Source organism: Nocardiopsis alborubida, assembly GCF_012396365.1.
Classification (GTDB): domain Bacteria; phylum Actinomycetota; class Actinomycetes; order Streptosporangiales; family Streptosporangiaceae; genus Nocardiopsis; species Nocardiopsis alborubida.
Genome location: NZ_JAAXPG010000024.1, coordinates 1 through 110953, shown reverse-complemented (window position 1 = coordinate 110953; position 110953 = coordinate 1). Strand labels below are relative to the sequence as shown.

Genomic DNA, 110953 nt, shown 5'->3' with positions numbered 1-110953 from the left:
CCTGACCCCGCACAGCGCGGTGGCGCCGGGAGGCGCGTCGAGGATGTGCCAGGCCTCGGTCTTGCCGTTGGGCCGTCCCTCCAGCCGCCGGGCGGTGGCGTCGTCGGCGTGCAGGTGCACCGGCAGCGTCCCGGAGGCGTCGATGAACTTGGTCAGCACCGGGAAGACCTCCCCGGACCAGCCCTCGCCCACCAGCTCCTCCGGACACCGCGCGACGAGCTCGCGCAGCGACCGGCCCGCGAGGGGTCCGTCGAGTACCGTGCTGCCGTTTCCGTCGACGTCGCTGACCTCCCAGGTCTCCGCGATCGCCCAGTCGGGCAGCCCCTCCCTGCCCAGGTGGCGGGCGATGGCGTGGCCGCCGAAGACCAGCTGCCGGGCAGGAGCGCTCACCCTCAGCGGATACCAGTCCACGGCCGTCCCCGTCACAGGACCGGTTTGCCGCCGGTGACCGCGACGCGGGCACCGGAGACGTAGCTGGCCTCGTCCGACGCCAGCATCACGTACACCGGAGCCAGTTCGGACGGCTGTCCGGCGCGGCCCAGCGGCACCTGGGAGCCGAAGTCCTCCACCTGCTCGGGCGGCATGGTCGAGGGGATCAGCGGGGTCCAGATCGGTCCCGGCGCCACGGAGTTGGCCCGGATGCCCTTGGGGGCCAGCATCTGGGCCAGCGTGGCGGTCATGTTGGCGATGCCCGCCTTGGTGACGTTGTAGGGCAGCAGGGTGGGCGGCGGGGCGTCGGAGTTGACCGACGTGCTTCCGATGATCGAGGAGCCGGGCCGCATGTGCGGCACGGCGGCCTTGGCGAGGTGGAAGAACGCGCTGAGGTTGGTGGCCAGGGTGTGGTCCCACTCCTCGTCGGGGATCTCCTCCAGCGTCTCGTGGGTCATCTGGAAGGCGGCGTTGCTGACCAGGACGTCCACCCGGCCGAACTCCTCCACCGCCTTCGCGACGAGGGCGCGGCAGTGGGCCGGGTCCGCGAGGTCTCCGGGGACCAGGACGGCCCGGCGGCCCGCCTCGCGCACCCAGCGCTCGGTCTCCCGCGCGTCGTCGTGCTCGTCCAGGTAGCCGATGAGCACGTCGGCGCCCTCGCGGGCGAAGGCGATGGCCACCGCCCGCCCGATGCCGCTGTCGGCGCCGGTGATGACGGTCGCCTTGCCGTTGAGCCGCCCCGACCCCCGGTAGGACTCCTCACCGTGGTCGGGCCTGGGGTCCATGGCGTCGGTGCGGCCGGGCGGGGTCTGCTGCTGTGCGGGCTGGGGCACGAGGTCCTCCCGTGGACGTAGTCACCACAAGACTACGTTCCGTGCGCGTCGGTGGCGGGGAGGGACGCGGTGGTCCCGGTGGAAGCCGGACTCCGCACCGGACGCCTCCTGTCGCCGTGGGTCCGGATGTCCTAGGGTGTGGTGGTCCGTTCCGTGAACGCCGTACGAGGAGGTGGTCGTGATGGGGATGTTGACCTAGCCGCCCGCCCGGAGGGTCCGGGAGAGGGCGGCGGGTTCCGGAAGGAACGAGATGTCCCGTACGGACAAGACCAAACCGCTGTGGGTGCGCCAGCGCGAACACGGGGCGGTGGCGCTGCACGACCACAGCCACGGCCCCTGCGACCTGCCGCCGGAACCGGCGCGTGTGAGGCCCGACACGCGGTGCCAGTGGGCGCACCCCGAGTCGGTGCCGATGGGCCACGGATGCTGTTCCGGGTGCCAAAGGCGCGCATGCACCGCGGAGTGGCAGCAGTACGTCAAAGCCGGCAACCGCAGGCGACGCCACGCTGACCGCCTCCTGACGCACCTCTGGGTGCGCGAGGCGAACAGCCGCTGAGAGGGCTCTTCCGCGTCCCTCCGCGCGGGTGCTTCCGTTGCGCGGAGGACGCGGTCCGCTCCACCCGGCGGGTCCCGGCGGTTGGAGGGCCGCCACGCGTCCCGCGGTGAGGAGAACTCTTCGGGGAGGGGTTCTCCACCATTCTATTCTAGTACTAGGATACGTGCGTGGAACTGACGCCCGCCGAACTCACCGTCCTGGGCCTGGTCATCGAGCGCCCCCAACACGGCTACGACCTGGAACAGGTCATCGAGCGCCGCGGCGTCCGCCAGTGGACGGACATCGGCTTCTCCTCGATCTACTACCTGCTCACCAAGCTGGAGAAGCGGGGACTGGTCCACGTCCCGGAGGCCCCCGCCGCCGCGAAGTCCCGCCGCGTGTTCCACGCCACCGAAGCCGGAAGGCGGGCGGCGCGGCGCGGTGCGCTCGACCTCATCCGGGAACCGCGGCCGGTGGCGCATCCGCTGCTGGTGGGCGTCGCCAACCTGCCCCTGCTCTCCGAGCGCGAGTACGCCGGGGCGCTGCGCGCCCGGCTGGCACGGGTGGAGGAGCGCATCGCCGCGGTCCGGGAGGCCGAGCGGACGCAGGCCCCCTTCGCGCCCGCGGCGCGCGAGGTGTTCTCGTACTCACTGAGCCTCCTGGAGGCGGAAAGGTCGTGGCTCGCCAGCCGAGTCCAGGTGCCCGATGACGGACAAGACTGACTTCAAGAAGACCCTCGACGCCTACCAGGCGAAACGGGACCGGTTCCGGATCACGCAGGTGCCGGACCTGCGCTACCTCATGATCGACGGCCACGGGGACCCCAACACCTCCCCGGCCTTCACCGAGGCGGTCGAGGCGCTCTACCCGGTGGCCTACAAGCTCAAGTTCGCCAGCAAGCGGGACCTCGGGCGCGACTACGTCGTCATGCCCCTGGAGGGCCTGTGGTGGGCCGAGGACATGGACGCCTTCACGGCGGCGCGTGACAAGTCGCGGTGGGACTGGACGATGATGATCATGGTCCCGGACTGGATCGGCCAGGACATGTTCGCCGCCGCCGTGGAGCGGGCCGCGGCGGGGAACAGGCCCGCGCGCCTCGGCGACGTCCGCCTGGAGTCGCTGTCGGAGGGCCGCTGCGTGCAGACGCTGCACGTCGGCTCCTTCGACGACGAGGCGGACGTGCTCCGGCGCATGCACCACGAGTTCATCCCCGACAACGGGTTGCGCATGCTCGGCAGGCACCACGAGATCTACCTCAGCGACTTCCGCAGGGTCGCGCCGGAGAAGCTGCGCACCATCCTCAGGCAACCGGTCGGCGCCGGGCCCGGGACCGAGGCCGGGGCCGCCGTCTCGGGCGGGTAGCGGCGCCCACCCGCCCGAACAGCCTCCGGGGTCCGCCGCGCTCCGGGGCCCGCCCTCCAACCGGAGCGGGTCCCGTCCGCGCCCCGGTGTCGTCAGGTGCCGATAGTGTCCCGCCATGAGTTACGCACTGATGACATACGTGGTCGACCTCGACATCCTGCACGGCTCCGTCGGGTCGAGGGACGACAAACTGCGCCGCATGATCGGCGGCCGGTTCAAGCGGCACCTGGACCACTTCGACTCCCAGTTCGACCACGTCGTCGACGCGGGCGGCCCCAGCATCCGCGACGCCGTCCGCGCGGTCATCGACGGAGGCCCCTTCGACGACCAGCACGGCACCATGTACGGCTACGCCTACAAGTGGATCTGCGAGTTCCACGGCCGGGCCCTGTACAACAACGACTTCTCCCCGATGAGGTCCGGGTGGTTGGAGACGGTCGACGCGGGCCTGAACGAACTGGGCGTGACCGCGGTCGGCGTCGAGGAGTTCAGCCTCGGCGGCGCCCCCTCGCCGATTCCGGCGCCCGACTTCCTGCCGGGCTACGGCGAGTGGAGCCTCACCGAGTGCCAGAAGGCCCTCGAACAGTGGGAGGCCGCCACCGACGAGCGCAGGGCCGCCCTCGACCCCTACGTCCTGAGCGCCGCCGGGTCCTGCATGGACTGGTGCAGGGCCGCCGTCGCGGCCGGACGCGGCGTCGCCGGTTTCTTCCACTGAGCTGGAGCGCGGCAGCATCGCCTGCGCCTCCGGCAGCGTGCTGGACGCGATGGACACACCCGCCATCGTCCACAACGCCCGCCAGGACCTGGTGGCCGCCAACCGCCTGGGCCGGGCCCCGTGCGCGCCGCACCTCGACACCGAGCGGTGCCCGCCCGACATGGCGCGGTTCGCCTTCCTGGGCCCCGCGCACGGGACTACTGCGTCGACCGGCCCCGGCCAGGCGCACCACCTCCGCGATGACGCGCCTGGAGACCGACCGCGGCCCCGGCGCCGACCTGCCCGACCGGCTCCGAGAAGGCGCTGACGGACCCCGGGCCGCCGGGCCGGTCGGCCGTTCCGACGGCGGCGGGGGAGTGGGCGACCGGCGCGCCAGGACCCCGGGCGGGTTCAGGCTGTCGGAAGCGTCCTGATCGCGCGCCGCTCGTCCACCGCCCGGACCTCAGCGGAGCGTTCGGGGGTGCTCCGGCGTCTGGCCGCGCCCTCCCCCGTCCTTCTGCGAGGGGTCCTCGCGCAGGTCGGGAGCCGTGGGGAGGGGCTCGGGCCGGTCCGGCCGCTCGGCGGTCGCCTTGCGCCCGGGCAGGAAGGCGGCGACGGCGAAGGCGGTGAGCGCGGCGAGGGCGCCCAGGCCCAGGACCAGGGTGAAGGCCTCCCTGGCGGGGAAGACCTCTCCGCCCGCGGTCATGGTCACGTTGGCGATGACCACGCCCGCGACGGCGCTGGCCACGGAGGTGCCGATGGAGCGCATCAGGGTGTTGAGGCTGTTGGCCGCCGCGGTCTCGGTCCGGGGCACGGCCGCCATGACCAGGGCGGGCATGGCCCCGTAGGCCAGGCCCACACCCGCGCCGATGACGGTGGAGGCGATCACGAGCTGCCAGATGGTGGACATGAACACCAGGCTCAGGCCGTAGCCGAGCGCGACCAGCAGGGCGCCGACCATCAGGGTCGTCTTCGGCCCCAGGGTCCGGGAGATACGCGCCGAGACCGGGGACATCGCCATCATCACCAGCCCGTTCGGTGCCATCACCAGGCCCGCGACCAGGATCGTCTGCCCGAAGCCGTACCCCGTGACCTCCGGCATCTGGAGCAGTTGCGGGATGACCAGGGACATGGCGAACATGGAGAAGCCGAACACCAGGGAAGCGGTGTTGGTGAGCAGGACCTGGCGCCGCACGCTGACGCGCAGGTCCACCAGCGGGTGCGGCGAGCGCAGCTCCCACCAGCCCCACACCAGGAGCACCGCGACCGCGACGGCGATCATGGCGGCGGGGACACCGCTGCCCCAGCCCCAGTCGGAGCCCTTGGAGACCGCGAGCAGCAGCAGGAGCAGCGCGACGGACAGGCCCACCGACCCGGGCAGGTCGAACCTGCCGCCGGTACGGACACCGGAGTCCGGGATCAGGGTGCGCACCAGGACGGCGGCCACGGCGGCCAGCGCCGCGGCGACCCAGAACAGCACGTGCCAGTCCGCCTTCTGCACGACGAGCGCGGCGGCGGGCAGCCCGAGCGCGCCGCCCACCCCGAGCGAGGCGCTCATCAGCGCGGTCGCCCCGCCGAGCCGTTCGGGGGGCAGCACGTCGCGCATGATGCTGATGCCCAGGGGGATGACCCCGGCCGCCAGGCCCTGGAGGGCGCGGCCGACGACCATCGGCACCAGGCTGTGTGCCAGGGCGCACAGCACCGAGCCGACCACGAGGACGGCGAGGCTGAACAGCAGCATGCGGCGCTTGCCGTACATGTCGCCCAGTCGGCCGACCGTCGGGGTGGCGACCGCGGCCGCGAGCAGCGTTGCGGTGATCGCCCACGCGGTGTTCCCGGGCGTGGCGCCCAGCAGGTCGGGCAGGACGGGCACGAGCGGGATGACCAGGGTCTGCATGAGCGAGACGACGATCCCGCCGAAGGCCAGGACGGCGACGATCACGTTCGGCCGCACGGGAGGAGCGGCGTCACCGGGCGCTGCTGCTCCGTCAGGGGCATGGGTCATAGGAGTGGGTCCCCGTTTCCGGACGTACGAAAGCGCCCACTTTTAAGTCAGGCGCATGACTTACACTAACAGTACGTACCCGGACAGCGCCCGCTGCCGGGTGGAGAGGTGAGGAGGGCCACAGTGGGCGGATCGTTCGGCGACGGCTCCCGCGCCCCGGCGGGGAGCGCCCGCACCGGACGCGCACGGTGCCGGGGACGGGGCCGGGTCCCGGGATCGGTACGGTGGTCCCTGTGAACGGCAGGGTGACGAGGACGGACCGGGTCGCCGCGACGCGGGAGGCGATCCTGGCGGCGGCGGAGCGGCTCTTCGCCGAGCACGGACTGGCCGGTGTCTCCAACCGCCAGATCAGCCAGGAGGCGGGGCAGGGGAACAACACGGCGGTCAGCTACCACTTCGGCTCCAGAGACGGCCTGGTGCGCGCGATCGTGCGCAGGCACAACGAGCGGATCGAGAAGCTGCGCCTGCGCATGGTGCTGAGGTTCGACGGGTCCGACCAGGTGAGGGACTGGATCGCCTGCATGGTGGAACCCCTCGCCCAGCACCTCGCCGACCTGGGCACACCCAGCTGGTACGGAAGGTTCAGCGCCCAGGCCATGAGCGACCCCGCCTACCGTGGGACCGTGGCCGGTGAGGCCCTCAACTCCCCCTCCCTGGTCCGGGTGGGGGAGGAGCTGCTCAGGTGCCTTCCCGACCTGCCGACCGAGGTCCGCAGGGAGCGCCAGGACATGGCGCGCCAGCTCATGGTGCACATGATCGCCGAGCGCGAGCGCGCCCTGGCCGAGGGGGCCGACACCCCCAGGGACTCCTGGCACCGGGCCGCCGCCGGACTGACCGACGCCCTCACCGGGCTCTGGCTCGCCCCCGTCACCGAGCCCGCGGCGCGGGCCGGAGGAGAGGCGCACCCGCGGTGACCAGCGGCGCTGGCTGCCTCCGTCGTGGTCCTGCTTCTTCCCTCCCGGCACGAACGCCCGCCCGGCACGAACGCCCGCCCGGCACGAACGCCCGCCCGGTACGAACGCCTGCAGGAAGGACCGCGGCGGTGCGCCCGGTGTGGGCCGCCGGTGGAGGCGGGCCCCGTGCCTACGAGTTGTCGGTGCCAGTCCTGGCGGGCGCGGACGAGGCGGTGCCCCCGTACTCGCCGGCGGCCCACGAGGCGAGCAGGCTCATCCGCTCCGCCGACGGCGAACCGGGCTCGGCCGTGTAGACCGTGAGCGTCAGGCCGTGTTCGGCGGCCATCTCCAGCCCCTCGTAGGCCAGGGTCATCTCCCCGACGACGGGGTGGCGGAACGTCTTGAAGCCGGTGCCGTGGTGGCGGACGTTGTGCGCGCCCCACCGGCGGCGGAACTCGTCGCTGCGGGTGCACAGTTCGCCGACGAGGTCGTGGAACTCCTTGTTGTGCGGGTCCCGTGCGGCCTCGGTGCGCAGGATCGACACCGTCACCTCGGCGAACATCTCCCAGTCGGGGTAGAAGGCGTGGGCGCGCTCGTCGAGGAAGGTGAAGCGGGCGATGTTGGGCGGCTGCCCCGGCATGTCGTAGACGTCCTTGTGGAACGCGCGCGCCAGGGTGTTGACCGCGAGCAGGTCCATGCGCCCGTTGCGCACGAACGCGGGCCCGGCGGTGACGGCGTCGAGCGTCCACTGCAGGCTGGGATGCGGGGTCCAGCCCTTCGTGCTCCGCCGCTTGGGCGGCCGGGCGACCGGGCTGGCCGCGTGGGCCAGGTCGAACAGGTGCGCCCGCTCGGCGTCGTCCAGGCGCAGGGCCCTGGCGAGGCTGTCGAGCACCCCGGGGGAGGCCCCGCTGATCGCCCCGCGCTCCAGCCGGGTGTAGTACTCCACGCTCACCCCGGCCAGGACGGCGACCTCGCTGCGGCGCAGCCCCTCCACCCGACGGTTCTCGCCCGCGGGCAGTCCGACCTGCTCCGGGCTGACCTTGGCGCGCCGTGAGATGAGGAATTCCCGCACGTCGGATCGGTTGTCCATATTGTCCACGGTAAGCCGGGACCAGGGCACGAGGGAGTCCCTCGCAGTACCTCCATCAGGCGTGTCTCCCGCACACGAGGGAGAGATGGTGTGGTGGAGGGATCCGAGGAAGCAGAGAACCGAGGGAGCATTCATGCGTGCTGTCGTCATGCACGGACCCGGAGACGTCCGCGTCGAGGACGTCGAGGACCCCGCGGTCATCGAACCGACCGACGCGGTCATCCGCGTCACCGCGGCCTGTATCTGCGGCTCCGACCTGTGGCCCTACCGCGGCGTCGAGCGGCAGGACGGCCCGACGCAGATGGGCCACGAGTACGTCGGCGTCGTCGAGCGGGTCGGCCCCGAGGTCCGGGACATCGAGGTGGGCGACTTCGTCGTCGGCTCCTTCGTGGCCTCCGACAACACCTGCGAGATCTGCCGGGCGGGCTACCAGTCCCGATGCGTCCACCAGGTCATGATAGGCGCGATCGGCACCCAGGCCGAGTACGCCCGCATCCCCCTCGCCGACGGCACCCTGGTGAAGGTGCCCGGGGAGCCGACCCCGGAACAGGCCCGCAGCCTTCTGGCCGCCTCCGACGTGCTGGGCACCGGCTGGTTCGCCGCGGTCGCCGCCGAGGCCGGTCCCGGTAGGACGGTCGCGGTGGTCGGCGACGGTGCGGTCGGCCTGCTCGCGATCCTGGCCGCGAAGCGCCTGGGCGCGGAGCGGATCATCGCGATGTCCCGCCACGCCGACCGCCAGGCGCTCGCCCGGCGGTTCGGCGCCACGGACGTCGTGGAGGAGCGCGGAGAGGCGGGCGTCGCGAAGGTCAAGGAGCTCACCGGGGGTTACGGCGCGCACTCGACCGTCGAGGCGGTCGGCACCCAGGAGTCCATGATGCAGGCCATCCACTCCACGCGCCCCGGCGGGCACGTCGGCTACGTCGGCGTCGCCCACGGGGTGGAGCTGGACGGCATGGACCTGTTCTTCTCCACCGTGAGCCTGCTCGGCGGGCCCGCGCCCGTGCGCCGCTTCCTGCCCGACCTGGTCGACCTCATCATGACCGACCAGATCGATCCGGGGGTCGTCTTCGACCTCACCCTTCCGATCGGGGAGGCGGCCGAGGGCTACAGGGCGATGGACGAGCGCCGCGCCACCAAGGTGCTGCTCACCCTCTGAACTCCTCGGTCGAGGGGGTTCTCCGGTCCGCGGGCCGGGGGACCCCCTCGTCGCCCTTCGCCGGGCCGCGACACGAGCGGTGTGACATCGGGCCCCCGGCCCCGGCGGACGTTGCGCCACAATCGTCGGGTGACCAACGACCGCTTCATGCTGATCCACGACCCGGAACTCCAGGCCAGGGGTGAACGCGTCCTGGGCCCCGAGTTCAGGGCGATGAGCGAGAGGGTGCTGCGGGCCACGGAGCTGACCTCCCGCCTCAACGTCCTCCCGTTCGACGACGAGGAGGGGAGGGCGGCGCTGTTCGAGCAGATCCTGGGCCGTCCCCTCCCGGCGGGGGTGACGATCTACCCGCCCTTCTACACCGACCACGGCCTGCGCCTGGACCTGGCCGAGCGCGTCTTCGTCAACCAGGGCTGCACGTTCCTCGACTACGCCGGAATCCGGTTGGGCGAGGGCGTGATGGTCGGCCCGAAGGCCACGTTCATCACGGTGGGCCACCCCGTGGACCCCGGCGAGCGGCGCCGGTTCCTCAGCGGCGCGCCCATCGACGTGGCGGAGAACGTGTGGATCGGTGCTGGCGCGACGATCCTGCCCGGCGTCAGCATCGGCCGCGACGCCGTGGTCGCGGCCGGGACGGTCGTGGCCGACGACGTTCCGGCCGCGAGCCTGGTGGCCGGGCCCAAGGGCACGGTGCGCCGACGCTGGTAGCGCCGGACCGCGCTGACACCGGTTCCGGCGGGCTCGGCTCCCTCAGCCCAGGAACCCCCGCTGCTCAGGAGCCCGTTCCGGGCGGTGCCTTCGAGGGGCACGCCGTGTCCCCGCCGCCCCTCAGCCCGGGCGCACGTTGCCCAGGAAGCGCTCGACGGCGATCTCGATGACCACCCGGCCCGGGTTCTCCCGCGGCGCCTTGTAGCGCTCGCCGTAGCGGCGCACCGCCTCCGCCACCCGCTCGGGGTCGTCGGAGACCGTCGCGGAGCCCTCCACCGTGCACCAGGAGCGCCCCTCCACCTGCGACACCGACACCCTGGCACCGGGACGCGCCGCGAGGTTGCGCGCCTTGTAGCTGCTGCCCGAGGAGATCACCCGCACCAGGCGCGCGTCGGCGTCGTAGGTCGCCCCCACGGGGACCTGGTGGATGGACCCGTCCGGGCGCGGTGAGGCCAGCATGCACAGTCGGCGTTGCGCCCAGAACCGTGTGAACTCGTCCTCGTCCATCCTGTCCCTCCTGATCATCCGGTTGTCCCCAGCATCCCACCGCCCCCTGTCGGCCCTCCACCGGGGCGGCGCCGCCGGTGTGACCCGCGCGGTGCCGACGGTCGGCGCCCGCTGGCCGAGGTCCAGGAGACAGGGCGCTCTGATCCCTATGCTCGGTGGCATGACGATCCAGAGGATGGACCACGTCGGCGTCGTCGTCGACGACCTTGAGGCCGCCGTCGCGTTCTTCACCGAACTCGGCATGGAGGTGGAGGGCCGGGCGTCGGTCGGGGGAGGCGCGGTGGACCGTGTGTCCGGACTCCGCGGCGTCCGGGCCGACATCGCGATGATGCGGACCCCGGACGGACACGGCAGGCTCGAACTGACGAGGTTCCACACGCCGACGGCGACCAGACCCGAGCCGGGGAACGCGGTGGCGAACGCGCTGGGCCTGCGCAGCGTCATGTTCGCCGTCGACGACGTGGAGGACGTCCTCGCCCGCCTGCGCGCCCACGGCGCCGAACCCGTCGGTGAGCTGGTGCGGTACGAGGACGCCTACCTGCTCTGCTACGTGCGCGGCCCCGGGGATGTCATCGTCGCCCTGGCCGAGCGGATCGGCTGAGGGTCGTCACGGGAGCCGCGTCCCGTGCCCCCCGCGTACCGGCGGGTCACTCGGACCGGCGCTCCGAGCGGCCCGCCGCGCCGACGCGGAGCCGGTGTCCGCGCGGGTCAGAACTTGATCTCGCGGAACTGGGGGACACCGGTGAGGAGGACGACCGCCTCCCACAGCCGCAGGCTCCGGGCCGGGTCCGGCAGCTCGGCGATGACGGGGCCGAAGAGCGCCCGCGACGCACCGTCGGCGCCGGTCAGGGCCAGGATCGGCGTTCCGACCTCGCCGTGGACCCGGCGCACGGCGTCGTGGTGGGAGGCGCGCAGGAAGGGGTCGTGCTCCTCACAGGAACCGGCGCCGGCCAGCGCCTCGGGCAGCCCCGCCCGGCGCAGGGCGTCGGCGAGGCCGCTGATCCACTCGCCCTCCGCGGCCTCCTCCCCGGTCCACAGCGCCTCGTGGAACCGGCCGAGCGCCTCGTGCCCGTGGCCGCTCTGCACCGCCGCGCACACGCGGGCGGGGATCCACAGGTAGCCCTCCGTGTCGCCCTCGGGGTCCTCGTCCCTGCCCTCGTTGAGCACGGACAGGCTCATGACCCGCCACCGGATCGTGACCGGGCGCTCCTCGGCGACCCCGCGCAGCCAGCGCGCGGTGGTCCAGCTCAGCGGGCAGGCCGGGTCGAACCAGAAGTCGACCGTCCAGGGGTCGCGGGTCACGGCGGGCTCCCGTCGTCGTAGCGTCACGGCCGCCCGAGAGTACTCTCCCTGGGCACGAGCGCGAACCCCGGGCGCACGCGGCGCGACTCCGGTTCGCCCTCCGCGCCGCCCTCCAGCCGGGCCAGCAGCGCGTCCACCGCGGCCCGTGCGATGGCCTGCTTGTGCGGCGCGATGGTGGTGAGGGTAGCCGTGCAGTAGCGGCCGTCCTCTATGTCGTCGAAGCCCACGACCGCGACGTCCTCGGGCACCCGCAGGCCGCGCTCGGTGAGCGTGCGCATGGCGCCGATCGCGATGAGGTCGTTGTAGCAGAAGACGGCGTCGGGCGCGGTCCCCGAGTCCAGGAGGCGGGCCATCGCCCGGGCGCCGTCCTGGCGCGTGTAGCCGTCGGTGGTGGCCACCAGGGCGTCGTCCGCCGCCGCCCCCGCGGCGGTGACCGTCTCGCGCCATCCGCGCAGGCGCAGGTGGGCGGGCTGGCGCGAGCGGCCGTGGCGGGCGCCGATGAAGGCGATGCGGCGGCGGCCCAGGTCGAGCAGGTGCTGGGTGGCGGTGCGGGCGGCGGCGACGTTGTCGATGGCGACGTGGTCGTAGGGCGCGTCGTACTCGCGTTCACCCAGCAGCACCAGGGGGGCGTCGTGCCCGCGCGCGAGCAGGTCCTCGTTCTCCAGTTCGATCGGGCTCAGGATCAGCCCGTCGATCAGCCGCGCGCGGAAGCCCTGCGTGAACAGCACCTCCTGGTCCCTGCGGCCGTAGGTGTGGTCGAGCAGGACGATGCGGTCGAGTCCGGCGGCGTAGTTGATCACGGCGTCGGCGAGTTCGGCGAAGTAGGGGTTGCCCAGCTCGGGCAGGGCCAGCGCGATGATGCCGGTGCGGCCCTTGCGCAGGTGCCGCGCGGTCAGGTTGGGCCGGTAACCGAGCTCGTCGATGACCTGCTGCACGCGCTGGCGGGTGGCGGGTGTGACGTGGCGGTAGCCGTTGACCACGTTGGACACCGTCTTGACCGACACCCCCGCCTGTTCCGCGACGTCCTTCAGGCTGATGGCCACAGCGCCTCCTCCGCACATGGTGCACGCGTGCACGACCGTGTGCGTCCCGCCGACCGTCCGCCTGCGCGTGAACCCGTGCGTTTTCCGGCGATTTTTCTAACGTTATACAGTACTCGACGGCTCCCCGTGCGACACTCCTATCCAGGAGACCTCCTGCGCGTGCGCTTCGAAGCCGTTCCGGCCAGGGTTTTCCCGGACGGGTTTGCGGTTCCGGACAGGACGGTGTGACCGCGCTCTCCTCATGGGGAAGCCGGTTTTCTCACGTTGTAAAAGATGTTCCGACGATGTCCGCGGTCTCGGCCGAGGGGCACGCGGACCCGCCTGGTGCCGGACGGGCCGGCGCGGAACCGCCTCAGCGGGAGACGCCAACGGGAGCGGCCCGGACCGCTCCCGCGCGTCGCCCCCAGCGCCCGCTCCGGTTCCCCGCCGCGGACGCGAACCCCTCCACAGCGGCGAGGACGCCGCCCAGGACGGTCCGGGTCCGGGCCTGGTTGCAGGCGTCCCCGTCCAGGAGGGGGAGGGCGCGCTGAGCACGGGCGCCGTTCTTCGTTCGGCGGACAGGACGTCGGCGCGGTGGGAACCCGCGGCGGCGTTCTGGCGGTCCGGTCCACCTCCGCGAGGGGCCGGTGTGGCCGTCCCCACTCCGGCCGCAGCGGGGGGCGTTCCGGGGCGGGTCCGGCGACGGCTACGGTGCTGTTGGGCACAGGACGAGCGCCGCGCCGCTCGCGTGTGGCCCTTTTCTTTGTCGGTAGCTTCTTGCGGCCCCGCTCAGGGGCATCCTCCGGGAGGAACTGGTGAACAGCGGCAACCCCCCTGCACGGGACATGCGCCTGATCGTGACCGGAGGAGGGACAGGCGGGCACACCTATCCGGCCCTCACCGCCGTCCGCGCGCTGCGTGAGCGGCTGGCGGCGGCAGGGGTCGCCCTGCACGTGCTGTGGGTGGGCACGGCGGACAGCCTGGAGTCCCGGGTCGCGGCCGCCAACGGCATCGCCTTCGAGTCGGTCGCGACCGGCAAGATCCGGCGCTCGAAGAACCCTCTCAAGCTCGCCTCGCGGGCCAACATCAAGGACATGAGCAACGTCCCCCGGGGCGTCGCGCAGGCCCGCTCGCTGGTCTCGGACTTCGCCCCCGACGTGGTGCTGGCCACCGGCGGCTACGTGGCCGTGCCCGTGGGCCTGGCCGCCAAGATGTGCCGCCGCCCCCTCGTGGTGCACGAGCAGACGGTCCGGCTGGGCCTGGCCAACAGGGTCCTCGCCCGCGTCGCGGCCCGTGTGGCGGTGTCCTCCCCGTCCACGACCGAGCTGCTGCCCGACTCCGCGCGCGACAACGCGGTCATCACCGGCAACCCGGTGCGCCCCGAGGTGCTGACCGGGCAGGCCGACCGGGCGCCCAAGGAACTCGGGTTCACCGGCTACGACTCCTCGCTGCCCACCGTCTACGTCACGGGCGGGGCGCAGGGGGCCGTGCAGATCAACGGGATGATCCGCGACATCCTGCCCTGGCTGCTCGCGCGCGCCAACGTCGTGCACCAGTGCGGGCCGGCGAACCTGGAGGAGGGGCGCCGCGCCGCGGCGCAGCTCCCGCCCGGCCTCGCCGAGAGATACCACCTGACGGACTTCGTGGGCCCCGAACTCCCCGACGTGCTGGCGCTGGCCGACGTGGTGGTCTCCCGCAGCGGCGCGGGGACGATCGCGGAGCTGACCGCGCTGGGCAAGGCCGCCGTGTTCGTTCCGCTGGCCTCGTCCGCGGGCGACGAGCAGCGCCACAACGCCCGCCACCTCCAGGAGTCGGGCGCGGCGGTGGCCCTGCTGGACCAGGTCGACGCCCGGGGGCTCCAGGCGGCGGTGGAACCGCTGCTGGCCGACCCGCGGCGGCGCGCGCAGATCGCGGAGCGGGCCCGCGAGCACGGGCGTCCGGACGCCGCCGACCGGCTGGTGGACGTCCTCCTGGCCGCGGCACAGGGTTAGCGGGCGCGGGATCGGCGGGTGCCGGGGTGGCGGGCGCTGGACTCCGGCCCCGTTCAGATCCGGCCGTGTTCGGCGGCGACGCGCGCGGCCTCGTGCCGGTTGGCGGCGTCGAGCTTGGCGACGGCGGCCGCGAGGTGGTTGCGCACGGTCCCCCGGGACAGCGAGACGCGCCGGGCGATCTCCTCCACGGGCGCGCCGTCGCGGGCCGGGGCCAGCACGTCGGCCTCGCGGGGGCTGAACGGGGAGTCGCCCGCGCTGATCGCCTCGGCCGCGAGTTCGGGATCGACGTAGCGGCCCCCGGCCGCGACCCTGCGCACGACCTCGGCGAAGGTGCGTGAGGACACGGTCTTGGGCAGGAAACCGCTCACACCCGCCGCCAGGGCCGACTTCAGGTAGCCGGGGCGGCCGTGGGAGGTGACGATGACGCACCGGCACGCGGGCAGCTCGGCGGCGAGCCTGCGGGCGGTCTCGATGCCGTCGGGGCCGGGCGGTTGCAGGTCGAGCAGGGCCACGTCGGGGTGGAGTTTGAGGGCCATGGCCAGCGCCTCCTCGCCCGAGGCCGCCTGGGCGGCGACCTCGAAGTCCTCCTCCAGGTCGAGCAGTCCGGCGATGGCGTCGCGGATGAGGTGTTCGTCGCCGGCGACGAGGATGCGTGTCCTCTGGGGGCGTCCTTCGGGAGCGGGAGCGCGGCGTCGAGCAGGAACCAGTCTCCGTCACGGCGCGCCGTGACGCGTCCGCCGAGTGCGTGCAGGCGCTCGGACATCGCGCGCAGCCCCGTGCCCCCGCCGTCCTGCGCCGGGGAGGGGGGACCGGACCCGTCGTTGGCGACGGTCAGGTGCACCTCCGCGTCCTCGTTCGCGGTCGCGATGGTGACCTGGGCGGCCGAGGCGTGGCGCAGCAGGTTGGTGACGCCCTCGCGCACGACCCGGGCCAGGGGCTCCGCGCACTGCCGGGGCACGGGGTCGCCGGTCACCGTGCAGCGGATACCGGCGGACCTGAGCAGCGACCGGGCGCCCGAGAGCTCGTCGCCCCAGGTCGTGCTCAGCTCGCCGCGTACGACGCGGCGGACCCCGGTGCCCGCCTCCTCGGCCAGAACGCGGATCGCGGTGATCTCCGTCGCGGCCCGTTCGCCGTGGCCGCACCGGACGAGTTCGGAGGCCAGTGAGCTCTTGAGCGCGATCGTGGCCGGGGACCTGCCCCGGGGCATCGGAGCACCGGCGACCCGGGCGCCCGCGGAGGCCGGGCTGACCACCCTGGAGCAGGTCGCCGCGCTCACCGAGGCCGAGCTGAGCGCGCTGCACGGGGTGGGGCCCGAGGCGGTGCGGATCCTGCGTGAGGCCATGGGCGAACGCGGTCTGTCCCCGCGCTGAGCGGGGCGTGCGCCCTCGCGTGGTGAGGCGCTTCGGCGAACCGGACCGCCGCCGGGTCAGGCCGTTCCGCCGGACCGGTCCGGCAGTCCGGCGGCGCGTCGCAGGCGCGCGAACTCCCCGATGAGCGGCCCCAGCTGCCAGTGCGCGTTGCGGCCGCTGGGGTTGGGCAGCAGCCACACCCGGGTGCCGCCGATCTCCGTGTCCTGGGGCCCCACCGCCGCGCGGCGTTCGGCGAAGGCCTCCCGGTAGGCGGTCACGCCCAGGACGGCCAGCCACCGGGGCCGCCACCGCAGGACCTTCTCCCGCAGTCTGCGCCCGCCCTCCACGTACTCCTCCCGGCTCAGCTCGTCCGCCTGGGCCGTGGTCCGCTCGACGACGTTGGTGATGCCCAGGCCCAGGGGCAGGAGCTCGTCCTCCTCGTCCGGCCTGAACTGGCGCGGGGTGAAGCCTGACCCGTGCAGGGAGGGCCAAAAGCGCGTGCCCGGCTTGGCGAAGTGGTGCCCGACCGCGCCCGAGGTCAGACCGGGGTTGATCCCGCAGAAGAGCACGCGCAGGTCCTCGGCGACCACGTCCGGGACCAGCCTGTCCCGGGCCGCCTCCAGCTCCGCCTTGCTCGGGCCGGGCGTCCGCCTGGACGAGGCGGAGCGTGCACGCGGACGCGGGGTCCCGGCCTTCGACACGCCCTCGGCTCGTCCGCTCCCGGAATCCATGTGCCACCCTCTCGTGTGCGCGGTCGGCGACGCGGGCGACCGCGTCGCTGTCGGAGTCTCCTGCCCGGGACCACTGTGCCCCAAGCACCGCCTCTGGGAACGGTCCTAGGGGTCCACCGCGGGCAGCAGGCGCAGCACCAGCGGGGCCGAGCGCGGCTCGGGCAGTTCGGCGCCGTCGAGGACGACCAGCCCGGCCGAGGGCGGCACGGGCACCTCCGCCCCGTCCCCGGGAGGGACCCGGCGAAACCGGAACTCGGGTTCGCCGGCCTCCTCGCGCATCGCCGCCTCGTCCTCGGGGCCGGGCTGGCGCGCGGTCGACCGGCTGGTCCGCCCCACCGCCTCCGAGGGGCCCGGGTCGGCGCTGCTCCCCCTCGGCCTGGGCGGCGGCGTCCCGGGCACCAGCCACAGCGTCTCGCCGGGCGTGCACAACCCGGCGAGCAGGCCGGGCAGGGTGTCGCCGGGGGCGTCGAGCCGCAGTGACGCGCTGCGTCCGTCGACCAGGCGTTCCAGGGCGGCGGCCTGCCCGTCCGAGAGCGCGACCGCCTCCAGCAGTTCAGCGGCCTCCTCCACCGGCGCCGCCGCGGAGGTGCCGCGCCGCAGCGGCCACCGGGGGAAGACCGGCCGGGGCCAGACGTAGGGCAGGCCGCCGGGCGTGCCGGGGAACAGCGGTTCGTAGTGCGCCGGGTCCTTGTACACCAGGGCCGAGCGGTGCGACAGGTGCAGCGCGCCGTCCCCCAGCCACGGCGGGAGCATGTCGCGCTCCCACAGCTCCTCCTCCTCGGGGACGCGGCCCCCGGTGAAGGCCAGCAGCGAGGGCAGCACCGAGTCGGCGTACCCGCGGCGGCGCCACTCACGGCACACCGCCACCCCGTAACCCACCAGCGCGGGCACGAAGCCGCGCCACATCGCCACGGCCGGGTGGCGCTTCCACCCGTACTCGGGCCACACCAGGGCCCGCAGTACCTGCATGGTCTCCACCCGCTGCTTGCCCAGCCTGCGGTCGTCCAGCACCCGCGCGCACTCGGCGAACCCGGGCTGGGGCAGGAAGGTCTGCATCGTCCCCCCGTCCGGCCCGCGGCGTTCCCGCCGGTCGGGCCCGTCGTGCGGTCCGCTACCCGCCCGCCGCCGGTGTTATCCCCTCCGCCGGTTCGCTCTTCCCCGAGCGGTTCTCCTCCACCGTGTGTCCGCCACCGGTGGTGTTCGTCCACCAGGCCGATCGGTGGTGAGGTCTTCTCAGTGAGTTCTGTTTCCATGCTTTTTTGAGGGCCAGGGCGGCTTGGGCGGTTACGAGGAGGCCTACGCTGTCCTCTACCAGGACCCGGTCGCGAGCGGCGCCGCCGTCGAACTCCTGGAGTCGGCCGTGTCCCGGGCCTGGACCATGGGCGACGCGGGTGCCGACGCCGCGGGCGAGCAGCTCGCCGAGCGGGTCGCCGCCGTCGCCCGGACAGCTCGGTGAGGCGGGCTCGCTGAGCGTCCTGCATGCGAAAGGTCCGTACCGCCGTGCCCGGCCCCCGAGACTGCCCGCTCCCTGGCCCATACCAGGTCCTGGAGCGGTGAGGTGGCCCGGTCCAGAGGATCCCGCGAGCCGTGATGAGTCCTGCGGTGTCCGGCGGTCATACTGTCGAACCCGTTACCGGGGAGGAGTTCCGATGCGCAGCGTGACCTACTCGATGGCCGTGTCGCTGGACGGCTACGTCGTCGGGCCGGACGGCTCCATCGACTGGACGGAGCCCGACGAGGACGTCTTCCGCCTCGCCACCGACGAGGTACGGGAGGTCGGCGTCCACCTGCTGGGGCGACGGCTCTACGAGACCATGCTGTACTGGGAGACCGCCGACCAGAACCCGTCACTCGACTTCCCGACGCTCGAATTCGCCGCGATCTGGAAGGCGCTCCCGAAGGTGGTGTTCTCCACCACCCTGTCGGAGGTGCGGGGAAACGCCCGGCTGGCGTCCGGTGGCCTGGCACAGGAGATCGCGCGGCTGCGGGCCGAGCCGGGGGAGGGCGACATCGCGATCGGCGGCGCGGCTCTCGCCTCCGAGGCGGCCGCGGCGGGCCTGATCGACGAGTACCGGATCAGGGTCCACCCGGTGCTGGTCGGCGGCGGCACTCCCTTCTTCCCCCACCACGGGCACCGGGTGGACCTCGAACTCGTCGAGACCCGCACCTTCGACTCGAAGGTGGTCTACCTCCGCTACCGGGTGGCTCGCTAGCCGACCCGTTCGCCGGGTTCTGGGAGGAGCGGGCCGGCCAACCAGGTGTTCGACCGCGAGTTCGGTCCTTCGATGCCGGGAGGCTGGAGGCAGGTGTCCACCCGACCGGCGGATTCCTCCTCATCGCTCTCGGTGGTGACCACGGCAGCGGCGGGGCGGTACCGGGCAGGGCGTCGTTCGCTGCGCCGGTGGTCTCGGGACACGTGCCGGTCACCGTACCCGCCCGGGGAGCGAGGCCGGGCCGGTTCGCGCGTCGGTCCCCTCGTGTGAGGAACGGCGGTCCAGGGCGTGGGAGGCGAAGGTGACTCCGAACGCGGCGGCGGCCATGATCGCACCGACCACCAGGGGCGCGGTGTAGCCGTAACCGGCGTCGATCGTCGTTCCGGCCAGGTAGGAGCCCACGGCGATTCCCGCGTTGGCGGCGGAGGAGGCGACGGCGGCGGCGAGGGTGGTGGCGCCCTCGGCCTTGTCGATGACGCGCGTCATGAAGCCGGGAACCGTGGCGAAGCCGGTGCCGCCCAGCAGCATGAGCAGGACGACGGCGGCCACAGCGAACTGTGCCGTCAGGGCGAAGAGCACCAGCACCACGAACAACAGGGCCTGCGCGGTCAGCAGTGTGGCGGTCTGGGCCCGGTCGGCGTACCGGCCGCCCAGGAGGTTGCCGATGACCAGCCCGACACCGAAGAGCATGAGCAACGGCGTGAGCATGCCGGAGCCGAACCCGGCCACCTCCGTCATGAGGGGGGCGACGTAGCTGAAGGCGGCGAACAGCGCTCCGATGCTCAGCCCGGCGATCGCGAGGGCCAGCCACAGCTGTCCGCGGCCGAACACCGCGAGTTCGTCGCGCAGGCGCACGGATCCGTCGTTGGGCTGGGCGGGGATCAGGATGATGAGTCCGACGAGACTGATCACGCCGATCGCGGCGATGGCCCAGAACGTGGCGCGCCAGTCGAAGGCCTGTCCGATCCAGGTGCCCATGGGGGCGCCGAACACGTTGGCGACGGTCAGTCCGGTGAAGACGAGCGAGATGGCCCGGGAGCGCTTGTCCTGAGCGACCATGTCCGCGGCGACGACGGAGCCGATGCCGAGGAAGGCGCCGTGGCAGACCGCCGCCAGGATGCGGCCCGCCATGAGGGTCCAGTAGGCGGGAGCCACCGCGGAGAGCGCGTTTCCGGCGATGAACAGCACCATGAGGATGAGCAGCATCCTCTTGCGCGGCATGCGTGTTGCGGCGGCGGTGAACAGCGGACCGCCGAAGACGACGCCGAGGGCGTAGCCGGAGATGAGAAGCCCGGCCCTGGTGAGGCTGACCGACATATCGTCGGCGACCTCAGGCAGAAGGCCCATGATCACGAACTCGGTCGTTCCTATGCCGAAGCTGGCGACCATGAGGGCGAATACGGCGAGGGGCACAGCGGTTCCTCCGCTAGTTGCGGTGTCGGGGGTCCTTCCCGCGGGGGCGGGGCGGGTCGGGGCGGGACTGCTTCCTAAGTCTGCGCCGATGCAACTATTGCATGAGCGTATTCAACCCTTCAAGTATGCGTCCAGGCGTTAGGCGCCTGGAAGGAGTACGCTGGTGCAAAGTCCACGACGACCGGGAGTCTCGTACATGAACTCCACCGCCCCCTCCCACTTCGTGCCGAGCATCCAGGAACCGACGGAGCTGGAACGCAACTGGCGCAGGTTGCGCCTGTTCGAGGCGCGTGTGCGCGAGCGGCTGGAGACGGCCCTGGAACCGCACGGGCTGACCTGCTCGGAGTACTCGGCGCTGGTCGCGCTGCACTACTCCGACGACGGCGGGCACCTGCGTCAGCAGCTCCTGGCCGAGTCCATCCCGATCAACCAGAGCTCGCTCAGCAGGTTGGTCGGACGGCTGGAGCGCAGTGGCCTGACCGAGCGCTACCACTGCGCCGAGGACCGGCGCGGGGTCTACACCCAGATCACCGACAAGGGGCGGGCCACGGTGGAGGAGGCCCGGAAGAGCTACGTGGCAGCGTTGGAAAGCACCCTCGCCGAAGAGCGGGAAGGCGCCCTGCGCGAGGCGGTCACCGCCCTGCTGCCGGACTGACGCGCGGCCCGCCCACACCGTCTCCGAGTGCTTCGGTCCGCGCACCGGTGGGATCGGGAACGACGAACACGGCACCGCCACCGGGCCAACCAGCGGCAGGACCACGGTGAAGGCACAGCCCCTCCCCGCGGCGACTCGACGGTGACGTAGCCGTCGCGGGCGGCGACGAAGGCCGCGCCGACGGCCGGGACCAGCCCCGCCCCGGCCCGCTCGCGGGACCCGTCCGCCCGGTGGAACCGGTCGAACACCCGGGGCGGCTCCCCGGCGGGGATGCCGGGTCCCTCGTCGCGGACCTCGATGACCGCCGCCTACGCCACCCCCGGCGGCAGCCTGCCCGCGCGGTCCGGACCCGCGGGCGAGAGTTCGGTGAGAACTCACCGGCACCAGGAGACACCACCGTGCCGGTCGCCGGGAACGGTTGACGCACCGCGACGCGCGGTATACCGCTGGTACGCGTTCCGAGACCGGGAGGGTTGGTCGTATGGGTGGTGTCCACGGGTCCCCCGCGGGTCAGGTCCACGCAACCGGGCCGGGGGACCCGCCTCCGCCCACGTCCGGACCCGCGCCGCCCGCGCCCGCCCCGGCCCGCCGTCCCCGGACGGGGACCGCGTGATCGTCGTCGGCCTGTCCTCGGGAACCTCGGCCGACGGCATCGACGTCGCCGCCGCCCGCTTCGCCCTGGACGGGGACCTCATCCGTCTGACCCCGCTGGGACACCGCACCGAGCCCTACCCGCACGACCTGCGGGAGATGATCCGCGGCGCGCTCCCCCCGGCCCGCACGACCATGGAGACCGTCTGCCGGCTCGACACCCGCATCGGGCGGGCGTTCGCCGACGCGGCGCTGCGCGCGGTCGGCGAACTCGCCGGGGGACGGGCCGACCTCGTCGCCTCGCACGGGCAGACCCTGTTCCACTGGGCCGACGGCGCCACGGTCCACGGCACCCTCCAGCTGGGCCAGCCCGCCTGGATCGCCGAGGCCACCGGCCTGCCCGTGGTCTCGGACCTGCGCACGGCCGACGTGGCCGCGGGCGGGCAGGGCGCGCCGCTGGCCAGCGTGCTCGACGCCCTCCTGCTCGGCGCACGCCCCGAACCCACCGCCGCCCTCAATCTCGGCGGCATCGCCAACGTCACCGTCCTGCGGGGCGGGGAGCCGCCGCTGGCCTTCGACACCGGCCCCGGCAACGCCCTGCTCGACGCCGCCGCGCGCCGGATGAGCGGCGGCCGCGCCGACTTCGACGCCGGAGGGGCCGTCGCCCGCTCCGGCCGGCCCGACCCCGCCCTGCTCAAGCACCTGCTCGCCGAGCCGTACTACCGCCTGCCCCCGCCCAGGACCACCGGGCTGGAGCTGTTCGGTCCCGGCTACCTCGACGCGGCGCTGCGCGCCGCCGGCACGCCCGGCGACGGGGACCTGATGGCCACCCTGGTCGAACTCACCGCCGCCACCGTCGCCGACGCGCTGAGCCCCCACGGGGTGGCCGAGGTGCTCGCCTCGGGCGGCGGCACCCGCAACCCGGTCCTCATGGAACGCCTCGCCGACCGGCTCCGCCCGGCGCGCCTGGCCACCTTCGACGCCCTGGGACTGGACAGCGACGCCAAGGAGGCCTACCTGTTCGCGCTGATCGGCTTCCTCACCTGGCACGGGCTCCCCGGTTCCGTGCCCTCGTGCACCGGCGCACGCCGCGCGCCGGTGGCCGGACGCCTCACGCCGGGCGCCTCACCGCTCCGGCTCCCCGAACCCGCGGCCACCGTCCCCGCGCGCCTGCGCGTCCAGGCACAGGACCGGTAGGCCCCCGCCCCCCACCACCCGGAGCAGCGCAGTGCAGACAATCGACCTCGTGGTCATCGCGGTGTACCTGCTGGGCTCGGCCTGGCTCGGCCTCAGGCTGTCCGGCCGACAGCGCGACGTCAAGGACTACTTCATCGGCAACCGGCAGCTGCCCTGGTGGGCGGTGTGCCTGTCGGTGGTGGCCACCGAGACCAGCGCCCTGACCGTGATCAGCATCCCCGGCGTGGCCTACCTGGGCAACGTCACGTTCCTCCAGGTGGCGGTCGGCTACCTGATCGGGCGGGTGGTCGTGGCCTTCGTGCTGCTGCCCCGCTACTACCGGGGCGAGATGACCACGGCCTACGCCTACCTCGGCATCCGCTTCGGCCGCGGCATGCAGGGCACGGCCTCGGTCGCGTTCCTGTTCACGCGGCTGCTCGCGGACGGGGTGCGGCTGTTCGCGGCGGCCATCCCCGTCAAGATCATCCTGGACTCCTACGGGATCGACCTGTCCTACTTCGCGATCATCGCGCTGCTCGGCGTGGTGACGATCCTGTACACCCTGGTCGGCGGTATCCGGGCCGTGGTCTGGGTCGACGTCCTCCAGATGGCGGTGTACGCGGTCGGCGGCGTCGCCGCCCTGGCGGTCATCACGAGCAGCCTCGACGTGAACTTCCTGGCGGTGGCCGCCGACGCGGGCAAGACCCAGTTCCTCGACTTCACCTCGAACCCGGTCTCGGCCCCCTACGCGACGGTCACCGCGCTCCTCGGCGGCGCCCTGCTCTCCACCGCCTCCCACGGCGCCGACCAGATCATCGTGCAGCGACTGCTGGGCTGCCGCAGCCTGCGCGACGCCCAGAAGGCGGTGATCGGCAGCGCCGTCGTGGTGTTCTTCCAGTTCGCCCTGTTCCTGACCGTGGGCCTGGCGCTGTACTCCCACTTCGAGGGCGCCTCGGTGGACGAACTGGGCCTGGCCAACTCCGACGAGCTCTTCCCGACGTTCATCGTCGAGGGGCTGCCGGCCGGCCTGTCGGGCCTGCTGCTGGCGGGGATCCTGGCCGCGGCGATGAGCACCCTGTCGTCCTCGCTGTCGGCGCTGTCGTCCTCGACCATGGCCGACCTGTACGAGCGCTTCAGCAGGCGCACGCTCACCGGCGCCCAGGGCCTGCGGCTGGGCAGGCTGTTCACCCTCGGCTGGGGGCTGGTGTTCATCGGGGCGGCGGCGATGTTCACCGGTACCGACAACCCGGTCGTGGAGCTGGGCCTGTCCGTGGCCAGCCTGACCTACGGAGGTCTGCTGGGCGCGTTCTTCCTGGGGCTGTGGGTGCGCGGGGCCCGCCAGCTCGACGCGGTGGTCTCCTTCGCGGTCGCGGTGGCGACCATGGTCTGGCTGTTCCTCTTCCAGCCCGACCTGGTCGGGTTCACCTGGTACACGGCCATCGGCACGGCCATCGTGCTGGGGCTGGGCTACCTGTTGTCGCTGCGCCACCGCGACGCGGCGCCCCGCCCCGGGGAGGCGCCCGCGCCCGGGGAGCCCTCCGACGCCGGAACCGGGGAGGACCCGGGCGCCGCGACCGGCCGAACTCCCCGCGCGGAGGGCGGGCCCGCCCCGGCGGACGAGGGGGAGCGGCCCTGACCCCCGGCCCGAGGTCCCACCACACCGGCGGACGGTACGTCCACCCCAGCGCACACGGGAAGAGCCGGTCCGGAGGCAACCCCCAGACCGGCCCCCGCGCACGTGACGCTCACCCCGCGTCGACGGTCTCCTCGCGCCGTGCCTCGCGCGAACGCGCGCGGGCGCGGATCCGCAGGAAGGCGACCAGGGCCACGGCGGCCACGAGGACCGTGTAGATCCCGATCGTGATCGGCCCCGCGAAGAGCACGCCCACGTCGCCCTGGCCGATGGCCAGGGCCCGGCGCAGCTCCGTCTCGGCCAGCGGCCCGAGGATGACCGCGATGAGCACCGGCGCCACCGGGATCTCGTACCGCCGCATCATGAACCCGAGCAGCCCCAGGGCTATCAGCAGCCACAGGTCGGTGACGGAGTAGGACGCGGCGTACACGCCCAGCGCCGCGAAACCGGTGATGCCCGCGTACAGGTAGCGGCGCGGGATCAGCAGCAGCTTGGCCCACAGCGGCGCGAAGGGCAGGTTGAGGATGAGCAGCATGACGCTGCCGACGAACAGGCTGGCCAGCAGCGCCCACACCAGATCGGCGTTGCGCTCGAACAGCAGCGGACCCGGCTGCATCCCGTACTGCTGGAAGGCGGCCAGCATGATCGCGGCCGTGGCCGACGTGGGCAGGCCCAGACCCAGCAGCGCGCCCATCGCGGTTCCGGCGGTGGCGCTGGCGGCCGACTCGGGCGCGGCCACGCCCTCGATGGCGCCGTCGCCGAACTCGTCGGGCCGCTTGCCCCGGCGGGCCCTGAGCTGGGAGAGCTTGCGCTCGGTGCCGTAGGCCAGGAAGGTCGGGATCTCCGAGCCGCCCGCCGGGATCGCGCCGAAGGGCAGGCCGAAGCCCAGCCCCCGGATCCACGCGGGCACGGCGCGGCGCAGGTCGCGCCTGCTCAGCCAGGGGGTGCCGGTGGTGGCGATGAGCTTGTTGCCCGCGCCCGCGCCCCGGGACTCGCGCGAGACCACGTGCAGCACCTCGCCCAGCGCCAGCAGGCCCACGGTCACCGTGATCACGCTGATCCCCTCGAACAGGGAGGGGACGCCCAGGGTGAAGCGCGCCGCGCCGCTCTGGGCGTCGATGCCCACCATCGCGATGGCCAGGCCGATGGAGAGCGCGATGAGCCCGCGCACCATGGACTGGGCCACCACCGCCGAGGTGGCGACGAAGGCCAGGATCGCCAGTGCCAGGTACTCGGCCGGGCCGAAGCGCAGGGCGATGTCGATGATGACGTTCGAGAAGAAGGCGACGACCGTCGTGGCCACCACCGCACCGGTGAACGCGCCGATCGCCGACGTGGCCAGGGCCTGGGAGGCCCGGCCCCTGAGCGCCATCCTGTGCCCCTCGATCGCGGTGGCGATCGCGGAGCTGTTGCCGGGCGTGTTCATCAGGATCGACGTGGTCGAGTCACCGAAGAGGCCGCCGTAGTACACGGCGGTGAACATGATGAAGGCCCCGGTGGGGTCCAGCTTGAAGGTGACGGGCAGCAGCAGGGCCACGGCCATGGCCGAGCCCAGGCCGGGCAGCACGCCCACGGCGGTGCCCAGCAGGACGCCCACGAACGCCCACAGCAGGTTCTCGGGGGAGAGGGCGGCGGCGAAACCGCCGCCGAGCAGGCTCAGGGTCTCCACTTACAGCACCCCTCCCAGGATCCCGGCGGGCAGGTTGAGGCCGAGCCCGCCGACGAAGGCGAGCTGGACCACGGACGAGTAGGCCAGCGCGACGGCGGCCTCGAACAGCGGGCGCCTGCCGCCGAAGGCCCAGGTCACGCCGAAGAACAGCAGCGCGCCGGACAGCAGCCAGCCCACCGGCTGCAACAGCAGGGCGAAGAGCACCACCGCGCCGAGCACGGTGCCCACGGCGCGCCAGTCGCTGTGGGTCGCGGGGGCGCCCGCGGCCGGGCCGCGCCCCTCGACTAGGTCGCCGACCACGCCCGCGGCGCCGTCGGAGGGGTCGTCCCCCTCCTCTTCGGACACGGCCGGGCGCAGGGCCACCTGGACGATCAGGGCCGCTCCGAGGACGAGCATCAACGTCGCGACGATCGCGGGGAAGAGCTGGGGGCCGGGGGAGGCCGAGTTGTCGGGCACGTGCATGGTGAGCGTCTGCACGCCCACGAACGCGCCGATGCCGATGGTGAGCAGGCCGACGAGGATCTCGCTGCGCCCCCTCCACCAGGTGCGCCGCTCCTCCCGCGGCTCCGCGCCGGGCCCGCCCGGGGCGGTGGGTGTTGTGCTGTGCTGGCTCAAGAGAGTCCCAAGTCCTCGGTGACGTCGGTGATGCGTTCGATCTCGGCCGCGAGGAACTCCTCGAACTCGGGGCCGCTCTGGAAGGTGTCGTCCCAGCGGTTGCGCTGGAGGGTGTCGCGCCACTCGTCGGTGCGCACCATCTCCTCCACGATCGCGGTGAGCTCCGCCCGCTCGGCCTCGGTGATGCCGGGCGGGGCCATGAACCCGCGCCAGTTGGGCAGCACCGCGTCCACGCCCTGCTCGGGCAGGGTCGGGGCGTCGATGCCCTCGACGCGCTCGTGGGCCGAGACCCCCAGGACGCGGATGTTGCCCGCCTCCACCTGGTCGCTGAACTCGTTGTAGCCCGAGACACCGACGTCGAGGCTGCCCGAGAGCAGCGAGGTGAGCGCCTGCGCGCCGCCCGCGAAGGGGATGTAGTTGACGGCCTGGGGTTCGACGCCCTGCGACTGGGCGGCCAGCCCCGCCAGGAGGTGGTCGGTGCCGCCCAGGGAGCCGCCGCCGACCGCGACCGCGCCCGGATCGTCCTGCCAGGCCTCGACGAGGTCGCCCATGTCCTCCAGCGGGGAGTCGGCGGGGACCACGAAGACCTCGTAGTCGTCGGCGACGCGGGCGATGGGCACCACGTCCTCCAGGGTCTGGGCCGAGTCGTTGACGATGATGCCGCCGATCATGACGGTGCCCGTGGTCATCAGCGTCGTGGCGCTGCCCTCGCGGCGCACCGTCTGCGCCAGGCCGATGGTCCCTCCCGCGCCGGGGAGGTTGAGGACCTGGGTGTTGTCGACGATGTCGTTCACGCGCAGGGAGTGCTGCGCCTCGCGCGCCACCAGGTCCCAGCCGCCGCCGGGGTCGGCGGGGACGACGATGTCGATCCTGGCGCGGGCCTCCGACGCGCTCGTGTCGGACAGCGCGGCGTTCGTCGCGGCGGCGCCCACCAGGAGCACGGTGGCCACGGCCCCCGACGCACGGAGGATCCGCTGTCTGTTCATCCTTCACTCCCTCTCGGCCCGCTGGTCCACCAGGTGGTACAACGGGACCGTTTCGTGGTCTGGGAAATCATGCGAGCCCTCGTGATCACTGTCAATGGCGATTCGAAACCTTTTGTTAACGAGTGTGTTGCGACGCACAGTCCCATGCTGGTCCTCGCTTCCGCCCAGGCCAGTCCGGGTGCCGCTGGCGGAGGTGCTCTTCGGGGAGGGGCTGGCCGCGCGCCGAGGGGGTGCGCTACGCTGACGGCGCGATTCCACTTGATGGTCTTAATGAACCACCTGATGGACCAAACGGAAGGTGAGAGATGCCTGACGGCGACTCCGGCGGCACCGTGCGCAGCGTCGCGCGCGCCCTGGACCTGCTCGACCTGTTCGACGAGAGGAACCAGCGCTACTCCACACGGGAGCTGGTGGAGCGCACCGGCCTGGCCAAGACCACGGTCCTGCGGCTGGTCGCGACCCTGGAGCAGCGCGGACTGCTGTGGACGGCGCCCGACGGCCGGGTCGGGGTCGGCCCCAGCCTCCTGCGCTGGTCGCGCCTGGCCCACGCCGTCTGGCAGGTGCCCGAGGCCGTCCGGTCCGTCATGCGCGAACTCGTCGCCGACACCGCCGAGACCGTCAACCTCTACGTGCGCGCCGACGCCACCCGCGTGTGCGTGGCCAAGGAGGAGGGCCCCCAGCGGCTGCGCCACGTCGTCAACGTCGGCGACGAGATGGTCCTGTGGGGCGGGGGCGCCAGCAAGGTGCTGCTCATCGGGGCGGGGGAGTCCCTGCTGCTGCGCGTGGCCGCCGCCTCCCCCCACGGACCCGGGCACGTCAGCCGCCTGCGCGAGGAGGTGGAACTGGCCCGCGTCCGGGGGTTCGCCGTCAGCCACGGCGAGCGCGAGCGGGGCGCCTCCGGCGTGGCCGCGCCCGTCTACGGCCCCGTCGGCGGGGCGCCGGTCGCCGCGCTGGCCGTGGGCGGCCCCACCGCCCGCTTCACCGACGCCGCCGTGGAGGGCTTCACCTCCGCGGTGGTCGACGCCGCCCGCCGCATCACCGACATCGGGCTCGACCCCTCGGGAGGGACCGCGGGGCCCGGAACGGGGGAGAGACGATGACCGACAACGACAACGGCAACGACGCCGGGTCCGGGGAGAGGGGCCTTCCGCTCGCGGGGGTGCGCGTCCTGGACATGACCAACGTCCTGGCCGGACCCTACGCGGGGTACCAGCTGGCGCTCATGGGCGCCGACGTGGTCAAGGTCGAGGTTCCCGGCTCCGGGGACCTGGCGCGCCAGCTCGGCGCCTCCGCGGAGCTGAACGGCCGCGGCCTGGGCGCGTCGTTCCTGGCGCAGAACGCGGGCAAGCGCTCCCTGACCCTGGACCTGAAGACCCCCGGCGGCAAGGAGGCCATGACCCGCCTGGTGCGCCGGTCCGACGTGCTGCTGGAGAACTTCCGGCCGGGCGTGCTGGAGCGCCTGGGCTTCGGCTGGAAGGACCTGAGCGCGATCAACCCCGGCCTGGTCTACTGCGCGGTGTCCGGGTTCGGCTCCGACGGCCCGCTGAGCGGGCGCCCGGCCTACGACCAGATCATCCAGGGCCTGTCGGGGATGATGAGCACCACCGGCACGCCCGGCACCGGCCCGCTGCGCGCGGGCTTCCCCATCGCCGACGTCCTGGGCGGTCTCGCCGCCGCCTTCGCGATCAGCACCGCCCTGGTCAAAAGAGAGCGCACCGGTCAGGGGAGCAGCGTGGACGTGTCCATGCTGGAGACCGCGATCACCGCGATGGGCTGGGGGGTGTCCAACTACCTGTCCGCGGGCGTCGAGCCGGTCCCCATCGGCAACGAGAACGCCACGGCGGCCCCCTCGGGCACCTTCAGCACCGCCGACGGCGCGCTCAACATCGCCGCCAACAAGCAGGAGCAGTTCGAGGCGCTGTGCGCGGTCGTGGGCGCGCCCGAACTGGCGCGCGACCCCCGCTTCGCCCAGCGCGAGGACCGCAAGACCCACCGCGAGGCCCTCCGGGAGGCCCTGGAGGAGCACCTGGGCACCCGGTCCGCCCTGGAGTGGGAGCGCGAGCTCGCCCGGGCCGGGGTGCCCGCCGCCCGCGTGCTGACCGTGGCCCAGGCGTTGGAACTGGACCAGGTGGCCCACCGCGGTCTGGTGCACACGCTGCCCTTCCCCGGCGGGGAGGAGCGCGAGCTGCGCGTGCTCGGCAGCGGCGTCCGCGTGGACGGCGCGCCCCTGGGCCCCCGCACGGCGCCGCCCCTGCTGGGCGAGCACACCGGGCAGGTGCTGCGCGAGACGGGCTTCAGCGACCGGGAGATCGACGAACTGCGCGAGGAGGGGGCCGTATGAGCGCGTCGGAAGCGCCGTCCATGACCCATGAGGAGATCGGCCGCTGGTGGCGGACCGGGCTGATCCGGATCGCCCCCGGCGAGATCGAACCGGGCGGCTACCCGGTGCAGGAGCTGATCGGCCGGGTCTCGTTCGTGGACACGGTCTGGCTCATGCTGCGCGGCGAACTGCCCGACCCGCGCCGCTCCCGCCTGCTGGAGGCCGCCCTGGTCGCGGCCGTGGACCACGGCCCCCAGGCGCCCTCCATCGCCGCCGCCCGTATGGCCGCCAGCTGCGGGGTGGGCCTCAACAACGCCGTCGCCACCGGCGTCAACCTGCTCGGGGACGTGCACGGCGGCGCGGGCCAGCAGTGCGTCGCCCTCCTGGAGGAGATGGCCGAGCGCGGCGCCGACGGGACCCCGGTGACGCGGGTGGCCGAGGAGGTGGTCGCCGAGTACCGCGGCCGCGGCGCGTACGTGCCCGGCTTCGGCCACCGCTTCCACCCGCGCGACCCGCGCCGCGACCCGCTCCTGGGCCTGGTCCGTGAGGCGGTCGAGGACGGGCTCGTCCCCGCGGGCCCGCTGGAGGCCGCCCTGGCGTTGGAGGAGGCGCTGGCCAAGGGGCGCGGACGCCCCGTGCCGATGAACATCGACGCCGCCACCGCGGTCGTCTACGCCTCGCTGGGCTTCCCCTCGGAGCTGGCCCGGGGGCTGTTCGTCCTCTCCCGCTCCGTGGGCATCCTCGCCCACGCCTGGGAGGAGCGCCAGAGCGGAGCGCGCATCAAGGGCCCCCTCCCGAGGTCGGTGCTGGCGGGCTACACCGGCCCCGCGACCCGCCACCTGGCCGCCGACGACCCGCGGTCCTCGCCGGACTCCGGCCGGGACTGACCCGCGGGTCCCCCCTGAACGGCGGGCACCGGTACCTCCGTCCGGTCCGGTGCCCGCTCCACCGCCAGGTGTCCGCTACCGCTGGTCGGCCTCGGCCCCGCGCCCCCACCGCTTCCGGTCCGCGTCCGTGATCTCGCCGACCCGCTCGGCGGGCTGGGTGATCCGGATGTGGTTGCCGAACGGGTCGCGCAGCGCGCAGTCGGTTCCGTAGGGCTGTTCCACCACGTCCTGGGTGAACTCCACGCCCCGGGCCCTGAGGGTGTCGTAGGTGGCCCGGCAGTCGCTCGTGTTGAGGATGCAGGCCACGCCCAGCGCTCCCTTGGTCAGCAGGTCGCGCACCTGGGCCGCGGTCTCCTCGCTGAGCGAGGGCGGGCCGGGGACCTCCAGCAGCAGGTGGCGGTCGGGGTCCTCGGGCAGCGCGACGGTGAGCCAGCGCATGAAGCCCATGTCGACGTCGTTGCTGACCTGGAAGCCGAGCTTGCCGACGTAGAAGTCGAGTGCCTCCTCCTGGTCGAGGACGTGGACGGCGGTGATGGAGATGTTGTCGAACATGCGGTCTACGTTACGGACGTGCGGCCGCCGCGCGCTTCTCCGAAACTGCTCGGTCTCGTCCACGCCTTGACGAAGCACACCGTTCCGGCCGCCGGTGGGGCCTGCCTGCGGTAACGCGAGGGCGGGGAGCCCACCACGGCCAGGAACGTGCGGCTGAAGGTGCCGAGGCTGTCGAACCCGACCGCGAGGGCGATGTCGGTGACGCTCCGGTCGCTCTCGCGCAGCAGCGCCATCGCCCGCTCGATCCTGCGGCGCTGGAGGTAGCGGTGCGGGGTCTCGCCGAAGACCGCGCGGAAGGAGCGGGAGAAGTGCGCGGGGGACATCAGCGCCACCCGTGCCAGCCCCGGGACGTCCAGGGGCTCTGCGAAACGGCGGTCCATGGCGTCGCGCGCCCGCAGCAGCCGCCGGTTGCGGTCCTCGTTCGGGGTCATGGACCCAGCCTAGGCGCGGTCTCGGACAGGGAAGGGGACCGCTCCCACCGGTGATACCGGGGAGGCGGTGCCGTCCGGGCGGACCGCCGGTGCGCCCGTGCGCGTCACCGGGGGAGCAGCTTCACGAGACCGGTCAGGGCGGTGATCTCGGCGTCGGCCCGCACCCCGGGTGGCAGGGGCCTGCCGGTGCGGTTGACGTGGACCGTGCGCATGCCCGCGCGGGCGGCGGCGACGACGTCCTCCTCGGGATGGTCTCCGACGTGGAGGACGGACGCGGTCGGCAGACCGAGGAGTTCGGCCGTGTGGGAGTAGATGCGCGGATCGGGTTTGCGCAGTCCGCATTCGGCCGCGACCACGCGGTGGGCGAAGCAGCCGCCGACACCCAGTCGTTCGGGATCGCTGTTGCCGTTGGTGACCAGGACGCACGGGTAGCGGGTGCGCAGCTCCTCCAGCACGTCGGCGGTTTCGGCGTAGAGGGCCATCGCGCCGAACCGGGTGGCCATGTACCTGTCATGGACCTCCGTGACGAGAGCGGGGTCATCGCTGCCGCAGCGCCGCACGGCGCGGACGAAGGACTCGAAGCGGATCTCCTCCATCGCGGCGCGAGCGAAACCGGGTTCGCGGGCGACCTCGTCGCGCAGCGCCGCCAGCCAGTCGGCCGACACCCTCCCCGCCTCGTGCGCCAGGCCCCTGCCGTCGAGGAGGGCGACGGCGTCGTCGAGAGCCCGGCGCATGGCGGTGCGGAAGTCCCACAGCGTTTCGTCCCCGTCGAAGGAGATCGCACGGATGGCGGAGAAGTCGGAGATCACGCGGGTCGGCTCCCTGCTGCGTCACTGTTCGTGGTGCGGCCGCGCTCCTTCGGCTGCCACGGCGATTATCGGCTGGACGCGCGGGTGCCGGGAAGGGGTGAGCCCGGATGGCTGCCGCGGTCGGGGCGGCACGGCCGCGGGGCGGGCCCCTGGAGGCCCGCCCCGCGGTGTCGTGTCGTGGTGTCACGCTGTGGTGTCCGAAACCGGTGTCTCCCGAGCCCGGCGGATGTAGCGCCGGACCGGTCCGCTGCCAGGGTCAGATGCGGGGCCTGCGCTTCCTGGTCAGGGAGTTGATCCACCGCAGGGCCTGCCCGCCGGGGCTGCTCCGTCGACCAGGAGGAGTTCGGCGCGCCGGACCCCGTAGCGGATCCGGACCGCCGCGCCCCAGCGGGCTTCCGCCCCCGGACCGGCCCGCGGACCGGGCGAACCGCCGGGCCATCGCCAGGGGGTCGCTGCTGCGTCCGCCCGTTCGACCACCCGCACGCGGGTGCCTGCCCGGTGCCGGGCGGGCCAGCCCCGTGCGCCGCATCAGCTGGTTCTTCGCCGTCCTCAGGGGGTTCCTCATGGCGGTTTCCTCCTCGTCTGTCGGTCCCGTGTCCCGGTCGGTCAGCCCACCGCCAGGCGGATGATGACGAACGGAGCACGTTCCTTGTCTCTGTCTGTTGCGCTACCCCGGAGTGTGATATTGATGCGTCTTCACCCGATCGGGCTTCCGGAGTGACCTCGCAGGGGAAGCCCGTCGGCGTGTCTCCCCGGAGGGTCAGGGCAGGCCAAAGGGATCCTTGAACCTCCGGAGGGCTCACACGCTCCCGGACGGATTCCCAGCGACCCCGAGGAAGGCGCCCGCATGACGACCAGTGTTCAGCGGCTGATCGAAACGGCGCGTCTCGCACCGCTGTCCGGCCGGTTCGACTGGGAGCGGGTCGGGCACCGGATCGGGGCGTCCGTGCCGCAGGACTACCGCGAGCTCCTCGACGCGGGGGGCGGCGGACTCTGGCTGGGTTATGTGAGGCTCTGCGTTCCCGCGCCCGGCCCCGGTCTCAGGCACGTCGACCTCGAACGGTCGGACCTGGAGTCCGAACAGCTCCGGGACCTGTTCGAGGACGAGGTCGTGGGGCCGCCGGACGACCTCACCCCTGGTTCCAGGCTGCTGCCCTGGGCCTCGACGGGCACGGGGGTCACGCTCTACTGGCAGGCCTCACCCGAGTCGGCGGCCGGTTCGTACCCGATCCGGGTCTCGGACCGCAACGGCGACGTGTGGGAGAGGTACGACCTGCTCACCACCGACCTTCTTCTGGGAATCGTCCGGGGCGGGGTGCGCAGTGAGCTGCTCGACGAGTCGTGGACGGAACGCGACGTGCTCTTCAGGCCCTACGCGGAGGAAGAGGCGCGAGGTGAGTGAGGCTCCTCGCGCCGTGGTCGCTCCGCCCCGTTCGGGGGCAAGGTGAATCTCAGTTGCGGGAGGGCCTGGCCGCGGCCATGCTGCTGATCATGGCTGGATACATCGATGTTCCTGTCCGGCTGGGCGAGAGCGCTCTCCCTGATGGGCGGTTGCTCGGCTGGGCCGAGTGGGGGCCGTTGGACGGAGTGCCGGTCCTGTTGTGTCCGGGGGCGGCCACCAGTCGACGGCTCGGGTTCGGTGCGGGTGTCGTCGAGGCCCTTGGAGTGCGGCTTGTCTCCGTGGATCGTCCGGGCCTTGGCGCCTCGACGCCCGCACCTGGGCGGACCTTTTCCGACTTCGCTGGGGATGTACGTCAACTCTGCGCGCAGCGGGGGTTGGGGCGGCCGTTCGTGGTCGGCAATTCCCAAGGTGCGCCGTTCGCCCTCGCCTGTGCCGCGGAGGGAATCGCCTCGGCGCTGGCGCTCGTCTCCGGCGCCGACGAGGTCGCCGCGCCGGAGTTCGCTCCTGTTCTGGACGCGGACCTGCGCGGTCTCGTCGAATGGACCGCTCGTGATCCGGTCGGCGCCGAGGAGTTCTTCGCGGGCTTCACCGCGGACGCGATGTGGGACATGGTCATGACCGGGAGCCCGGAGTGCGACCTTGCCGTGTACCAGGATCCCGATTTCGCGGCTGGCTACCGCAGGGCCCTGACCGAGGCATTTGCTCAAGGTGCTGCTGGTTACGCTCGCGACACGGTCCTGGCGATGGGGCGGTGGCCGTTCTCCCTCGACGCGATCACCGTCCCGGTCGACATCTGGTACGGCGGGCGGGACACCGGCCACTCGCCCGACGGCGGTGTACGGCTCGCCGCCCGTATGCCCGGCGCCCGTCACCATGTCGTTCCGGAGGCTGGCGGTGCCCTCCTGTGGACACATGCCGGGTCGATCCTCACGTTGCTCCTCGGGAAGGCTGTCGCCGACGGGTAGAGGATCGGTTCACTGCCCTGCCTGGGCGGAAGGTACGCGTGTGCCGGGCGACGTTCTCAGTGAAGCCGCGCGCGTGCCCGAAGGTGTGCGCGTTCACGAAGCCGATGCCTGACCCGGCGATGCGGGCGGCGCGAGCACCGCGCGCCCGTGGGCGACGGGGCGCGGAACTGTCGCAGGCCCGGGCCATAATCCCGGCGTCCGCCCGCCATCGCAGGAACACGGCGAGAGCCCGCCCCGAGGAGGGCCCGATGACGTCACCGACACCCCGCCCGCGCCGGGGAGACCGCCGATGAGCGGCCGCGCGGACCTGTGGCCGCTGATCCACGGGGAGCGGGCGGCGCTGGCCGACGACCTGTCCGGGCTGACCGGGGAGCAGTGGGCGACGCCGTCGCTGTGCGAGGGCCTGACCGTGCGCGAGGTACTCGCGCACCTGACGTCGTCGGCGTCCCTCAACGGCCTTCGGTGGCTGGCCGGGGTCGTCCGCTGCCGGTTCGACTTCGACGCCCAGGTCGCGATGCGCCTGGCGGAGCAGATGGGGACCTCCGGCGCCGATACCCTCGCACGCTTCCGGGGGATCGTGGAGAGCACGACCTCGCCGCCCCTGCCCAAGCCCGCCATCCTGGGGGAGGTGATCGTCCACGGAGAGGACGTCCGGCGTCCCCTGGGCATCGTCAGCGACCGTCCGATCGCCGCGCTGACCCGCGTGGCGGACTACTACCGGGGTTCGGACCAGGTCGTCGTCGCCAGGAGCCGGATCCAGGGGTTGGGGCTCCAGGCCACCGACGGCCCGTTCTCCTCCGGCACCGGACCGCTCGTTCGCGGTGGCACGCTCGCCCTGATCATGGCGATGACCGGACGCTCCGCGCACCTGGACGAGCTCACCGGCGACGGTGTGGAGATCCTGCGCGAACGCGTGGAGGGCTGACGCGCCCCGCCCGGTGGGCCGGACCGGCGGTGAGGTGAGGTCGGCCCCGGTGGCCTGTTCCGCGGACGCCGCCTCCGCGCGGACCGATCCGGGACACGGCGCGCCCGGCTCGACATGCAAGTGGATGCTTGCCTATCATGGTGGTCGTGGCAGACGACCTCTTCAAGGCCCTGGCCGACCCGACCCGTCGAACCATCCTCGACGAACTCACGGAGAAGTCCGGCCAGACACTGTTCGAGATCTGCTCGCGGCTGGCCGTGAAGCACCAGCTCGGCATCTCGCGCCAGGCGGTCTCCCAGCACCTCGCCGTGCTGGAGGCCGCCGGGCTCGTCGAGACCAGGCGCGAGGGCCGCTACAAGTTCCACGACCTCAACACGGCCCCGCTGCGGCGGATCGCCGAGCGATGGCTTGCGCCGGACACGTCCGGACCGGAGGAGAGCAACCCGTGAAGATCCACCTGACCAGCATCTTCGTCGACGACCAGGCCAAGGCCGAGCACTTCTACACCGAGATCCTCGGCTTCGTGAAGAAGCACGACGTCCCGGTGGGCGGCAGCGCCCGGTGGCTGACCGTCGTCTCGCCCGACGACCCCGACGGCACCGAACTCCTCCTCGAACCCGCCGGACACCCGGCCGTCGGGCCCTACCGCGACGCCCTCGTCAAGGACGGCATCCCGCTCGCCCAGTTCGCCGTCGACGACGTGCGGGCGGAGTACCAGCGCCTGCGCGGCCTCGGCGTCCGCTTCACCCAGGAACCTCTGGAGATGGGCCCGGTCACCACCGCCGTCCTCGACGACACCTGCGGCAACCTGGTCCAGATCGCGTCCGAGCCGCGGTAGGCGCTCACCCGGGTGCGGGACCCGGCCGCGGCGGCGACCGGACCCCGGCCTCCGCCCGCGGCCGGACGCCCCCGCGGGCGGATTCGCCCCCCCGACGGCACGGGTAGGGGACCGGCGCAGAACCGCTACTTACGTCCCGGGGGACACTCATGGCACACCTGACCGAACTGCACGGCACCGCGATGGGGGAGTTCGACCGGCGGGTCCGCGAGGTCAAGCTGACGGACTGGGCGCTGCCCACGCCGTGCGCCGACTGGGACGTGCACGACCTGGTCAACCACCTGACCACCGAACAGCTGTGGACGCCGCTCCTGCTGGACGGCGCGCGGATCGATGAGGTCGGCGACCGCCTCGACGGCGACAACCTGGGCGAGGAGCCCATCACCACCTGGGAGGTCGCCTCCCGCGAGGCCCGCACCGCATGGCTGGCGCCGTCCTCCCTGGAGAGTACGGTGCACCTGTCCTTCGGTGACGCGCCCGCCGAACTCTACCTGTGGCAGATGACCTTCGACCTGACGGTGCACGCCTGGGACCTGGCACGCGCCCTGGGCACCGACGAACGCCTCGACCCCGACCTGGTCAAGGAGGTCCACGCCTGGCTCAGCGACCAGGACCTCGGCCCGGGACCGATGTTCGGCGCACCCGTCGGGGTCGGGCCCGACGCGAGCCCGCAGGACCGCCTGATCGCCCGCACAGGCAGGACCCCCTGACCCTTTGCGCGCCCCCCGGCCGGATCCGCACCCGGCCTGGTTCCGCCCACGGCCGGGTTCCGCATCCGGCCGGGGCCGCTCCGCCGGGCTGAAACCGCCCTCCCGCCCGGCCCGTTCTCCCCGCCCGGCCGTCCGCACCCGCGGGCGTCGGACCGGCCGCTCGGCCTGACCCCCGTCGAGGACGGCTGACCCGTCCCGCACGCGCGGGCACCGGGTGTTTAGCCGTTCCCCTCGGGGTTACGCGCCTGAGTGGCGGCTCCCCGGACGCCGCTTCCCGGCCCCGCGCCGTGTCGGCTTCCGGGAGCCCCGCCACTGTCACAGACTGTGACGAGTCCCTGGCGCGGTGCGCCGGGCGGGCCGCGTGGACGGCGGCACGCAGGACACCGACCCACACACGAGGAAGGGCACTGCCGGTGGAGGCCACGATCACACTGCACGTCGACGGGGAGAAACGCGAGCTCACCGTCGACACACGCACCACCCTGCTGGACGCGCTGCGCGACCGGCTGGGCGTCACCTCGCCCAAGAAGGGCTGCGACCACGGCCAGTGCGGGGCCTGCACGGTCCTGCTGGAGGGCCGCCGCGTCGTGTCCTGCCTGACCTTCGCGGTCGCGCACGACGGCGCCAGTGTCACCACCGCCGCCGGTCTCGCCGGGGAGGGGCGGCTGCACCCCGTCGCCCGCGCCTTCGTCGAGCACGACGGCTTCCAGTGCGGCTACTGCACGCCCGGCCAGGTCTGCTCGGCCGTGGGCATGCTGGAGGAGGCCGCCGCCGACTGGCCCAGCCACGTCACCGAGGACCTCGACGCGCCGGTCAGCCTCGACGACGACGAGATCCGCGAGCGCATGAGCGGCAACCTGTGCCGCTGCGGCGCCTACGTCAACATCGTCGCCGCGATCCGGGAGGCCGCCCGGTGAAACCCTTCCACTACACCCGTCCCGCCGAGGCCGCCGCGGCCGTCACCGCCGTCGCGGGCGACCCCGGGGCCTCCTACATCGGCGGGGGCACCAACCTGGTCGACCACATGAAGCTCGGCATCGCCGAGCCCACCTCCCTCGTGGACGTGCGAGACCTGCTCAGCCACCGGATCGAGGAACTGCCCGACGGCGGCCTGCGCGTGGGCGCCGCCGTGCCCAACAGCGACCTGGCCGCCCACCCCGGGGTGCGCCGGAGCTACCCCGTCCTCTCCCAGGCCCTGCTGGCGGGCGCCTCCGGCCAGCTGCGCAACGCCGCCACCACGGGCGGCAACCTCCTCCAGCGCACCCGGTGCGTGTACTTCCAGAACACCGCCATGCCCTGCAACAAGCGCGAACCCGGCACGGGCTGCTCCGCGATCGAGGGCTACGGCCGCTACAACGCCGTCCTGGGCACCTCCGAGCACTGCGTGGCCACCCACCCCTCCGACATGGCGGTCGCCCTGACCGCCCTGGGCGCCCGGGTCCACGTGCTGGGCCCCGGCGGGGAGCGCACCGTGGACATGCCCGGCCTGCACCGCCTTCCAGGGGACCGGCCCCAGCGCGACACCGTCCTGGAGCACGGCGACCTCATCACCGCCGTCGACCTGCCCCACCTGCCCCTGGCCGCCCGCTCGGCCTACCGCAAGGTGCGCGACCGCGCCTCCTACGCCTTCGCCCTGGTGTCGGTGGCCGCGGCGCTGCGCGTGGTGGACGGCACCGTCGAGGACGTGCGCGTGGCCTTCGGCGGCCTGGCGCACGCGCCCTGGCGCGCCGGCCGAGCCGAGGAGGCGCTGCGCGGGGGACCGGCCACCGAGGAGGCCTTCCGTGAGGCCGCCCGGAGCGAACTCGCCGACGCCGCCACCGGCCCGGACAACGCCTTCAAGGTCCCCATGGCCGTCAACGCCCTCGCAGCGACCCTGCGCGACCTGACCGCCGAGGAGGCACGATGACCGGGACGCTGGATCCGCGGGCCATGGGCCAGCCGCTGACCCGCCTGGAGGGCGCCGACAAGGTCACCGGACGGGCGCCCTACGCCTACGAGCACCCGCTCGCCGACCCCCTGTACCTGCACCCGGTGCTGTCCACCGTCGCGCGCGGGCGCGTCACCGCGGTCGACACCTCCGTCGCCCGGGCGCTGGCCGGAGTACACGCCGTCCTGACCCCGGACAACGCCGAACGCCTCGCCGACACCGAGGACCGCGAGTTCGCGGTCCTGCAGTCGCACGAGGTGTCCTTCCACGGCCAGTTCGTCGCCGCGGTCGTGGCCGACACCCCCGAGACCGCCCGCCAGGCGGCCGGACTCGTGCGGGTGGACTACGAGCGCTCCGCGCACGACGTGGTGCTCACCGCCGACCACCAGGGCCTCTACCGGCCCGTGGGCGAGGACGACGAGGGGCCCGCGTCCGACACCGAGCAGGGCGACCCCGACGCGGCCCTGGCCGCCGCAGAGGTCGTGGTCGACCAGACCTACAGCACGCCCACCGAGCACAACAACCCCATGGAGCCGCACACCACCACGGCCCTGTGGGAGGAGGCCACCGGCGACCTCACCCTCTACGACTCCACCCAGGGCGTGCACGTGGTCCGCGCCTCCGTGGCCGGGGTGTTCGGGCTCGACCCCGAACGGGTCCGGGTGGTCGCGCCCCACGTCGGCGGCGGCTTCGGCTCCAAGGGTGAGGCGCACGCGCACGACGTCCTGGCCGCGATGGCCGCCCGCGCCCTGCCCGGGCGGCCGGTCAAGTTCGCGCTGACCCGCCAGCAGATGTTCTGCCTGGTGGGCTACCGCACGCCCACCATCCAGCGGCTGCGCCTGGGCGCCGACCGCGACGGGCGCCTGTCCGCGATCATCCACGACTCCGTGGAACAGACCGCCGCCATCAAGGAGTTCACCGAGAACAGCGCGATGTGCTCACGGTGGATGTACGCCGCTCCGAACCGCCGCACCACCCACCGGATCGCGCCCCTGGACGTGCCGGTCAACTTCTGGATGCGCGCCCCCGGCGAGTGCCCGGGAGCGTACGCGGCCGAGGCCGCCATGGACGAACTCGCCCAGGCCTGCGGCGTCGACCCGATCGAGCTGCGCGTGCGCAACGAGCCCGAGACCGACCCGCAGAGCGGCTCCCCGTGGTCGGACCGGCGCCTGGTCCGGTGCCTGCGCGAGGGCGCGGAGCGCTTCGGCTGGCACGGGCGCGACCCCCGGCCCGGAGTCCGCCGGGAGGGGGACTGGCTGGTGGGCACCGGCGTGGCCTCGGCGAGCTACCCGCACCTGTTCAACCCCGGGTCGGTGGCCCACGTCCGCTACGGCGAGGACGGCCGTTACGAGGTGTCCATCGGCGCGGTGGACATCGGCACCGGGGCCTGGACCGCGCTCACCCAGATCGCCGCCGACGCGCTGGGCCTGCCCGCCTCCGACATCCGGCTGCGCATCGGCGACACCGCCTTCCCGTCGGCCTCCGTCGCGGGCGGCTCCAGCGGGACCAGTTCCTGGGGGACGGCCGTCGTGGCCGCCGCCCGGGCCTTCCGCGACCGGCACGGGGACTCCCCGGCACCGGGCGCGGAGGCCAGCGCCAGCGCGGCGGAGGACACCGTCGACGAGTCGTACTCGGTCTACTCCTTCGGTGCGCACTTCGTCGAGGCACGGGTGAACGCGGACACGGGTGAGGTCCGGGTGCCGCGCATGTACGGCCTGTTCTCCATCGGCCGGGTGGTCAACCCGAGAACAGCGCGCTCGCAGTTCCTCGGCGGGATGGTCATGGGCCTGTCGATGGCGCTGCACGAGGAGAGCTTCCGGGATCCGCGGTACGGCCACATCGCCAACGGCGACTTCGCCGAGTACCACATACCCACCAACGCCGACGTGGGAGACCTGCGGGCGGAGTGGCTGGACGAGGAGGACCCCCGAGCCACCCCCATGGGGTCGCGGGGCGCGGGTGAGATCGGCATCGTGGGCACCGCCGCGGCGGTGGCCAACGCCGTCCACCACGCCACGGGGACCAGGGTGCGGGACCTGCCGGTCACGGCGGACAAGCTCCTGCGGTGACGGCCGGTCGTGGTGCGTCCGCGCGGGCGCACCACGACCGGGGCGCCGCGGGACCCGTTGACAGGGGCGGGAGGCGCAGCTCACGGGGGAGCCCGTCCGCGGCGGACCCGCCGACAGCGCGGTGACCGCGAGGGTTCACCGGCCCGCCCCCTCCGCCGTGATCTCGTACCTATGGCGGGTCTCGACGGTCCAAACCCGCTATAAGTACACGATCATCGCAGGTCAGAGCCCTCGCTGCAGGAGGGGTGGCCCCGGCCGGGGAGCGGGCAGCAGCGAGGGGCACACGCCGGTGTCCACGCCGGGCGACCACAGCACCGACACCGGCTCGGGGTCGTCGACGCGCACACCCGCCGCCCGGAGCAGGTCGCCCTCATAGGCCCAGGAGTGCGCGCGAAACAGCGGCCAGCGCGGGTGGGCCACCCGGATCCACCACGTGCGCCCCGCGTGCCGGGTGTGCAGGCCCCAGCGCGCGGTCACGAACCGCTCCAGCGGGGACTCGCGCTCCACCCGCTCGCCTACGGTCGTCCGCCACCGCCCCCGGGCCCCGCCCGGCGGGAGGCGGCGGCGCACCGCGCCCGCGCGCACGCCGCCGCCTCCCGCGCGCAGGGACACGTCCGACCACATGTACGGCACGCCCGCCACAGCCCTGGCGGCCAGGACGTTGTGCGCGGAGTCGGCGTCCATGGACAGGAAGACCACGCCCCGGCGGCCGTACCCGTCCACGGAGTACAGGCGCACGTTGACCTCGCCGAACCCGCCCACGGGGATCCCGGCGGCCGTGGTGAAGGGAACGCGGAAGGCCACGAGCCCGACGTAGGTGGTCCCGTCCAGCACGTCGGGCCGGGTGTGCTCGGGCAGCAGCGGCGCCACCCGTTCGGGTGGGACGGCCCAGTGCGCGAAGAGGACGTCGTACCAGCCCTGGTACAGCGGCGCGGGCCCCGGCAGGGGCGGCGGGTCCAGGGGCGGCAGCGGCCGCCGGTCCGCGCGTGTTGGCTGCTCCCGCACCGGACCTCCCGCTCCTCCGGGGCGCGGACCGCGCCCGTGTCGTGGCAGAGCCTACGCCCGCGCCGTCCGGGCCGGGACGCGGACCCGCACGTGGGCCGCGGCCCTTCGACCGCCGTCGGGGCCGAGGCGCCTGGATAGCGCCGGTGCGGCCGGTACCCGGTCCCCGTCCCGCCCGGGGCCGCTCCGTCCGCCCGCGAGGCGGCCCCTCGCCGAGGACACCCCCGCACGCGGATCCGCCCGCCCCGCGCGGAGCGGGACGGGCGCAGGGGTGCCGGTTCCGGTCACTCCAGGGTGTCCTTGAGCTTGTCCACGAAGCCCTCGCCCTTGGTGGCCTTGGACGCGCCCTTGACCGAACCCTCACCGCTGGGACCGCCGTCGGTCCCGTACAGCGCGGGGTCCGGGGGCGGCGCGGAGGCCGGGCCGCCGAGCGGCTGGGGCTGGTCGAGGTAGCGCAGCTCGTGGCGGCCGTCGGGCGCGGGCCGGTGCGACCAGCCGCCGTTGGCGGCCGCCGTGCCGTCCGACAGGCCCCAGATCGTGTTGGCGTGCTCCTGGTTCTCCTCGTCGAAGAGCGCGTCGGGAGCGATCTCGCCCTCCATGCCGTCCTCCTGGAGCTCCTCGATCGCGGCCAGCCACATGTTCTGGTGGACGGTGTCGCGGGCCAGGTTGAACTGGAGCATGGCCTTGACGCCGGGGTCGTCGGTCATGTTGTACAGGCGCGCGGTCTGGAGCCTGCCCTGGGCCTCGGCCGCGGCGTTGGCGCGGAAGTCGGCCAGCAGGTTGCCGCTGGCCACGATGTACTTGCCGTTCCAGGGGGTGCCGCCGGAGTCGGCCGGTACGGCGCCGCCACCGGAGACGATGGCCTGCTGCGGGTTCATCCCGCCCACGACCGCGGCCACGGCCGGGTCCTTGACGGCCTTGGCCACGGTGGTGGCCGGGGCGCCCTCCAGCAGGCGCGCCACCATCGTGGCGAGCATCTCGACGTGGCCGATCTCCTCGGTGGCCACGTCCATGATCAGGTCCTTGTACTTGCCCTCGACGCGGCAGTTCCACCCCTGGAACAGGTACTGCATGGTGACGGTCATCTCGCCGTAGGCGCCGCCGATGAGCTCCTGGAGCTTGGCCGCGTAGAGCGCGTCGGGAGCCTCGGGCTTGGCCTCGAACTGCAGGTGTTTGGTGTGCCGGAACATGTTCACCTCGTCACTGGGGGATGTGGCCGTCGCACTGCGTGCCTCCGCATCCGGCTACCCAGGGCCTCCGGTCGGTAACGACGGTTGGAGGGGATTTGGCCTTTCCGTGCAGCCGCGCCCGCCGCCCTCGGCCGCTCGCCCGACGCCCCACCCGGAGGCCGCCCGTCCGGGTTTGCCGTAGGGGGAAGGGGTAGAGGCCGCTCCGAGAGCACAGAGGAAAGAGGTGGGCATGCTGGAGGCGTTATCCCCTCCCTGGCCGCTGGGGTGGAGCGTCGCGCTCTTCGTCCTGGTGGCCGCGGTGACCGTGGTGGCCAGTGTCCGGATGGCCTCCCTCGGCGACGTCCTGGCCGACCGCACCGGCTGGGGTGAGGCGGTCTTCGGCGCGGTCTTCTTCGGACTGGCCACGTCGCTGTCGGGGATCGTGATGACGGCCGTCAGCGCGGCCGGGGACCAGCCCGGACTGGCCTACAGCAACGCGGTCGGGGGCATCGCCGCGCAGACGCTGGCGCTGGCGGTGGCCGACTTCTTCTACCGGCGCGCCAACTTGGAGCACGCCGCCGCCTCCTCGGCGAACCTGCTCTTCTGCTGCCTGCTGATCGGCCTGCTGTCCGTGGTCGTGCTCACCGCCCTGGGCCCGGACGTGACGCTCCTGGGCGTGCACCCCGCCTCGGTCGGGATGGTCGTCTTCTACATGGGCGGCCTCTGGCTGATCAGGCAGGAGAACGAGCAGCCGATGTGGCGGGCCGTGCGCACCCGGGAGACCGTGGAGGACGTCCCCGCCGAAGCGGGCACCGCCGCCGCCAAGGACGGCATCGGCACGGGCACGCTGTGGATGCGCTTCCTCGTGGTGGGTGTCGTGGTGGCCGTGGGCGGTTGGGCGCTCGCCGAGTCGGCTGCCGTGATCGTGGAGTCCACCGGGCTCAGCGCGGGGCTGGTCGGCGCGGTGGCCATGGGCGCGGTGAACGCCATCCCCGAGACGGTCGCGGCGGTCGCCGCGGTCCGGAGGGGCGCGATGACCCTGGCGGTGTCCGCCGTCATCGGCGGCAACAGCCTGGACGCGCTCAACGTGGCCGTGGGCGACGCCTTCTACCGCGGGGGTTCGCTGTACCACGCGGCCACGGCCGACGAGCTCTTCCTCACCGTCGGGGCGCTGCTGATGACGGTGGTCCTGCTCGCCGGGCTCATCATCCGCCAGGCGAAGGGGTGGGGCCGGATCGGTTTCGAGGGCGTGCTCCTGATCGCGCTCTACGTGGGGATCGTCGGCGTGCTCGCCTTCTGACCGGGGCGCCCCTCGGGCACGGGTCTCGGGGGAACCACCGCACGGCGGTTCCCCAAGCCGAACCAGGCGCCCCTCCGGCGCGGGCCGCGGGCGCTCCCCTTCAGCCCACCCGGTGCAGCCGGACCCCGCCCAGCCGCCCGTCCTCCGCCACCACCGTCATGTACGTGTGGTGGGGCTGCCTGCGCCGGTCGGTGGGGGAGCCCGGGTTGAGCAGGCGCAGACCGGAGGGGGCCGTGGTGTCCCAGGGGATGTGCGAGTGCCCGAACACCAGCACGTCGCAGTCGGCGAAGCGCTCCTGGCAGCGCTTCTCGCGCCCGCGCGCGTCGCCGGTCTCGTGCACGACCGCGAAGCGCACGCCGCCGAGCGTGGCGCGGGCGACCTCGGGCAGCCGCGCGCGCAGGTCGGCGCCGTCGTTGTTGCCGTGGACGCCGACCAGGAGTGCGGCCCGCGCGTCGAGGCGTTCCAGGCTGGCCAGGTCGCACCAGTCCCCGGCGTGGAGCACCGCGTCGGCCCGGTCGACCTCGCGCCACACCTGTTCGGGCAGGTCGCGGGCGCGGCGCGGGATGTGGGTGTCGGACACGATCAGTACGCGCATGCGCGCAAGAGTAGGCGACGCGGGCGTCGGCCGCGCTTGCGCGCGCGGGTCACACGTCGGCGCCGAGGGAGTTGTACCCCTTGGCCCGCTCCTGGCCCGACAGCGCGTGGATGGAGTCCATGATCCGGTCGGTGATCTCCCGGCGCGCCTTGCCCGGGGCGAGGTGGTCGTAGCCGGTGGAGAAGTCCAGCGGTTCGCCGAAGCGGATGCTGTAGGGGCGCGGGCGCGGCATGGAGGCGCCGACCGGCTGCACGTCCTGGGTCCCCGCCACCGCCACCGGCACGACCGGGGCCTTGGACTCCATGGCCAGCAGGGCCACGCCGGTGCGGCCCCGGTACAGGCGCCCGTCCCGGGAGCGGGTGCCCTCGGGGTAGATCACGCAGGCCTCGCCCTCGTTCAGCCGCTCCAGCATCATCTCCAGGGACAGCATGGCCCCGCGCGCGTCGCGGCGCTGCACCGGCATGGCGCCCAGGGAGGAGAACACGGTCCTGGTCATGCGGCCCTTGACGCCCGTCCCCTCGAAGTAGTCGGACTTGGCCAGGAACCGCACCCGGCGCTGGGTCACCGACAGCGGGATGATCACGCTGTCGATGAAGGACAGGTGGTTGCTGGCCAGCAGGACCGCTCCGTCCTCGGGGATGTTCTCACGGCCCTCGATGGTCGGGCGGCACAGGGTACGGGCGAGTACCGATACCGTCTGCCGCAACGCACCGTAGAACACGTGTTCTCCCTCACCAATGGTCGGATGCCGGAGTCCAATGTAAGGCCGACCCGCCGGTAACAACGGGTCGGGAGGAGAGAGTGCTCCAGGTCACCACGCCGAAATGACGGCTCTGACCAGGCTTGTGACGTGCGGATTCCCCGTGGGTTCAGTCGGTGCGGCGCCACTCGGCGTTGGCCCCGCACACCACCAGGCACGGTCGCTCGCCGGGGACGCGCCCCGCCAGCCAGGCGGCGAAGGGCACGGCCGCGGCCGGTTCGGTGGCGATGCGGAACTCCTCCCAGAGCCGGTCCTGGGCCCGCAGGATCTCGGCGTCGCTCACCAGTGCCCGGGTCACCGGGTGGGCGCTCAGCACCTCGAAGGGAACCCGTCCCAGGGTGGCCGCGCCCAGCGCGGAGGAGGCCACCGAGTCCACGGGTGTCCGCACGGGGTGCCCGGCGGCCGTCGCGGCGTGCATGCTCGCGCAGCCCTCGGGTTCGACGCCCACGACCTCGCGCCCCTCCGCGCCCAGGCGCACCCCGGCCACCAGCCCGCCGCCGCCGACCGCGACGACGATGGTGTCGCACTCGGGCGCGTCGGCGGCGATCTCCAGGCCGATCGTGCCCTGACCGGCCACGACGAGGGAGTCGTCGAAGGCGTGCAGGTAGCGCACTCCCTCGGTCTCGGCGCGGTCGCGGGCCGCCTCGGCGGCCAGCGCGTAGTGTTCGCCCACCCTGACGACCTCGGCGCCGGTGGCGGCCAGCGGCGCCGACTTGGCCTCGGGGATCGACTCGGGGACGTAGACCGTGGCGCGCACGCCCAGCAGGCGGGCGGCGGTGGCCACCCCCAGGCCGTGGTTGCCGCCGGAGGCGGTGATCACCCGGCCGGTGTCCTCCCCGCCCAGCAGGGCGTTGAGGGCGCCGCGCAGCTTGAACGCTCCCGTGCGCTGGAGGTGCTCCAGCTTGAGCGTCAGGGGCCGACCGTCGACCTCGGCGTGCATGACCGGGGTGCGGCGGGCGTAGGGGGCGATGCGTTCGGCGGCGGCACGGACGTCGGTGGCCGTGGGCGCGGCGTGCGCGGTCGTGGTGCTCATACAGCCCACTGTGCCCCTACCCGCCATTAACTTAAAGTTGGGTCTGCTAAAGATCGTTAAGCGAAACTTTGTACCTGGCTTTGTGTGCAAGGAGGGATGCCGTGCTGGACGCCAACCGGGTGCGGGTGCTCGTGGAGATCGCGCACGCGGGGTCGATCGCCGCCGCCGCCGAGCGCCTGTCCTTCACCCCGCCCGCCCTGTCCCAGCAGCTCACCAAGTTGGAGCGCGAGGTCGGGTGCACCCTGGTCGAGCGCGGCCGCACCGGGGCCACCCTCACCGAGGCGGGCCGGGTCCTGCTCGAACACGGCGAGCGGGTGCTGGGGGAGCTGCGCGACGCCGAGGCCGCCGTCCGCGCCGTGGCGGGCGAGCCCCCCGACCGCCTGTCCCTGGGGGCCTTCGCCAGCGCGGGCAAGGTCCTGCTGCCCGCGACCCTGGCCGCCTTCGGGCGCCAGCACCCCCAGGTGCGCCTGTCCCTGTCCGACATCGAGCCCCCCGGCGGATACGGCCTGGTCGCCTCCGGCGACCTGGACCTGCTCCTGACCCACCGCTACCCGGGCGTGCCCCTGCCGCGGGCCGGAGGCCTGCACCGCGAACGCGTTCTGGTGGATCCGCTGCTGGCGGTCGTGCCCGAGGGCCACGCCCTGGCCGAACGGGACGTGGCTCTGGCCGACCTGGCCGGCGAGGAGTGGATCTGCGGGGCCCCGGGCATCTACAACCGGATCAGCCTGGACGCCGCCGCCGCTGCCGCCGGGGTGCGCCTGACCGTGGCCTACGAGACCCGCGACTACGAGGTGGCCCTGGCCCTGGTCGAGGCCGGGGTGGGGGTGGCCCTGGTCCCGCTCAGCATCCTGCGCTCGGACCGCCGGGGCGGCTGGGTCGGCCGTCCGCTGCGCGGCACCCGTCTGGCCCGCGAGATCTACGCCGTGTACCGGCGCCGCCCGCCCGAGCCGGTCCCGGCGATGGTCGAGCTCCTGCGCGGCGTCGCGTCCCGGGCCCTGGGCGGAGCCGTGGAGGCGGGTGGACCGGACGCGGGCGGGGCCCGCGGTGTCGGGACCGCGGGCGGGTCGGGGCCGGACGGTGTCCGCGGCGGCGGGGAAGCGGGGGAGCGGGGCTCCGACGGGTCCCGCAGGGGCCGGGAGGCGGAAGGGCGGGGCCCCGGCGGCTCTCACAGCGGCGGGGAGCCCGGCGGGCTGGGCGCGTTCCAGCGGTAGAGCAGGGCCAGCAGCCGCACGGTGAAGCACAGCACCGCTCCCACCACGGCGATCCAGCCCCAGGTCAGGCCCGCCCAGTACGCGACGGCGACCAGGCCCGCGCCCAGCAGGGCGGGGACGGCGTACAGGCGTGAGTTCGCGCTCAGCACGGTCGGCACCCGGTTCAGCAGGACGTCGCGGATGGTGCCGCCGCCCACCCCGGTGACGACGCCGAGCAGGGTGGCCTGGAGGGGGCCGAAACCCAGCTCCAGGGCCTTGGTCGCCCCGATCACGGCGAACAGGCTCAGCCCGGCCGCGTCGAAGACGAGGATGGGCCTGCTCAGGTGGGTGAGCTGGCTGCTGAGGAAGAACGCGGCGGTCGCGCCCAGCAGAGCCGTGCAGATGTAGCGCCAGTCCTGGAAGGTCGCGGGGGTCACACCGAGCAGCAGGTCGCGTACGACGCCGCCGCCCAGGGCGGTGACCACGCCCAGTGCCAGGACGCCGACGATGTCCAGGCGCGCGGTGCGGATGCCGGTCAGCGCCCCGTCGACGGCGAAGGCCAGGATGCCGATGAGGTCCAGGACGAGGATCAGGGTCTGCGTGGACATGCGCGTGCGCCGGGGACGGCGGTTCCTTTCGGACGGGGTGGAGGGCGGAATGCCGATCGGCCATTCCACCACGTCCGGGGCGCGTGTGCCGCTCGTGGGCGCTGTGACGCGCCGCACGGGGGTTCCGCTGCTGAAGGAGACCCGAACCGTGGCGCGCGCGGCTGCGACCAGGGCACCGTCCCCCGGCCCGGATCCGGCCGCGCGAACCCGGCGGATGACGGCGTGTCGGGGCTTCCCCTGGGACACGGACAGGCGACACCATCGGGGGTGACCGGGACCCGGGCGGAACGAGGACACATGCAGCACATGGACGCGATCGTCATCGGAATGGGGCCGGGCGGCGAGACCGTCGCGAGCCGGCTGCTCGCCGCGGGGAAGCGCGTGGCGGTGGTCGAGCGCGAACTCATCGGCGGCGAGTGCGGCTACTGGGCCTGCATCCCCACCAAGGTGCTGCTGCGCCCGCCGGAGGTGCGCCAGGAGGCCGACGGCGCCGCCGGGGTCTCCCGCCCGGACCTGCGCTGGCCCGAACTGCGCGACTACCGGGACCAGATGATCCGCCACCTCGACGACTCCGCGCAGGTCCAGGGGTACCGGGACCAGGGCGCCCTGGTCCTGCGCGGCGAGGGGCGCGTCACCGGCCGCGACCCCTGGCGGGTGGCGGTGGGCGACACCGAGCTCACCGCCGACCACGTCGTCGTGGCCACCGGTTCGGAGGCGGTGCGCCCGCCGATCGAGGGCCTGGACGACCTGGACCCCTCCGTGGTGTGGACCAACCGGGAGGCCACCACCCTCACCGACGTCCCCGGCCGGGCCGTCGTGGTCGGCGGCAGCGCCGTGGGGGTGGAGCTGGGCCAGTTCCTGGCCAGGATGGGCACCCGGGTCACCCTGGTCCAGCGCGGCCCGCGCCTGGTGGACCGCGAGGAACCCCGGCTGTGCGAGCTGATCAGCGACCAGTTCGACCGCGACGGCGTCACCGTGCGCCTGAACACCCAGGTCTCCGCGGTGGCCCGGGACGGGGACGGGATCCGCGCCACCCTGGACGACGGCGAGCACGTGGGGGCGGACGTGATCGTGCTCGCCACCGGCCGCCGCCCCCGAGGCGGCGGCCTGGGGCTGGAGGATGTCGGGGTGGAGCTGGACCGCGCCAGCCTGCGCGTGGACGAGCGCTGCCGCGCGGCGCCCGGGCTGTGGGGGGTCGGCGACGCCACCGGCCGGGCCCTGTTCACGCACGTGGCCAAGTACCAGGGGCGCGTGGTCGCCGACAACATCCTGGGCGGGGACCGGGCCGCCGACTACACCGGCGTGCCGCGCGTGATCTTCTCCTACCCCGAGATCGCCGGGGTGGGGCTGACCGAGGCCCAGGCGCGGGAACAGGGGATCGACACGGCCACCGCCGAGGCCGACCTGCCCCAGACCCTGGCCCGGCCCTGGACCTACGACACCGACCCGCGCGGCACCCTGGGCCTGGTCGCCGACCGCCGCCGCGGGGTGCTGGTGGGCGCGTGGGCGTTCTCCCCGATGGCCTCGGAGTGGATCCACACCGCGGCGCTGGCGATCCGCACCGGCCTGCCGGTCGCGGCGCTGCTCGACTCGATCCCGCAGTTCCCCACGTACAACGAGGCCTACCTCATCGCCCTGGAGAACCTCAGGATGTGAGGCGGCGGAACCGGCGCGCCCGGCGGGGGAGGCCGGACTCCGTCAGGTGTCCGCGGCCCCGACCCCTCCGGGCGGGGCCGCCCCGGAGCGCGGTCGCGCCCGGCGGGGGTCAGGACCTCCCCGCCAGGGCGGCCTCCTCCTCGGCCTCCACACCGCGGTTCCATTCGGCCTTGCTCGACTGCCAGCCGTCCTCGTCGCGGCCCAGGCGCCAGTAGCCCGACACCGACAGCTGCTCCTTGGGCAGGCCGTGCTCGATACGCAGCAGGCGGCGCAGGTCGCGGACGAAGGCGGCCTCGCCGTGCACGAACGCGTGGACGCGGCCCTCGGGGAAGTCGAGGGCGCGCACGGCGGGAACCAGGACCGAGCCCACGGCCTGGTCCCCCCGGTGCAGCCAGCGCACGTGGACGTCCGGGCCGCCCTCCAGCTTCAGCTCGTCCTGGGGGCCGCCGACCTCGACGAACACGTGGGCGGTGGCGTCGGGGGCCAGCGCCTCCACGGCGGTGGCGATGGCGGGCAGGGCGCTCTCGTCCCCGGCCAGCAGGTGCCAGTCGGCCCCGGGGTCGGGGGAGTAGGCGCCGCCGGGGCCCATCAGACGCAGCCGGTCGCCCGGTTCGGCGCTCGCCGCCCACACCCCGGCCAAACCGGTGCCGCCGTGGTGGACGAAGTCGAGGGTGAGCCGCCGGGTGTCGGCGTCCCAGTCGCGCACGGTGTAGGTGCGGGTGACCGGCCACTCCTCGCGGGGGCGTTCGGCGCGCACGCGCTCCAGGTCGAAGGGCTCGGGGTCGCCGTGCGCGGGCGGCGGGAAGAGCAGCTTGACGTAGCTGTCGGTGTGCCCGTCGGTGGAGAACGCGTCCAGGCCCTCCCCGCCCAGGACGACCCTGACCATGTGCGGGGTGATCTGCTCGACCGCCTCGACCCTTCCGGTGTGGACGGTCCTGGCCCGTCCCTGCCGCTGTGCCACGGCGCCCTCTTTCTTCCGGGGTGAGTTAGGTAAACCTAAGTAAGACATACCGTAGGGCACAGTGACGCACCAGGGCAAAACCTGAGTCCGGTGGTACCCGGGACGGAACCGGTCCGCGCGGCCCGGCCGCCGGGCGGCTGCGGCAGTCCGCGTCCCCCGGCGGGACTGGTCACCGCCCTCAGGCGGCGTCGGAGCGGTCCTTCCCCGGAGCGCGGTCGGCCAGGGTGAACACCGCGTGCAGCCGCTGGTCGTCCTCCGGCGCCCCCGCCCGCAGGGCCGCCAGCCAGGCCGCCGCGCCCGCCGTGCACCCGGCCGCGGCGACCTCGGCCCCGGACGCGCACAGCGCCAGCTTGCGGGTGAGCGCCGAGCGCACGGGTTCGGACCGCGAGAGCACCCCGCCCGCCAGCACCACCGGCAGGCTCTCCCCGGGCGAGCGCACCTGGTGCACCGAGTGCGCCAGATGACCCGCGGCGGCCTCCACGATCACCTCGGCCGCCGGATCGCCCTGCGCGTGGGCCTCGCTGACCAGGGGAGCCAGCGCGGCCAGCGTGACCGGGGCGGCGGCGGTCAGGGTCCGGGCGAAGTTGCGGGCGTGCTCCTCGGACAGGTGGTCCTCCCCCTCCGAGGGGCGCTGGCCCGGGATGACCTGCTTGGCCACCGCGCGCGCCAGCGGGCTCAGGTCCCCGCCCCGGGACAGCTGCCGCGCCGTCTCCCGGGCCGCCTGGTGCCCGATCCAAAAACCCGACCCCTCATCGCCGATCAACCACCCCATGCCGTCCGCCGAACGGGTCCGCCTGCGCTCCTCGATCCGGGTGGCGATCGCCCCGGTCCCCGCGATCAGCACCGTGCCGTCGGGCCCCGGGGTGCCCGAGGCGAAGGCCACCTCGTCGTCACCGGTGAACACCGTGCTCTCCGGCGCCAGTCCAACCCCGGCCAGGGCCCGCTCCAGGCACGCGCGCACGTCGTCGTCGCGCAGCGCGGACACCCCCGCCAGACCGACCACGCCGAAGGCCACGGCCCCGCGCGCCCGCGGCCCGGCCGCGTCGAGGGCCCCCGCCACCGCCTCGGCCAGCCGCTCGGCGGCCCGGTCCGCGCCGTGGGAGTTGGGGTTGGCGCCCCCGGCCCAGGCCTCGCCCAGGCGCTCTCCGGAGAGGGTGGCCACCAGCGCCCGGGTGGCGGTGCCCCCGGCGTCCACCCCCAGGACGAGTCCGCGCCGGTCGCCCGGCTGGTCGGATCGGGCCCGGGAAGAAGAGGAGATCGTACGTGTCACAGGGGAGAGGTGCCCCGTCGCACCGCGTGTTACTCGTCCCGGCGGCCCGGTCCGCGCCGCGGACGCGCGGAAGGCGGGCGGCGCGCCGGAAAATCCACTGGCGTGCGCCCCGGGGCGGCTGAGAGGGTCGGAGCCATGACAGGCGCGCCACAGCATGACCCCTCCCGCCGCGACGACGCTCCCGTGTGGACCGTGCGCGAGGGTACGGAGAAGGACCACCCCGAGGCCGTCAGGGTCTTCTGCGAGGCCCTCAACCTCTCCGTCCGGGAGGCCCTGGACGACGAACGCGACCACCCCATCACCGAGCACGACCGCACCCTGCTCGCCCTGGACGGCGACCGAGTCATCGGCACCGCCCTGTCCCACGGCTTCGAGATGACCGCGCCCGGCGGTCCCCGCCGCGTCGCGGGCGTGACCGGCGTGGGCGTGTGGCCCACCCACCGCCGCCGCGGCGTGCTCAGCGCGCTCATGCGCCGCCAGCTCGCCGACGTCCGAGGCCGGGGCGAGAACCTCGCCGTGCTGTGGGCCTCCGAGGGCGGCATCTACGCCCGCTTCGGCTACGGCATGGCCTTCCGCGAGACCAACGCGACCCTCCAGCGCGCCCACGCCCGTCTGCGCCCCGACGCTCCCCGCGACCCCTCCCTCACCCTCGAACTGGCCGAACCCGCCGAGGTCCGCCAGGAGCTGGAGCGGGTGTACCGCGAGGCGCTGCCCCAGCGCGCGGGCCAGATCGCCCGCGGCGCCCACTGGTGGAGCCTGGTGCTCAAGGACAAGGAGGCCGACGGGTCCGGGCGGCTGCGCGCGGCGCTGGTGCGCGGCCCCGACGGGCCCCGCGGCTACGCGCTCTACCGCGTCGTCAACCGCTGGGAGGACGGGCTTCCCTCGGGACGGGTGGTGGTGCGCGAGCTGGCCTCCGTCTCCACCGCCGCCCGGGTCGCCCTCTACGAACACCTCCTGGACCGCGACCTGACCAGCGAGGCGGTCTTCGAGAAACTGCCCGAGGACGACCCCCTCACCGTCCTGCTGGCCGACCCCCGGCGCCTGGTCCGACGGGACTTCGAAGCCCTGTGGGTGCGCCTGGTGGACCTGCCCGGCGCCCTGTCCGACCGCCCCTACGCCGCCCCGGTGGACACGGTGCTGGAGGTCGCCGACCGGTACGCCCCCTGGAACGCCGGGCGCTGGCGCCTGGAGGCGGACACCGGCGGCGCCCGCGTGAGCCCGACCGACGCCGCCCCCGACCTCGGCCTGGACGCCTCCCACCTGGGCGCGGCCTACCTGGGCGGACGCACGCTGACCGCCTTCACGGAGGCGGGTCTGCTCACCGAGCACACCCCCGGCGCGGCCGCCCGGCTGGACACCGCCCTGCACGCGCCGCGCGCGCCCTTCTGCGGCACCGACTTCTGAGGACCCGGCTCCCCCGTCCGCCGTGATCTTGTACCTAGAGCGAGTCTCGACCGCCCAACCTCGCTATAAGTACAAGATCACCGCAGGTCAGAACCCTGCGCCACACCGGTGACGGTTCCGGCCGGTCCGGGCCCGGCAGCCAGCGGCGGTGCACTTGCCGTCTCCGCCGCGGACTACCCGGCGCCGCGGGTCCACCGCCCCATGGCGAGCCGCTCGCTGCCGGGGTCGTCCACGGGGGTGAACCCGCACCGGAGGAAGAACTCCACCCTGCCCCGGGCGCCCTCGCCCTCCTCGGGCAGCAGGAACACCCACTCGACCCCGGCTTCGCGGGCCCGGGCCACGAACCCCTCCAGCAGGCCCCTGCCGACCCCGCGCCGTCTCCACCCCGGGTCCACCACCACCGCCAGCACGTACCCGTGCGGCGGCGGCACCGGGCTCCCCGCCCCCTCGTAGACGCCGTCCAGCACGCCCTCCACCCACCCCGCCACCGCGCCGTCCGCCTCCGCGACGAGCACCACCATGTCCTCGGGCAGCAGCGAGGCCGGGTAGCCCTTCTTGTCCAGGTGCGGTGAGGCGCGACCGATCAGGGCGGCGATGCCCGGGCCGTCCCCGGGGAGAGCAGAGCGCACGATCATGGCAGCACGGTAGTCCCGGACGCGGTCGGCCACCAGCGCGCGCCCCGGAGGCGTCGGGCACCCGCACGGAACGCCCCGCTGCCGCACGGACGGCGCCGGACCCGCCCCGCGCCGGGAAAAGGAGTGGCACGCCTGCCGGTGGAGTCCGTACGTTGTGGCTCTGGCCCTCCGTGCTCGTGCGCCCTGCGTCCCGCGCAGGGACACACGGGCGCGCTACCTGGGCCTGGTCCTGGGCCCTGCGTCCGGAACGTGCCAGTATCGCCCTGAACATGAAGTGGAACCCGGGCCAGTCCCGCCCTCGCCGCGAGTGCGCCGACCCCCGGTTCGAAGAGTGGAGGACCGCACACGTGAGTGCCGGAGGGGACGTCACCCCGACCGAATGGACCGTACGGGGAACCGACCGCGACGAGTACTCCGAGGTGATGCGCGTCGTCGGTGAGGCGCTGCTGTCCTCGGACCCGCCCGAGGACCGCGAGCCCTTCCTGCGCCCCCTCCTGGACGCCGAGGGCTACGACCGCGTCCTGGTCGCGGTGGACGGGGACGAGATCGTGGGCGCGGTCAACGACTTCGCCTTCGAGATGGCCCTGCCCGGCGGTCCGCGCCCGGTGGCCGGAGTGACCGGTGTGGGCGTGTGGCCCACGTACCGCCGCCGCGGCGTGCTCAGCGCGCTCATGCGCCGCCAGCTCGCCGACATCCACGCGCGCGGGGAGCGCTACGCCGCCCTGTGGGCCTCCGAGGGCGCCATCTACGGCCGGTTCGGCTACGGCCCGGCGGTCACCGAGATGGAGACCGCCGTCCGCCAGCCCCACGCCCGCCTGCGCGCCGACGCGCCCCGCGACCCCGGCCTGCGGGTCCGCCTGGCCGACCCCGAGCAGGTGCGCCCGGACCTGGAGCGGGTCCACCGCGAGGTCGCCGCCGTCCAGGTCGGCCAGTTCCAGCGCGCCGCCCACTGGTGGGACCGGGTCGTGCGCGACCAGGCCCAGTTCCGCGAGGGCCGCGGTCCGCTGCGGGCCGTGGTGGTCAGCGGCTCCGACGGACCGCTGGGCTACGCGCTCTACCGCACCCGCAACAGGTGGGAGCGCGACGGCTCGCGCGGCGAGGTGTACGTCAATGAGATCACCGCCACGACCCCGGCCGCCTGGACCGCCCTGTACGAGCACCTGTTCAACCGCGACCTGGTCACCGAGATCGCCTTCGACTTCCTGGCCGTGGACGACCCGCTGCGCCACCTGCTCGTGGACAGCGACCGGGCGGCGCCCACGCTCTACACCTCCCTGTGGGTGCGGCTGGTGGACGTGCCCGGGGCCCTGGCCGAGCGCTCCTACACCGTGCCCGTCGAGGCGGTCCTGGAGGTCGCCGACCGGTTCGCCCCCTGGAACGCCGGGCGCTGGCACGTCAAGGCCGACACCGGCGGCGCCCGCGTGGAGGCCACCGGCGCCGCCCCCGACGTCAGTCTGGACGTGTCGCACCTGGGCGCCGCCCACCTGGGCCAGACCACCCTGGACGGCTACCTGCGCGCGGGCCTGATCACCGAGCACACCCCGGGTGCGGTGGAGCGCCTGGACGCGGCCCTGCGCCGCTCCCAGGCGCCCTTCTGCGGTCTGATCTTCTGACCACGAGGGTGCGGCGGTCCGGCCCCGCCCACCGGCGGGGCCGGACCCGCGTCCTCAGCCCTTCAGCACCTCAGCCCTTGAGCGCCTTGACCAGCCGGTCCACGTCGGACTCGTCGTTGTACAGGTGGAAGGCCGCGCGCAGCCGCCCGTTGCGGGCCGCGGTGGCGATCCCCGCCTCGGCCACGCGCTCCACGGCGCCCTCGGGCACGGGGACCGACACGATCGCCGACCCGGCGGGCTCCATGTCCATGGCCTCGCGGAAACGGTCGCCCAGGGCGGCGTCGTGCTCGCGGATCGTCTCCACCCCCACCTCCTCCACCAGGGACAGCGTCTCCTCCAGTCCGACCCACGCCCCCCACACCGGCGCCAGGTCCAGGCGCCGCGCGCCCTCGGCGAGCCGCAGCGGTCCGCCGTAGAGGGAGTTCCAGGGCTCGTGCGCGGCGTACCAGTTCGCGGCCAGCGGGGAGAGTTCTGCCAGCGCCTCCTCGGTCCCGGTGAGCAGGGCCGAGCCGCGCGGGCCCAGCAGCCACTTGTACGCGGCGCACACCGTGTAGTCGACCCGGTCCACGGGCAGCGGCAGCCACCCGGCGGCCTGGGTGGTGTCCAGCAGCAGCCGCGCCCCGTGGTCGGCGCAGGCCGTGATCAGGTCCTCGACGGGGGCGATCGCGCCGTCGGCGGACTGCACGGCCGAGACGGCCACCAGGTCGGTGTCCGGGCCCACCTGCGAGGCCAGGTCGGCCAGGGGCGCCTCGCGCACGCTGATCCCCGCGTCCGCCCTGGCCATGAAGGGGTGCACGACCGAGCTGAACTCGTGGGCCGCCGTCAGCACCCGCGCGCCCGGGGCCAGGCTGGCGGCGACCGTGCCCACGAACTGGGAGACGTGGCTTCCGATGGCCACACCGGCGGCGGACACCCCGTTCAGGCGGGCGTAGGCGGCGCGGGCGCGCTCGATGCCCGCGTCGGCCCCGCCCGGCTGGAACCGGCCCGCGGCCACGTCGCGGGTGTGCTGGTCCAGGGCCCGTAGCGCCCGCCGGGGCGTCAGGCCGTGCGTGGCGGTGTTGAGGTAGGTGTTCTCCGCGGAGAACTCCTGCTGCGCGGCCCGCAGGCGGGCCCGTCCGGCTTCGTCCATGCCCCTGATGCTCACAGCGCGGCGGGTGCCGCTCAAGGTCCATTCCGGCCGGGAAAGGACTGCCTTTGGCAGCGGGGGCCGAACCGTCGGGCACGGGTCGCCCTCCGTGCCCGAGGGCGGTCGGAGGCGGACCGCCTTCCGCCCGGGGAGACCGTCGGGGGCGGAGCGCCCCTCGCACCGGCGCCCCCGGTCCCGGCCCCTCAGATGCGGAACTTGGCCTCGGCCTCGGTGGAGCCGGCCATGAGCTTGTTGAGCAGGCGCACGAGTTCCCGGCGCTCGTCGGGCTCCAGGGCCTCGGCCCAGGCGCTCTCGCGCCGGTTGTGCGCCCGGAAACCGCCGAGGATCGCCCGGTACCCGGCCTCGGTGAGGCTCAGCTGGAGGGCGCGCCGGTCGTGGGCGGCGCGCTCGCGCACGATGAGCCCGTCGCGTTCGAGGGTGTTGAGCAGCGCGGACAGCGCGGCCCGGCTCATCCCTGAGATCTCGGCGGTGGTCTTGGCCTCCATGGGACCGGCCAGCCACAGCGCGAAGATCACCCGGAACCCGGGCCAGGTGAGCCCGCGCGGGCGGTGCACGGACGACTCCAGGTCGTAGACGACCATGTTCGTCGCCCGGCTGAGGGTCAGGACCATCCGCATGGCGTCGGCGTTCACGGAGGGCAGTTCCTGCTCGGCCTTCCGCACCGCGTAGTCCACGAAGGACCAGAAGGTGAGTTCGGGGGCGGTGTCGTGGGTCACGCCGGTCAGCCTAGTGCCTGATCTCCCGGCGGGACCGGTCGCGCCAGGCCCCGCGCGTCCGCGCTGGTCGGCCGCGTGGGCCTCGGCTCCCGGACCCCGCGGGCTGCCCGGCGCACGCGTCCGCACCGGTCGGAGCCGCCGCGGCGCCGCGTCCGGCCGACACCGGACGCGCTCGTGAACCTCCGCGCGGGGGATCGGCTGACATGCACGACCCCGTCGTATTATGTGATCTGTATCACAGAGTAACGGGCTCCACGCCTCTTGGTCCTGTGGCGCGGAGCACGTTATGGTCAGGATCATCAAACCTTTGATCAATTGGGCGGCGGCAGCCGCCCGGAGCGAGTGAAGGGCCCGACCATGGCAGCCAAGCCGTTCGCCTCATCCGCCGACACCGAGGCCAAGGAGCAGACCCTGGAGGTCCTGGCCGACGGCGTCTACGCCCTCACCGCCGAGGGCGACCCGAACGTGGGCGCCATCGAGGGCGAGGACTTCGTCGTGGCCTTCGAGGCCCTGGCCACGCCCGCCGCCGCGGGGGAGTGGCTCGCCAAGCTGCGCGAGCACACCGACAAGCCGATCCGCTACCTGGTGCTCTCGCACTACCACGCGGTCCGCGTCCTGGGCGCGAGCGCCTTCGACGCCGAGATCATCCTGACCCACGAGAAGACCCACGAGCTCATCCGCGAGCGCGGCGAGGAGGACTGGGCCAGCGAGTTCGCCCGCATGCCCCGTCTGGCCAAGGACGCCGACTCCGTGCCCGGGCTGACCTGGCCCACCCAGACCTTCGCCGACCGCACCACCATCGACCTGGGCGGCGACCGCGGCGAGCTGGTCCTGCAGTACTTCGGCCGCGGCCACACCGAGGGCGACATCGTCGCCTGGCTGCCCAAGCAGAGGATCCTCTTCGCCGGTGACCTCGTCGAGGCCCAGGCCGCCCTCTACACGGGCGACGCCTTCCACCGCGACTGGGCCGGGGCCACCCTGGACGGGGTCAAGGCCCTGGAAGCCGAGATGCTCGTCGGCGGGCGCGGCGCGGTCAGCCGCGGCCGCGAGGAGGTCGACGCCGCCATCGAGCAGACCCGCGGCTTCCTCGACGTCATGATCCGCGAGGTCGGCGCCGTCCACGGACGCGGCGGCACCCTCAAGGAGGCCTTCGAGGCCACCCACGCCGCCCTCGTCGACGACTACGGCCACTGGCCCATCTTCGAGCACTGCCTGCCCTTCGACGTCTCCCGCCTGTGGGACGAGTTCTCCGGCATCGAGCGCCCGGTCATCTGGACCGCCGAGCGCGACCGCGAGGTCTGGGACCAGCTCCAGGGCTGACCCGCCGCGGCCGCCCCGCCGCCCCGCCCACCGATTCCCGACCCCTCCCACGCCCGTACGGGGCGTCCCACGCCGAACGGAGCCACCAGATGCGACCCCCCGCTCCACGCACTCCCGCGGACACCGCCGCCGACCCCGTCCTGGTGCTCGGCGCGGGCCCGGTCGGCCAGACCGCGGCCCTGCTGCTGGCCCGGCGGGGCGTCCCCGTACTGGTCGTGGACGCACGCCCCGAACGCGACGCCGTCGGCTCCAAGGCCATCTGTCAGCAGCGCGACGTGCTCGACGTCTGGGACTGGCTCGGCGCCGGGCGGATCGCCGAGGAAGGGCTGACCTGGGACACCGCCCGCACCTTCTACCGCGACAGCGAGCTGTTCACCGTCCGCCTCCCCGACCCGGGCGCCTCGCCCCTGCCGCCGTTCGTCAACATCTCCCAGTCCCGCACCGAGCAGGTCCTGGACGAGCGCCTGACCGCCGCCGGGGTGCGCACCCTGTGGAACCACCGGGTCACCGGCCTCTCCCAGGGCGCGCGCGGCGTCACCGTCGAGTGCCGCACCCCCGACGGGCCCGTCCGCCTGCGCGGCTCCCACGCGCTGTCGTGCCTGGGCGCCCACGGCGGGGTGGTCCGCGAGGCCCTGGGCCTGTCCTTCGACGGCACCACCTTCGACGACCGCTTCCTCATCTGCGACATCCGCGCCGACCTCGCCGGATGGGAACGCGAACGCCGCTTCTACTTCGACCCCGAGTGGAACCCCGGCCGCCAGGTGCTCATCCACCCCTGCCCCGACTCGGTGTACCGCATCGACTGGCAGGTGCCCTCCGACTTCGACCTCGACGCCGAGGAGTCCAGCGGCCGACTGGAGGCCCGCATCCGCCAGATCATCGGCGAGCGGCCCTACGAGATCGTCTGGCACTCGGTCTACCGGTTCCACACCCGTGTGGCCGAACGCATGCGCGCGGGCCGAGTCCTGCTGCTCGGCGACAACGCCCACCTGGTCGCCCCCTTCGGCGCCCGCGGCCTCAACTCCGGGGTCCAGGACGCCGAGAACGCCGCCTGGAAGATCGCCTACGTCCTGGCCGGATGGGCGGGCGATGAACTCCTGGAGAGCTACCACGCCGAGCGCCACGCCGCAGCCCTGGAGAACGCCGACGTCACCAGCGCCACCATGCGCTTCCTCGTCCCCCAGGACGAGGAGGAGCACCGCACCCGCCTGGCCGTGCTCGAAGCGGCCCTCACCGAGGAGGCGGCCCGCACCCGGGTCGACTCCGGGCGCCTGGCCGAACCCTTCTGGTACACCGACTCGTCCCTGACCACGCCCTGCCCCGAGCGGCCCTTCGGCGGCAGGCCCCCGCGCGGCCGGGCCCCCGCCCCCTGTCCCGGGGTGGTCCTGCCCGACGCCCCCGTCGACCTGTCCGGCGACCTGTCCGGCGCCGACGCCCCCGCGCGCCTGCGCCCCCTGCTGCGCGAGGGCCTGACCCTGCTGGTGGGCGCCGCCCCCGACGGCACCGACCCCGACGCGTTCCTGGAGGGCGTGCGCGCCGCCGCGCGCGGGGTCACCCCGGCGCCCGTCACCGCCCTGTACCTGGACCGGATCGACACCAACGGCGCGCTGACCAGGGCACTGGCCCCCGAACCGGGACAGGTGTGGCTGGTGCGCCCCGACGCCCACGTCGCCGCCGTCGTCGCGGGCGCTAACCCCGACGCCGTGCGCGCGGCCGTGCGCACCGCGCTGGGGTTCGCTCCGGCCACGACGGTTCCCACGGCGGCGCGTCCCGCGGCCGCCGCCCCCGACCCGCGCGGCGACGAACCCGCCCCGACCGCCTGACCCGGACCCACTCCACACGGAAGGGACAACACCGCCATGGCCTACTACCGCCAGGTCGGCGAGGTGCCCCGCACCCGCCACACCCAGCACCGCACCCCCGAGGGCGGCCTGTACTACGAGGAGCTGATGGGGGAGGAGGGCTTCTCCGCCGACTCCTCGCTGCTCTACCACCGCGCGATCCCCTCGGCCATCGTCGACGCCGCCGAGTGGGAGGTCCCCGACCAGACCCGCACCCGCAACGCCCCGATGGTGCCCCGCCACCTGAAGCTGCACGACCTCTTCTCCGACCAGGAGTGGAAGGCCGCCGACGTCGTCGAGTCGCGCCGCCTGGTCCTGGGCAACGACGACGTGCGCATCTCCTACGTGGTCGCCGGGGCGCCCTCCGAGCTGTACCGCAACGGCATCGGCGACGAGTGCGTGTACGTGGAGTCGGGCACCGCCCGCGTGGAGACCGTCTTCGGCCTGCTGGAGGTCGGCCGGGGCGACTACGTCATCCTGCCGCGCGCCACCACCCACCGCTGGGTGCCCACCGGCGACCAGCCCCTGCGCGCCTACGCGGTGGAGGCCAACAGCCACATCGCCCCGCCCAAGCGCTACCTGTCCCGCTACGGGCAGTTCCTGGAGCACGCCCCCTACTGCGAGCGCGACCTGCGCGGGCCCTCGGAGCCGCTGCTGGCCGAGGGAGAGAACGTCGACGTGCTCATCAAGCACCGCGGCGACGGCCCCGGGGGCATCTCCGGCACCCGCTACACCTACCCCACCCACCCCTTCGACGTCGTGGGCTGGGACGGGTGCCTGTACCCCTACGTCTTCAACGTCGCCGACTTCCAGCCCATCACCGGCCGCGTCCACCAGCCGCCGCCCGTGCACCAGGTGTTCGAGGGCCACAACTTCGTCATCTGCAACTTCGTGCCGCGCAAGGTGGACTACCACCCCGGCGCCATCCCGGTGCCCTACTACCACTCCAACGTGGACTCCGACGAGGTCATGTTCTACTGCGGGGGCGACTACGAGGCCCGCAAGGGATCGGGGATCGGCCAGGGCTCCATCTCCCTGCACCCCGGCGGTCACTCCCACGGACCCCAGCCCGGCGCCTACGAGCGCAGCATCGGCGCCGAGGCCTTCGACGAACTCGCCGTCATGGTCGACACCTTCCGCCCGCTCGACCTGGGCGAGGGCGGCCTGGCCAGCGACGACGGAACCTACGCCTGGACCTGGGCCGGGGGACGGAGGGAGCGCCGGTGAGCGCGCTGCTGTACCGCGGCCTGTTCGACGACGCCGCGCTCTTCCCGCCCGGCAACGCCCCCATGGGCGGGGCGCTGCCCGCCCACCGCGCCCACCGGGCCGGACCGCGCGCCGAGTACGTCGGCCCGTTCCTGGTCTCCGACGCCCGCGTGGGCGAACTGAGCGCAGTCCTGGCGCGTGAGGAGACGGGCCACGGCCCGCTCGCGGTCGTGGTCACCGTCCCCGGCGGCGCCGAGGGGATCGCCCCCGCCGTGGCGGCCGCGACCGCCGACCCGGCGCTGCGCCTGGCCGGGGTGGAGGCCGCCGCCGCGCCCGGGACGGCCGCCGAGGCCGCCGCGCGGCTGACCGAGCACCTGCCCGAGGGAGCCGAGGGGTTCGTGGAGGTCTCCCGCCAGGGGGACGTGCCCGCCGAACTGCGGTCCCTGGCGGGCACCGGCCACAGCGCCAAGTTCCGCACCGGGGGCCTCACCGCCGAGGCCCATCCCAGCGAGGAGGAGCTGGCCGAGTTCCTGCACGCGGCCGTGGAGCTGGACGTGCCCTTCAAGTGCACGGCCGGGCTCCACCACGCCGTCCGCCACACCACCGCCGAGGGCTTCGAACAGCACGGTTTCCTCAACGTGCTGCTGGCCACCGCGGCCCTGCTCGACGGGGTCTCCGAACGGGAGGCCGCCCTCGTGCTGGCCGACCGCGACGGCCCTCGCCTGGCGGCCCTGGCCGCCAAGCTCACCGACGAGGAGATCGAGCGGGTGCGCGGCCGGTTCCGCTCCTTCGGCACGTGCAGCGTCACCGAGCCCCTGGAGGACCTGGTCGTGCTCGGGGCGCTGCCCGCCTCCCGCGCCCGCTGAAGCCTCCGGTCCCGGGGCCTGTCCGCTCAAGGACCTGCCCGCTTCAGGGCTCCGCCCGCTCCGAGAACCTGCTCGCTCCAGAACCCGACCGCCTCACGAGCCCCCCGCTTCGAGAAACCGTCCACTCCAAGAAAGCGAACGCCATGCCCGACAGCTGGCTCGACCTCGCCCCGGACGCGCAGTTCGGCCTGGCCACCCTGCCCTACGGCGTGTTCGGCACCGACGACGATCCCGCGCCTCGCACCGGTGTGGCCGTCGGCGACCACGTCCTGGACCTGGGGGCCGCGGCCCGCGCCCTGGACGCGCCCTTCGCCGACACCGTCGACCGGCCCAGCCTGGACGCCCTGCTGGCCGCCGGACGGCCGGTGTGGGACCAGGTGCGCGCCGCTCTCACCGACTGGTTCACCGACCCCGCGCGCGCCGAGGCCGTGCGCCCGCACCTGGTGGACCGGGCGTCCGTGCGCATGCGCCTGCCCTTCACCGTCGCCGACTACGTGGACTTCTACGCCTCCGAGCACCACGCCAGCAACGTCGGCCGCATGTTCCGGCCCGACCAGGAGCCCCTCACCCCCAACTGGAAGCACCTGCCCATCGGCTACCACGGGCGTTCGGGCACCATCGTGGTCTCGGGGACCGACATCGTGCGCCCCACCGGCCAGCGCAAGCCGCCGACCGAGCCCGCTCCCGTCTTCGGGCCCTCGGTCCGCCTGGACATCGAGGCCGAGGTGGGCTTCGTCGTCGGGACCGGAACCGAGATGGGCGAGCGCGTCGCGGTGGACGACTTCGCCGACCACGTGTTCGGGGTGTTCCTGCTCAACGACTGGTCCTCGCGCGACCTCCAGGCCTGGGAGTACGTGCCGCTGGGGCCGTTCCTGGGCAAGTCGTTCGCCACGTCGGTCTCGCCGTGGATCGTGCCGCTGGCCGCGCTGGAGTCCGCGCGTGTGGAGCAGCCCGCCCAGGACCCCGAGCCGCTGCCCTACCTGCGGGGGAGCGGGCCCGGGGGCCTGGACCTGCGCCTGGAGGTGCGGCTGAACGGGCACCTGGTCTCCACACCGCCGTTCTCGCAGATGTACTGGACGGCGGCCCAGCAGCTCGCGCACATGACCGTCAACGGGGCGTCCCTGCGCACCGGGGACGTGTACGCCTCCGGCACGGTCAGCGGCCCCGAACGCGGGCAGCGGGGGTGCTTCCTGGAGCTGACCTGGAGCGGGAAGGAGCCGCTGAGCCTGCCCGACGGCACCGAGCGCACCTTCCTGGAGGACGGCGACGAGGTGACCATCACCGCCACCGCGCCGGGGCCGGACGGGACCACCGTGCACTTCGGCGAGGTGACCGGCAGGATCCTCCCCGCCCGCTGAGGTCCCGGCACGGCCCCGCGCACCCTCCCCGAGGGCGCGCGGGGCCGTTCTGCGCATGTGCGGGCCGGTGCCCAGGGCCTGTCGAACGCCTGAAGAGGCCGGGGGAGTCGACCAGTGAACTGATCCGGTGTGGGCTACGTGCTCTGGCCGGGGAGGAAGAGCGGCACCAGCGTTCTGCCAGCGGCACAGGCGCCGCCAGCACGTGATGCCGGGCCCGGAGCCCGTCTCGGGAGCGACACCCAGTTCAGACCATCTCCTGGTCCGCCGGTCATCCACACCCGCCCATCCGCGTCAAGGTCGCGAACCGGTATGCGGCGTATCGGGTCAGACCCGCGAGTCACCAGGACCGGCCGGGCCGGCATCGTCGCCGGAGCCGAGCGTGTCAAAGGCTGCAGCGGGCGTCGGCGGGCGGGGATTCGAGGTCGAGGAGATACGCGTCGACCACGTCGTCGACGCACTCGCTACCACCGAGGAGGTAGGCGCCGTGCTGCTTGCCGTCGACGGTGAGCAGGCTTGCGTCGAGAGCTCGCGCCATCGCGATGCCGCCCTCGTGCGGCGTGGCCGGATCGCCGGTGACCGACACGACGAGGGTCTCGGGGAGGCCTTCGACATCGGCGAGCCAGGGCTCGTCGCTCATGGGCGGTGCGGGCCACGCCTCGCATTCGCTGTGGTAGTTCCCCGCCGTGAACACGTCGAGGTCGAACATCGGCGCGGCCTCCCCGAGCTCGCGTGCGAGCGCGGTCTGTTCCTCCGGCGTCAGGCGGGGCCAGTCCATGCAGCGCACGGCGAGGTTCGTGTCGGTGTCCAGGCCGTAGGCGCCGTCCGGCGTGCGGGCGTAGAAGGCGTCGCGCAGGGCGAGCATCTCGTCGGGGTTCCCTGCCTCGAGCGCGGTCAGGGCGGAGATGACGTCGGGCCAGCTTGCCTCCGAGTACAGGCCGCCGGAGATGGCGAGGTAGACGTCCCAGACGTTGAGGGCTCGGCCATCGGCGGTCGCCGCTGGTGTCTCGATGATCGGCTGGACGATCTCGTGCAGGCGATCGTTCGCAGCCGCGGGATCGGCACCGAGTACGCAGCCGGGTGATTCGGCGCAGAGCGCGGCGAGGTCGTCGAACCGGGCCTGCATGCCGGTGAACTGGGAGATGCGGAACTCGCTCGCCGTCTGGTCGGGCGGGACGGCGCCGTCGAGCACGATCGCACGGACCTTGTCGGGGTAGGTCGCGGCGTACATGGCGCCGAGCTTGGAGCCGTAGCTGTAGCCGAGGTAGGTGAGCTTCTCGTCGCCGAGCACCTCGCGTATGAGGTCCATGTCGCGCACGACGTTCGTCGACCCGGCGTTGACGAGGTTCTCGACGCCGCCGGAGCCGTCGGCGCAGCGCTGCGCGATCTCGGCCGCCTGCTCAGTGCTCGTGACCTCGTACACCACGCCGAACCGCAGCGCGTCGCCCGCGTCGTACTCCTCGTCGGTGTAGCAGTCGAGAGCGGGAGTAGACGACCCGACCCCGCGCGGGTCGAAGCCGACGATGTCGAAACGCTCGGCGACGGGGCTGGCCTGCCACAGCGGCAGGGTGGACGCGACGAGGGTGGTGCCGGAGCCTCCGGGGCCTCCCGGGTTGATCAGCAACGAGCCCTCGGCCTCGCCCGTGGCGGGCAGGCGCAGGAGCGCGACCCGCGCCCTCTCCCCGTCCGGCTCGTCGTAGTCGAGCGGCACCTCGACCGAGGCGCACTCGAGCTCCGGGTTCGCGAACAGCTCGGCGTCCGCCGCGCTCGTCGCGGTGCCCTCGCATCCGCCCCAGTCGAGCTCTTGTTCCAGGTAGGCGCCGAGGTCCGCGTCCGTGCCGGAGCCCGGTGGGGGAGAGGCGGAGGCGCATCCGGCGAGCGGGAGGAGTACGGCCGTGGCGGCCGCGGCGAGCCCGGTCGTGAGGCGCCGGGAACGATTCGGGAGTGGAGGACGTGATCGCATGCGTTTCTCCTTTGTCGAGCCGCAGTCGTGTACGAGGGTGCGGCGGCGGTTGACGGGGTGTTCTTGGTCGAGCGCGCTGAGATGCTCGATCAGGCAGCGACCCTGACCGGTTGGTGCGGGGATGTCAGCTCCCGATCCCCTCGGTCTCGGCGTCCAGGAGCCGGTGATGGCGGAAGGTGAGCGCTCGTTCGGTCCCCGCGAGGCCCGCGGTGATGGTGAGCGCCGTGTTCGCCCATGTCGGCAGGTCGACGGGCGAGACGAACGGGGTGAAGCGATCCGCCCAGAGCGGCAGGTGGGTGACCAGTTCGAGTAGCTGCGGCGCGAGGAGGATCAGATTGACCGTCAGCACGATGACGGCGCCGGCGGCCAGGGCGCGCCCGATCCTGGGGTGTTGCCGGGAGAGTTGAGCGCGCCGGTGCTCGGGCGTCCCCGGTGCGGGATCGAGGCGTCGTTGGCTACCGTCCGCGCTGATCAGGTGGATCCGCTGCATGCCGTACCTGCTCGCGGCGACCTCGATGCCGTCCGATCCGAGAGGGAACCGGACCGGCATGTCGCAGGTCCGCACGTGCCGGGCGTCCCTGTAGAGCGAGGCTCGGCCCGACAGGTGGTCGACGTCGACCGTCGCCGTCGACGCGTCGGGAAGGTCGATCGCGAAGCGCGTGCGTTGCAGCGAGAGGGAGCGGCGGAACGGTGGCAACGGCGCTCCCGGATCCGGAGCGGGCGTCGACCATGTTCCCGCGTCCCCGTCGAGACCTTCGAGCCCGTCGAAGCCGTCGATCCGGCCGTCGTCGTGAGGCCTCTTCCGCGCCGCACCGTTCCAGGGGTCGTGCCAGCTGCTCACGTCTGGTCCTGTCCGGGGCCGGGACGGGAGGGAACACCGCCACGGGACCTATTTAGCATCCTCATGCCAAATAAAGTAGCACACGCATGCCAAAAAATGACTAGGATGGTGTCATGCCCAAGAGAGTCGACCCGGATGCCCGCCGGGAGCAGGTCGCCGACGCCGTGATCGACGAGATCGCCGAGCACGGGATCCGCTCGGTGACCCTCACCCGGATCTCCGCACGCACCGGCCTGGCCATCGGGAGCATCCGGCACTACTTCGGTGACACCGTCCGCGAGGTCATGCGCTTCACGCTGGGCGTCCTCATGCAGCGCGCCGCGCGCCGCGACGCGAGGATGTCCGACGACCCGGTGGCGCGAATCGCGGATGTGATCGCCTTCGCCACGCCGACCAGCGATCAGGAGCACCGGGAGAACATCGCCCTGGTCGAATACCGTGTCATGGCGCGCACGGACCCGGAGCTCGCGGCCGACATCGCCGCGACGTCCCTCGCGGCCGAGGAGCTGATCCGCTCGCTGCTGCGCGAAGCGCTGGCCGACCGTGTTGTCGACGAGGAGGCGCTGCACCGCGAGGCGCTCCTGCTGTTCGCCCTGATCGAGGGTCTCTCGTTCAGTTCGGCGCTGTTCTCCGCCCCGTTGCAGGAGACGGACGTCCGCGCCGTCGTGACGGCTACCGTGCAACGTCTGCGCGACGCCTATCCGCCTTCCGAAAAAGCCGTCAAGGGGGCGGCTGGAGACCCTGAGGCCGCCGAGGAGTCGCGGAGCTAGGGCTAGCACGTCGCAAGGGGCCTGTGAGGTTCGCGGTGGGGGCAAGGCCCATGTCGGTCCTGTTCCCCACCGCCCGGCACCGTGTGCCGATCGGCGTCTCGGGTTCCCCGCCTGGTGAGGCGGTGGTCGTTTCGCGTGTTCGTGAGGTCGCCCAAGGGCTCTCACTCCGACGCGGCCGTCGAGGAGGTAGCGGTAGTCGGGCATGAGGGGCTTTCCGTGTCCGGTGTTCTGCGTTCTGTGTTCTGTGCGTGTTTGGTGGGGCGTCCCCGCCTCCCCGGGGAAGGGGAGGGCGGGGCTTCGGGCCGGTGCTCTTCGCGTCGGCCTGTCCGCACCGGCACGGGGGCAGGTCGGGTGGTGCGGAGCATGGAGCGCTGAGCGCTCACAGCGAGGTGCGGGTTACCAGGGGAAGACGGCGCGGACGGTGATCGCGCCGCAGGAGTGCTGCTTCCAGTCCCAGTAGGAGCACAGGGCTTCGACCAGGCGTAGGCCGTTGCTGCTGGGGCGCAGGGGTTCGGGGTCGGGCACGCTCGGGAACGTGGGTTTCTCGCCTGGGCGGGGTCCGTTGTCGGTGACGCGGAGTTCGAGGTGGCGCGGGGTGCGTTCGATCTCCACGCGGATGGTGCCGTGGGAAAGTCCGGACGCCGAGTGACGCAGCGCGTTCGTGACCATTTCCGACACGGCGATGCCGACCGGTTCGGCCAGGCCGGGGCGGGAGCGGGTGGCTTGGGCGGCCCAGCGGCGGGCGACCTTGACGCGACCGAGGTTGGGACCGAGCAGAATGCCTGATTTGGTGAAGGTTCAGCACAATCGGCGTGGAAGTGGGAGGGGCGGAGCGGTAGACTTCATTGGTCTCACCTTTTCTCTTTGCGGACAGGTGAGGCATATGGCCTCGGCGACCGCTCTCTACTTCGGTCTCCGGGGCTTTTCGCTGCCATCACGTGCTTGTGCTCCCTGGCCACCTCACGGTTGCACCGGGCTTTCGAGTCATAACCTTGGTCTTTCGTGCTCTACTCACGCCACTACCTGAAGAACTTGCGAAAAGGCCAGACAGGCCTCGGAAGCTCCGCGTAATATTCCGAGCATGAGCGACCCCCCGTTTCGTGAACTCATTAAGGCCTTCCGCGATTTGCAAGGCCTCACCCAGGATCAACTGGCTACCCGGATAGGCTGCTCTGCCGCCTCGGTGTCCCGCTGGGTGAACGGGCAATCCCTTCCGCATCGACCTCTTGCGGAGAAACTGGACAAGGAACTTCGTGCCGACGGGAAGTTGATCTCTGCATGGCGTCAGGTCACAAGTGGACATGCTCTGCCCGAGTGGGCCCGGGATCTGGAAGCCATAGAGCGCGCCGCGAGGCAGCTCAGCATTGTGGCACCTGCTCTTGTTCCGGGCCTGTTGCAGTGTCCGGAGGTCGCTCGTGGTGTGTTCCGGACGGCACAACCGCTCGCGACGGCGAAGGAGATCGATCGTTTGGTGGCTCTGCGAACCGGCAGGCTGAAGGAGCTGCCTGATCTTGAAGTGACGGCTGTCTTCCCTGTTACGGCCGTATCCGGCCTCTCTGAAGCCCTTCGTCGGGCACAGGTGCCGTACCTCATCGAGTGGGTTGAAACGGGGCGGGTTGCGGTGCACCTTGTGCCTGAGGGAACGACGCTCCTCGGCCCTTCGGCTCCGTTGATGCTCTTCCGCCTGGAATCAGGGGAACTCGCGGTCGTCAGCGATCACGCTGACGGTAACGTGATCCACGAGGACAGCACGTACGACAGGCTGTCCGGTCAAGCCACCACCGCGCTGGCAGCCTCCCTGCCACTTGCACTCTCGCTCGATGTACTGAGGAAGCTCACATGAACACCACCGAATGGCATAAGTCCAGCTACAGCGCCAACGGGGGCAACTGCGTTGAGATCCGCGAGCACGGGGCTGGTTCGGACGTTCGTGACACTCAGAACCGGAACCAGGGGTACCTAACGTTCGCTCGTCAGGAGTGGGCCGCCGTTCTCGCTGTCACGAAGGGATGAGCCGTGAAGCCTGACTGGCACAAGTCCAGCTACAGCGGGAACCAGGGGGCATGTGTGGAGGTGCGCGAGGGTGTAGTCACCAGCATCCGCGACACCCAGAACCGGCAGCTGGGTCGTTTGTCCGCCCCGGCGCACGAGTGGACCGCCCTGCTCGCGGCGGTGCGCGTCCAGTAGAGGCACAGCGCGAACCGGCCCCGCCCAGGCGTGGTGGGCGGGGCCGGTCTCATCTGTTCGCTGGGCGTGTGTTCGCTGGGTGTGGGCACCCCGTTCCACAGGACGAGGCAAACGGGGAGCCTCCCGCGACTCCGTCGACGCGGGAGGCCCTCACCTGCTGCGGACCCGGATCAGGGCTGGTCGCCGGTGTAGCGGTAGATGTTGTTGTTGGCGTTGACGCCCCAGACGGTGCCGTCTGCGGCGGCGCTGATGTCGGTCAGCCCCCCGGGAATGTTGACCCAGGGGTTGGCGTCGTCGTTGGTGTAGCGGTAGATGGATCCGCTGGCGTTGACGCCCCACACGTTGGTGCGGGACCCTGCCGAGATCCTCGTGAGGGCTCTGGGGATCTGCTTCCAGTGGGAGGAGCCCTGGTCGCCGGTGTAGCGGTAGATGTTGTTGTTGGCGTTGACGCCCCAGACGGTGCCGTCTGCGGCGGCGCTGATGTCGGTGAGTCCTCCGGGGATCTTGACCCAGGGGTTGGCGTCGTCGTTGGTGTAGCGGTAGATGGATCCGCTGGCGTTGACGCCCCACACGTTGGTGCGGGAGCCTGCCGAGATCCTGGTCAGGGCTCCGGAGATCTGCTTCCAGTGCGCCATGTTGATCGTCTCCGTTCATTCGGGGTATTGCGCTGAACTGTCAGGAACACCTGTGGCACGGCTGGTCCGGGGGCGACCGGTGTACCTGTGGGGCGACGCTGAACGCGGGGAACTTCAGCAGCCCGGACACCGGCCGCTGCCCCCTTGCCTCTTCCGGAAAGGAATCCGCTGAACGGGGCGGGCACGACGGTGTTCCGCCATTTCTCAGTGGAATCGCGGAATTTTCGCCTTTCTCGACCTCGCGCGCCGCTTCCGTTGGGATGCCCGAGGATGGGGGTACGCAATCCCCTTGGTCCCGTTTCGGCCAATGTTTAAAAAACTGTCCACACGCAAAAAGATTCGTGATATGGAGATGGCAAATGCACTATAGGTGAAAAAATAGAAGATTCCCGAAATGTATTTCCGTGTGCCGACGGTGGTCCAGGGGCGTGGAGTGGCCGGAGGCCGGTCGCCGGACGGTCGACGTCGTTGCCAGCGTGGGCTGTTCCGGCGGCGGCACGGGAACTCAGCGGGAAGCGGTTCCGACCAGGGTTCCCACATGGTCGGCCTCCGGGGCCAACTCCTCCCACACGCGCACCTCACGGAACCCGTGACCAACCAGAATCTCCTTCCACACCGCGGGCTCGTAGGCCCACCGGTACACCCACACCCGGCGGCCTGTGAACCCGCCTCCGTACATGCCCTGCACCCCGTACGACCCGGGAACCGCAGGCGCGCAGGAGAACACGAACCTTCCACCGGATTCCAGACGGTCGTGCACCAGCGGGAACAGCACGTCGGGATCGGTGAACCAGGCCGCGCCCCACACCGAGTAGACGGCGTCCCACCGCTGACCGGTGCCCGCCAGGAACTCGACCACGTCCGCGTGATGGAACTCGGCGTCCAGATGTCCCCACTGGTGGCGGGCCCGCTCCACCGCCACCGGTGACACGTCCACCCCCGCGGCCTTCGCGCCCCGGGCGGCGAGCGCGGCGACGGCCGCCCCCTGCCCGAACCCCAGCTCCAACGCGGAGGCGGGTTCCCCCAGCAGTTCGAATCCGGGCCCGTGTCCCGGGTACTGGGTCCACTCCAGAGCGGTGGCCAGCGCTTCCTCCGGGCCCTGTGGGGTGACGCCTCGGGCGTAGCGGTCCCAGTAGGAGGGGATGTCCGTGGTCGGGTCGGCCATGGTTGCGGTCCTCGCGGCTCAGGAGACAGGACCCGGACAAGGTAGCCATGTCGCGGTCGGGCCAGCAGGGAAACAACGGAAGAGACCGGCGCCCGCACAGGTGCCGGCCTCGTCCGGGTTCCGTGCGGAACGGACGGCGGCAGCCCGACTCCGCGAGTACACGGGGCGCCCTGGAGCGTGAAGCCGCAGCGTGCCCGGGGCAGGGTTCGCGAAGTCGGGTGTTTCCGGCCGTTTCTGCGTCTTTCCGAGGCGATCCCATGCCATGATTTTTGGGGTTCGCTGATGGCAACCGCCTACTACCGATGGGGAAGACACGTGGCTGAGCGCCAGACCGGCACAGTGAAGTGGTTCAACGACGAGAAGGGGTACGGCTTCATCACACCGGAGTCCGGTCCCGACCTTTTCGTTCATTTCAGGGCGATCGAGGGCACCGGCTTCAAGTCGTTGCAGGAAGGCCAGAGGGTCAGCTTCGAAGCTGTCCAGGGTCAGAAGGGGATGCAGGCAGACAAGGTTCAGGTGGAAGGATAGGCAAGGCCCGCCCGAGCTGAAGCTCGCGAAGCCCCCGTACCCGGCCTCTCCCGGGCACGGGGGCTTCGTCGTGTACGGCGTGTGAAGCTCGGCCCAGGCGGTCCCGGCCGGTGCCGGTGGCGTCCGCGCGGCCCACCCGGCCGAGTCCGGAGCGCGGCACCGACCGGGGCGGGGGTGGCGACCGAACCCGGGCTGCCCCGCACTGGTGCTTTTCCGTGCCAATCGGAGAATAAAGAGCAAAACCGCACTATGTGAATTATCGCGCAAGGCAGACAGTTCGGGCTTCTGGCATGTGCGGACTTGGGGGAAAATTACGCGAACTCGTGTTCGCTGCGCTAGCGTGTTCCCCGAAAAGGAAAATCCCGGTCGGTGCTACCAACACCGAACCGGGATTTGGCCGACGCCTGAGCAAACAAGCATCCGGCCGCGCCACCTACCTGCTTCAACCAGGAAGGCGACTCGTCATGGAGTCTACCGCCCCCGCTCTCCGTGCCACCACCGAACGCCGTGATTCGGCCCGTTTTTTCGGCCCGCGCCAACGCCCCCGCGGGGCAATGCGCGGAATTGGTTTCATACCGGACATCTGGGTCAACGAAGCCCGCGAGGCCGGACTCTTCCCCACATCCCGCTCCTTCATCGCCGCCACGGTCATCGCCCGCGCTGCCGACCTCGACGGCCGCTGGTGCTTCCTCTGCCTGGACACCCTGGTCAGCCGGTCCGGTCACCTGCTCAGCCTCTCCGTGGCCAAGCGCGCCATCGCGGACCTCGTCACCGCGGGGCTGGTCCGCAAGCTCGACCCCGGTCAGACCCGCGCCTTCTTCGCCGAGGACATCAAGGAGCGCACCCGCTCACACGACCGCCTTCCGCTCGTCCTCGAACTCCTGGTCCCCGCCGAGGACTTCCCCGAACCGGTCCGCGAGGAGATCAACGCCGTCCGCGCGGCCCTGGGGGAGGAGCCCCTGGACGAGGCCACCCGCCCCCGGATCAGGAAGGCCGCGACGGTTCGAATCGACCTCGGCGACGGGTCGAATCGACCCACACACCTGTATCCCATTCACCTCTCCTCCGACGAGCGCCCCGATTCCGTCCGGAGGAGCCCGGACACAGCAGGAGGGCCCGAACCCGCGCGGCCGAGCACGCACGGACGTCCCCCGCACGCACATCCCCGGAACGCACACCATTCACACGGGCACCCCTTGCTCCGGCACGTCCCCGACGCCGCCCTCAACGACCCGCGCGCTGACCGGGCCGCCCTCACCCGCGCTCTGCTCCGCCTGCGCGACGCGGGCCTGACCGAACAGGAACTCACCGCCCTCGTCCGGGGCGCGGGGAGACTGCGCCGTCCGTTCCCGGCCCTGATGCTGCGCCTGCGCGGCCCGGCCGAGGCCCGCGCCTTCCTCACGGGAGTCCTGGGGCGGGGGATCGCGCCCACGACGCCCTGGCAGACGGGGATTCCCGCGCCCCGAAGGCCCGATGACGAGCGCGGCCCCGACGACGGAGACCCCTTCGCCCGTCCGCCGGGGTTCGACGTGGACGCCCAAGGCACGGCGGTGCGCACCTGTCCCGATCACCCCGGCGTTCGCAACGTTCCCGGCGGTACCTGTCGGGCGTGCGGCGGCCCCTGCCGGCCGGTGCCGGACGCACTCGTGCACCCACCGGCCCCGCCCGGACCGCCCGGACCGCCCGGGCCGCCCGGGCTGAGCGGGGGAGGGGAGGGGCCCGACAGGTCGGGGTCCAACGGGGCGGGGCCCGATAGCGAGGAGCTGGCAGGGGAGGGAGTTCCCGATCTCGAACCGGCCCTCACCGAGCGCATCCTGGGCTCGCTCGTGGCCGGAAGGCCGACCGCCGCCGATGACGCTCCCGCGCTGGAGGGAGGGCCCGCGCGGGAGACAGGGCCCGCGCATCCGCCCGCGCGTCAGGCCATCATCGACCGGCTCCGCCGACAGCTCGCCGCCTGAGGCCCCGGCGGCATACACGGCCCGGCGGACCCGTGGCCTGTCACCGGGTCTGGAGTGAGGCGAGGAACTCGTCGGTCCTCTGGACCTCGTCGCGGTCGTAGGTGCTGACGTTGGCGAGTACCTCGGAACCGCCGGTGCGGTTGAGGAGGTCGGTGAGCGCGTCCGCCACCTGCTCAGGAGTGCCCGCGATCGCGGAGTCCATCCAGCCGTGCACCTCCCTGCGCTTCCTGTCGCGGCTCGTCCCGCCCAGCATTCGGCGTACCTCCTCGACGGGTCGGAGCGCGCGGAACTCCCCGACCTCCCGCGAGTCCGCGTACGCCCAGGCCTCGGGCAGCAGCAGGTCGCGGGCGCGCTCCTCGGTCTCCGCGACGGAGACGTCCACGTTCACGACCAGGTAGGGAGCGGGTGCGGTCGGGCTCGGACGGAAGTCCTCGAAGTACGCGGCGATCCTGCCCGGGTCGCGAAGGGCAGGCCCTCCGACCACCGCCGGAAGCCCCAGCTCGGCGGCGAGTGCCAGCCCCTCCCGGACGGCGAGCAGGAACACCGGCGGAGGTGCGACGTTGGGTCTGGCGGTGATCTCGGCCCGCCCGCCCAGATACTCGCGGATCCTTTCGACGTCGGCCGGGTACTCGCCCTCGCCCAGGGCGGTGCGCCCGAGCGCGCGCCGGATCGGAGCGGTGAAGCCGAGCGAACCGCCCAGTCCCAGATCGATCCTGCCGGGGAAGAGCGCCTCCAGGAGCAGCGCCTGCTCGGCGATCACCAGCGGGCTGTGGTTGGGGACCATGACCCCGCCCGTGCCCAGGCGGATGCCGCGCGTGCGGGCACCGATGGCCGCGAGCAGCACGGTGGGGGCCGAGCTGGCGATACCGGGCACCGCGTGGTGCTCGGCGGTCCAGAACCGGCGGAAGCCGAGTTCCTCCGCGCGCACGGCCCTCTCGACGGTCGTCGCGATCGTCTGTGCGTCGGACTCGCCGCTGCGCGTCCGTGAGCGGTCAAGCAGGGAGACCCGCATCGGTTCTCTCCTCCGTCCGTGTGGTGGGACAGCGCATCGTCATCCTCCGCCCGGAGCGTACTCGCCGCGAGCCCTGTGGGCCGGAAGGATCTCCGGTCCCGGGGGGCGTCTGTCGGCGAGCACGAAAATGGGTTCTGGCACTGATCTTGTTCATGGTGCCCCTCCACCGCTCCGGAACTGTAAGGCAGGCTCAGACCGGCGCGGACCGCCTCGTGGTCATGACTGAGGCTGCGGTCGAGGGAACGCAGCGCGGGAAGGGGCTCTGTGGACGCGGCGGCGAGCCACTCATCCAACCGGTGCCCTTCGCGACGGACCATCATTTGCGCGAAGTCGCGAACGTGTCCGGACAGGGCGTCGAGTTCGGGGCACTGGCCGAGGATCGCTTTGAGCAGCACCGCGTCGCCGGGGTTCAGGCTCTGAGGATGGGACATGATGCCGACCCGGCAACTGGTGCTCCGTGGTCTCGCTGCGCCCCCGAACACGACGCAGAGTGACGGCACGGGACGGTCAGAGCCGAATACCGACTACTCGATTATCAGCCTCCGCCAGATCCGCCTCCCGAGTAGGCGTCGCCGGCGAACCGCGCGAGTGTTGAGCGCATCCGCTCCAGCGTCTCGAGGCGTTCGGTGTTTCCCGTGCTCAGAATCATCTGAGCCACGGTTGAGGTGTGCCGCTGCCCCTCCCAGTCGGAGCGGTTGGAGCCGAGTGCTTCCGCCTGCGCCTTCAGGCTGGTGAACGTGACCACGACGTGCGCGTTGCCGGACTTGACGGCCACGCGGACCAGGGCGACCCCCTCCCAGGGAATGGAGCGACACTTGTCCTTTTGGGTGGAGAGCACGGTGATGCCCGCGCTGTCTACGACCAGCACGTTCCTGCCGTCGGTTAGGTCCCCCATCGCGAAGACCGCGGTGAGGAGCAGGCAGAGCCCCAGGGCTATCGGCCAATTGCCGGGCAGGGTTGCCAGTACCGGCGCGTCCGGGCCGTCGGTTGCCAGCGCGGCCAGAAACATCCCGCCGAAAATGGCCGGCCCTATGAGCGCTTGCAGCAGCCGCTGTTTGAAAACCATGGCGGGCGTCTTCAGCGCCATGGCCACAGGACCGGTCTGCGCGAGATCCGAGGCAGCCGCGGTTTCGGCCCTGCGTCCGGGAGAGGCCTGGAGGGCGGCCAGGGCCAAGGCGGGCACCGCGACGATGAAGGAGCCCGCTCCCGCCACCCAGGAGAGCGTCTCCAGGTCCGCCCGGTACAGCACCACCGCCACCAAGACACAGGCCAGCGCTGCTGATCCCGCCACCCACGTCCATCGCATGTGCGCATTGTGCCGGGTGGTGCCCGCAGCGAACAGGGGTAGGCCTCATCTGGCCATCTCTCACGGGCGTGGCGGAGCCGCCGAGCCCGCCTCCGAGGACTCCGCCACCGAGGCCGACGCTCGCATGGTCCTGGCCGCGCTGGCCCACGCCGGGGTGCCGTTGCACACCTAAACGCTGTGCCAGGCGCTCGACTGGCCCCAGGACCGGCTCCGGGTCGCGCTCGACCACCTCCAGGACCACCCGTAGGCGGCCGGGCCGCTGGCCTTGCGCCGCACTGGTCCGCACACCTACGTGCTGGGGCGCGGATGGACGTGCTCTCCGGGGAACAGCGGGCCGCGCTCACGAGCGCGGCCGAGCGGGTGCACCCGCTCGGCGCGCAGGAGGCCGCAGTACTCGCCGCGCTGGTGGGGTCCGGCGCCGCGCTGCGCGGCGCGGATCGGAGTGCGGGTGCCGAGGGCCTGGCCGACGCCGGACTGACGGCCGTCACCGTCGAGGGGGAGCTCGCCGTCGCCCCGGCTGTCCGGTTCAGCCTCCTTCTTGAGCACTCACCGTCAGCACAGGAGGAGACGGAGGACGAGTACTGACATCCTCGTGCTCGTTGCTCACTGACAATGGTTGCGATCTACGTCGTAAAGGCAGTGGTTGACTGGGTTCTCTCCCACCCCGTTTCCTTACAGCGCACGCCAAGAGGAACGGCTCCGATGCCGATGCCGTGGTGCGGTGACGGCTTCCGCCCGGAGGGGAACCCCGGCCGCGCCGACGGCCGGAGTCCGCTTCCGGAGCACCGTCACGGGTTGGAGTACATCTGCACCACGACGCGGTCGAAGCGGCGCGCCTGGAGGTCCTGACGGGTGATGGTCCAGTACAGGACCCCCATCGGCACCCCGACCCACTGCGCGAGCAGGACCCAGTCCTCGGGGCTGGAGTGCTGCCCGCCCTCCTCCATGTTCACCGAGGCGCGTGCCGGGTCCCCGTAGCCGTCGAAGTCCGCGGCGTAGCCACCGATCTGCCACTCGCCGCCCTCGTCGGACTGCTCGGACCAGACCTCCTGCAGCGTCTCCGCGTGGGGGTGCAGGGCGAGGGTCCGGTCGTCGGCGGGGCAGGAGGGCAGTCCCACGCCGGGGATCAGCCGCAGGTCACCAGTGCGCCGCAGCTCCTCGTCCAGGTCCTCGGGGGAGTCGTACTCGTAGGGCTCGTAGTCGGGCGAGGTCTCGCGCTCCTCCACCGGCGTCCCCGCCGGGACGTACACGGCGCCGCCCGGCAGAAGAACGTCATCCAACTCGACGTTCGCGAACAGGAGCACGTGGCCGTCGGGCGGCAGCGGGATGTCGGTGGCCTCCGGCGGGATCGCGGCCAGGTCGAGCGTCGCGATGAGCTGGTGATCGTCGCGGCTGTCGGGGTCGTCGGCGTCCCACAGCGTGCCCGGGGTGGGCGCGTCCGGCGGGAGCATCAGCGGACCGCCGAGCCTGCCGACGACCGTGCCGGTGCCGTCGCGCGCCGTCCGCAGCTTCGGTCGGGCCAGCCCGAGCCACCGGTCGACGTCGTCCGCCGGAACCCCCCTGTCGAGCGCCTGCTCCCGGAACCGGTCCAGCCACCACAGCACCGATGCGGGCAGGGCCCTCGCCGACGGGTGCAGCACCCCCGCGCCGAACTCCCAGCCGGGCTCCGGCCCCACCACGCCCGGTTCGTTCAGCCCCGCGAGCCACTCCGCAGCGGACGACCGTGTCCTGGCGTCGGCGTCCGACAGCGCGGCCGCCGCGGCCGCCCGGGCACCCGGGTGGTCACCGAGCACACGCCGGGCCGCCAGACGGTGGCGGTTCGCGCCGAGCGCGAGCGAGGTCAGGCGCGGGACCAGGGCCTCCGGGGCGGCGGGGAAGCGTTCGAGGATGGTCAGGATCATCGTCGTCGTGTCGACGGCGGACTCGTCCGGGTGCCGCCTCCCGTCGCCGCCGTCGAGGTACTCGTCCGCCAGGTCCAGGCGCTCGGCGAACAGGGGCCACCAGCGCTCGGCGTCCTCCGGGGTGAGGAAGGCGCCGATCCTGCGTCCGCGGGAGTCCGTGCGGGTGACCAGGAGCGAGGCGGTCCGCCGGTCCGCGTCGGACATCCCGGCGGCGCGGAACGCGTCCCGCAGGGCGCGGACGTCGGGCATCAGCGCCACCCTCCCCTCGACGCCGTTCCAGGAACGGTCCCCGTCGGACCCGCCCCCGGCCCCCAGCGTCCGCAGTTCCTCCGCCAGGCCCGCGTCCTGCGGTGCGGCGACGTCGGGCACGGGGAGGGCGGCCTCCGCGGTTCTCAGCGCCCGCACCCGGGAGGCGGCCCGGCGCAGCAGCCCCTCGCGCCCGGGGTCCTGAGTCCCGTCGCCGCCGTCGGCCAGGGCCTCCTCGATCGCCGCGACGCCGCCGTCGAGGTCGGCCAGGCGGGCCAGGACGTCCGGCAGACGGTCCGGCGGCGCGGTCCGCAGGTGCCGTCGCAGCAGGTCCACCTGGCGGGGGCCGTCGGTCCGGGCCAGGGCGGACAGCGCCTGAGCGCGAACGCTCGCCTCGGCGTCCACCGCCAGTTCGGCGGCGAGTTGTGCGTGCGCCTCCGGCCTGTGCGCGCACCGGTCCGCCACGTACCTGCGGGGCTGGGGACCGAACCCGGTGACGACGTCCGCGAGCTCGTCGGCGTGCCCAGCGAGGAACGCGACGCCCGCGTCGCTCTCCAGGAGCCGGTGCCGACGAAACGGCCAGTGGCGGGAGTCCGAGTACAGCAGCGCCGACAGGACGGCGTGCACGGGAGTGCGGCCGGGTGCGCCGCCCGCCCGGGCCACCTCGGTGAGGGTGTGGGGGTCCCACCGCCGCTGGGAATCGTCGGCGTCGGCCCCGTCGGAGGCGCCGCAGACACGGACCACGTCGTCGGCCAGAACGAGGAGCCACGACGGCTCCCCGGACGTCGGGGTGCTGTCAGCGGCCGCGTGCAGCACCTGCCCGAACCGGGCGAGCACGTCGGTCGGCGCGAGCCGGTAGAGCACCAGCCGTGCGGCCTCGGCGTCCCGGAGCGACCAGCCGGGATGCCCGTCGGCCACGGCCGCCAGCCGGTCGGCCGACCAGACCGCGTCCGGTCCGGCGACCATGTCGGCGCCGGTCGGCCGCTCCCGCAACGCCGCCAGGGCCTCCGGGCGGGTACCGCGCAGCACGTGCTCGACGACCGGTTCGTGGGCCTGCGACACCCGCAGCGGCGCGAGACAGTCCCGCACCGCTGACGCCACCCGGGTAGCGGTGTCCGTGCCGCCGCCCGAGACAGCCGTTCCTGCTTCAGATTCGTACATGCCGGAAGACTAGGGGCAGACTCGGACACACGCCTTCGCCACCGCGTCCTCGGCCGGACGGCCCTCTCCGGGCAGTCGCTCAGGGGTAGCGCCGCCCCGCGCGCACCGGGGGCCACGGCGAGCTGGTCCCCTGGACGAGCGGGACAGGTCACTGTGGGACGCCGACCTCGTCCGCCGCTTCAGGCTCGGCCGGGACCCCTCACAGGGGCCAGGCATCGATCAGATACCCCTCCGTGCCGTCCACCTCCCGTACGGACCCGCCCTGCCTGCGGACTTCCCTGACCCGCTGCCTCACCGTGTCGCGTCCTTGGGATCGCACACTGACGTGCAGATCACCGGAAACGGGGAGGTGCCACACGTCCGCGAGGCCTCTCGTCCACTGGTCCACGTGGATCGTCCCCGAAGCGCACGAGAGTTCTGCTTCTTCGGGCTCCGACCACCCCTGGTAGACGTTCTTACCAGGGGCGCTGTCCCAGACGTGCATACTGACGAGAATGCGGGCGAGGTCCTCCGCACAGTTGATGTAGATGTGCCCTGTGTCCACGCCGAGAACGGTCCGTCCGGGAAGCCGAAGCGAAGGAGTGTATTCTATTTCGCGGTCGCTGTCGTGGATGTCGATGATTTTGTAGTCGGTTGAGACCAGAGTGGAGAAACTCGCCAGTAGCATCGCCGTGACCTCCTGGAATCGGTAAACCGGACCACCGGGTCCGGTAGGACTCTTCCAGGGTCCGTCGTGGTGCGGACAGTCCGGTGGGGACGGTCCAGGCTGCCGCGCAAGCGGACACGGGCTTCACGGTCACCGAGGGGCCCGAACCGAGCGGTCCCCCGAGGTTTCCGTGTCCGCCCTGAGGCCATTCCCGGCTCTCCACTCCCGCGCTTGTGACGGTGATGCCCGGCCTTTGACCTGTTCGCCTGTACCCGCGCAGTCCTGTCCCGAGCCGGGGTCAGCGAGGCCCGGTGATTTCATCCGCTCCGTCCCCCGACCGGGCACGGGCGCCGTGAATGCGGATCGGCGCCCGTTGACCGCGTGAAGCGATCCGCCCCCAAACTGGGATTGCCGAAAGAAAGGCTGGTGTACAGGGTGCCCATCCCTGCCGCAGACGAAATGGCGTGCCCTGGAAAGAGCGCCTCGATGTCCTTGCTCAGGAGACGGAGGGAATGGGTCTTCTTCGCCACCCTGTGGAGGTCGCATCCTGGGCTGACCGCGGCCTGGTGGGCGCTGATCCTGTTCCAGGGCGTTCTTCCGGCCGGTTTCGTCGTGGCGGTCGGCATGCTCGTCGGCGCCGTCGCCGACGGAGACCCCCTCCGGACACCGCTGCTCCTGATCGGTGTCGTCTTCGTCCTCATGCAGCTCCTGACACCCCTGCACAACCAGATCGGCTCGCTTCTGGGCGAACACGTCTCCGACCGTCTGCACGACCGCCTGCTCGTGGCCGCGCTCTCCCCCGAGGGCGTCGCGCACCTGGAGGACCGTGCGCACATGGACGAGCTGACCGCCGCCCGGGACTTCGACCTCGGGATGACCGGCCCGCCCCTGCACCTGTCCATGGGCATCATCGCGGGCGGCCTGGTCGAGGCGGTCGCGGGCCTGGCACAGGCGGTGGTCCTGGCCGCCTACGCGTGGTGGGCACCGTTCCTGGTGGGCGGGGCCTGGCTCTCCACCCACTGGCTGCTGCGCGAGAGCTCCCAGTGGGACCGCAACACCGGCGAGGTCCTGGACGCCCAACGCCGCGCCGAGTACTCCTACCGGCTGGCGGTGGACTCTCCCGCCGCCAAGGAGATCCGGCTCTTCGGCCTGGCGAGCTGGCTGACCGACCGCTTCGCCTCGGACCGGCGGACCCTGGTCGAACTGCGCTGGCACGCCACCCGGTTGCGGCAGAAGCCGATGCGCTGGGCAGTGGTAGTCCTTGCCGTCACCGGAGGGCTGTTCTTCTGGTCCCTGGGCCGCGACGCCGCCTCAGGCGCCGTCGACCCGGGCCAGGTGAGCACCTTCGCCTACGCGGCCGTCGGGGCAAGCGCGCTGGCCTTCGGCGGCCTGAACTGGGCCCTGTCCCTGGCCGCCGACGGGGTCGCGTCGGTGCTGCGCGTGGAGCGGACGATGACCACCACGGCCGCGTCCCGCTCGGTGGTCTCCGGACGGACCCCGGCGGAGGGCATGCCCGCCTCCGAGATCCGGTTCCGCGACGTGACCTTCACCTATCCGGGCATGTCCACGCCCGTTCTGGACGGACTGGACCTCACCGTTGCGGCCGGGGAGTCGCTGGCCGTGGTCGGCGTCAACGGTGCGGGCAAGTCGACGCTGGTCAAGCTCCTGTGCCGCCTCTACGACCCGGTCTCGGGAACGATCGAGGTCGACGGCACGGACCTGAGGGACCTGGACCTGGAATCGTGGCGCCACCGCCTCAGCGCGATCTTCCAGGACTTCATCCGCTACGAGCTCTCCCTCAAGGACAACGTGGCCTCCCCGGGAGCCACGCCGGAAGAGGTCCTCCAGGCCCTGACCACCGCGGGCGCCGCCGACCTGCGCGACCTCGACCAGATCCTCTCCCCGGGATACGAGAACGGCACCGACCTGTCCGGCGGACAGTGGCAGCGCGTCGCCCTCGCCCGGGTCCTGTGCTCCGTGAGCCGGGGAGCCGGGGTGGTCGTCCTGGACGAACCCACCGCCCAGCTGGACGTGCGCGGCGAGGCCGAGGTCTTCGACCGCGTCCTGGAGGCCACCAGGGGTTGCACCACCATCCTCATCTCCCACCGCTTCTCCACGGTCCGCCGCGCCGACCGGATCTGCGTCGTCGACCGGGGCAGGGTCGTGGAACTCGGGAGCCACGAAGAGCTCATGGCCCTCGGGGGCACCTACAAACGCCTCTTCGAACTCCAGGCCGCACGGTTCAACGAAGAGTCGACCGATGACCGGGACGGAGCCAGCCATGCCGACTGAGGACCACCCTCTGCCCTCGTCCTGGCGGGGCCTGGGCCGCACGCTCCGGTTGGGCTGGACGGCCTCACCGGGACTCATCGTCGTCGCATCCGCCACCACGATCGGGGCCGCCCTGCCCGACGTCCTGATCGCCGCCGTCCTGGCGATGCTCACCGAGGCGGTGCTCTCCGGCGGCCCCGTCGACATGGTTACCGCCGCCGTGCTCCTGGGGGCCTTGGCCGCTCTGAGCTGGCTGCTGCGCGTGGTGAGCGAGAGGGCCAACCGCCGCTTCGCCGACCGTGCCGCGGTGTTCATGGAAGCGCACGTGGTCCGGCTCCAGAGCGGCATCCCCTCCCTGGAACACCACGAACGCCCCTCCTACGTCAACCGCGTCCAGCTGCTGCGTGACCACGCCGACACCCTCAGCGAGGTCTACCAGTACCTGTTCCAGGTGATCGGAGCCCTCCTGCGCCTGGGCCTGACCATGGCGCTGCTGATGACGATCCACCCCCTGCTGGGTCTGCTGGGGTTGTTCGCCGTGCCCACCGCCGTGGTCTCCCACTGGCGGGGCGGCGCGGAGCACAAGCTGGAGGAGGGACTCGGACACCACGAACGCCTGGCCAGGCACTTCTTCCTGCTGGGCACGAAGGCCTCCCCCGGCCGTGAGCTGCGTGTCAGCCGGGCCCGGGAACGGGCGCGCGCGGGGCGCCACCAGGCGTGGGCCGCACGCCACCGGGCCATGGCCCGGGCCCGCTGGGCCACCACGGTGTGGCAGGCCGCGGCGCTGGCGGTCTTCGGTGGCGCGTTCGCGGCCTCCGTCGCGTGGGTGGCGGCGGGCACCGGCTCGGCCGCACAGGTCGTCCTCCTGCTCACCGCCGGAAGCCGCCTGGCCCAGTACATCGGCCAGACCCTGCGCCAGGTCCACTTCCTGCGCACCATCTGGCTGGAGGGAGGACGCCGCCTGCTGTGGCTGGAGGAGCTCGCCTCCGCCTCCGCCGAGCGGACCGTGGGGCCGGTGCCCGAGCGGATGCGCTCCGGCATCACCATGGAGAACGTCTCCTTCGGCTATCCCGGGACCGATCGGAAGGTGCTGGACGGGGTCACGCTCCACCTTCCGGCGGGGGCCGTGGTGGCCGTCGTCGGCGAGAACGGGGCGGGCAAGTCCACCCTGGTCAAGCTCCTGGCGAAGATGTACGAACCCGACTCCGGGAGGATCCTGGTCGACGGCGTCCCCCTGGCCGACGTGTCGGCCGAGGCCTGGCGGAGGCGGCTCTCGGGCGCCTTCCAGGACTTCGCGCGCCTGGAGTACCCGCTGCGCCTGTCCATCGGCCTGGGCGACCTGCCCCGGGCCGGGGACGAACAGGCCGTGGACCGGGCGGTCGGGCGCGCCGACGCCCGCGCCCTGGTCGAGCGGCTCGACCGGGGTCTGGACACCCAGCTCGGCAACACCTGGGCCGAGGGAGCCGAACTGTCCGAGGGGCAGTGGCAGAGGGTCGCGCTCGCCCGCGGCTACATGCGCGACCACCCGCTGCTCCTGCTCCTGGACGAACCCGCCTCCGCCCTGGACGCCGAGACCGAGCACCTGTTGTTCGAGCGGTACGCCGAGCGCGCCCGAGCCCTCAGGGACCGCGACCACATCACCCTCCTGGTCTCGCACCGTTTCTCCACCGTGCGCATGGCCGACCTCATCGTCGTCATGGACGGGGCGCGGGTGATCGAGCAGGGCACCCACACCGAACTCATGGCGCTCGGCGGACGCTACGCCGAGCTGTACGGGATCCAGGCCCGCGCCTACCGGATCGAGAGGTGACCACCGCGGCACACGGCGGCGGGCGGACGGCTCGGCTCGTCACAGCAGCCCCTTCAGGTAGGAGCCAGTGCGGCTGTCCGGGGCCGCCGCGACCTGCGCGGGCGTGCCCCGCGCGACGATCCGGCCGCCCCGCGATCCGCCGCCCGGACCCAGGTCGATGACGTGGTCGGCGGTGGCCACGACCCGCATGTCGTGCTCGGCCGCCACCACGGTGGCGCCCGCGCCGACGAGGTCGCGCAGGCGGCTGACGAGGACGTCGGTGTCGTACGGGTGGAGGCCGGTGGTGGGCTCGTCGAGCAGGTAGACCGTGCCGGTGACCCGGCGGCGCTGGAGTTCGGTGGCGAGTTTGATCCGCTGGGCCTCGCCGCCGGACAGCTCCGTCGCGGGCTGGCCCAGGCGCAGGTAACCCAGGCCGACCCCGGAGAGGGTCTCCAGGGAGCGCCGCACCGACGGCTCCTCGGTGAAGAATTCCGCCGCCTCCTCCACCGACATCGCGAGCACGTCCGCGACCGTGCGCCCCCGGTACCGCACCCGGAGGGTGTCGTCGTTGTAGCGCGAGCCGCCGCAGGTCGGACAGGGGGCGTAGGTGGTGGGCAGGAACAGCAGCTCCACCGACACGAACCCCTCGCCCTCGCAGTTCGGGCAGCGTCCCCCCACGACGTTGAAGGAGAACCGGCCGGGCCCGTAACCGAGCGCGCGGGCCTCCTCGGTGGCCGCGAACAGCTTGCGCACCGTGTCGAAGAGCCCGGTGTAGGTCGCCAGGTTGGAGCGCGGTGTCCGCCCGATGGGCTGCTGGCTGACCCACACCACCCGGCCGTGTTCGGCGGCCAGGTCCCCGATCTCCGCCAGCAGGGAGGACTTGCCCGAGCCGGAAACGCCGGTGAGGGCGGTGAACACGCCGAGGGGGATGTCGGCGTCCAGCCCCTTGAGGTTGTTGCGGGCGGCCCCGCGCAGCTCCAGGTACCCGCCGGGGGTGCGGGGCCGGTGCTCCGGGAGTTCGTCGCCGAACAGGTAGCGGCCGGTCACCGACTCCGGGACCCCGCGCAGGCCGGGGACCGGGCCGCTGTACAGGACTCGCCCGCCGTGCTCGCCCGCCCCCGGTCCGACGTCGACGATCCAGTCCGCGCCGCGCACGACGTCCAGGTCGTGCTCGACGAAGCACACGGTGTTGCCCCCGTCGCGCAGGCGCCGGAGGGTCTTCGAGAGCGCCTCGGCGTCGGCCGGGTGCAGGCCCGCGGAGGGCTCGTCCAGGACGTAGACCACTCCGAAGAGCCCCGTGCCCAGCTGGGTGGCCAGCCGGATCCTCTGGAACTCCCCGGTGGACAGGGTTGGTGCCGGTCGGGCCGCGCTCAGATAGCCCAGGCCCAGCTCCGACAGCACCCCGACCCGTGCCGTGATCTCCCCGACCAGCGCCCCCGCCGCGCCCGTGTCCTCCTCCCAGGGCCGCAGCAGGGCCACCAGTTCGGTCAGGGGCAGCGCCGCCAGTTCGGCGATGGTGTGCCCGGCGAAGGTGACCCGCAGCGCCTCCTGCCGCAGCCGCCGACCGCCGCACTCCGGGCAGGTCCGGTCGACCATGAACTCGGCGGCCCTGCGCCGCCGGGCCTCACTGGCGGAGGAGGCGTACGCCTTGAGCACCAGCCTGCGTGCGCTGCTGTACTTCCCCTGGTAGGGCCGGTGGACGCGCCCCGCCTCGCGGACCGGGTGGACGGTCACCACGGGCTGCTCCTCGGTGAACAGGATCCAGTCGCGCTCGTCCTGGGGCAGCTCCCGCCAGGGCCGGTGGATGTCGTACCCGAGGGTGTCGAGGATGTCGCGCAGGTTCTTGCCCTGCCAGGCCCCGGGCCAGGAGGCGACGGCCCCCTCGGCGATGCTCAGTCCGGGGTCGGGCACCAGCGACCCCTCGGTGACCTCGTGCTCGACCCCCTCCCCGTGGCACACGGGGCAGGCTCCGGCCACGGTGTTGGGGGAGAAGGAGTCGGAGTCCAGGCGCCGCGCCCCGGGCGGATAGGCGCCCGCTCGGGAGAAGAGCATGCGCAGTGTGTTGGACAGCGTGGTGAGGGTGCCCACGGTGGAGCGGACCGAGGGCGCCGAGCGCGGCTGGGCGAGCGCCACGGCGGGCGGCATCCCGGTGACGTCGTCCACCTCCGGGGCCGGGAGCTGCTGGAGCAGGCGCCTCGCGTACGGCGCCACCGACTCCAGGTACCGGTGCTGGGACTCGGCGTAGAGGGTCCCGAAGGCCAGGGAGGACTTCCCCGACCCGGAGACGCCGGTGAAGGCGACCAGGGCGTCGCGGGGCAGCTCCGTGTCCACGTTCTTGAGGTTGTGGATGCGGGCGCCGCGCACCCGGATGCGGTCGTCGTGGTTGTCCATGGGACAAGGATTACCCGGTCACGGGACCGGAGCGGACCCGTGGACCGCCCGGGCACGGCGAGCCCCGGCGCGCACCGGACCTCCTGTCGGGGGGAGGCGGGCGAGGCGGGACGGAGCCGGAACCGGCGGGTTCCCCGTCCGCCCGCGGTGGAGAGGGGGACCGCCGCGGGCGGCGCGTCGCGCCGGGCCGGGAGGCGGTGTCCCGGGTGGGACGCTCGTACAGCAGACCTGACTCCCCGTCAGGGAACACCCCGAGTGCGGTGGAGGGGCAGACCCGGGACGGAACCGGGGAGCTTCCCGATGCGCGCAGCCGGGGCCCGGTGGGACGGTGGCGCCCGACCGTGACGCGTGTACGGGCGGACCTTGGAACGGCGTCCGCGCCGACCGCGCCCCCGACGACGAAAGCCCTCCGATGCGGCCCACCTCCCTGCTCCCCCTGCTGCTGGCCGTATCGGCCCTCCTCACCGTGGCGGCCCCCGCCCAGGCCCGGGAGGGCTTCTCCCCGGAGCGGGTGGACGCGTTCGTCACCGCCTACCTCGACCGCCACGGCCTTCCGGGGGCCGCCGTCGCCGTGGTCAGGGACGGCGAGACCGTGTACGAGGCGGGCTACGGCGAGGACTCCGAGGGCCGCCCGATCACCCAGCACACCCGGCTGCGCGTCGGCTCCGTCTCCAAGTCGTTCACGGCCTTCGCCGTGCTGCGGCTCGTGGACCAGGGCCGTGTCGACCTCGACGCGCCCGTGGCGCGGTACCTGCCCGACGCCGCACCCGAAGGCGTCACCGTCCGCCAGCTCCTCTCCCACACCTCGGGGCTGCCCAACCCCACCGTCGTCGGCCCCGCGAGGACGCTGGAGGAGGCCGTGGCGGGTATCGAGGACCTGCCCCCGGCCGCCGACCCCGGCACCTCCTACCGCTACAGCAACCTCAACTACTGGGTGGCGGCGCTCCTGGTGGAGCGGGTCGCAGGCCAGGACTTCACCGAGCACCTGGCCCGGGAGGTCTTCGCCCCGCTGGGCATGGACGACACCGTCGCCACCACCACCACGCGGGACCCCGTCGACGGGCTCGCCCCCGGGCACGTCACCGCGTACGGCGCGGCCTTCCCCGCGCCTACCCCGGAGGCGATGAACAGCGGATCGGGCGCGGTGGTGAGCACCTCGCACGACATGGCGGCCTGGCTCGCCATGCAGCAGCGGGAGGGGGTCGGCCCGAACGGGGGGCGCCTGCTCCCGGCAGCCCTCGTCGAGGAGTCCCACACCGCGCAGCCCGCGGCCGAACGGGCGGGGCTCGGCTGGAGGCACAGCGGGCCGCAGGTGGAGCCCGCGCGGATCTCGCACAGCGGCGTCGTCTCCGGCTTCAACTCCCAGCAGGACCTGGTGCCCGGCAGCGGCTACGGCGTGGTGGTGCTGCTGAACAGCTTCTCCCCCTCCCGTGAGAACGCCTACGAGATCAGCTCCGGCATCATCGACCTGACCGAGGGCCGCACCCCCGACCCCGGCACGGCGACGGCGACCGTGATCGACCTGGTCCTCGGCGCGGCCACCGCCGCCGTCGTGGTCCTGGGCGTCCTCGGTCTGCGCCGCTCACCGCGGTGGGCCGCGCGTCGGGCCTCCTGGCCCGCCTGGGGGTTCGCCCTGCGTCTGCTTCCCCAGTGCCTCGCCCCGGCGTTGGCGGTCTTCCTGTTCCTCGTCGCTCCCGCGCTCCAGGACAACAGCTACGTCCCGGTGGACGTCTTCTGGCTGTTCCCCGCGCTCGCGGTCCTGGTGGGCGCACTCGCGGTCGTGGGCGCGGGGCTGACCGTCGCGCGGGCGGCGGCGCGGATCCGGTCCGTGCGGGCGGCCGGGCCGCCCCGCCCCGTGTGAGGGCCGGGGGCTGGGCCCGGGGCCGGGGTCAGCGGCGTGCGGCCCACACGGTGCGTTCGGTGCGCACGGCCAGGTCGTCGCGGCGCAGGATGCTGTGCGGGCCGTCGATGTCCAGGAGCCGGTCGAGCGCGGCCAGGTCCTCGGAGGAGAGCGCTTGGGCGACGGCGGTGCGGACGCGTCGCAGGCTGCCGAGCGCGTAGCGGCCGATCGCTTCGCTCTGGGAGCCCTCGACGTTCACGGCGATCGTGCGTTCGCCCTCGACCGTGAAACCGGCGGCGGTCAGCATCGGGCCCCAGTCGGCGCCGCGGTGGGGCATGTGCTCGGCGTGGAAGCGTTCGGTCGCCGCATGGGCGCGCTCCTCCAGGCCGGGCCGGTCCTCGGGGGCGTCCTCGGGCAGGAAGCGGGGGAAACCGGCCAGCTCGACGACGGCGAAGAGACCTCCGGGCGCGAGCGCGTCATGGACGTTGCGCAGCGCGCGGTCGGGGTCGGCCATGTGGTGCATGGAGGCCGACGCCCACACCAGGTCCGGTGAGCCCAGGTCGGGCCAGTCGGGGGCGTCGAGGTCGGCCCGCACGGTGCGCACGCGCTCCTCGACGCCACGGGCGCGTGCCTTGTCGCGCAGCCGTTGGAGGTGCCCGTCGGATGTGTCGACGGCCGTGACGCGGGCGTCGGGGAAGCGGTCGAGGAGGGCGAAGGTGCCCGCGCCCGTGCCGCAGCCCAGGTCCACGACCTGGCGCGGGTCCGTCCTCAGCGGCAGCCATGCGGTGATGGAGGCCGTGTGCTCGGCGAGGACCTCGGCGTCCAGGTCGAGGATCTCCGCCTGGACGTCGGTGTCGTACTCCTGGTGGTCGTGCTCCTGGTGGTGGTCGTGCTGAGCGCCGTGGCCGGGGTGGTGCGAGTGCGTCTGGTTCATGTCTCCACAGTAGGACGGTCATGCGTCGGAAGCATGGAGGTTCCCGTTTTGCGCAAGACAATGGTCGGATGCGCTGCCTGACGCGCAAGACGTGGTCGCGCGGTCCACGCGGTCGCTCCCTCAGGTGGCCTGGGGGCCGTGGCCGCCGTCCTCCCGCTGGTGGCCGCGGCGGGCGTCGCGGTCGAAGATGCCCAGGATCTCGCAGGGGCCGCCCTCGGCGCCGATCGCGTGCGGCATCATCGTGGGGAACTCTGCGGCCTGGTTGGCCTCGATGCGGAAGCGCCGGTGTCCGAGCATGAGCGTCGCGGTGCCGGACAGGACGACGAGCCATTCGTGCCCGGGGTGGGCGCGCATGCGCGCGGGGTTGTCGGGCGGCGGCTCGGTCATGCGCTGGCGCACCACGCTCATGCCGGGGTCGCTCTTGACGGGCCAGCGCATCCGGTCGCGGGCGCCGTCGATCGTCGGACTGATGACGACGTCGTCGGCGGCGGTCTCCACGAGCTGGTCCAGTGTGGTGTCCAGGGCGCGGGCGAGGGTGACCAGCTGGTCCAGGGCGAGGCGGCGCCGACCGTTCTCGATGCGGCTCAGCGAGGACTGGCTGAGGTGGGCGCGCGTGGCCAGTTCCTCCAGGGACCAGCCCTGCGCCACCCGCAGGGCGCGGATGCGTTTGCGTACGAGGCTGTCCAGCTCTCCGTCTTCCTGCGTCATGGGCAACATGGTATGCCTCCGGTGCAAAGCCGAAGGCGGTGGCCGGTTCAGGATCCGTCCCCCGAAGGGGCCGCGCGGACCATTTCGAATTCGTCGACGAGCGCTCTCCGGGGAGGCGTCGCACGATCAAGCTGTGGAGCGATCAGCGAACGGGCGGGGTTCGATCGCTTCCTTTCCGAGGGACACACGCCGGGAACCACGGCGGGTCAGGGCAGAGCGAACGAAGGAAAGCGGCTCTTCGCAGACGAGGGTGTAGCTGCGGGGGCTGGGCTTGCGGGTCTTGGGCCGCCTCTCTTGCTGTGTTGTCGGGGTTTCCACCACGAGAGCGCGGCCTTGCGCGTTTGGGCCCGCTGCTGGGTCCTCCTGCCGGGCCGTGCCGATGCCGGGCCGATCGGGGTGGGTCGACACGTCGGCGCCCCCTCCCTCGGCGTCCGCCCCGGGATGTCCCGCGAACTCCCTTGGTGCCGACGGCCTCGACTGCTCGGGCCCGGCTCCTTCGGCGGCGGGACTCAGTCGCGGTCGGCGGGACTCAGCCGTCGGTGGACGCCCCTGGGCCGGTCGCGGCGTACCGGGCGGCGGTGGTGCGGACGGCCTCGTCGACTACCTGGGCGACGCGTTCGGCGCTCACCTCCCAGCCCGGCACCAGGAGCGTCGGCCAGAAGACGTAGTTGGAGATCATGCCCAGGAACTGGGTGGCCGCCAGGTCCACGTCCTCGATCCGCACCGTTCCCGCCTCGTGCTCAGCCAGGAGGTAGCTGCGTACGGACTCGAAGTAGGGCATCTTCCCGTGCGAGAACTGCGCCTGGGCCAGCTCAGGGAACCGCGGCAGCTCGGCGATGACGATCCTGAACAGGTCGGTCATCTGGGCGCGGCCCAACAGCTCGGCGTAACGGCGGCCGATGATGCCGAGCCCGTCGACGACGTCGCCTGCCGGCGGAGGATCCTCCTCGTCAGCGGTCGCCCAGGACTCGGTCACGATGGCGTCGAACAGGGCGGCTTTGCTCGGAAACTGCTTGAACAAGGTGGCCCGCGAGACGCCCGAGCGCTCTGCGATCCGCGCCAGCGACGTCCGGTCGTAGCCCAACTCGAGAAACAGTGCGGTCGCGGCCGTCACGATCAGCGCGCGCTTCTCCTGGGCGACGCGTTGGTGATACGTCGGCACGGTCCTGTTCATGGGCCAAGCATACGAGGTGAGTGGCTTGACTCGCCACTGCCGCCGGTCTAGTGTCAAGGAGATGGTGAGTCGCCCGGCTCACCACTGGCCGCCGTTCACCACAGGTGACCCCGGTCATTCACCCGCGTACCGAAGGAACATCCGATGCCCCGCTTCGACAACCAGACCGTGCTCGTGACCGGGGGGACCGGCGGCCAGGGCTCGAACCACGTGCGCGCCTTTCACGCGGAGGGAGCGAACGTGGTGATCGGCGGCATCGACGCGGAACGCGGCGCCGCCCTCGCCGACGAGCTCGGGGCACGCGCTCGCTTCGCCCGCCTCGACGTTGCCGACGAGAGCTCGTGGTCCGCCGCCGTGCTCACCGCCGAGAGCGCCTTCGGCGCCCTGAACGTGCTCGTCAACAACGCGGGCGTGCAGAACCCGCCTGCGACGATCGAGAACACGGACCAGGCCGCGTGGTCGCGCATCCTCGACGTCAACCTCACGGGGACCTTCCTCGGCATCAAGGCCGCAGCCCCCGCTCTGCGCCGTGCATCAGGGGGAGCCATCGTCAACATCGCCTCGACCATGGGCCTGGGCGGCACGGCCCACTACGCGCCGTACGTCGCCAGCAAGTGGGCCGTGCGAGGCCTCACCCGAACGGCGGCACTCGAACTCGGCCGCGACCGCGTCCGGGTGAACACCATCCACCCCGGCGTGATCTCGACCCCCTTCATCCACGAACCGGCAGCCGGTGCCACCGCGGCGATCGCCGACTTCTACTCACCCGAGCCGTTCGCCATCCCCCGGCTCGGGGAGCCGACCGACGTCAGCCGTCTCCTCCTGTTCCTCACCTCGTCAGAGGCGTCGTTCATCACGGGGTCGGAGTACGTCATCGACGGTGGACTCCTCCTCGGCCCCGCCCTTCAGACCGAGGCCGCATGAGCACTCCGGGCACGACCGGGCCGAACGGCCCCGCACGGGACGCGTCCTCGTCCCACCTGCCCGACCACATCCGACGCGCCGTCGAGATCACCCCCGCCGCGGGCACCAGAGAGCGGACCGTCGACATCACGACGCTGGGGCGCCGCACCGGCCGAGCACGCCGCATCGAGATCTTCTTCTACCGAGCCGCGGGCACCACCTACCTGTGTAGCGGTGCAGGCGGTGCCGCGACCGACTGGCATGCGAACCTTCTCGCCGATCCCCACTTCACCTTCCACCTCAAGAACGGGATCCGCGCGGATCTGCCCGCACGGGCCACGCCTGTCACCGACCCAGCCGAACGTCAGGCCGTGCTGGCGGAGATCGTGGCGGATCTCAATCAGCCCCACGACCCCGGCACCATCCGGCCGACTCGGCTCGAAGACTGGGCTGGCAGCCGGCTGATGCGCATCAGCTTCCGCCATTCCAGGGAGCAGCCCTGAGTCACCCGCAGGGCGCGGACGCGTCGCGTGCGAGGCTGTCCGGCTCTCCGTCTTCCTGCGTCATGGGCAGTGCGGTACGCCTCCGGTGCGAAGCCGAAGGCGGTGGCCGGTTCAGGGCCCGCTCCCGAAGGGGCGGCCAGATCCTCTCACCTGCCGAGCCCGTCCTCCTGCATGGCGGACAGCCGGTGGACGTAGAGGGCGGTGACCACCGCTGTCGGCACGACCAGCACGTGCACGGCGACGAAACCCCAGAGCAGGGGCTCATGCTGGTAGAGGCCGTCCGCCATCCACGGCGTCCAAAAGAGCGGCCAGGTCAGGAGCGTGGTCAGCCACAGCGCCCACCAGGTGTGCAGCAGCCCTGCCGGGGCCGCCGCGCCCCGGGGGCCGGGTGGGCTGGAGGCCCGCCAGACGTCGTCGGCGATCTGCTTGGGGATGAAGAGGTTGCCCACGGGGATGAACCAGCCGTACACGGCCATGGAGGGGCGGTAGTGCACCCGCCCCGGCGCGAACCGCTCGGCGACGACACGAGCCCGCCGGAACCAGACCAGCCAGCACCACGCCAACCCCAGGCCGATGACGAACCTGGTGATCATGAGGACGCCACCGGTGACGGCGATGTCCAGGGAGGTCACCCAGTTCCCCACGGCGAGCCCGGCCAGGTAGAGCGCCGTGACCGCGCAGATCAGTGTGTAGACGGCGAGCAGCCAGAAGATGGCAGTGCGGCCCCCGCCGATCAGAGGCTGCGGGCCGTGGTCGCGCGGGCGGCTTTCGAGGGCCGTTGAGGAGCCGAACGGCTCCGTTCGGCCTGACAGGGGTGGTGGCGTCTGCCCGGGACCAGCGCTGGTCCCACCCCGGGCGGGTGCGTCGACCGGGGCCAGCGCCCGGGTCCGGTGCCGGGTGACGACCTCGGTGACCGCTTCGGGCGGCCACCGCCCTTGCCCGGCGCCCTCGGCGGTCGCCGCCAGCACCTGGTCCGGTCCGGGCCGGGCCGACGGGTCCTTGGCCAGGCACGCCCCCACGAGGCCGGTCAGGGGTGCGGGCACACCGGACAGGTCGGGCTCCTCGTGCACGATCCGGTAGGCGACCGCTGGCCCGGGACCCTCTCCGAACGGGCTGTGGCCGGTCGCGGCGAACGCGAGGACGCAGCCGAGGGAGAACACGTCCGAGGCCGGTCCCACCTCGCGGCCCATGGCCTGTTCGGGGGACATGAACGCCGCGGTGCCCAGCACGGTGGAGGTCTGGGTCCGGGAGGTGGCGTCCAGGGCGCGGGCGATGCCGAAGTCGATCAACCTCGGTCCGTCCTCGGCCAGCAGGACGTTGGCGGGCTTGAGGTCGCGGTGGACGATCCCCTGCGCGTGGACGGCGGCGAGGCCTTCGGCCAGACCCGCCGCGAGCACGGTCACCGACCCGGCCGGGAGGGGGCCGTGCCCGACGACGGCCTGGTGGAGGGAGGGTCCGGGAACGTAGGCGGTGGCCAGCCAGGGCGGGTTCGCGTCGGTGTCGGCGTCCACGACCTGGGCGGTGTAGAACCCGCCCACCTTCCGCGCGGCGGCGGCCTCGGTGGCGAAGCGGCGCCGGAAGTCGGGGTCCTGGGCGAGCTCGGGACGTACGACCTTGACCGCGACCGAACGGCCTCCGGGGGAGCGCCCCAGGAACACCTGTCCCATGCCTCCGGCACCGAGCCGTCCGGTCAACCGGTAGGGGCCGATGCGGGCGGGGTCGCCGTCGTTCAGGGGATCGGGCATGGTACCGCTTCCGGGTGGGCGCGTGGTGGGGGCCATGATCCCAGAAACCGCCGCCCAGTAGGCGTTTCCTGCCGGAACCGGCCACCTGATGAGGACGGGAACCGTCCTCGTCGTCCCTTTCCGGCTCGTCCTACCCCTGGCCGGTCGCCGGGAGGGCGCTCTCCACGAGGTCGCGCAGTTGGGAGCGGGCGGTGACGCCCAGCTTGGGGAAGCTCCGGTACAGGTGTGAGCCGACCGTGCGCGGAGAGAGGAAGAGCCTCTCGCTGATCTCCCGGTTGGTCAGCCCGCGGGCGGCGAGCCTGATGATCTGCTGCTGTTGCGGGGAGAGCCGGGAGAGCGCGTCGGGGGCCGCGTCCGTGACGTCGAGTCCGGCGGCGCGCGACTCGGACCGGGCGCGCTCGATCCACGGGCGCGCGCCCAGGCGCCGGAAGGTCCGCAGAGCCTCGGTGAGCGGCCCCCGCGCCTCGGTGACGCGTCGGCGCCGCCGCAACCATTCGGCCAGGTCCAGCAGGGTCTGGGCGCGCTCGAAGGGCCAGTGCTCCAGCCGCGGGTCGGCCAGGGCCGCCCGGAAGTGCGCCTCGGCGTCCTCGGGGGCGGCCAGGAGGGCGCGGGCCCGGCTGATCAGCGCGCGCAGGCGGGGCGAGGCGCCGTCCGCGAGCGCGTGCGCGGACCGCTCGACGATCGCGGCGGCCTCCGCACTCCGGCCGCTGCGCGCGGCGGCGGCGGCCAGGTCCGCGAGGGCCGGGTAGGAGGCGTGGTAGTGCACCGGAGCGCCGTCCGCGGTGAAGACCGTGCGGAGCTGGTCGTACGCGTCCTCGTACGCGCCCTCCGCGACCGCCGCGGCACCGAGCGCGCGACGGGCGTAGACGGACACGGAGCGGCTCTCCGTCGGATCGATCAGGGCGAACACCTCCCCGGCCCGGGCCCGGGCCGCCGCCGTGTCCCCCTGGTAGGCCAGCACGGTGGCCTCCACCGCGGCCGCGCACGCCACGGCGTGGTCGAGGCCGGCCGTCGACCCGACGGCGGCGGTGCGGGCGCAGACCTCGCGGGCCTGTCCCCACCGTCCCCGTTCCACATAGCTCCAGGCGGCCGCGCCGCCCAGGCCCTCCGGCAGCGGCCCCTGCGACTTCCAGCGGTCGAACGCCTCGTCGAAGGCGCGGACGGCCTGGGGGGTCTCGTCCAGGAGCCAGGCCATGACCGCGAGGGCGGTGAGCCGGTCGGGATGGCGCTCCGCCTCGCAGACCAGCCGCGGAAGCAGGGAGAGGAGTCCGGCCCTGTCGTCGAAGGGGTCCGACACGGCCCTCACCCAGGCGCGCAGCCATGCGTGTGACGCGTCCCCGGGGAGTCGCTCCAGGACGGCCTGGACCCGGTGCCGTTGGGTGTCCTCTCCGGAGTAGAAGCGGACCACGGCGGCGTCGGCCAGCAGGCCCAGTGCGGTGGCGGGCTGGGAGGCCGCCGCCTGCTCGGCGGAACGGACCAGCCGGGAGAAGACCACGCTGTGGCGGACGGTCAGCACCGCCAGCCGTCCGACCTGCACGGTGAGGGATGCCAGCAGCGACGCGTCGTCGGTGTGCGCGCGTGCCTCGGCGGCCAGTTCCTCGACCCAGGTGATGTCGCCGGTGAACACGGCCGCGGCGGCCGCTTCGACCAGCAGCCTGGCCCTGTCCTCGCGCCGCGGTGCGAGTTCGGCGGCGCGTCGCAGGGCGCTGGCCGCCGCCGCGTGGCCGCCGCGACGGCGGGCCCGGCCGGCGGTCCGCTCCAACTCCGCCGACACGGCCGCGTCGGGGCCCGGGCACGCGGCGGCGAGGTGCCAGGCACGCCGATCCGGTTCGTCCCGCAGTATCTCGGCGAGTGCGAGGTGGGCCTCGCGCTGTGAGGCGGGGGACGCGGCGTGGTACGTGGCGGACCGGGCCAGGGGGTGGCGGAAGCGGACGTCCCGGCCGGTCCGCCGGACCAGCCCGGCCCGCTCGGCGGGCAGCCACGCGTCGTCCTCGGCGTGCGGCAGCCCGACCGAGGCGGTGATCGCGGAGTCGACGCTGTCCATGGCGGCCAGGAGCAGCAGGGCCCGCCCGCTGGAGGCGGGGAGGTCGTTCAGCCGGGCCGCGAAGACCCCCTCCAGGTGATCGGTGAGCGGGAGCGGCCCCTGGGAGGGCGGCCCCGGGTCCGCGTCGTGCGCGGCGGACGCCCTCGTCAGTTCGGTCAGCGCCAGCGGGTTGCCGCCGGCCTGGTCGAGGATCCGCGCTCTGACCCGGCCGACGGGGCTCCTCGACTGCAGGTCCAGCAGCTGGTTGGCGGCGGCGTCGCCGAGCGCTCCCAGGGTGAGCGTCGGCAGGCGGCGGTCGAGCCCCGGCAGGCGGTCGCCGGCGCGGACTCCGAACAGCATCGTCACCGGTTCGCCTTCCAGCCGTCTGGCGGCGAAGGACAGCACGTCCAGGGAAGCACGGTCGAACCACTGCGCGTCGTCGAGCACCACGAGCACGGGACGCCGGTCGCCCAGGGCTGAGAGCAGGCTCAGGACGGCGACCCCGATGAGCATGGGGTCGGGCTCCGCCGCGGCCGACCCCGCGCCGAAGGCGCCGCGCACCGCCGTGCGCTGCCTCTCCGGCAGCGCGTCCACCCGGTCCGAGAGCGGCCTCAGCAACTGGTGCAGCGCGGAGAACGCCAGGCTCGACTCCGACTCGCTCCCCTCCGCGCGCAGGACGCGGGCGCCGCTCGCCTCGGCCCGGCGCGCCGCGGAGTCCAGCAGCGCGCTCTTGCCCGTGCCCGGGTCGCCGACCAGCACCAGGACCCGGTCGGTCGACGCAGGGTCCACCGCGCGGAAGAGGCGCGCCAACTCCGTGTCCCGGCCGACGATCGGTTCCGCTGGGTCCGGGTCGGGCCTCGTGACCGCACCGGGGCCGCCTGTGTGCTCGCCCACGGGTTCTCCAGGAGTCGTGGCTCCCCGGTCGGAGCCGCCTTGCCTTGGCCCACCCAGGCTACAAGCGGCGGCACCGGTGCCGGGGCGTGTGCGCAGGTGCAGTCACGTGACGGATACCGCGTGCGCCGAGGCCGCCCGTAGGGTCCCAGGAAAGCAACCGAATCACTGGGGAAACCTCATGGAACAAATGAAACTCGGCAATGTCACGATCACCCGTGTCTGGGAGTACTACGGTTCCGTGGAAATGACAGCCGACACCTTCTTTCCGGAGGTGTCCAAGGAGGTCTGGGACGACGGCGCTCCCTTGCTGAGCCCGCATTTCGTGGATTTCGAGGCCGATACGGTGAACTCGGCTATCCAGACCTGGGTGCTGCGCAGCGAGGGCAAGACCATTCTCGTCGACACGGGCGTGGGCAATCACAAGGATCGCCCGTACGCGCCCGTCTGGAGCCGCCTCGAAACCGACTTCCTGGCCAATCTCGCCCGCGCCGGAGTCGCACCCGAGGACGTGGACATCGTGGTCAACACACATCTGCACATCGACCATGTGGGCTGGAACACCTACCTGGACGGCCGGAACTGGGTCCCCACCTTCCCCAACGCCACCTACCTGATGCCCAAGGCCGACTTCGACTTCTGGAACCCCGAGAACGGCCACGAACCACGGCTCGGCCGCGGCAACCAGAACGTCTTCGAGGACAGCGTGGCCCCCGTGCACGAGGCCGGTCAGACGCTGCTGTGGGAGACCAGCCACCAGATCGACGCCGACCTGCGCCTGGACGCGGCTCCCGGGCACACCCCCGGCTCCTCCGTGCTGACCCTGGCCTCCGGAACGGACCGGGCCGTGTTCGTCGGCGACCTGCTGCACAACCCGGTGCAGATCCTCGAACCGGACGCCAACAGCTGCTTCTGCGAGGACCCCGCGGGCGCCCGCGCCACCCGCCGCGAGGTCCTGGGCAGGGCGGCCGACGACAACGCACTCGTGATCCCCGCGCACCTGGGCGGCCACGGCGCCGCCGAAGTGGTGCGCGACGGGAGCAAGTTCGCCATCAAGGGCTGGGCGCCCTTCGCCCCGTACACCCAGCAGGGCTGAGACCAGCGGAAAGGCATGCCTGTGAACCACCACCCCGACCCCGTCGTGACCACCGCGCAGGGAGCGGTCCGCGGCCGACGCCAGGACGGCGTCACCGCCTTCCTGAACATCCCGTACGCCGCCCCTCCCCGCAGCGCCGACCGGTTCGCGCCGCCGCGGCCGCACGAGCCCTGGGACGGCGTACGGGACGCCACCGTGCCGGGGCCCAACGCGCCGCAGTCCGAACGCGGTCTCGGCAGCGTGGACATGTCCCCCTACTTCGGCGACGGTTGGAGCCGCGGGGACGACTACCTCACCGTCAGTGTCTGGGCGCCCGAGAGCGCGGACGGCGGCCTGCCCGTCATGGTGTTCATCCACGGCGGGGGATTCGTCGCCGGATCGACACGCTCCGCGATGTACGACGGCAGCGGCTTCGCCCGTGACGGCGTCGTCCTGGTCACCCTGAACTACCGGCTCGGCATCGCCGGGTTCCTCGACATCCCCGGAGCACCCGCCAACCGCGGCCTGCTCGACGTCGTCGCCGCGCTGCGCTGGGTCCGCGAGAACGCCGCCGCCTTCGGCGGCGACCCGCACGAGGTCACCCTCTTCGGCCAGTCGGCCGGAGCGACCATCGTCGGCGCCGTCCTCGCCACCCCCGAGGCCACGGGCCTCTTCCGGCGGGCGATCGTCCAGAGCGGCAGCGGACTGGGGGCGTTCACGACCGAGCAGGCGGCCCGCGTCACCGAGGCCGCGTCCGAACTCCTGGGCGTGCGGCCCCATGCCGACGCCTTCGCGCAGATCCCCGACGACCGCCTGGTCGAGGCCGCCTCCAAGCTCGCGGGCATCGACCTGCGGACCGAGACGCACCACGACCCGCTGATCGGACTCAGCCCCTTCAGCCTGGTCCTCGACGCGCAGCCCGCCGCATCCGTCGCCGCCGGGCTCAGCGCGGACGTCGACCTGCTCATCGGGACCAACACCGAGGAGGGGAACCTCTACCTGGCCCCCGTGGGCGCCTACTCCACCTCGACCGCGTCCGACGTCGACGCGGCCGCGGCGCGCTCGCACCCGGATCCGGCGCGGCTCGTCCAGGAGTACCGGAGGGCACGCCCCCAGGCGTCCTTCGGCGAGCTGCGGTCCGCCGTCATGGGCGACGCGCTGTTCGGCGCGGGCAGCTGGGCCCTGGCCAGCGCCCATGCCTCCCATCCCGCGTCCGCCACCTTCGCCTACGAGTTCGCGTGGCGCTCCGACGCCCTGGACGGAGAACTCGGCGCCGCCCACGCGGTCGAGCTGCCCTTCGTCTTCGACCTCGCGCACCTGCCGCGGTTGCGCGGACCAGGCGGTCTGCTGGGCCGCGGCGAGCCCCCCGCGGACCTGGCCGCCCGCGTCCACGGGACCTGGATCCGGTTCGCCAGGACCGGCGACCCCGGCTGGGCCCCCTACGGCGACGAGCGCCGGGCCACGATGCGCATCGACACCGAGTGGACCCAGGTCGACGACCCCCGGGGCCGGGAACGGCGGGCCTGGATGACGTCGTGACACTCCGGCCGGGAGGAGGACGGCGGGCCCCTTCGCCGCGCGTGTTGGCCAGGGCGTCCGTTCGAGCGCGCGGACAGGGCGGGCGGCGCTGACAGGTCCGGTGCCGTCGTCGGCCGGGGGCGGTAGCGGGGCGACACCGCGGGCCTTCGCCCCGCTACGGGCGCGGTGAGGGCTCGGGGGCCGCGAGGCGCAGCTGGAGGCGGGTGAGCTTGTCGTGGGCGAGGGTGCCCGGCTCCGCGCTGAGCATGACCACGCGCAGGTCGGTGCCCGGCACGTCCAGGGTCTGGCAGTCGAGGTCGATCACGCCGAGTTCGTCGTGGTCCACGCGTTTGCGCAGCGTCGCACGCGGCCGGACGTCGTGCCGCCGCCACTGCGCCGCGAACCCGGGATCCCGCTCGGCGAACTCGCCGACCAACCGCCGCAGCGCGGAGTCGTGCGGGCGGCGGGCCAGCGCCTCGCGCGACTGGGCCGCCGCCTGCGCCTCGAACCCGCCCGCCGCCTCCGGAGGCGCCGAGCACACCGTCCCGCCCAGGCGCATGGACAGCCGCAGCACGTTGCGCTCGGCCGGGGGCAGCGCGCCGAAGTCCGTGATCAGCGCCGCCGCCAGGTCGTTCCAGGCCAGCACGTCGTGGCGGGCGTCACAGACGTAGGCGGCGACCGGGCCGAGCCGGTCCAGCAGGGCCAGCACCCCCGGAGGGACCTGCTCCACGGGGCCGGGCCGTGCCGGCGGCGCGTGCCCGGCGAGCCGGGACAGGTGGGCCCGTTCCGCCTCCGACAGTCTCAGGGACCGCCCGATCGCGTCGATCACCTGCGGTGACGGGCGCGGCGCCCGGGCCTGCTCCAGCCGCTCGTAGTAGTTCACCGATACCCCGGCGAGGTCGGCGACCTCCTCGCGCCGCAGCCCCGGTGTGCGCCGGGCGCGCCCGCCCGCGGCTTGGGGAAGGCCGACCTCGGCCGGGCGCAGGGCCTCGCGGCGGGCGCGCAGGAATCCGCCGAGTTCTCTCTTGTCCACGCCCCCAGCCTGCCACGCGCGCGGGCGGCGAGCCACGGACCACTGGTCCGGGGACGACGCGGCCGTTCCCCCGCGCGGCGCGCCCCGTCAGTGTGGTGGATGACGGACCGAACAGCGGAGACCGAACAACGGAGGCGGACATGGACCGATCACCCGAACGGGCCGAAGGCACGACGATCCTCATCACCGGCGGCACCGGCAACACCGGCCGTCCCCTCACCGAGGCGCTGCGGGCCCGCGGCGTGCACGTGCGCGTGGCCAGTCGCAGGCCGGGGCCCGGCGGCGTGCCCTTCGACTGGGCGGACCCGACCACGCACGCCCGGGCGCTCGCCGGGGCGGAGGCCCTGTACCTGGTGCCGCCGCCGATGACCCTGGACCCCATGCCGTTGGCCGGGCCGTTCCTGAGGGCCGCGCGGGCCGCCGGGGTGCGGCGCGTGGTGCTGCTCGGCTCGCTGGCGGAACTGCCCGGGGTCCGGGGCGTCGCGGAGCTGGGGGAGACCGTGCGGTCGTTCCCGGAGTGGGCGGTGCTGCGGCCGTCGGGGTTCATGCAGAACTTCACCGGGGCGCACCCGGTGGCGGTGGGCATCCGCGAGCACGGCGAGATCCGCTCGGCGACCGGTGAGGGGCGGCTGGGCTGGATCGACGCCGCCGACATCGCGGCCGTCGCGGCGGAGGTGCTGTCGGCACCGGGGCCGGTGTCCGGTGAGCACGTGCTCACCGGGCCGGAGTCGTTCGGGTACGCGCGGGCGGCGGCGGTCATCGCCGAAGCCGTCGGACGGCCGGTGCGCCACACGCCCGCCCCGGCGGCCGAGCTGGTCCGGCGCAACGTGGACGCGGGTATGCCGGAGCCCTTCGCCGCGGCGCTGGTCGGGGTGGACGCCGCCATCGCCGGGGGCAGCGAGGACCGTGTCACGGACACGGTCCGCCGTCTGACCGGCCGCCCGCCCCGTACCTTCGCCGACTTCGTCCGCGCACGCAGCGCGGAGTGGTCAGCGAGGTGAGGGGGCGGGCAGCGGAGGAAGGCGGTCCTGCCGTACCCGGCCGCGACGCGCCACCGCGCGCAGGCCACCGCGGACGGCTGCCGCCTGGACGGTCTCAGGCGGAGGCGCGGGCGATGGTGCCCGCGGTGAGCGTGGCCAGCATCTCCTGTAGAGCGGTCACGAAGTCCAGCTTGAACGCGGTGAGTGAGGGGTCGGCTTCGTAGGCGGCGAGCATCGCCGGGGAGGGCCGTGCGTGCGTCCACACGGCGCCGACGGCCATGATCATGGCCGCGGCCAGTTGCGGTGCGCTGTCGCCCAGCTCGGGAAGGTGCCGGCGGGCCAACGCCGCGATGTCGGCGACGTTGGCCACGGCCGCGCGCTTGTAGCGGGCGGCCACCTGCGGGGAAACGTTGTGTTCCAGTACGCCCGCCTGCGCGCTCAACAGGTCGCACAGGACCCGGCGCCGGGCGAGGGAGTCCGCGATGACGGCGGCGAACTGTTCCGCACGCCGGCTCACCGGAGCGTCCTGGTCGATGCCGGCGTGCGCAAGGGCGGGCAGGTCGGCCACCCACTGCCGCCAGGCGCGGTCGAGCAGCTCCAGCAGGATCGCCTCGCGCGATTCGAAGTAGCGCAGCACGTTGGACTTCGCCAGCCCGACGCGGCGGCTCAGCTCGTTCAGGCTGATCTCGCCGATGGGCATCTCCTCAAGCATGGCGGCGGTGGTGTCGAGGATGGCCCGGCGCCGTATCCCGCGCTGCTCCTCACTGCGTGCGCGCTGGAAGTTCGTCATGTCCCCAGGTTACAGACTGCCGGTCTTTTGACATCAGACCGGCAGTCTTTTATGTTGGGGCGCAGTCGAACAGACCACCGGTCTGAAAAGGTGGAGGGTCTTGGGCCGCGCACCGGGACCGGCGCCCTCCATCGGCGAAGCCGTCGACGGAGGCTGTCTCGACGTCGTCGACCAGCTGCGGACGGCATGCTCTTCCAGCCCGGTGCCACGACCCTGCCGAGCGCCGCGTGGCCGAGCACGAGACCAACGAATCCGAGGAGCGTGACAACGGTGGACCACTGGACTCCCGACGACATCCCCGACCAGACCGGCCGCACGGCGCTGATCACCGGCGGGAACAGCGGGATCGGGCTCGAGACCGCCCGCGCGCTCGCCCGGCACGGGGCCCGCGTCATCCTGGCCGGCCGCAGCCGGACCAGGCTGGACCAGGCCGCGGAGGCTGTGCGCGCCGCGACCCCCGGGGCCCGGACGGACACCCTCGTGCTCGACCTCTCCGACCTCTCCTCCGTCCGCGACGCGGCCACCCGCATCGCCGAGACCGAGACGGTTGACCTGCTCTTCAACAACGCCGGAGTGATGAACCTGCCCGAGCGGCGGACCACCCACGACGGCCTCGAGATGACGGTCGGCACCAACCACCTCGGCCACTTCGCCTTCAACGCCCAGGTCTGGCCCGCCGTGCGCCGCTCGTCCGCACCGCGCGTGGTCACCGTCAGCGCCATCGCGGCGCGGTGGCCGACGGGCGGACTGGACGACCTGATGAGCGAGAAGGGCTACCGTGCCATGGGCGCCTACGCCAAGTCCAAGCGCGCCAACATCGTCTACACCCTCGAACTCGCGCGCCGCACCGCGAGCAGCCCCGTCGAGGCGCTCGCCGTCCACCCGGGGGCGGCGATGACCGGTCTGCAGCAGCACGGCAAGGGCGCTCTGAGCCGCGTGGTCACCCCGATCGCCGCACGCCTGCTCATGGGCTCGGCCGAGGGTGCGGCCTGGCCCTCCCTGTACGCGGCGACCAGCCCGTACGCCCAGTCGGGCGGGTTCATCGGCCCCGCCGGGCGGGACCAGACCTCCGGCACTCCCCAGCCCGCCAAGCTCCCCGCGGGCGCCGACGACCCCGCGGAGGGCAGGCGGCTGTGGGCGGAGAGCGAGCAGCTCACAGGCGTCCCCTTCGACCTCGAAGCCGGGGCCGCCATCTAGGGTCCGTTTTCACAGGCGGCCAGGGACCATGGCGGCGTGGTACGCCGCCATGAACCCACTGATGCCGGATGGGCCCCGGTCGCCCCACGCCCCGCCCTGCGAGGGCGGGGCGGAAGGGTCATCGGCCCGACCGGGCGGAGAGCCGTGGCGAGAGCATGCGTCCCACCGCGCGCAGCAGGGCCCGGAACTCGGCCCCGTTCGGGCGCACGCCCAGGCCCGCGTACATGAGCGCGTTCCCGTACTCGGCCATGAGAACGATCCGGCCGTTCTCGATGTCGAACCGCGTCACATAGGTGTTGCGGTAGGGCTGGCCCGTGCGTGCGACGACCATGTCGCCGGTGCCGTGGAAGAAGAGCTCGCCGCCATCCGGTGAGACGTGCCATGCGTGGTCGCGCCACAGCAGCGGGGTGAACTTGTCGAACAGCGCGCTCGTGTAGGCGAGGACCTCGCTCCTGCCCTTCACGTCCGCGACGCAGAGGCCACGCCTGCGGCCCGCGATGATGTCCGCGACGCCGTCGGGGGTCGTGGCGCCCCGGGCGTGCATGAACAACTGCCGTGCGTCGTCGGCCAGGGTCCGGCCCACGGCCTCGATGTCCTTGGCCTCGACGGCGCGGATGAACTCCTGGGCGATGTCGAGCCCGGTGTGGGTGGCGGGCGTCGGTTTCCGGTCATTCATGAGGGCTTCCGATCGTTGTGTCCTGCGGAGGATCCGGTTCGGGCGTCCCACGACAGCAGGGGCTCACCGAACGACCGGGGGAGCCCGAAGGACGCGAAGCGGGGCGTCCACCAACGCGTGAACTCGGACTCGTAGGCCGGGAGCCGCTCGGAGAAGGCGGCCAGGTCGACGCCCTCGTCGAATTCGAGGTAGACGATGAACTCCGCGCTGCCGTCGTCATCGGGCTGGAGCCACATCCGTTCCCGGTGGTAGCCGACCTCCCGTGCCCTGGTGTCCAGGCCGGGAAGGTGGTCCCTGTTCAGGGTGGCGAGGAGGTCCCGGAACCCCTGGACGCGGTTCCCGGGGATCGGGAAGGTCCACGCTGTACTGGTCATGCCGTCTCCTTGGCCTCGGGCGGTCCGCCGCGCGTTCGGGGCGGTCCTGGCGAACCGGGTGCGCCTTCGATGATCCGGGGCGCCGGTGGGGGGAGGAAGGCCACGTCGAGGGTGGTACTGGCGGGACCACGTTCGCCCACCGATCCAGGGCCCGGGGGGCGGAGATAATGGGGGCTATGCCGAACAGCGACCGGACCGAGTTCGGGGAGTACCTGAGGCGGCGCAGGGCCGCGATGAGTCCTCCCGACCCGCAGAGCGGTGTGCGGGTGTCCCGTCGGCGGGTTCCGGGGCTCCGCCGCCAGGAGGTCTCCGATATCGCGGGTATCTCAGTGGAGTACTACACACGCCTCGAACAGGGCAGGGCGCCCCGCCCCTCGCGCGAGATCCTCACCTCGCTGGCACGGGCGTTCGGGCTCTCGGACGCCGAACGCGACCACCTCTTCCGGCTGGGTGGCGAGTCCCCGCCCGGACCGGCCTCTCCCGCCTCGGTCATCCGCCCCGGGTTGCTGCGTCTGCTGCGGGGCCTGGACGACACGATGCCGGTCACCGTGCACGACGGGCGGCTCGACCTCCTCGCCCGCAACAAGGCCGCGCGGGAGCTGCTCGGGACCCTCACCGGCGGCGGCCCCTTCGGGCGCAACATCGCCTACCAGGCCTTCACGACCGACGTGATCGCGTACCTGCTCGGAGGCGAGGGTTCGGAGAGGTTCCTGCGGGTCGCGGCCGCGGAACTCCGTATGGCACTGAGCCGGTACCCCGACGACGCCTACCTCCGCTCCCTGCTCGCCGAGCTCACCGCTACCAGCCAGAGCTTCCGCGACCACTGGGAGGAGGGGGAGGTCAGCGTTGCGAGGTCCGCGGTCAAGCAGATGCGCCACCCGGCCCGCGGGTGGGCCCGCTTCGAGATCGAGGTGCTCCACGACCCTGAGCGGGACCACTGGATCATGCTCTACACGCCCCATGGCGAGGAGTAGTCCCTCGCGCCGGACATCAGCTCCGCCCCTCCCTGTCCGATCCGCCGCGCCGTCCGCTGCCCCCTGACAGCACCCGTTCCCCGGGTACGGCGAACGGCACCAGCGGCACATCGGGCATCATCCGGCCCAGCGTCCTCAGCAGGGCCGCTGTGCGCACGGCTGGTTCCGGTGGCAGCGTGTCCGCGTCCTCGGCGACCGTCCGCCGGACTCCGGCCACCTACAGCACTGTTATGTTGTCGACCGCGAATCCGGCGTTCCTCCCCTCTCGGGCGCCGGAGTCGGGTCACGGGTGCGGTGAGGAACGAGGACCACAGGTGAGGAACGAGTCGCGGATCGCCAGCCGGGTCCGTCCGGAGGCGGTGAGCTGGGTCGGTCTGGGGCTGGTCGGCGGCGGAATCCTGCTCGCGGTCGTCGACATGGTGCGGTTCCCCCTCATGGAAGAGAAGGTGACGACCCCCGACGGCAGCCTCTGGTGGTTGGCGGCCGTGTTCCTCGGCGCGATCGTGCCCTGGCTGGTACTGCGACGCGACACGTGGGAACGCGAACCCGGACCGGCCACACGCCTCAACCGGAGCCGTAGGGTGTCCCTTCTGGCGGCGAGCGTGCTGCTGCTGTACGTGACCCACACCGCCTTCTCGTCGACGGCGTTCCCATGGACAGCGGAGGACCAACAGGTCTACAGAACCGATGCGGCCGGAGTCTCCCTGTGGACGGCGACCCTGGCGATCACCCTCGGCTCGGTGCTGTTGGCGGTCGCAGCGCGCCAGCCGAGGCTCTGGCCCCTGCCCGGTTCCATACCGCCCATGGCCGGAGGCCTGGTCCTGGTGCTGCTGTTCGAGCTCGGGCTGGGGGCCGCGGCCCTGTACCAGCCGACGGAGCACACGGTCGCCGATGCCGGCCCGGACGCACCCGCCCCGGTGCCGAGCGATGTCAGCGAGGTCGGTTGGGAGTGGGAGGTGCCGCAGGGCGTGTCCGTGCGGGGCGTGGAACCCGGACCGTTCGGCCCGCTCCTGGTGCTTGAGGACGGTGTCGTCGCCCTGGACGGCTCCTCCGGCGAGGTGTTGTGGAGCTACCGGCACCCCTACGACGATTGGGCGCGGGTCGTGGTCTCCGACGGCGGAACGCGGGCGATCGTCACTCGACAGCCTGTCGCGGACCGATCGCGTGATCACCACGTCACCGAGATCGACACCGTCACCGGAGGGATCCTTCGCGAGTTCACCGTGCCGCCGCTGCTTGACGAGAACGAGAACGAGGACGAGGACGAGGACACCCGCGTCGACTTCCTCGCGGGCACGTCCGAGGTGAGCCTGTACTCCTGGCAGGGCATCGATGAGGGGCGGAGGATCCGGGTACACGCGGTGGACTCCAACGAGGAGCTGTGGTCCCTCACCGTCCCGGAGCCGCGAGGCCGCATCTGCTCGACCCTCAGAGGCTGGTGGAACGGCGGGAACTTTCTGTTGCACGAGGACCAGGTCCTCATCACGTACTCGTGCGCGGACGAGGACCGGCTCGATGAGGACACCACGCTCCAGGACCTGAGCTACGACCACGGTGAACCGCTGACCGGTGTCGTCGCCGCGTTCGACGCCCGCACGGGTGAGGAGAACTGGGTCCGTGAGTGGGACGACACGGACACGGACTTCGACATCTCCGTGGACCGTCCCGTCCCGGGCTCGGGCTCCCACCCGGTGGTCGTGGCGCGGGGCCGCTACCGGACCGACGTCCCCCGGGTGCTGGACCTGCGTGACGGTTCGGACACCGTAGGGCTGCCTCCGGAGTTGATGGACCCGGAGACCGGGATGAGCCGCGACTTCGAACACGTCGTGCGAGCCGGCTCCGAGGGCACGGTCCTCCTCGCCCGGGGCTCCGCGGACCAGGGCGACGGTGACGAACACGACCCCTTCGTGTTCCATCGTGTCTCCGTTTCCGGCGAGGTCATCGCCACGGCCGAGATGCCGTTCAGCACGGTCTTCCTCGACCAACTGCCCGAAGCCGTCGCTCTGGAGGACGCCGTGATCATCCCGCGCCTGGAGTACGAGGAGACGGGCACGGAGGAGACCATCCCCGCCGTGATCGTCATCCCCTACGACGCGGGACCGGACGCCGTACGCACCATCCGGTTCGACGAACCGGAGTTCACCTCGTATCCCGGCACGCACGGCGCACGTACCGGTGACCACCGGGCGATCCCCGTCCCCGGGGCGGTCGTGGCCTACGTCCAGGGCACCGAGACCACGATCGTCCGCGGGCTGGTGGGCTGAAGTAGCGGTCGTCCCCGACCTTGTCCTCACGCATGGTGCCGAGAACGGCCACGGCCTGTTCCCTGCCCCACCACGCACAGACGTTCCGGAAGAGTTCGGCGCGTACCGCCGGGGCCGCTGCGGCTGCCGGCCCCTGGCGATCCGGGCCTGGCCGAGACCGTCAGGCGGGCGGGCCTCGCGTGGGTGGCGTTCGGCGTCGACGCGGAGCGGACCGACCGGATCAGTCGCTACGAGCACATCGCGGAGGTGCGCGCCGCCGAGTGCGGCGCGTACGCGGACGATGAGGTTCTCAACCGCGGCCAGCCCTTCGGCGGCCTGGGCGCCGATGTCCAGAACGGAACCGAGATCCAGGCCCCGGGTGCGATCGGCGAGTACCCGGCCCAGGTCTTCGCCTTCGAGAAGCTCAAGCACCAGGTACACGTGCTCACCGTGTCTGCCGATGTCGAACACTCTGGCGATCGAAGGATGGTCCAGGCGGGCGGCCGCCCGGCCCTCGCGTCGTAGGCGGTGCTCCAGTTCCTCGGGGGCGTGGTCGAGGACGAGCTTGACCGCCACGAACCGGTCGGGGGCGAGGTCCAGGGCGCGCCACACCTGTCCCATCCCTCCGTGACCGAGCCTGGAGTCCAACCGGTACCTGCCGTTGAGGGTCACCCCCTGGCGCATGTCCACCTCGCCTCGTCCATGAGGATGATTGTGGAGCGGGGACCGCTGCGGGGTAAGGGGTTTCGCCTGAACCGGGTGTATCCGGCTCGGCGGGACACCACTGATGGACAAGCCCGGGACCACGCGTGGCGGGGCGGCTGCGGGGTGCCAGCGGGCGGACGAGGGGACGCCCCGCCGCGGGCTCGCAGGGACACGGGAGGGCGAAGTGGTCCGCGAGGCGGGTGCCCACCTGTACTGGGCCTTGCACCGCGGAGCAAAAACGGAGCACACACCGGCCCTCAACGGCGTTCGACGGCACTGCGTGAGGCCCTCGGAGGCCGTGTTCGCTTCGGAGAGCGAGGCCGGAGTGCCCGGTTCGTGTCCATCCCGGGTGCGGGCCCCAGTCCTCGGGACGTCCTTTCCCGGCGGCCTTGGCCTCGGCCGTGGAGTCCTTGACCAGGCCGGTCGCCCGGACCACTGCCAGAGCGGGGGCCACCTCGAACTCGCCTCTCTGACGTCTCACGTACTGCGAGTCCTGGCGGGCGGCGAAGGCCAGGGCCGCGTCCAGGGCCTAGCGACACTCCTCCTCGCCTCCGGTGGCGCTCTCGGCCAGTTCCAGGGCGCGGTGCGCGAGAAGGGATCCTTCGTTCCACTCCTTCGTGGAAGGCCGCAGGTCGGGGACCTCAGGACCCTCTCGGTCTCCTTCTCCGTGGCGGACAGGTGGGGCAGCAGCAGGCCCAGACCGTCGTCGTCGATGAGGTCGGGGTAGTCGATGCGGTCCCAGGCAGTCCCGTCCCACCAGTAGGCGAAGCCCTGTTCACGGTCGTTCTCCAACGCGGTGAACCAGGTCCAGGGCACCCGCCCTGCTGTCCGCGGGGGGGGGGGGGGGGGGGGGGCGC

Annotated in this window: 105 protein-coding genes and 4 pseudogenes (1 of these 109 cut by a window edge); 57 read left to right on the top strand and 52 right to left on the bottom strand. The window is 72.9% G+C overall.

From position 1 onward, the window contains the following. Together HGB44_RS23175 and HGB44_RS23170 are read right to left on the bottom strand one after the other, a co-directional pair. A protein-coding gene (locus HGB44_RS23175) for a class I mannose-6-phosphate isomerase (protein WP_231972325.1) crosses the window boundary here: on the bottom strand, positions 1 to 390 show its 5' end (the start). It extends 651 nt beyond the left edge of the window; the window shows 390 of its 1041 coding nt (coding positions 1–390); its start codon is at positions 388 to 390; its stop codon lies off the left edge, out of view. A 32-nt stretch (positions 391 to 422) separates the two neighbouring features. Next, positions 423 to 1262 (bottom strand): SDR family oxidoreductase, encoded by an 840-nt coding sequence (locus HGB44_RS23170; protein WP_231972323.1) that lies wholly within the window; start codon positions 1260 to 1262, stop codon positions 423 to 425. A 250-nt stretch (positions 1263 to 1512) separates the two neighbouring features. Here HGB44_RS23170 and HGB44_RS23165 point away from each other — a divergent pair, with 250 nt between their 5' ends. From HGB44_RS23165 to HGB44_RS32110, 6 genes are all read left to right on the top strand, one after another. After that, a complete protein-coding gene (locus tag HGB44_RS23165; RefSeq protein WP_061079263.1) occupies positions 1513 to 1818 on the top strand; it encodes a hypothetical protein in 306 nt (101 codons plus the stop codon). Between the two features lie 167 nt (positions 1819 to 1985). Then, complete coding sequence (locus HGB44_RS23160; protein ID WP_061079262.1) at positions 1986 to 2519, top strand: PadR family transcriptional regulator; 534 nt, start codon at positions 1986 to 1988, stop codon at positions 2517 to 2519. Beyond that, positions 2503 to 3159: a GyrI-like domain-containing protein gene (locus HGB44_RS23155; RefSeq protein ID WP_061079261.1), complete on the top strand. Its 657-nt coding sequence runs from the start codon at positions 2503 to 2505 to the stop codon at positions 3157 to 3159. The genes HGB44_RS23160 and HGB44_RS23155 overlap by 17 nt, the downstream gene beginning before the upstream one ends. Positions 3160 to 3274: 115 nt before the next feature. Beyond that, on the top strand, positions 3275 to 3874 hold the full coding sequence (locus HGB44_RS23150) for a DUF7691 family protein (protein ID WP_061079260.1): 600 nt from the start codon (positions 3275 to 3277) through the stop codon (positions 3872 to 3874). Positions 3875 to 3923: 49 nt separating this feature from the next. Then, positions 3924 to 4181 carry an MmyB family transcriptional regulator gene (locus tag HGB44_RS32115; RefSeq protein WP_231972320.1) on the top strand — a complete coding sequence of 86 codons (258 nt, stop codon included), beginning with the start codon at positions 3924 to 3926 and terminating at the stop codon, positions 4179 to 4181. Further along, entirely contained in the window at positions 4114 to 4287 is a 174-nt protein-coding gene (locus HGB44_RS32110) for a hypothetical protein (RefSeq protein WP_231972331.1), read from the top strand. Before HGB44_RS32115 ends, HGB44_RS32110 begins: the two co-directional genes overlap by 68 nt. Positions 4288 to 4316: 29 nt before the next feature. Here HGB44_RS32110 and HGB44_RS23140 read toward each other — a convergent pair whose 3' ends face one another. After that, on the bottom strand, positions 4317 to 5795 hold the full coding sequence (locus tag HGB44_RS23140) for an MFS transporter (protein WP_061079275.1): 1479 nt from the start codon (positions 5793 to 5795) through the stop codon (positions 4317 to 4319). A gap of 308 nt (positions 5796 to 6103) precedes the next feature. Between HGB44_RS23140 and HGB44_RS23135 the strand changes: the two genes are divergently transcribed. Beyond that, entirely contained in the window at positions 6104 to 6772 is a 669-nt protein-coding gene (locus HGB44_RS23135; protein WP_394327804.1) for a TetR family transcriptional regulator, read from the top strand. A 169-nt stretch (positions 6773 to 6941) separates the two neighbouring features. Here the strand turns inward: HGB44_RS23135 and HGB44_RS23130 are convergent, their stop codons facing one another. Further along, entirely contained in the window at positions 6942 to 7841 is a 900-nt protein-coding gene (locus tag HGB44_RS23130) for a helix-turn-helix transcriptional regulator (protein WP_061079258.1), read from the bottom strand. A 133-nt stretch (positions 7842 to 7974) separates the two neighbouring features. On the opposite strand from HGB44_RS23130, the gene HGB44_RS23125 reads away from it, so the two are divergent. Next, positions 7975 to 8997 carry a zinc-dependent alcohol dehydrogenase family protein gene (locus tag HGB44_RS23125; protein ID WP_061079257.1) on the top strand — a complete coding sequence of 341 codons (1023 nt, stop codon included), beginning with the start codon at positions 7975 to 7977 and terminating at the stop codon, positions 8995 to 8997. A 129-nt stretch (positions 8998 to 9126) separates the two neighbouring features. Then, positions 9127 to 9705 carry a DapH/DapD/GlmU-related protein gene (locus HGB44_RS23120; RefSeq protein WP_231972317.1) on the top strand — a complete coding sequence of 193 codons (579 nt, stop codon included), beginning with the start codon at positions 9127 to 9129 and terminating at the stop codon, positions 9703 to 9705. A 120-nt stretch (positions 9706 to 9825) separates the two neighbouring features. Here the strand turns inward: HGB44_RS23120 and HGB44_RS23115 are convergent, their stop codons facing one another. Further along, a complete protein-coding gene (locus HGB44_RS23115; protein WP_061079256.1) occupies positions 9826 to 10212 on the bottom strand; it encodes a pyridoxamine 5'-phosphate oxidase family protein in 387 nt (128 codons plus the stop codon). A 175-nt stretch (positions 10213 to 10387) separates the two neighbouring features. On the opposite strand from HGB44_RS23115, the gene HGB44_RS23110 reads away from it, so the two are divergent. Then, positions 10388 to 10813 carry a VOC family protein gene (locus tag HGB44_RS23110; RefSeq protein WP_082768238.1) on the top strand — a complete coding sequence of 142 codons (426 nt, stop codon included), beginning with the start codon at positions 10388 to 10390 and terminating at the stop codon, positions 10811 to 10813. Between the two features lie 107 nt (positions 10814 to 10920). Here the strand turns inward: HGB44_RS23110 and HGB44_RS23105 are convergent, their stop codons facing one another. Together HGB44_RS23105 and HGB44_RS23100 are read right to left on the bottom strand one after the other, a co-directional pair. Then, the gene (locus tag HGB44_RS23105; protein WP_061079255.1) at positions 10921 to 11514 is read right to left on the bottom strand and encodes a mycothiol-dependent nitroreductase Rv2466c family protein; all 594 of its coding nucleotides are present in this window, start codon (positions 11512 to 11514) and stop codon (positions 10921 to 10923) included. Between the two features lie 23 nt (positions 11515 to 11537). Further along, positions 11538 to 12557 (bottom strand): LacI family DNA-binding transcriptional regulator, encoded by a 1020-nt coding sequence (locus tag HGB44_RS23100; RefSeq protein ID WP_061079254.1) that lies wholly within the window; start codon positions 12555 to 12557, stop codon positions 11538 to 11540. An 824-nt stretch (positions 12558 to 13381) separates the two neighbouring features. Here HGB44_RS23100 and HGB44_RS23095 point away from each other — a divergent pair. After that, positions 13382 to 14527: a UDP-N-acetylglucosamine--N-acetylmuramyl-(pentapeptide) pyrophosphoryl-undecaprenol N-acetylglucosamine transferase gene (locus HGB44_RS23095; protein ID WP_210752060.1), complete on the top strand. Its 1146-nt coding sequence runs from the start codon at positions 13382 to 13384 to the stop codon at positions 14525 to 14527. Positions 14528 to 14580: 53 nt separating this feature from the next. Here the strand turns inward: HGB44_RS23095 and HGB44_RS23090 are convergent, their stop codons facing one another. Beyond that, positions 14581 to 15234, bottom strand: a complete 654-nt coding sequence (locus tag HGB44_RS23090; protein WP_061079252.1) for a response regulator transcription factor — start codon at positions 15232 to 15234, stop codon at positions 14581 to 14583. Positions 15235 to 15305: 71 nt separating this feature from the next. After that, positions 15306 to 15449 (bottom strand): annotated as a pseudogene (locus HGB44_RS32735) (two-component sensor histidine kinase); the annotation flags it as partial. Between HGB44_RS32735 and HGB44_RS32105 the strand changes: the two are divergent. Next, complete coding sequence (locus HGB44_RS32105) at positions 15394 to 15897, top strand: helix-hairpin-helix domain-containing protein (RefSeq protein ID WP_325096998.1); 504 nt, start codon at positions 15394 to 15396, stop codon at positions 15895 to 15897. The pseudogene HGB44_RS32735 and the gene HGB44_RS32105 sit on opposite strands and share 56 nt — an antisense overlap. A 56-nt stretch (positions 15898 to 15953) precedes the next feature. Here the strand turns inward: HGB44_RS32105 and mug are convergent, their stop codons facing one another. After that, positions 15954 to 16499: a G/U mismatch-specific DNA glycosylase gene (gene mug / locus HGB44_RS23080; protein ID WP_061079271.1), complete on the bottom strand. Its 546-nt coding sequence runs from the start codon at positions 16497 to 16499 to the stop codon at positions 15954 to 15956. Between the two features lie 213 nt (positions 16500 to 16712). Next, positions 16713 to 17663 (bottom strand): MSMEG_6728 family protein, encoded by a 951-nt coding sequence (locus tag HGB44_RS23075; protein ID WP_061079251.1) that lies wholly within the window; start codon positions 17661 to 17663, stop codon positions 16713 to 16715. 220 nt (positions 17664 to 17883) lie between these two features. Here HGB44_RS23075 and HGB44_RS23070 point away from each other — a divergent pair, with 220 nt between their 5' ends. Both HGB44_RS23070 and HGB44_RS23065 read left to right on the top strand, forming a co-directional pair. Beyond that, the gene (locus tag HGB44_RS23070) at positions 17884 to 18063 is read left to right on the top strand and encodes a hypothetical protein (RefSeq protein ID WP_061079250.1); all 180 of its coding nucleotides are present in this window, start codon (positions 17884 to 17886) and stop codon (positions 18061 to 18063) included. A 193-nt stretch (positions 18064 to 18256) separates the two neighbouring features. Then, on the top strand, positions 18257 to 18820 hold the full coding sequence (locus tag HGB44_RS23065; RefSeq protein WP_061079249.1) for a dihydrofolate reductase family protein: 564 nt from the start codon (positions 18257 to 18259) through the stop codon (positions 18818 to 18820). A gap of 210 nt (positions 18821 to 19030) precedes the next feature. On the opposite strand, the gene HGB44_RS23060 is transcribed toward HGB44_RS23065, so the two are convergent. Further along, complete coding sequence (locus tag HGB44_RS23060) at positions 19031 to 20233, bottom strand: MFS transporter (protein WP_061079248.1); 1203 nt, start codon at positions 20231 to 20233, stop codon at positions 19031 to 19033. 196 nt (positions 20234 to 20429) lie between these two features. Here HGB44_RS23060 and HGB44_RS23055 point away from each other — a divergent pair, with 196 nt between their 5' ends. Next, positions 20430 to 20888, top strand: a complete 459-nt coding sequence (locus HGB44_RS23055; protein ID WP_061079247.1) for a MarR family winged helix-turn-helix transcriptional regulator — start codon at positions 20430 to 20432, stop codon at positions 20886 to 20888. Here HGB44_RS23055 and HGB44_RS32730 read toward each other — a convergent pair. Beyond that, positions 20804 to 21136, bottom strand: a complete 333-nt coding sequence (locus tag HGB44_RS32730) for a hypothetical protein (RefSeq protein WP_325096997.1) — start codon at positions 21134 to 21136, stop codon at positions 20804 to 20806. The two genes, HGB44_RS23055 and HGB44_RS32730, sit on opposite strands and share 85 nt — an antisense overlap. A gap of 361 nt (positions 21137 to 21497) precedes the next feature. Between HGB44_RS32730 and HGB44_RS23045 the strand changes: the two genes are divergently transcribed. Then, positions 21498 to 22676 carry an anhydro-N-acetylmuramic acid kinase gene (locus HGB44_RS23045; protein WP_061079246.1) on the top strand — a complete coding sequence of 393 codons (1179 nt, stop codon included), beginning with the start codon at positions 21498 to 21500 and terminating at the stop codon, positions 22674 to 22676. Between the two features lie 31 nt (positions 22677 to 22707). Beyond that, positions 22708 to 24291 (top strand): sodium:solute symporter, encoded by a 1584-nt coding sequence (locus tag HGB44_RS23040; protein ID WP_061079245.1) that lies wholly within the window; start codon positions 22708 to 22710, stop codon positions 24289 to 24291. A 109-nt stretch (positions 24292 to 24400) separates the two neighbouring features. On the opposite strand, the gene HGB44_RS23035 is transcribed toward HGB44_RS23040, so the two are convergent. From HGB44_RS23035 to HGB44_RS23025, 3 genes are read right to left on the bottom strand one after another with little or no spacing between them, the layout of a single operon-like run. Further along, positions 24401 to 25957, bottom strand: coding sequence for a tripartite tricarboxylate transporter permease (locus HGB44_RS23035; protein WP_061079244.1), 1557 nt, complete (start codon positions 25955 to 25957; stop codon positions 24401 to 24403). Further along, a complete protein-coding gene (locus tag HGB44_RS23030; RefSeq protein WP_061079243.1) occupies positions 25958 to 26572 on the bottom strand; it encodes a tripartite tricarboxylate transporter TctB family protein in 615 nt (204 codons plus the stop codon). Further along, positions 26569 to 27558: a Bug family tripartite tricarboxylate transporter substrate binding protein gene (locus tag HGB44_RS23025; RefSeq protein ID WP_061079242.1), complete on the bottom strand. Its 990-nt coding sequence runs from the start codon at positions 27556 to 27558 to the stop codon at positions 26569 to 26571. The genes HGB44_RS23030 and HGB44_RS23025 overlap by 4 nt, the downstream gene beginning before the upstream one ends. A 305-nt stretch (positions 27559 to 27863) precedes the next feature. On the opposite strand from HGB44_RS23025, the gene HGB44_RS23020 reads away from it, so the two are divergent. The 3 genes from HGB44_RS23020 to HGB44_RS23010 are packed head-to-tail and all read left to right on the top strand — an operon-like array spanning position 27864 to position 30765. After that, positions 27864 to 28658 (top strand): IclR family transcriptional regulator, encoded by a 795-nt coding sequence (locus tag HGB44_RS23020; protein ID WP_061079241.1) that lies wholly within the window; start codon positions 27864 to 27866, stop codon positions 28656 to 28658. After that, positions 28655 to 29899 (top strand): CaiB/BaiF CoA transferase family protein, encoded by a 1245-nt coding sequence (locus HGB44_RS23015; RefSeq protein WP_061079240.1) that lies wholly within the window; start codon positions 28655 to 28657, stop codon positions 29897 to 29899. Before HGB44_RS23020 ends, HGB44_RS23015 begins: the two co-directional genes overlap by 4 nt. Next, the gene (locus HGB44_RS23010; protein WP_061079239.1) at positions 29896 to 30765 is read left to right on the top strand and encodes a citryl-CoA lyase; all 870 of its coding nucleotides are present in this window, start codon (positions 29896 to 29898) and stop codon (positions 30763 to 30765) included. The genes HGB44_RS23015 and HGB44_RS23010 overlap by 4 nt, the downstream gene beginning before the upstream one ends. 75 nt (positions 30766 to 30840) lie before the next feature. On the opposite strand, the gene HGB44_RS23005 is transcribed toward HGB44_RS23010, so the two are convergent. The 3 genes from HGB44_RS23005 to HGB44_RS22995 all read right to left on the bottom strand — a co-directional run bounded on the left by HGB44_RS23005 (position 30841) and on the right by HGB44_RS22995 (position 32557). Continuing rightward, the gene (locus tag HGB44_RS23005) at positions 30841 to 31317 is read right to left on the bottom strand and encodes a VOC family protein (protein WP_061079238.1); all 477 of its coding nucleotides are present in this window, start codon (positions 31315 to 31317) and stop codon (positions 30841 to 30843) included. A gap of 5 nt (positions 31318 to 31322) precedes the next feature. Further along, positions 31323 to 31748 (bottom strand): helix-turn-helix domain-containing protein, encoded by a 426-nt coding sequence (locus HGB44_RS23000; RefSeq protein WP_061079237.1) that lies wholly within the window; start codon positions 31746 to 31748, stop codon positions 31323 to 31325. Between the two features lie 104 nt (positions 31749 to 31852). Continuing rightward, the gene (locus HGB44_RS22995) at positions 31853 to 32557 is read right to left on the bottom strand and encodes an HAD family hydrolase (RefSeq protein ID WP_061079236.1); all 705 of its coding nucleotides are present in this window, start codon (positions 32555 to 32557) and stop codon (positions 31853 to 31855) included. An 847-nt stretch (positions 32558 to 33404) separates the two neighbouring features. Between HGB44_RS22995 and HGB44_RS22990 the strand changes: the two genes are divergently transcribed. From HGB44_RS22990 to HGB44_RS22950, 9 genes are all read left to right on the top strand, one after another. Then, positions 33405 to 33959, top strand: coding sequence for a hypothetical protein (locus tag HGB44_RS22990; RefSeq protein ID WP_061079235.1), 555 nt, complete (start codon positions 33405 to 33407; stop codon positions 33957 to 33959). A gap of 77 nt (positions 33960 to 34036) precedes the next feature. Next, positions 34037 to 34924 (top strand): alpha/beta fold hydrolase, encoded by an 888-nt coding sequence (locus tag HGB44_RS22985; RefSeq protein WP_231972308.1) that lies wholly within the window; start codon positions 34037 to 34039, stop codon positions 34922 to 34924. A 289-nt stretch (positions 34925 to 35213) separates the two neighbouring features. Then, on the top strand, positions 35214 to 35849 hold the full coding sequence (locus HGB44_RS22980) for a maleylpyruvate isomerase family mycothiol-dependent enzyme (RefSeq protein ID WP_061079234.1): 636 nt from the start codon (positions 35214 to 35216) through the stop codon (positions 35847 to 35849). Between the two features lie 137 nt (positions 35850 to 35986). Further along, positions 35987 to 36298 (top strand): ArsR/SmtB family transcription factor, encoded by a 312-nt coding sequence (locus HGB44_RS22975; RefSeq protein ID WP_061079233.1) that lies wholly within the window; start codon positions 35987 to 35989, stop codon positions 36296 to 36298. Beyond that, a complete protein-coding gene (locus tag HGB44_RS22970; RefSeq protein WP_061079232.1) occupies positions 36295 to 36687 on the top strand; it encodes a VOC family protein in 393 nt (130 codons plus the stop codon). The genes HGB44_RS22975 and HGB44_RS22970 overlap by 4 nt, the downstream gene beginning before the upstream one ends. A 149-nt stretch (positions 36688 to 36836) precedes the next feature. Beyond that, positions 36837 to 37397 carry a TIGR03086 family metal-binding protein gene (locus HGB44_RS22965; RefSeq protein ID WP_061079231.1) on the top strand — a complete coding sequence of 187 codons (561 nt, stop codon included), beginning with the start codon at positions 36837 to 36839 and terminating at the stop codon, positions 37395 to 37397. A gap of 413 nt (positions 37398 to 37810) precedes the next feature. Continuing rightward, on the top strand, positions 37811 to 38314 hold the full coding sequence (locus HGB44_RS22960; RefSeq protein ID WP_061079230.1) for a 2Fe-2S iron-sulfur cluster-binding protein: 504 nt from the start codon (positions 37811 to 37813) through the stop codon (positions 38312 to 38314). After that, a complete protein-coding gene (locus HGB44_RS22955) occupies positions 38311 to 39303 on the top strand; it encodes an FAD binding domain-containing protein (RefSeq protein WP_061079229.1) in 993 nt (330 codons plus the stop codon). The genes HGB44_RS22960 and HGB44_RS22955 overlap by 4 nt, the downstream gene beginning before the upstream one ends. Further along, on the top strand, positions 39300 to 41393 hold the full coding sequence (locus tag HGB44_RS22950) for a xanthine dehydrogenase family protein molybdopterin-binding subunit (protein ID WP_061079228.1): 2094 nt from the start codon (positions 39300 to 39302) through the stop codon (positions 41391 to 41393). Before HGB44_RS22955 ends, HGB44_RS22950 begins: the two co-directional genes overlap by 4 nt. Before the next feature lie 222 nt (positions 41394 to 41615). Here the strand turns inward: HGB44_RS22950 and HGB44_RS22945 are convergent, their stop codons facing one another. Then, positions 41616 to 42398 carry a DUF2071 domain-containing protein gene (locus tag HGB44_RS22945; protein WP_061079227.1) on the bottom strand — a complete coding sequence of 261 codons (783 nt, stop codon included), beginning with the start codon at positions 42396 to 42398 and terminating at the stop codon, positions 41616 to 41618. Positions 42399 to 42679: 281 nt separating this feature from the next. Beyond that, positions 42680 to 43585, bottom strand: coding sequence for a manganese catalase family protein (locus HGB44_RS22940; RefSeq protein WP_061079226.1), 906 nt, complete (start codon positions 43583 to 43585; stop codon positions 42680 to 42682). A gap of 229 nt (positions 43586 to 43814) precedes the next feature. Here HGB44_RS22940 and HGB44_RS22935 point away from each other — a divergent pair, with 229 nt between their 5' ends. Continuing rightward, positions 43815 to 44864, top strand: a complete 1050-nt coding sequence (locus tag HGB44_RS22935) for a sodium:calcium antiporter (protein WP_061079225.1) — start codon at positions 43815 to 43817, stop codon at positions 44862 to 44864. Positions 44865 to 44964: 100 nt separating this feature from the next. On the opposite strand, the gene HGB44_RS22930 is transcribed toward HGB44_RS22935, so the two are convergent. From HGB44_RS22930 to HGB44_RS22920, 3 genes are all read right to left on the bottom strand, one after another. Further along, a complete protein-coding gene (locus tag HGB44_RS22930; protein WP_061079224.1) occupies positions 44965 to 45459 on the bottom strand; it encodes a metallophosphoesterase family protein in 495 nt (164 codons plus the stop codon). A gap of 49 nt (positions 45460 to 45508) precedes the next feature. After that, a complete protein-coding gene (locus HGB44_RS22925; RefSeq protein ID WP_061079223.1) occupies positions 45509 to 46180 on the bottom strand; it encodes a lysophospholipid acyltransferase family protein in 672 nt (223 codons plus the stop codon). A 148-nt stretch (positions 46181 to 46328) separates the two neighbouring features. Continuing rightward, positions 46329 to 47252, bottom strand: a complete 924-nt coding sequence (locus HGB44_RS22920) for a threonine/serine dehydratase (protein WP_061079222.1) — start codon at positions 47250 to 47252, stop codon at positions 46329 to 46331. 101 nt (positions 47253 to 47353) lie between these two features. Between HGB44_RS22920 and HGB44_RS22915 the strand changes: the two are divergent. Then, positions 47354 to 48271: pseudogene (locus HGB44_RS22915) on the top strand (LysR substrate-binding domain-containing protein); the annotation flags it as partial. Positions 48272 to 48417: 146 nt separating this feature from the next. Here the strand turns inward: HGB44_RS22915 and HGB44_RS22910 are convergent. Further along, positions 48418 to 49050 carry a trimeric intracellular cation channel family protein gene (locus HGB44_RS22910; RefSeq protein ID WP_061079220.1) on the bottom strand — a complete coding sequence of 211 codons (633 nt, stop codon included), beginning with the start codon at positions 49048 to 49050 and terminating at the stop codon, positions 48418 to 48420. A 297-nt stretch (positions 49051 to 49347) separates the two neighbouring features. Here HGB44_RS22910 and HGB44_RS22905 point away from each other — a divergent pair, with 297 nt between their 5' ends. After that, positions 49348 to 50706 carry a dihydrolipoyl dehydrogenase family protein gene (locus HGB44_RS22905; RefSeq protein WP_061079219.1) on the top strand — a complete coding sequence of 453 codons (1359 nt, stop codon included), beginning with the start codon at positions 49348 to 49350 and terminating at the stop codon, positions 50704 to 50706. Positions 50707 to 50815: 109 nt separating this feature from the next. Here HGB44_RS22905 and HGB44_RS22900 read toward each other — a convergent pair whose 3' ends face one another. Continuing rightward, positions 50816 to 51667 (bottom strand): siderophore-interacting protein, encoded by an 852-nt coding sequence (locus HGB44_RS22900; RefSeq protein ID WP_061079218.1) that lies wholly within the window; start codon positions 51665 to 51667, stop codon positions 50816 to 50818. A gap of 178 nt (positions 51668 to 51845) precedes the next feature. After that, positions 51846 to 52862, bottom strand: coding sequence for an N-acetylglucosamine kinase (locus HGB44_RS22895; RefSeq protein WP_061079217.1), 1017 nt, complete (start codon positions 52860 to 52862; stop codon positions 51846 to 51848). 210 nt (positions 52863 to 53072) lie between these two features. Between HGB44_RS22895 and HGB44_RS22890 the strand changes: the two genes are divergently transcribed. Continuing rightward, positions 53073 to 54341: a GNAT family N-acetyltransferase gene (locus tag HGB44_RS22890; protein WP_061079216.1), complete on the top strand. Its 1269-nt coding sequence runs from the start codon at positions 53073 to 53075 to the stop codon at positions 54339 to 54341. Between the two features lie 173 nt (positions 54342 to 54514). Here HGB44_RS22890 and HGB44_RS22885 read toward each other — a convergent pair whose 3' ends face one another. Then, positions 54515 to 54976: a GNAT family N-acetyltransferase gene (locus tag HGB44_RS22885; protein ID WP_061079215.1), complete on the bottom strand. Its 462-nt coding sequence runs from the start codon at positions 54974 to 54976 to the stop codon at positions 54515 to 54517. A gap of 347 nt (positions 54977 to 55323) precedes the next feature. Here HGB44_RS22885 and HGB44_RS22880 point away from each other — a divergent pair, with 347 nt between their 5' ends. After that, complete coding sequence (locus HGB44_RS22880; protein WP_061079214.1) at positions 55324 to 56589, top strand: GNAT family N-acetyltransferase; 1266 nt, start codon at positions 55324 to 55326, stop codon at positions 56587 to 56589. A gap of 70 nt (positions 56590 to 56659) precedes the next feature. On the opposite strand, the gene HGB44_RS22875 is transcribed toward HGB44_RS22880, so the two are convergent. Both HGB44_RS22875 and HGB44_RS22870 read right to left on the bottom strand, forming a co-directional pair. Further along, positions 56660 to 57718 carry an aminotransferase class V-fold PLP-dependent enzyme gene (locus HGB44_RS22875; protein ID WP_061079269.1) on the bottom strand — a complete coding sequence of 353 codons (1059 nt, stop codon included), beginning with the start codon at positions 57716 to 57718 and terminating at the stop codon, positions 56660 to 56662. Positions 57719 to 57918: 200 nt separating this feature from the next. Next, positions 57919 to 58452 carry a MarR family winged helix-turn-helix transcriptional regulator gene (locus HGB44_RS22870; RefSeq protein ID WP_061079213.1) on the bottom strand — a complete coding sequence of 178 codons (534 nt, stop codon included), beginning with the start codon at positions 58450 to 58452 and terminating at the stop codon, positions 57919 to 57921. 357 nt (positions 58453 to 58809) lie between these two features. Between HGB44_RS22870 and HGB44_RS22865 the strand changes: the two genes are divergently transcribed. The 5 genes from HGB44_RS22865 (at position 58810) to fahA (ending at position 65043) form a co-directional block, all read left to right on the top strand. Continuing rightward, on the top strand, positions 58810 to 59772 hold the full coding sequence (locus HGB44_RS22865) for an MBL fold metallo-hydrolase (protein WP_061079212.1): 963 nt from the start codon (positions 58810 to 58812) through the stop codon (positions 59770 to 59772). A gap of 89 nt (positions 59773 to 59861) precedes the next feature. Further along, complete coding sequence (locus HGB44_RS22860) at positions 59862 to 61595, top strand: FAD-dependent monooxygenase (protein WP_061079211.1); 1734 nt, start codon at positions 59862 to 59864, stop codon at positions 61593 to 61595. A gap of 36 nt (positions 61596 to 61631) precedes the next feature. Beyond that, entirely contained in the window at positions 61632 to 62840 is a 1209-nt protein-coding gene (locus tag HGB44_RS22855; protein ID WP_061079210.1) for a homogentisate 1,2-dioxygenase, read from the top strand. After that, on the top strand, positions 62837 to 63685 hold the full coding sequence (locus HGB44_RS22850; protein WP_061079209.1) for a hypothetical protein: 849 nt from the start codon (positions 62837 to 62839) through the stop codon (positions 63683 to 63685). Before HGB44_RS22855 ends, HGB44_RS22850 begins: the two co-directional genes overlap by 4 nt. Positions 63686 to 63828: 143 nt before the next feature. After that, entirely contained in the window at positions 63829 to 65043 is a 1215-nt protein-coding gene (fahA, locus tag HGB44_RS22845) for a fumarylacetoacetase (RefSeq protein ID WP_061079208.1), read from the top strand. 382 nt (positions 65044 to 65425) lie between these two features. On the opposite strand, the gene HGB44_RS22840 is transcribed toward fahA, so the two are convergent. Both HGB44_RS22840 and HGB44_RS22835 read right to left on the bottom strand, forming a co-directional pair. Continuing rightward, entirely contained in the window at positions 65426 to 67003 is a 1578-nt protein-coding gene (locus HGB44_RS22840; RefSeq protein WP_061079207.1) for an alpha/beta hydrolase, read from the bottom strand. A gap of 124 nt (positions 67004 to 67127) precedes the next feature. Continuing rightward, complete coding sequence (locus HGB44_RS22835; RefSeq protein WP_061079206.1) at positions 67128 to 67844, bottom strand: hypothetical protein; 717 nt, start codon at positions 67842 to 67844, stop codon at positions 67128 to 67130. 113 nt (positions 67845 to 67957) lie between these two features. Between HGB44_RS22835 and HGB44_RS22830 the strand changes: the two genes are divergently transcribed. Beyond that, the gene (locus HGB44_RS22830) at positions 67958 to 68614 is read left to right on the top strand and encodes a TetR/AcrR family transcriptional regulator (RefSeq protein WP_061079205.1); all 657 of its coding nucleotides are present in this window, start codon (positions 67958 to 67960) and stop codon (positions 68612 to 68614) included. 396 nt (positions 68615 to 69010) lie between these two features. Here the strand turns inward: HGB44_RS22830 and HGB44_RS22825 are convergent. Continuing rightward, positions 69011 to 69460, bottom strand: a pseudogene (locus HGB44_RS22825) (ATP-binding protein). 235 nt (positions 69461 to 69695) lie between these two features. Here HGB44_RS22825 and HGB44_RS22820 point away from each other — a divergent pair. Genes HGB44_RS22820 through HGB44_RS22810 form a run of 3 tightly spaced genes read left to right on the top strand, consistent with a single transcriptional unit; the run spans position 69696 to position 70801 of the window. After that, positions 69696 to 70457 (top strand): Scr1 family TA system antitoxin-like transcriptional regulator, encoded by a 762-nt coding sequence (locus HGB44_RS22820; RefSeq protein ID WP_061079204.1) that lies wholly within the window; start codon positions 69696 to 69698, stop codon positions 70455 to 70457. Then, positions 70454 to 70627: a DUF397 domain-containing protein gene (locus HGB44_RS22815; RefSeq protein ID WP_061079203.1), complete on the top strand. Its 174-nt coding sequence runs from the start codon at positions 70454 to 70456 to the stop codon at positions 70625 to 70627. Before HGB44_RS22820 ends, HGB44_RS22815 begins: the two co-directional genes overlap by 4 nt. A 3-nt stretch (positions 70628 to 70630) precedes the next feature. Then, the gene (locus tag HGB44_RS22810) at positions 70631 to 70801 is read left to right on the top strand and encodes a DUF397 domain-containing protein (protein ID WP_061079202.1); all 171 of its coding nucleotides are present in this window, start codon (positions 70631 to 70633) and stop codon (positions 70799 to 70801) included. 170 nt (positions 70802 to 70971) lie between these two features. On the opposite strand, the gene HGB44_RS22805 is transcribed toward HGB44_RS22810, so the two are convergent. Both HGB44_RS22805 and HGB44_RS22800 read right to left on the bottom strand, forming a co-directional pair. Continuing rightward, a complete protein-coding gene (locus tag HGB44_RS22805; protein WP_210752039.1) occupies positions 70972 to 71436 on the bottom strand; it encodes a tectonin domain-containing protein in 465 nt (154 codons plus the stop codon). Between the two features lie 505 nt (positions 71437 to 71941). Then, positions 71942 to 72601, bottom strand: a complete 660-nt coding sequence (locus HGB44_RS22800) for a methyltransferase domain-containing protein (RefSeq protein ID WP_061079201.1) — start codon at positions 72599 to 72601, stop codon at positions 71942 to 71944. A 282-nt stretch (positions 72602 to 72883) separates the two neighbouring features. Here HGB44_RS22800 and HGB44_RS22795 point away from each other — a divergent pair, with 282 nt between their 5' ends. Together HGB44_RS22795 and HGB44_RS22790 are read left to right on the top strand one after the other, a co-directional pair. Then, on the top strand, positions 72884 to 73129 hold the full coding sequence (locus HGB44_RS22795) for a cold-shock protein (RefSeq protein ID WP_210752038.1): 246 nt from the start codon (positions 72884 to 72886) through the stop codon (positions 73127 to 73129). Positions 73130 to 73683: 554 nt separating this feature from the next. After that, a complete protein-coding gene (locus HGB44_RS22790; protein WP_061079199.1) occupies positions 73684 to 75087 on the top strand; it encodes a hypothetical protein in 1404 nt (467 codons plus the stop codon). A 40-nt stretch (positions 75088 to 75127) separates the two neighbouring features. Here HGB44_RS22790 and HGB44_RS22785 read toward each other — a convergent pair whose 3' ends face one another. Both HGB44_RS22785 and HGB44_RS22780 read right to left on the bottom strand, forming a co-directional pair. After that, positions 75128 to 76099, bottom strand: a complete 972-nt coding sequence (locus tag HGB44_RS22785; RefSeq protein ID WP_061079198.1) for an MsnO8 family LLM class oxidoreductase — start codon at positions 76097 to 76099, stop codon at positions 75128 to 75130. A 535-nt stretch (positions 76100 to 76634) separates the two neighbouring features. Next, positions 76635 to 77405, bottom strand: a complete 771-nt coding sequence (locus HGB44_RS22780; RefSeq protein WP_168444119.1) for a hypothetical protein — start codon at positions 77403 to 77405, stop codon at positions 76635 to 76637. Between the two features lie 306 nt (positions 77406 to 77711). Between HGB44_RS22780 and HGB44_RS22775 the strand changes: the two genes are divergently transcribed. Continuing rightward, on the top strand, positions 77712 to 77990 hold the full coding sequence (locus tag HGB44_RS22775) for a hypothetical protein (protein ID WP_061079195.1): 279 nt from the start codon (positions 77712 to 77714) through the stop codon (positions 77988 to 77990). Between the two features lie 203 nt (positions 77991 to 78193). On the opposite strand, the gene HGB44_RS32535 is transcribed toward HGB44_RS22775, so the two are convergent. Together HGB44_RS32535 and HGB44_RS22765 are read right to left on the bottom strand one after the other, a co-directional pair. Continuing rightward, positions 78194 to 80713 carry a DUF1963 domain-containing protein gene (locus HGB44_RS32535; protein WP_082768237.1) on the bottom strand — a complete coding sequence of 840 codons (2520 nt, stop codon included), beginning with the start codon at positions 80711 to 80713 and terminating at the stop codon, positions 78194 to 78196. A gap of 199 nt (positions 80714 to 80912) precedes the next feature. After that, on the bottom strand, positions 80913 to 81380 hold the full coding sequence (locus tag HGB44_RS22765; protein ID WP_061079193.1) for a hypothetical protein: 468 nt from the start codon (positions 81378 to 81380) through the stop codon (positions 80913 to 80915). A 465-nt stretch (positions 81381 to 81845) separates the two neighbouring features. Between HGB44_RS22765 and HGB44_RS22760 the strand changes: the two genes are divergently transcribed. Together HGB44_RS22760 and HGB44_RS22755 are read left to right on the top strand one after the other, a co-directional pair. After that, positions 81846 to 83651, top strand: a complete 1806-nt coding sequence (locus tag HGB44_RS22760) for an ABC transporter ATP-binding protein (protein ID WP_168444118.1) — start codon at positions 81846 to 81848, stop codon at positions 83649 to 83651. Further along, complete coding sequence (locus tag HGB44_RS22755) at positions 83641 to 85440, top strand: ABC transporter ATP-binding protein (protein WP_061079191.1); 1800 nt, start codon at positions 83641 to 83643, stop codon at positions 85438 to 85440. Before HGB44_RS22760 ends, HGB44_RS22755 begins: the two co-directional genes overlap by 11 nt. A 39-nt stretch (positions 85441 to 85479) precedes the next feature. On the opposite strand, the gene HGB44_RS22750 is transcribed toward HGB44_RS22755, so the two are convergent. Next, on the bottom strand, positions 85480 to 87810 hold the full coding sequence (locus HGB44_RS22750) for an ATP-binding cassette domain-containing protein (RefSeq protein ID WP_061079190.1): 2331 nt from the start codon (positions 87808 to 87810) through the stop codon (positions 85480 to 85482). Positions 87811 to 88222: 412 nt separating this feature from the next. On the opposite strand from HGB44_RS22750, the gene HGB44_RS22745 reads away from it, so the two are divergent. After that, positions 88223 to 89671, top strand: a complete 1449-nt coding sequence (locus HGB44_RS22745) for a serine hydrolase domain-containing protein (RefSeq protein ID WP_061079189.1) — start codon at positions 88223 to 88225, stop codon at positions 89669 to 89671. 28 nt (positions 89672 to 89699) lie between these two features. Here HGB44_RS22745 and HGB44_RS22740 read toward each other — a convergent pair whose 3' ends face one another. The 3 genes from HGB44_RS22740 to HGB44_RS22730 all read right to left on the bottom strand — a co-directional run bounded on the left by HGB44_RS22740 (position 89700) and on the right by HGB44_RS22730 (position 92466). Beyond that, entirely contained in the window at positions 89700 to 90584 is an 885-nt protein-coding gene (locus HGB44_RS22740) for a class I SAM-dependent methyltransferase (RefSeq protein WP_061079188.1), read from the bottom strand. A gap of 120 nt (positions 90585 to 90704) precedes the next feature. After that, positions 90705 to 91292 (bottom strand): helix-turn-helix domain-containing protein, encoded by a 588-nt coding sequence (locus tag HGB44_RS22735; protein WP_061079187.1) that lies wholly within the window; start codon positions 91290 to 91292, stop codon positions 90705 to 90707. A 529-nt stretch (positions 91293 to 91821) separates the two neighbouring features. Beyond that, a complete protein-coding gene (locus tag HGB44_RS22730; RefSeq protein WP_061079186.1) occupies positions 91822 to 92466 on the bottom strand; it encodes a TetR/AcrR family transcriptional regulator in 645 nt (214 codons plus the stop codon). A 144-nt stretch (positions 92467 to 92610) separates the two neighbouring features. Here HGB44_RS22730 and HGB44_RS22725 point away from each other — a divergent pair, with 144 nt between their 5' ends. Then, positions 92611 to 93390: a glucose 1-dehydrogenase gene (locus HGB44_RS22725; protein WP_061079185.1), complete on the top strand. Its 780-nt coding sequence runs from the start codon at positions 92611 to 92613 to the stop codon at positions 93388 to 93390. Further along, positions 93387 to 93872 (top strand): nitroreductase/quinone reductase family protein, encoded by a 486-nt coding sequence (locus HGB44_RS22720; RefSeq protein ID WP_061079184.1) that lies wholly within the window; start codon positions 93387 to 93389, stop codon positions 93870 to 93872. Before HGB44_RS22725 ends, HGB44_RS22720 begins: the two co-directional genes overlap by 4 nt. 146 nt (positions 93873 to 94018) lie before the next feature. Here the strand turns inward: HGB44_RS22720 and HGB44_RS22715 are convergent, their stop codons facing one another. Together HGB44_RS22715 and HGB44_RS22710 are read right to left on the bottom strand one after the other, a co-directional pair. Continuing rightward, the gene (locus tag HGB44_RS22715) at positions 94019 to 95617 is read right to left on the bottom strand and encodes a protein kinase domain-containing protein (protein ID WP_061079183.1); all 1599 of its coding nucleotides are present in this window, start codon (positions 95615 to 95617) and stop codon (positions 94019 to 94021) included. Positions 95618 to 95747: 130 nt separating this feature from the next. Further along, entirely contained in the window at positions 95748 to 98534 is a 2787-nt protein-coding gene (locus tag HGB44_RS22710) for an ATP-binding protein (protein WP_061079182.1), read from the bottom strand. 187 nt (positions 98535 to 98721) lie between these two features. Between HGB44_RS22710 and HGB44_RS22705 the strand changes: the two genes are divergently transcribed. Next, complete coding sequence (locus tag HGB44_RS22705; RefSeq protein WP_210752046.1) at positions 98722 to 99627, top strand: MBL fold metallo-hydrolase; 906 nt, start codon at positions 98722 to 98724, stop codon at positions 99625 to 99627. A 15-nt stretch (positions 99628 to 99642) separates the two neighbouring features. Beyond that, positions 99643 to 101145 carry a carboxylesterase/lipase family protein gene (locus HGB44_RS22700; protein WP_210752037.1) on the top strand — a complete coding sequence of 501 codons (1503 nt, stop codon included), beginning with the start codon at positions 99643 to 99645 and terminating at the stop codon, positions 101143 to 101145. A 154-nt stretch (positions 101146 to 101299) separates the two neighbouring features. Here the strand turns inward: HGB44_RS22700 and HGB44_RS22695 are convergent, their stop codons facing one another. After that, complete coding sequence (locus tag HGB44_RS22695; protein ID WP_061079179.1) at positions 101300 to 102157, bottom strand: helix-turn-helix transcriptional regulator; 858 nt, start codon at positions 102155 to 102157, stop codon at positions 101300 to 101302. Between the two features lie 140 nt (positions 102158 to 102297). Between HGB44_RS22695 and HGB44_RS22690 the strand changes: the two genes are divergently transcribed. Then, positions 102298 to 103158, top strand: coding sequence for a Rossmann-fold NAD(P)-binding domain-containing protein (locus HGB44_RS22690; protein WP_061079178.1), 861 nt, complete (start codon positions 102298 to 102300; stop codon positions 103156 to 103158). Positions 103159 to 103252: 94 nt separating this feature from the next. Here HGB44_RS22690 and HGB44_RS22685 read toward each other — a convergent pair whose 3' ends face one another. Beyond that, on the bottom strand, positions 103253 to 103927 hold the full coding sequence (locus HGB44_RS22685) for a TetR/AcrR family transcriptional regulator (RefSeq protein ID WP_061079177.1): 675 nt from the start codon (positions 103925 to 103927) through the stop codon (positions 103253 to 103255). Between the two features lie 270 nt (positions 103928 to 104197). Between HGB44_RS22685 and HGB44_RS22680 the strand changes: the two genes are divergently transcribed. Then, positions 104198 to 105124 carry an oxidoreductase gene (locus HGB44_RS22680; RefSeq protein WP_061079176.1) on the top strand — a complete coding sequence of 309 codons (927 nt, stop codon included), beginning with the start codon at positions 104198 to 104200 and terminating at the stop codon, positions 105122 to 105124. A 118-nt stretch (positions 105125 to 105242) separates the two neighbouring features. Here the strand turns inward: HGB44_RS22680 and HGB44_RS22675 are convergent, their stop codons facing one another. Then, positions 105243 to 105800 (bottom strand): nuclear transport factor 2 family protein, encoded by a 558-nt coding sequence (locus HGB44_RS22675; protein WP_061079175.1) that lies wholly within the window; start codon positions 105798 to 105800, stop codon positions 105243 to 105245. Further along, complete coding sequence (locus tag HGB44_RS22670) at positions 105797 to 106174, bottom strand: hypothetical protein (protein WP_061079174.1); 378 nt, start codon at positions 106172 to 106174, stop codon at positions 105797 to 105799. Before HGB44_RS22670 ends, HGB44_RS22675 begins: the two co-directional genes overlap by 4 nt. A gap of 176 nt (positions 106175 to 106350) precedes the next feature. Between HGB44_RS22670 and HGB44_RS22665 the strand changes: the two genes are divergently transcribed. Further along, positions 106351 to 107148: a helix-turn-helix transcriptional regulator gene (locus HGB44_RS22665; RefSeq protein WP_231972302.1), complete on the top strand. Its 798-nt coding sequence runs from the start codon at positions 106351 to 106353 to the stop codon at positions 107146 to 107148. Between the two features lie 16 nt (positions 107149 to 107164). Here HGB44_RS22665 and HGB44_RS22660 read toward each other — a convergent pair whose 3' ends face one another. Continuing rightward, complete coding sequence (locus HGB44_RS22660; protein ID WP_168444117.1) at positions 107165 to 107365, bottom strand: hypothetical protein; 201 nt, start codon at positions 107363 to 107365, stop codon at positions 107165 to 107167. Positions 107366 to 107462: 97 nt separating this feature from the next. On the opposite strand from HGB44_RS22660, the gene HGB44_RS22655 reads away from it, so the two are divergent. Then, the gene (locus tag HGB44_RS22655; protein ID WP_061079172.1) at positions 107463 to 109412 is read left to right on the top strand and encodes a hypothetical protein; all 1950 of its coding nucleotides are present in this window, start codon (positions 107463 to 107465) and stop codon (positions 109410 to 109412) included. Between the two features lie 351 nt (positions 109413 to 109763). Here the strand turns inward: HGB44_RS22655 and HGB44_RS32870 are convergent. After that, a pseudogene (locus tag HGB44_RS32870) lies at positions 109764 to 110012 on the bottom strand (protein kinase domain-containing protein); the annotation flags it as partial. Positions 110013 to 110573: 561 nt separating this feature from the next. Next, positions 110574 to 110912 (bottom strand): hypothetical protein, encoded by a 339-nt coding sequence (locus HGB44_RS22640; protein ID WP_168444116.1) that lies wholly within the window; start codon positions 110910 to 110912, stop codon positions 110574 to 110576. Positions 110913 to 110953 lie beyond the last annotated feature (41 nt).

Bases quoted from the DNA above. Each gene is read 5' to 3' on its own strand.
- HGB44_RS32115 (WP_231972320.1), top strand. From the start codon at position 3,924: ATGGACACACCCGCCATCGTCCACAACGCCCGCCAGGACCTGGTGGCC.
- HGB44_RS22935 (WP_061079225.1), top strand. From the start codon at position 43,815: ATGCTGGAGGCGTTATCCCCTCCCTGGCCGCTGGGGTGGAGCGTCGCG.
- HGB44_RS22685 (WP_061079177.1), bottom strand. From the start codon at position 103,927: ATGACGAACTTCCAGCGCGCACGCAGTGAGGAGCAGCGCGGGATACGG.
- HGB44_RS22815 (WP_061079203.1), top strand. From the start codon at position 70,454: ATGAACACCACCGAATGGCATAAGTCCAGCTACAGCGCCAACGGGGGC.
- HGB44_RS23065 (WP_061079249.1), top strand. From the start codon at position 18,257: ATGCGCAGCGTGACCTACTCGATGGCCGTGTCGCTGGACGGCTACGTC.
- HGB44_RS23095 (WP_210752060.1), top strand. From the start codon at position 13,382: ATGCGCCTGATCGTGACCGGAGGAGGGACAGGCGGGCACACCTATCCG.
- HGB44_RS22745 (WP_061079189.1), top strand. From the start codon at position 88,223: ATGCGGCCCACCTCCCTGCTCCCCCTGCTGCTGGCCGTATCGGCCCTC.
- HGB44_RS22780 (WP_168444119.1), bottom strand. From the start codon at position 77,405: ATGCGATGGACGTGGGTGGCGGGATCAGCAGCGCTGGCCTGTGTCTTG.
- HGB44_RS22755 (WP_061079191.1), top strand. From the start codon at position 83,641: ATGCCGACTGAGGACCACCCTCTGCCCTCGTCCTGGCGGGGCCTGGGC.
- HGB44_RS22990 (WP_061079235.1), top strand. From the start codon at position 33,405: ATGACGACCAGTGTTCAGCGGCTGATCGAAACGGCGCGTCTCGCACCG.
- HGB44_RS22795 (WP_210752038.1), top strand. From the start codon at position 72,884: ATGGCAACCGCCTACTACCGATGGGGAAGACACGTGGCTGAGCGCCAG.
- HGB44_RS22840 (WP_061079207.1), bottom strand. From the start codon at position 67,003: ATGCGATCACGTCCTCCACTCCCGAATCGTTCCCGGCGCCTCACGACC.
- HGB44_RS22930 (WP_061079224.1), bottom strand. From the start codon at position 45,459: ATGCGCGTACTGATCGTGTCCGACACCCACATCCCGCGCCGCGCCCGC.
- HGB44_RS22830 (WP_061079205.1), top strand. From the start codon at position 67,958: ATGCCCAAGAGAGTCGACCCGGATGCCCGCCGGGAGCAGGTCGCCGAC.
- HGB44_RS22800 (WP_061079201.1), bottom strand. From the start codon at position 72,601: ATGGCCGACCCGACCACGGACATCCCCTCCTACTGGGACCGCTACGCC.
- HGB44_RS23020 (WP_061079241.1), top strand. From the start codon at position 27,864: ATGCCTGACGGCGACTCCGGCGGCACCGTGCGCAGCGTCGCGCGCGCC.
- HGB44_RS22855 (WP_061079210.1), top strand. From the start codon at position 61,632: ATGGCCTACTACCGCCAGGTCGGCGAGGTGCCCCGCACCCGCCACACC.
- HGB44_RS23165 (WP_061079263.1), top strand. From the start codon at position 1,513: ATGTCCCGTACGGACAAGACCAAACCGCTGTGGGTGCGCCAGCGCGAA.
- HGB44_RS22775 (WP_061079195.1), top strand. From the start codon at position 77,712: ATGGACGTGCTCTCCGGGGAACAGCGGGCCGCGCTCACGAGCGCGGCC.
- HGB44_RS22975 (WP_061079233.1), top strand. From the start codon at position 35,987: ATGGTGGTCGTGGCAGACGACCTCTTCAAGGCCCTGGCCGACCCGACC.
- HGB44_RS32535 (WP_082768237.1), bottom strand. From the start codon at position 80,713: ATGTACGAATCTGAAGCAGGAACGGCTGTCTCGGGCGGCGGCACGGAC.
- HGB44_RS23150 (WP_061079260.1), top strand. From the start codon at position 3,275: ATGAGTTACGCACTGATGACATACGTGGTCGACCTCGACATCCTGCAC.
- HGB44_RS23025 (WP_061079242.1), bottom strand. From the start codon at position 27,558: ATGAACAGACAGCGGATCCTCCGTGCGTCGGGGGCCGTGGCCACCGTG.
- HGB44_RS22790 (WP_061079199.1), top strand. From the start codon at position 73,684: ATGCGCGGAATTGGTTTCATACCGGACATCTGGGTCAACGAAGCCCGC.
- HGB44_RS22730 (WP_061079186.1), bottom strand. From the start codon at position 92,466: ATGAACAGGACCGTGCCGACGTATCACCAACGCGTCGCCCAGGAGAAG.
- HGB44_RS22860 (WP_061079211.1), top strand. From the start codon at position 59,862: ATGCGACCCCCCGCTCCACGCACTCCCGCGGACACCGCCGCCGACCCC.
- HGB44_RS23130 (WP_061079258.1), bottom strand. From the start codon at position 7,841: ATGGACAACCGATCCGACGTGCGGGAATTCCTCATCTCACGGCGCGCC.
- HGB44_RS22705 (WP_210752046.1), top strand. From the start codon at position 98,722: ATGAAACTCGGCAATGTCACGATCACCCGTGTCTGGGAGTACTACGGT.
- HGB44_RS23005 (WP_061079238.1), bottom strand. From the start codon at position 31,317: ATGTTCGACAACATCTCCATCACCGCCGTCCACGTCCTCGACCAGGAG.
- HGB44_RS22675 (WP_061079175.1), bottom strand. From the start codon at position 105,800: ATGAATGACCGGAAACCGACGCCCGCCACCCACACCGGGCTCGACATC.
- fahA (WP_061079208.1), top strand. From the start codon at position 63,829: ATGCCCGACAGCTGGCTCGACCTCGCCCCGGACGCGCAGTTCGGCCTG.
- HGB44_RS23115 (WP_061079256.1), bottom strand. From the start codon at position 10,212: ATGGACGAGGACGAGTTCACACGGTTCTGGGCGCAACGCCGACTGTGC.
- HGB44_RS22690 (WP_061079178.1), top strand. From the start codon at position 102,298: ATGGACCGATCACCCGAACGGGCCGAAGGCACGACGATCCTCATCACC.
- HGB44_RS22750 (WP_061079190.1), bottom strand. From the start codon at position 87,810: ATGGACAACCACGACGACCGCATCCGGGTGCGCGGCGCCCGCATCCAC.
- HGB44_RS22865 (WP_061079212.1), top strand. From the start codon at position 58,810: ATGGCAGCCAAGCCGTTCGCCTCATCCGCCGACACCGAGGCCAAGGAG.
- HGB44_RS23110 (WP_082768238.1), top strand. From the start codon at position 10,388: ATGGACCACGTCGGCGTCGTCGTCGACGACCTTGAGGCCGCCGTCGCG.
- HGB44_RS22905 (WP_061079219.1), top strand. From the start codon at position 49,348: ATGCAGCACATGGACGCGATCGTCATCGGAATGGGGCCGGGCGGCGAG.
- HGB44_RS22820 (WP_061079204.1), top strand. From the start codon at position 69,696: ATGAGCGACCCCCCGTTTCGTGAACTCATTAAGGCCTTCCGCGATTTG.
- HGB44_RS32110 (WP_231972331.1), top strand. From the start codon at position 4,114: ATGACGCGCCTGGAGACCGACCGCGGCCCCGGCGCCGACCTGCCCGAC.
- HGB44_RS22980 (WP_061079234.1), top strand. From the start codon at position 35,214: ATGAGCGGCCGCGCGGACCTGTGGCCGCTGATCCACGGGGAGCGGGCG.
- HGB44_RS23075 (WP_061079251.1), bottom strand. From the start codon at position 17,663: ATGCAGACCTTCCTGCCCCAGCCCGGGTTCGCCGAGTGCGCGCGGGTG.
- HGB44_RS22720 (WP_061079184.1), top strand. From the start codon at position 93,387: ATGAGCACTCCGGGCACGACCGGGCCGAACGGCCCCGCACGGGACGCG.
- HGB44_RS22715 (WP_061079183.1), bottom strand. From the start codon at position 95,617: ATGCCCGATCCCCTGAACGACGGCGACCCCGCCCGCATCGGCCCCTAC.
- HGB44_RS22950 (WP_061079228.1), top strand. From the start codon at position 39,300: ATGACCGGGACGCTGGATCCGCGGGCCATGGGCCAGCCGCTGACCCGC.
- HGB44_RS22910 (WP_061079220.1), bottom strand. From the start codon at position 49,050: ATGTCCACGCAGACCCTGATCCTCGTCCTGGACCTCATCGGCATCCTG.
- HGB44_RS23015 (WP_061079240.1), top strand. From the start codon at position 28,655: ATGACCGACAACGACAACGGCAACGACGCCGGGTCCGGGGAGAGGGGC.
- HGB44_RS22885 (WP_061079215.1), bottom strand. From the start codon at position 54,976: ATGATCGTGCGCTCTGCTCTCCCCGGGGACGGCCCGGGCATCGCCGCC.
- HGB44_RS23000 (WP_061079237.1), bottom strand. From the start codon at position 31,748: ATGACCCCGAACGAGGACCGCAACCGGCGGCTGCTGCGGGCGCGCGAC.
- HGB44_RS32105 (WP_325096998.1), top strand. From the start codon at position 15,394: ATGGTGACCTGGGCGGCCGAGGCGTGGCGCAGCAGGTTGGTGACGCCC.
- HGB44_RS23010 (WP_061079239.1), top strand. From the start codon at position 29,896: ATGAGCGCGTCGGAAGCGCCGTCCATGACCCATGAGGAGATCGGCCGC.
- HGB44_RS22725 (WP_061079185.1), top strand. From the start codon at position 92,611: ATGCCCCGCTTCGACAACCAGACCGTGCTCGTGACCGGGGGGACCGGC.
- HGB44_RS22700 (WP_210752037.1), top strand. From the start codon at position 99,643: ATGCCTGTGAACCACCACCCCGACCCCGTCGTGACCACCGCGCAGGGA.
- HGB44_RS22965 (WP_061079231.1), top strand. From the start codon at position 36,837: ATGGCACACCTGACCGAACTGCACGGCACCGCGATGGGGGAGTTCGAC.
- HGB44_RS23055 (WP_061079247.1), top strand. From the start codon at position 20,430: ATGAACTCCACCGCCCCCTCCCACTTCGTGCCGAGCATCCAGGAACCG.
- HGB44_RS22740 (WP_061079188.1), bottom strand. From the start codon at position 90,584: ATGAACCAGACGCACTCGCACCACCCCGGCCACGGCGCTCAGCACGAC.
- HGB44_RS23125 (WP_061079257.1), top strand. From the start codon at position 7,975: ATGCGTGCTGTCGTCATGCACGGACCCGGAGACGTCCGCGTCGAGGAC.
- HGB44_RS22875 (WP_061079269.1), bottom strand. From the start codon at position 57,718: ATGGACGAAGCCGGACGGGCCCGCCTGCGGGCCGCGCAGCAGGAGTTC.
- HGB44_RS22805 (WP_210752039.1), bottom strand. From the start codon at position 71,436: ATGGCGCACTGGAAGCAGATCTCCGGAGCCCTGACCAGGATCTCGGCA.
- HGB44_RS22920 (WP_061079222.1), bottom strand. From the start codon at position 47,252: ATGAGCACCACGACCGCGCACGCCGCGCCCACGGCCACCGACGTCCGT.
- HGB44_RS22890 (WP_061079216.1), top strand. From the start codon at position 53,073: ATGACAGGCGCGCCACAGCATGACCCCTCCCGCCGCGACGACGCTCCC.
- HGB44_RS22765 (WP_061079193.1), bottom strand. From the start codon at position 81,380: ATGCTACTGGCGAGTTTCTCCACTCTGGTCTCAACCGACTACAAAATC.
- HGB44_RS22940 (WP_061079226.1), bottom strand. From the start codon at position 43,585: ATGTTCCGGCACACCAAACACCTGCAGTTCGAGGCCAAGCCCGAGGCT.
- HGB44_RS22785 (WP_061079198.1), bottom strand. From the start codon at position 76,099: ATGCGGGTCTCCCTGCTTGACCGCTCACGGACGCGCAGCGGCGAGTCC.
- HGB44_RS22760 (WP_168444118.1), top strand. From the start codon at position 81,846: ATGTCCTTGCTCAGGAGACGGAGGGAATGGGTCTTCTTCGCCACCCTG.
- HGB44_RS23155 (WP_061079261.1), top strand. From the start codon at position 2,503: ATGACGGACAAGACTGACTTCAAGAAGACCCTCGACGCCTACCAGGCG.
- HGB44_RS22665 (WP_231972302.1), top strand. From the start codon at position 106,351: ATGCCGAACAGCGACCGGACCGAGTTCGGGGAGTACCTGAGGCGGCGC.
- HGB44_RS22670 (WP_061079174.1), bottom strand. From the start codon at position 106,174: ATGACCAGTACAGCGTGGACCTTCCCGATCCCCGGGAACCGCGTCCAG.
- HGB44_RS22985 (WP_231972308.1), top strand. From the start codon at position 34,037: ATGCTGCTGATCATGGCTGGATACATCGATGTTCCTGTCCGGCTGGGC.
- HGB44_RS22735 (WP_061079187.1), bottom strand. From the start codon at position 91,292: ATGACGCAGGAAGACGGAGAGCTGGACAGCCTCGTACGCAAACGCATC.